115 protein-coding genes and 1 riboswitch (1 of these 116 cut by a window edge) are annotated in these 110,674 nt (G+C 64.9%); of the genes, 70 read left to right on the forward strand and 45 right to left on the reverse strand.

Going from position 1 to position 110,674, the window contains the following annotated elements; genetic code table 11:
• Positions 1-233: 233 nt before the first annotated feature.
• The gene (locus IHE57_RS16750) at positions 234-1,247 is read right to left on the reverse strand and encodes a serine/threonine-protein kinase (RefSeq protein WP_366933956.1); all 1,014 of its coding nucleotides are present in this window, start codon (positions 1,245-1,247) and stop codon (positions 234-236) included.
• A gap of 50 nt (positions 1,248-1,297) precedes the next feature.
• On the opposite strand from IHE57_RS16750, the gene IHE57_RS12570 reads away from it, so the two are divergent.
• Positions 1,298-1,780: a hypothetical protein gene (locus tag IHE57_RS12570; protein WP_209373455.1), complete on the forward strand. Its 483-nt coding sequence runs from the start codon at positions 1,298-1,300 to the stop codon at positions 1,778-1,780.
• 622 nt (positions 1,781-2,402) lie between these two features.
• Positions 2,403-3,353, forward strand: a complete 951-nt coding sequence (locus IHE57_RS12575; protein WP_209373460.1) for a DUF4062 domain-containing protein — start codon at positions 2,403-2,405, stop codon at positions 3,351-3,353.
• Positions 3,354-3,508: 155 nt separating this feature from the next.
• Here IHE57_RS12575 and IHE57_RS12580 read toward each other — a convergent pair whose 3' ends face one another.
• Positions 3,509-4,546, reverse strand: coding sequence for a hypothetical protein (locus IHE57_RS12580; protein ID WP_209373462.1), 1,038 nt, complete (start codon positions 4,544-4,546; stop codon positions 3,509-3,511).
• Positions 4,547-5,235: 689 nt separating this feature from the next.
• On the opposite strand from IHE57_RS12580, the gene IHE57_RS12585 reads away from it, so the two are divergent.
• The 4 genes from IHE57_RS12585 to IHE57_RS12600 all read left to right on the forward strand — a co-directional run bounded on the left by IHE57_RS12585 (position 5,236) and on the right by IHE57_RS12600 (position 8,552).
• Positions 5,236-6,465, forward strand: coding sequence for an alpha/beta hydrolase (locus IHE57_RS12585; RefSeq protein WP_209373463.1), 1,230 nt, complete (start codon positions 5,236-5,238; stop codon positions 6,463-6,465).
• 147 nt (positions 6,466-6,612) lie between these two features.
• Positions 6,613-7,053, forward strand: coding sequence for a YtoQ family protein (locus IHE57_RS12590; protein ID WP_209373465.1), 441 nt, complete (start codon positions 6,613-6,615; stop codon positions 7,051-7,053).
• 66 nt (positions 7,054-7,119) lie between these two features.
• A complete protein-coding gene (locus IHE57_RS12595) occupies positions 7,120-7,617 on the forward strand; it encodes a nucleoside deaminase (RefSeq protein ID WP_209373467.1) in 498 nt (165 codons plus the stop codon).
• Between the two features lie 77 nt (positions 7,618-7,694).
• Positions 7,695-8,552: a GNAT family N-acetyltransferase gene (locus tag IHE57_RS12600; RefSeq protein ID WP_209373475.1), complete on the forward strand. Its 858-nt coding sequence runs from the start codon at positions 7,695-7,697 to the stop codon at positions 8,550-8,552.
• A 45-nt stretch (positions 8,553-8,597) separates the two neighbouring features.
• On the opposite strand, the gene IHE57_RS12605 is transcribed toward IHE57_RS12600, so the two are convergent.
• From IHE57_RS12605 to IHE57_RS12620, 4 genes are all read right to left on the reverse strand, one after another.
• Positions 8,598-9,092 carry a mycothiol transferase gene (locus IHE57_RS12605; protein WP_209373477.1) on the reverse strand — a complete coding sequence of 165 codons (495 nt, stop codon included), beginning with the start codon at positions 9,090-9,092 and terminating at the stop codon, positions 8,598-8,600.
• A 112-nt stretch (positions 9,093-9,204) separates the two neighbouring features.
• Entirely contained in the window at positions 9,205-9,648 is a 444-nt protein-coding gene (gene arfB / locus IHE57_RS12610) for an alternative ribosome rescue aminoacyl-tRNA hydrolase ArfB (protein WP_209373479.1), read from the reverse strand.
• A 1-nt stretch (position 9,649) separates the two neighbouring features.
• On the reverse strand, positions 9,650-10,255 hold the full coding sequence (locus tag IHE57_RS12615; protein ID WP_209373481.1) for a 1-acyl-sn-glycerol-3-phosphate acyltransferase: 606 nt from the start codon (positions 10,253-10,255) through the stop codon (positions 9,650-9,652).
• Between the two features lie 33 nt (positions 10,256-10,288).
• Positions 10,289-10,870, reverse strand: a complete 582-nt coding sequence (locus tag IHE57_RS12620; RefSeq protein WP_209373483.1) for a hypothetical protein — start codon at positions 10,868-10,870, stop codon at positions 10,289-10,291.
• 82 nt (positions 10,871-10,952) lie between these two features.
• On the opposite strand from IHE57_RS12620, the gene IHE57_RS12625 reads away from it, so the two are divergent.
• Positions 10,953-11,639 (forward strand): SDR family oxidoreductase, encoded by a 687-nt coding sequence (locus IHE57_RS12625; RefSeq protein WP_209373485.1) that lies wholly within the window; start codon positions 10,953-10,955, stop codon positions 11,637-11,639.
• A gap of 71 nt (positions 11,640-11,710) precedes the next feature.
• Here the strand turns inward: IHE57_RS12625 and IHE57_RS16755 are convergent, their stop codons facing one another.
• Together IHE57_RS16755 and IHE57_RS12630 are read right to left on the reverse strand one after the other, a co-directional pair.
• Complete coding sequence (locus tag IHE57_RS16755) at positions 11,711-11,854, reverse strand: hypothetical protein (protein WP_366933948.1); 144 nt, start codon at positions 11,852-11,854, stop codon at positions 11,711-11,713.
• Positions 11,851-12,348, reverse strand: a complete 498-nt coding sequence (locus tag IHE57_RS12630; RefSeq protein ID WP_366933949.1) for a dihydrofolate reductase family protein — start codon at positions 12,346-12,348, stop codon at positions 11,851-11,853. The genes IHE57_RS16755 and IHE57_RS12630 overlap by 4 nt, the downstream gene beginning before the upstream one ends.
• An 83-nt stretch (positions 12,349-12,431) precedes the next feature.
• Between IHE57_RS12630 and IHE57_RS12635 the strand changes: the two genes are divergently transcribed.
• Together IHE57_RS12635 and IHE57_RS12640 are read left to right on the forward strand one after the other, a co-directional pair.
• On the forward strand, positions 12,432-12,923 hold the full coding sequence (locus IHE57_RS12635) for a winged helix-turn-helix transcriptional regulator (protein ID WP_209373486.1): 492 nt from the start codon (positions 12,432-12,434) through the stop codon (positions 12,921-12,923).
• 205 nt (positions 12,924-13,128) lie between these two features.
• A complete protein-coding gene (locus IHE57_RS12640) occupies positions 13,129-13,383 on the forward strand; it encodes an SRPBCC domain-containing protein (RefSeq protein ID WP_209373492.1) in 255 nt (84 codons plus the stop codon).
• Here IHE57_RS12640 and IHE57_RS12645 read toward each other — a convergent pair.
• Entirely contained in the window at positions 13,373-14,278 is a 906-nt protein-coding gene (locus IHE57_RS12645; RefSeq protein ID WP_209373494.1) for a carbohydrate kinase family protein, read from the reverse strand. The two genes, IHE57_RS12640 and IHE57_RS12645, sit on opposite strands and share 11 nt — an antisense overlap.
• A gap of 116 nt (positions 14,279-14,394) precedes the next feature.
• Between IHE57_RS12645 and IHE57_RS12650 the strand changes: the two genes are divergently transcribed.
• The 3 genes from IHE57_RS12650 to IHE57_RS16760 all read left to right on the forward strand — a co-directional run bounded on the left by IHE57_RS12650 (position 14,395) and on the right by IHE57_RS16760 (position 16,652).
• The gene (locus IHE57_RS12650; protein ID WP_209373495.1) at positions 14,395-14,853 is read left to right on the forward strand and encodes a DUF2695 domain-containing protein; all 459 of its coding nucleotides are present in this window, start codon (positions 14,395-14,397) and stop codon (positions 14,851-14,853) included.
• Between the two features lie 59 nt (positions 14,854-14,912).
• A complete protein-coding gene (locus tag IHE57_RS12655) occupies positions 14,913-16,001 on the forward strand; it encodes a nucleoside hydrolase (protein ID WP_209325246.1) in 1,089 nt (362 codons plus the stop codon).
• Positions 16,002-16,109: 108 nt separating this feature from the next.
• A complete protein-coding gene (locus tag IHE57_RS16760) occupies positions 16,110-16,652 on the forward strand; it encodes an HXXEE domain-containing protein (RefSeq protein ID WP_366933957.1) in 543 nt (180 codons plus the stop codon).
• On the opposite strand, the gene IHE57_RS12665 is transcribed toward IHE57_RS16760, so the two are convergent.
• Positions 16,579-16,869, reverse strand: coding sequence for a YrhK family protein (locus IHE57_RS12665; RefSeq protein WP_209373499.1), 291 nt, complete (start codon positions 16,867-16,869; stop codon positions 16,579-16,581). The two genes, IHE57_RS16760 and IHE57_RS12665, sit on opposite strands and share 74 nt — an antisense overlap.
• A gap of 247 nt (positions 16,870-17,116) precedes the next feature.
• Between IHE57_RS12665 and IHE57_RS12670 the strand changes: the two genes are divergently transcribed.
• Both IHE57_RS12670 and IHE57_RS12675 read left to right on the forward strand, forming a co-directional pair.
• The gene (locus IHE57_RS12670; protein WP_253720249.1) at positions 17,117-17,773 is read left to right on the forward strand and encodes a PepSY domain-containing protein; all 657 of its coding nucleotides are present in this window, start codon (positions 17,117-17,119) and stop codon (positions 17,771-17,773) included.
• Positions 17,766-18,389 (forward strand): thymidine kinase, encoded by a 624-nt coding sequence (locus IHE57_RS12675; RefSeq protein ID WP_209373510.1) that lies wholly within the window; start codon positions 17,766-17,768, stop codon positions 18,387-18,389. The genes IHE57_RS12670 and IHE57_RS12675 overlap by 8 nt, the downstream gene beginning before the upstream one ends.
• 3 nt (positions 18,390-18,392) lie before the next feature.
• On the opposite strand, the gene IHE57_RS12680 is transcribed toward IHE57_RS12675, so the two are convergent.
• Positions 18,393-19,037 carry a mismatch-specific DNA-glycosylase gene (locus IHE57_RS12680; protein ID WP_209325242.1) on the reverse strand — a complete coding sequence of 215 codons (645 nt, stop codon included), beginning with the start codon at positions 19,035-19,037 and terminating at the stop codon, positions 18,393-18,395.
• Between the two features lie 23 nt (positions 19,038-19,060).
• Between IHE57_RS12680 and IHE57_RS12685 the strand changes: the two genes are divergently transcribed.
• Positions 19,061-19,549 (forward strand): SRPBCC family protein, encoded by a 489-nt coding sequence (locus IHE57_RS12685; protein ID WP_209325241.1) that lies wholly within the window; start codon positions 19,061-19,063, stop codon positions 19,547-19,549.
• On the opposite strand, the gene moeB is transcribed toward IHE57_RS12685, so the two are convergent.
• The 4 genes from moeB to thiO all read right to left on the reverse strand — a co-directional run bounded on the left by moeB (position 19,540) and on the right by thiO (position 22,943).
• Complete coding sequence (moeB, locus tag IHE57_RS12690) at positions 19,540-20,715, reverse strand: molybdopterin-synthase adenylyltransferase MoeB (protein ID WP_366933950.1); 1,176 nt, start codon at positions 20,713-20,715, stop codon at positions 19,540-19,542. The two genes, IHE57_RS12685 and moeB, sit on opposite strands and share 10 nt — an antisense overlap.
• Positions 20,716-20,756: 41 nt before the next feature.
• On the reverse strand, positions 20,757-21,524 hold the full coding sequence (locus tag IHE57_RS12695) for a thiazole synthase (RefSeq protein WP_209373514.1): 768 nt from the start codon (positions 21,522-21,524) through the stop codon (positions 20,757-20,759).
• A 1-nt stretch (position 21,525) separates the two neighbouring features.
• The gene (gene thiS / locus IHE57_RS12700; protein WP_209373516.1) at positions 21,526-21,783 is read right to left on the reverse strand and encodes a sulfur carrier protein ThiS; all 258 of its coding nucleotides are present in this window, start codon (positions 21,781-21,783) and stop codon (positions 21,526-21,528) included.
• Positions 21,780-22,943, reverse strand: a complete 1,164-nt coding sequence (gene thiO / locus IHE57_RS12705; RefSeq protein ID WP_209373518.1) for a glycine oxidase ThiO — start codon at positions 22,941-22,943, stop codon at positions 21,780-21,782. Before thiO ends, thiS begins: the two co-directional genes overlap by 4 nt.
• Positions 22,933-23,036, reverse strand: a riboswitch (TPP riboswitch). It overlaps the preceding gene by 11 nt.
• A 12-nt stretch (positions 23,037-23,048) precedes the next feature.
• Between thiO and thiE the strand changes: the two genes are divergently transcribed.
• A complete protein-coding gene (gene thiE / locus IHE57_RS12710) occupies positions 23,049-23,732 on the forward strand; it encodes a thiamine phosphate synthase (protein WP_209325236.1) in 684 nt (227 codons plus the stop codon).
• The gene (locus IHE57_RS12715) at positions 23,729-24,682 is read left to right on the forward strand and encodes a ketopantoate reductase family protein (protein WP_209373520.1); all 954 of its coding nucleotides are present in this window, start codon (positions 23,729-23,731) and stop codon (positions 24,680-24,682) included. The genes thiE and IHE57_RS12715 overlap by 4 nt, the downstream gene beginning before the upstream one ends.
• Here the strand turns inward: IHE57_RS12715 and IHE57_RS12720 are convergent.
• A complete protein-coding gene (locus IHE57_RS12720; RefSeq protein WP_209325234.1) occupies positions 24,636-25,211 on the reverse strand; it encodes a histone deacetylase in 576 nt (191 codons plus the stop codon). The two genes, IHE57_RS12715 and IHE57_RS12720, sit on opposite strands and share 47 nt — an antisense overlap.
• 185 nt (positions 25,212-25,396) lie before the next feature.
• Here IHE57_RS12720 and IHE57_RS12725 point away from each other — a divergent pair, with 185 nt between their 5' ends.
• The 4 genes from IHE57_RS12725 (at position 25,397) to IHE57_RS12740 (ending at position 30,644) form a co-directional block, all read left to right on the forward strand.
• On the forward strand, positions 25,397-26,680 hold the full coding sequence (locus IHE57_RS12725; RefSeq protein WP_209373522.1) for an alpha-hydroxy acid oxidase: 1,284 nt from the start codon (positions 25,397-25,399) through the stop codon (positions 26,678-26,680).
• 67 nt (positions 26,681-26,747) lie between these two features.
• Complete coding sequence (locus tag IHE57_RS12730) at positions 26,748-28,004, forward strand: FAD-dependent oxidoreductase (protein ID WP_209373524.1); 1,257 nt, start codon at positions 26,748-26,750, stop codon at positions 28,002-28,004.
• A 105-nt stretch (positions 28,005-28,109) separates the two neighbouring features.
• Complete coding sequence (locus tag IHE57_RS12735) at positions 28,110-29,588, forward strand: amino acid permease (protein WP_209373526.1); 1,479 nt, start codon at positions 28,110-28,112, stop codon at positions 29,586-29,588.
• 99 nt (positions 29,589-29,687) lie between these two features.
• Positions 29,688-30,644, forward strand: coding sequence for an ABC transporter substrate-binding protein (locus IHE57_RS12740; protein WP_209373528.1), 957 nt, complete (start codon positions 29,688-29,690; stop codon positions 30,642-30,644).
• A 49-nt stretch (positions 30,645-30,693) separates the two neighbouring features.
• Here the strand turns inward: IHE57_RS12740 and IHE57_RS12745 are convergent, their stop codons facing one another.
• Positions 30,694-31,158, reverse strand: a complete 465-nt coding sequence (locus tag IHE57_RS12745) for an NUDIX hydrolase (RefSeq protein ID WP_209373530.1) — start codon at positions 31,156-31,158, stop codon at positions 30,694-30,696.
• A 73-nt stretch (positions 31,159-31,231) separates the two neighbouring features.
• Between IHE57_RS12745 and IHE57_RS12750 the strand changes: the two genes are divergently transcribed.
• The 6 genes from IHE57_RS12750 (at position 31,232) to IHE57_RS12775 (ending at position 36,564) form a co-directional block, all read left to right on the forward strand.
• Complete coding sequence (locus tag IHE57_RS12750; protein WP_209373532.1) at positions 31,232-32,020, forward strand: alpha/beta fold hydrolase; 789 nt, start codon at positions 31,232-31,234, stop codon at positions 32,018-32,020.
• Between the two features lie 75 nt (positions 32,021-32,095).
• Positions 32,096-33,004 (forward strand): sulfurtransferase, encoded by a 909-nt coding sequence (locus IHE57_RS12755; protein ID WP_366933951.1) that lies wholly within the window; start codon positions 32,096-32,098, stop codon positions 33,002-33,004.
• Positions 33,004-33,489, forward strand: coding sequence for a SufE family protein (locus IHE57_RS12760; RefSeq protein WP_209325226.1), 486 nt, complete (start codon positions 33,004-33,006; stop codon positions 33,487-33,489). Before IHE57_RS12755 ends, IHE57_RS12760 begins: the two co-directional genes overlap by 1 nt.
• A gap of 86 nt (positions 33,490-33,575) precedes the next feature.
• Positions 33,576-34,643, forward strand: coding sequence for an iron chelate uptake ABC transporter family permease subunit (locus IHE57_RS12765; RefSeq protein ID WP_209325225.1), 1,068 nt, complete (start codon positions 33,576-33,578; stop codon positions 34,641-34,643).
• Positions 34,644-34,729: 86 nt separating this feature from the next.
• Entirely contained in the window at positions 34,730-35,743 is a 1,014-nt protein-coding gene (locus IHE57_RS12770) for a FecCD family ABC transporter permease (RefSeq protein ID WP_216630029.1), read from the forward strand.
• Entirely contained in the window at positions 35,740-36,564 is an 825-nt protein-coding gene (locus IHE57_RS12775; protein ID WP_209373544.1) for an ABC transporter ATP-binding protein, read from the forward strand. The genes IHE57_RS12770 and IHE57_RS12775 overlap by 4 nt, the downstream gene beginning before the upstream one ends.
• Positions 36,565-36,659: 95 nt before the next feature.
• On the opposite strand, the gene IHE57_RS12780 is transcribed toward IHE57_RS12775, so the two are convergent.
• From IHE57_RS12780 to IHE57_RS12790, 3 genes are read right to left on the reverse strand one after another with little or no spacing between them, the layout of a single operon-like run.
• On the reverse strand, positions 36,660-37,628 hold the full coding sequence (locus IHE57_RS12780; protein ID WP_209373545.1) for a DUF808 domain-containing protein: 969 nt from the start codon (positions 37,626-37,628) through the stop codon (positions 36,660-36,662).
• A complete protein-coding gene (locus tag IHE57_RS12785) occupies positions 37,629-37,949 on the reverse strand; it encodes an META domain-containing protein (RefSeq protein ID WP_209373547.1) in 321 nt (106 codons plus the stop codon).
• Entirely contained in the window at positions 37,946-38,425 is a 480-nt protein-coding gene (locus IHE57_RS12790; protein ID WP_209373549.1) for an META domain-containing protein, read from the reverse strand. The genes IHE57_RS12785 and IHE57_RS12790 overlap by 4 nt, the downstream gene beginning before the upstream one ends.
• A 241-nt stretch (positions 38,426-38,666) precedes the next feature.
• Here IHE57_RS12790 and IHE57_RS12795 point away from each other — a divergent pair, with 241 nt between their 5' ends.
• The 6 genes from IHE57_RS12795 (at position 38,667) to tpx (ending at position 45,992) form a co-directional block, all read left to right on the forward strand.
• The gene (locus IHE57_RS12795) at positions 38,667-40,625 is read left to right on the forward strand and encodes an LPXTG cell wall anchor domain-containing protein (protein ID WP_209373556.1); all 1,959 of its coding nucleotides are present in this window, start codon (positions 38,667-38,669) and stop codon (positions 40,623-40,625) included.
• Between the two features lie 264 nt (positions 40,626-40,889).
• Positions 40,890-43,091, forward strand: coding sequence for an LPXTG cell wall anchor domain-containing protein (locus tag IHE57_RS12800; RefSeq protein WP_209373558.1), 2,202 nt, complete (start codon positions 40,890-40,892; stop codon positions 43,089-43,091).
• Between the two features lie 168 nt (positions 43,092-43,259).
• Positions 43,260-43,475 (forward strand): hypothetical protein, encoded by a 216-nt coding sequence (locus IHE57_RS12805; RefSeq protein ID WP_209373560.1) that lies wholly within the window; start codon positions 43,260-43,262, stop codon positions 43,473-43,475.
• A gap of 41 nt (positions 43,476-43,516) precedes the next feature.
• Positions 43,517-44,335 (forward strand): thioesterase family protein, encoded by an 819-nt coding sequence (locus IHE57_RS12810; RefSeq protein WP_209373562.1) that lies wholly within the window; start codon positions 43,517-43,519, stop codon positions 44,333-44,335.
• Between the two features lie 70 nt (positions 44,336-44,405).
• A complete protein-coding gene (locus tag IHE57_RS12815; RefSeq protein WP_209373564.1) occupies positions 44,406-45,413 on the forward strand; it encodes a DUF368 domain-containing protein in 1,008 nt (335 codons plus the stop codon).
• 78 nt (positions 45,414-45,491) lie between these two features.
• The gene (gene tpx, locus IHE57_RS12820; protein WP_209325214.1) at positions 45,492-45,992 is read left to right on the forward strand and encodes a thiol peroxidase; all 501 of its coding nucleotides are present in this window, start codon (positions 45,492-45,494) and stop codon (positions 45,990-45,992) included.
• Positions 45,993-46,076: 84 nt separating this feature from the next.
• Here tpx and IHE57_RS12825 read toward each other — a convergent pair whose 3' ends face one another.
• Positions 46,077-46,793, reverse strand: a complete 717-nt coding sequence (locus IHE57_RS12825) for a PIG-L deacetylase family protein (RefSeq protein WP_209373566.1) — start codon at positions 46,791-46,793, stop codon at positions 46,077-46,079.
• 101 nt (positions 46,794-46,894) lie between these two features.
• On the opposite strand from IHE57_RS12825, the gene IHE57_RS12830 reads away from it, so the two are divergent.
• On the forward strand, positions 46,895-47,563 hold the full coding sequence (locus tag IHE57_RS12830) for a hypothetical protein (RefSeq protein WP_209325212.1): 669 nt from the start codon (positions 46,895-46,897) through the stop codon (positions 47,561-47,563).
• 6 nt (positions 47,564-47,569) lie between these two features.
• Here IHE57_RS12830 and IHE57_RS12835 read toward each other — a convergent pair whose 3' ends face one another.
• The gene (locus IHE57_RS12835; RefSeq protein WP_209373655.1) at positions 47,570-48,847 is read right to left on the reverse strand and encodes an FAD-dependent oxidoreductase; all 1,278 of its coding nucleotides are present in this window, start codon (positions 48,845-48,847) and stop codon (positions 47,570-47,572) included.
• 140 nt (positions 48,848-48,987) lie between these two features.
• On the opposite strand from IHE57_RS12835, the gene IHE57_RS12840 reads away from it, so the two are divergent.
• Complete coding sequence (locus IHE57_RS12840) at positions 48,988-50,496, forward strand: DHA2 family efflux MFS transporter permease subunit (RefSeq protein ID WP_366933952.1); 1,509 nt, start codon at positions 48,988-48,990, stop codon at positions 50,494-50,496.
• A 19-nt stretch (positions 50,497-50,515) separates the two neighbouring features.
• On the opposite strand, the gene IHE57_RS12845 is transcribed toward IHE57_RS12840, so the two are convergent.
• Positions 50,516-50,857 (reverse strand): hypothetical protein, encoded by a 342-nt coding sequence (locus tag IHE57_RS12845; RefSeq protein ID WP_209373568.1) that lies wholly within the window; start codon positions 50,855-50,857, stop codon positions 50,516-50,518.
• Between the two features lie 207 nt (positions 50,858-51,064).
• On the opposite strand from IHE57_RS12845, the gene IHE57_RS16595 reads away from it, so the two are divergent.
• The gene (locus IHE57_RS16595) at positions 51,065-51,193 is read left to right on the forward strand and encodes a hypothetical protein (protein WP_301541242.1); all 129 of its coding nucleotides are present in this window, start codon (positions 51,065-51,067) and stop codon (positions 51,191-51,193) included.
• A gap of 179 nt (positions 51,194-51,372) precedes the next feature.
• Here IHE57_RS16595 and IHE57_RS12850 read toward each other — a convergent pair whose 3' ends face one another.
• Both IHE57_RS12850 and IHE57_RS12855 read right to left on the reverse strand, forming a co-directional pair.
• On the reverse strand, positions 51,373-51,975 hold the full coding sequence (locus tag IHE57_RS12850) for a cyclin family protein (RefSeq protein ID WP_209373570.1): 603 nt from the start codon (positions 51,973-51,975) through the stop codon (positions 51,373-51,375).
• Between the two features lie 170 nt (positions 51,976-52,145).
• Entirely contained in the window at positions 52,146-52,733 is a 588-nt protein-coding gene (locus tag IHE57_RS12855; RefSeq protein ID WP_209373572.1) for an HhH-GPD-type base excision DNA repair protein, read from the reverse strand.
• A 75-nt stretch (positions 52,734-52,808) separates the two neighbouring features.
• Between IHE57_RS12855 and IHE57_RS12860 the strand changes: the two genes are divergently transcribed.
• From IHE57_RS12860 to IHE57_RS12885, 6 genes are all read left to right on the forward strand, one after another.
• The gene (locus IHE57_RS12860) at positions 52,809-53,171 is read left to right on the forward strand and encodes a YchJ family protein (protein ID WP_209373574.1); all 363 of its coding nucleotides are present in this window, start codon (positions 52,809-52,811) and stop codon (positions 53,169-53,171) included.
• 172 nt (positions 53,172-53,343) lie between these two features.
• Positions 53,344-53,817 (forward strand): DUF2087 domain-containing protein, encoded by a 474-nt coding sequence (locus IHE57_RS12865; protein ID WP_209373576.1) that lies wholly within the window; start codon positions 53,344-53,346, stop codon positions 53,815-53,817.
• A 59-nt stretch (positions 53,818-53,876) separates the two neighbouring features.
• The gene (locus IHE57_RS12870) at positions 53,877-54,380 is read left to right on the forward strand and encodes a phosphoribosyltransferase (protein WP_209325020.1); all 504 of its coding nucleotides are present in this window, start codon (positions 53,877-53,879) and stop codon (positions 54,378-54,380) included.
• A 9-nt stretch (positions 54,381-54,389) separates the two neighbouring features.
• The gene (locus IHE57_RS12875) at positions 54,390-55,694 is read left to right on the forward strand and encodes a carboxylesterase family protein (RefSeq protein ID WP_209373578.1); all 1,305 of its coding nucleotides are present in this window, start codon (positions 54,390-54,392) and stop codon (positions 55,692-55,694) included.
• A gap of 76 nt (positions 55,695-55,770) precedes the next feature.
• Positions 55,771-56,880, forward strand: a complete 1,110-nt coding sequence (locus tag IHE57_RS12880) for a winged helix DNA-binding domain-containing protein (RefSeq protein ID WP_209373580.1) — start codon at positions 55,771-55,773, stop codon at positions 56,878-56,880.
• Positions 56,881-56,892: 12 nt separating this feature from the next.
• Complete coding sequence (locus IHE57_RS12885; RefSeq protein WP_209373582.1) at positions 56,893-57,852, forward strand: diacylglycerol/lipid kinase family protein; 960 nt, start codon at positions 56,893-56,895, stop codon at positions 57,850-57,852.
• Here IHE57_RS12885 and pdxT read toward each other — a convergent pair.
• Positions 57,743-58,420: a pyridoxal 5'-phosphate synthase glutaminase subunit PdxT gene (gene pdxT / locus IHE57_RS12890; protein WP_209373584.1), complete on the reverse strand. Its 678-nt coding sequence runs from the start codon at positions 58,418-58,420 to the stop codon at positions 57,743-57,745. The two genes, IHE57_RS12885 and pdxT, sit on opposite strands and share 110 nt — an antisense overlap.
• A complete protein-coding gene (gene pdxS, locus IHE57_RS12895) occupies positions 58,414-59,295 on the reverse strand; it encodes a pyridoxal 5'-phosphate synthase lyase subunit PdxS (protein ID WP_209373586.1) in 882 nt (293 codons plus the stop codon). Before pdxS ends, pdxT begins: the two co-directional genes overlap by 7 nt.
• A 211-nt stretch (positions 59,296-59,506) precedes the next feature.
• Here pdxS and IHE57_RS12900 point away from each other — a divergent pair, with 211 nt between their 5' ends.
• Positions 59,507-60,904 carry an aminotransferase-like domain-containing protein gene (locus tag IHE57_RS12900; protein WP_209373588.1) on the forward strand — a complete coding sequence of 466 codons (1,398 nt, stop codon included), beginning with the start codon at positions 59,507-59,509 and terminating at the stop codon, positions 60,902-60,904.
• Positions 60,901-61,272, forward strand: coding sequence for a hypothetical protein (locus IHE57_RS12905; protein ID WP_209325027.1), 372 nt, complete (start codon positions 60,901-60,903; stop codon positions 61,270-61,272). Before IHE57_RS12900 ends, IHE57_RS12905 begins: the two co-directional genes overlap by 4 nt.
• A gap of 89 nt (positions 61,273-61,361) precedes the next feature.
• Here IHE57_RS12905 and IHE57_RS12910 read toward each other — a convergent pair whose 3' ends face one another.
• The 3 genes from IHE57_RS12910 to IHE57_RS12920 form a co-directional block, all read right to left on the reverse strand.
• A complete protein-coding gene (locus IHE57_RS12910; RefSeq protein ID WP_209373597.1) occupies positions 61,362-62,003 on the reverse strand; it encodes a 4'-phosphopantetheinyl transferase family protein in 642 nt (213 codons plus the stop codon).
• A 3-nt stretch (positions 62,004-62,006) separates the two neighbouring features.
• Entirely contained in the window at positions 62,007-62,438 is a 432-nt protein-coding gene (locus tag IHE57_RS12915; protein ID WP_209373599.1) for a LapA family protein, read from the reverse strand.
• 99 nt (positions 62,439-62,537) lie between these two features.
• Positions 62,538-64,766 (reverse strand): NADP-dependent isocitrate dehydrogenase, encoded by a 2,229-nt coding sequence (locus tag IHE57_RS12920; protein WP_209373601.1) that lies wholly within the window; start codon positions 64,764-64,766, stop codon positions 62,538-62,540.
• 204 nt (positions 64,767-64,970) lie between these two features.
• On the opposite strand from IHE57_RS12920, the gene IHE57_RS12925 reads away from it, so the two are divergent.
• The 5 genes from IHE57_RS12925 to IHE57_RS12945 all read left to right on the forward strand — a co-directional run bounded on the left by IHE57_RS12925 (position 64,971) and on the right by IHE57_RS12945 (position 70,033).
• Positions 64,971-65,612: a thymidine kinase gene (locus IHE57_RS12925; protein WP_209373603.1), complete on the forward strand. Its 642-nt coding sequence runs from the start codon at positions 64,971-64,973 to the stop codon at positions 65,610-65,612.
• A gap of 55 nt (positions 65,613-65,667) precedes the next feature.
• Positions 65,668-66,447 carry an alpha/beta fold hydrolase gene (locus tag IHE57_RS12930; protein ID WP_209373605.1) on the forward strand — a complete coding sequence of 260 codons (780 nt, stop codon included), beginning with the start codon at positions 65,668-65,670 and terminating at the stop codon, positions 66,445-66,447.
• A gap of 158 nt (positions 66,448-66,605) precedes the next feature.
• Positions 66,606-68,207, forward strand: a complete 1,602-nt coding sequence (locus IHE57_RS12935; protein ID WP_209373607.1) for an SLC13 family permease — start codon at positions 66,606-66,608, stop codon at positions 68,205-68,207.
• Positions 68,208-68,235: 28 nt separating this feature from the next.
• The gene (locus tag IHE57_RS12940) at positions 68,236-69,306 is read left to right on the forward strand and encodes an NADH:flavin oxidoreductase/NADH oxidase (protein WP_209325033.1); all 1,071 of its coding nucleotides are present in this window, start codon (positions 68,236-68,238) and stop codon (positions 69,304-69,306) included.
• Between the two features lie 73 nt (positions 69,307-69,379).
• The gene (locus tag IHE57_RS12945; protein ID WP_209373609.1) at positions 69,380-70,033 is read left to right on the forward strand and encodes an MBL fold metallo-hydrolase; all 654 of its coding nucleotides are present in this window, start codon (positions 69,380-69,382) and stop codon (positions 70,031-70,033) included.
• A gap of 4 nt (positions 70,034-70,037) precedes the next feature.
• On the opposite strand, the gene IHE57_RS12950 is transcribed toward IHE57_RS12945, so the two are convergent.
• Positions 70,038-70,628 (reverse strand): hypothetical protein, encoded by a 591-nt coding sequence (locus IHE57_RS12950; protein WP_343071860.1) that lies wholly within the window; start codon positions 70,626-70,628, stop codon positions 70,038-70,040.
• 258 nt (positions 70,629-70,886) lie between these two features.
• On the opposite strand from IHE57_RS12950, the gene IHE57_RS12955 reads away from it, so the two are divergent.
• The 7 genes from IHE57_RS12955 (at position 70,887) to IHE57_RS12985 (ending at position 82,705) form a co-directional block, all read left to right on the forward strand.
• On the forward strand, positions 70,887-72,692 hold the full coding sequence (locus tag IHE57_RS12955; RefSeq protein WP_209325035.1) for an ABC transporter family substrate-binding protein: 1,806 nt from the start codon (positions 70,887-70,889) through the stop codon (positions 72,690-72,692).
• Between the two features lie 103 nt (positions 72,693-72,795).
• A complete protein-coding gene (locus IHE57_RS12960; RefSeq protein WP_209373611.1) occupies positions 72,796-74,340 on the forward strand; it encodes an ABC transporter permease in 1,545 nt (514 codons plus the stop codon).
• The gene (locus tag IHE57_RS12965) at positions 74,337-75,368 is read left to right on the forward strand and encodes an ABC transporter permease (protein WP_209325037.1); all 1,032 of its coding nucleotides are present in this window, start codon (positions 74,337-74,339) and stop codon (positions 75,366-75,368) included. Before IHE57_RS12960 ends, IHE57_RS12965 begins: the two co-directional genes overlap by 4 nt.
• Entirely contained in the window at positions 75,368-77,311 is a 1,944-nt protein-coding gene (locus IHE57_RS12970) for an ABC transporter ATP-binding protein (protein WP_209373613.1), read from the forward strand. The genes IHE57_RS12965 and IHE57_RS12970 overlap by 1 nt, the downstream gene beginning before the upstream one ends.
• A 314-nt stretch (positions 77,312-77,625) precedes the next feature.
• Positions 77,626-79,536 (forward strand): translational GTPase TypA, encoded by a 1,911-nt coding sequence (typA, locus tag IHE57_RS12975; RefSeq protein WP_209325039.1) that lies wholly within the window; start codon positions 77,626-77,628, stop codon positions 79,534-79,536.
• A 37-nt stretch (positions 79,537-79,573) separates the two neighbouring features.
• A complete protein-coding gene (locus IHE57_RS12980; RefSeq protein WP_209373615.1) occupies positions 79,574-80,896 on the forward strand; it encodes a PIG-L family deacetylase in 1,323 nt (440 codons plus the stop codon).
• 51 nt (positions 80,897-80,947) lie between these two features.
• Positions 80,948-82,705, forward strand: a complete 1,758-nt coding sequence (locus IHE57_RS12985) for a VanW family protein (protein WP_209373622.1) — start codon at positions 80,948-80,950, stop codon at positions 82,703-82,705.
• A 72-nt stretch (positions 82,706-82,777) separates the two neighbouring features.
• On the opposite strand, the gene IHE57_RS12990 is transcribed toward IHE57_RS12985, so the two are convergent.
• Positions 82,778-83,863: a GNAT family N-acetyltransferase gene (locus tag IHE57_RS12990; RefSeq protein WP_209373624.1), complete on the reverse strand. Its 1,086-nt coding sequence runs from the start codon at positions 83,861-83,863 to the stop codon at positions 82,778-82,780.
• 190 nt (positions 83,864-84,053) lie between these two features.
• On the opposite strand from IHE57_RS12990, the gene fdxA reads away from it, so the two are divergent.
• The 3 genes from fdxA (at position 84,054) to IHE57_RS13005 (ending at position 87,044) form a co-directional block, all read left to right on the forward strand.
• Entirely contained in the window at positions 84,054-84,380 is a 327-nt protein-coding gene (gene fdxA, locus IHE57_RS12995) for a ferredoxin (protein ID WP_209325043.1), read from the forward strand.
• Positions 84,381-84,391: 11 nt separating this feature from the next.
• Positions 84,392-85,513 carry a succinyldiaminopimelate transaminase gene (dapC, locus tag IHE57_RS13000; RefSeq protein WP_209373626.1) on the forward strand — a complete coding sequence of 374 codons (1,122 nt, stop codon included), beginning with the start codon at positions 84,392-84,394 and terminating at the stop codon, positions 85,511-85,513.
• Positions 85,514-85,760: 247 nt separating this feature from the next.
• A complete protein-coding gene (locus IHE57_RS13005) occupies positions 85,761-87,044 on the forward strand; it encodes a citrate synthase (RefSeq protein ID WP_209325045.1) in 1,284 nt (427 codons plus the stop codon).
• 701 nt (positions 87,045-87,745) lie between these two features.
• Here the strand turns inward: IHE57_RS13005 and dapD are convergent.
• Positions 87,746-88,690 carry a 2,3,4,5-tetrahydropyridine-2,6-dicarboxylate N-succinyltransferase gene (gene dapD, locus IHE57_RS13010; RefSeq protein ID WP_209373628.1) on the reverse strand — a complete coding sequence of 315 codons (945 nt, stop codon included), beginning with the start codon at positions 88,688-88,690 and terminating at the stop codon, positions 87,746-87,748.
• Between the two features lie 42 nt (positions 88,691-88,732).
• On the opposite strand from dapD, the gene dapE reads away from it, so the two are divergent.
• From dapE to IHE57_RS13040, 6 genes are all read left to right on the forward strand, one after another.
• Positions 88,733-89,899 (forward strand): succinyl-diaminopimelate desuccinylase, encoded by a 1,167-nt coding sequence (gene dapE, locus IHE57_RS13015; RefSeq protein ID WP_209325047.1) that lies wholly within the window; start codon positions 88,733-88,735, stop codon positions 89,897-89,899.
• A 5-nt stretch (positions 89,900-89,904) separates the two neighbouring features.
• A complete protein-coding gene (locus IHE57_RS13020) occupies positions 89,905-90,705 on the forward strand; it encodes an LOG family protein (RefSeq protein WP_209325048.1) in 801 nt (266 codons plus the stop codon).
• Complete coding sequence (gene folP / locus IHE57_RS13025) at positions 90,702-91,601, forward strand: dihydropteroate synthase (RefSeq protein ID WP_366933953.1); 900 nt, start codon at positions 90,702-90,704, stop codon at positions 91,599-91,601. The genes IHE57_RS13020 and folP overlap by 4 nt, the downstream gene beginning before the upstream one ends.
• Positions 91,602-91,636: 35 nt before the next feature.
• On the forward strand, positions 91,637-92,077 hold the full coding sequence (locus IHE57_RS13030) for a DivIVA domain-containing protein (RefSeq protein WP_209325049.1): 441 nt from the start codon (positions 91,637-91,639) through the stop codon (positions 92,075-92,077).
• Positions 92,074-93,309, forward strand: coding sequence for a hypothetical protein (locus IHE57_RS13035; protein ID WP_209325050.1), 1,236 nt, complete (start codon positions 92,074-92,076; stop codon positions 93,307-93,309). Before IHE57_RS13030 ends, IHE57_RS13035 begins: the two co-directional genes overlap by 4 nt.
• 115 nt (positions 93,310-93,424) lie before the next feature.
• Positions 93,425-93,595, forward strand: coding sequence for a DUF3117 domain-containing protein (locus tag IHE57_RS13040; protein ID WP_135538791.1), 171 nt, complete (start codon positions 93,425-93,427; stop codon positions 93,593-93,595).
• A 79-nt stretch (positions 93,596-93,674) separates the two neighbouring features.
• On the opposite strand, the gene IHE57_RS13045 is transcribed toward IHE57_RS13040, so the two are convergent.
• Entirely contained in the window at positions 93,675-94,310 is a 636-nt protein-coding gene (locus IHE57_RS13045; RefSeq protein ID WP_209325051.1) for an O-methyltransferase, read from the reverse strand.
• Positions 94,311-94,346: 36 nt separating this feature from the next.
• Positions 94,347-94,679, reverse strand: a complete 333-nt coding sequence (locus IHE57_RS13050; protein WP_209325052.1) for an MGMT family protein — start codon at positions 94,677-94,679, stop codon at positions 94,347-94,349.
• Between the two features lie 81 nt (positions 94,680-94,760).
• On the opposite strand from IHE57_RS13050, the gene IHE57_RS13055 reads away from it, so the two are divergent.
• Positions 94,761-95,222 carry a twin-arginine translocase TatA/TatE family subunit gene (locus IHE57_RS13055; protein WP_253720251.1) on the forward strand — a complete coding sequence of 154 codons (462 nt, stop codon included), beginning with the start codon at positions 94,761-94,763 and terminating at the stop codon, positions 95,220-95,222.
• A gap of 19 nt (positions 95,223-95,241) precedes the next feature.
• Here the strand turns inward: IHE57_RS13055 and IHE57_RS13060 are convergent, their stop codons facing one another.
• The 4 genes from IHE57_RS13060 to IHE57_RS13075 form a co-directional block, all read right to left on the reverse strand.
• Positions 95,242-96,717: a polysaccharide deacetylase family protein gene (locus IHE57_RS13060; protein ID WP_209325053.1), complete on the reverse strand. Its 1,476-nt coding sequence runs from the start codon at positions 96,715-96,717 to the stop codon at positions 95,242-95,244.
• 117 nt (positions 96,718-96,834) lie between these two features.
• Positions 96,835-97,956, reverse strand: coding sequence for an Mrp/NBP35 family ATP-binding protein (locus IHE57_RS13065; RefSeq protein WP_209373630.1), 1,122 nt, complete (start codon positions 97,954-97,956; stop codon positions 96,835-96,837).
• A gap of 23 nt (positions 97,957-97,979) precedes the next feature.
• Positions 97,980-98,567, reverse strand: a complete 588-nt coding sequence (locus IHE57_RS13070) for a DUF1003 domain-containing protein (RefSeq protein WP_253720253.1) — start codon at positions 98,565-98,567, stop codon at positions 97,980-97,982.
• A 2-nt stretch (positions 98,568-98,569) separates the two neighbouring features.
• On the reverse strand, positions 98,570-99,844 hold the full coding sequence (locus IHE57_RS13075) for a magnesium transporter MgtE N-terminal domain-containing protein (protein ID WP_209325055.1): 1,275 nt from the start codon (positions 99,842-99,844) through the stop codon (positions 98,570-98,572).
• A 250-nt stretch (positions 99,845-100,094) separates the two neighbouring features.
• On the opposite strand from IHE57_RS13075, the gene IHE57_RS13080 reads away from it, so the two are divergent.
• Positions 100,095-102,017, forward strand: a complete 1,923-nt coding sequence (locus IHE57_RS13080) for a calcineurin-like phosphoesterase C-terminal domain-containing protein (protein ID WP_209373638.1) — start codon at positions 100,095-100,097, stop codon at positions 102,015-102,017.
• On the opposite strand, the gene IHE57_RS13085 is transcribed toward IHE57_RS13080, so the two are convergent.
• Complete coding sequence (locus tag IHE57_RS13085; protein ID WP_209325057.1) at positions 102,014-103,123, reverse strand: P1 family peptidase; 1,110 nt, start codon at positions 103,121-103,123, stop codon at positions 102,014-102,016. The two genes, IHE57_RS13080 and IHE57_RS13085, sit on opposite strands and share 4 nt — an antisense overlap.
• Entirely contained in the window at positions 103,120-104,634 is a 1,515-nt protein-coding gene (locus IHE57_RS13090; protein WP_209325058.1) for an aminopeptidase P family protein, read from the reverse strand. The genes IHE57_RS13085 and IHE57_RS13090 overlap by 4 nt, the downstream gene beginning before the upstream one ends.
• Positions 104,635-104,712: 78 nt before the next feature.
• Between IHE57_RS13090 and IHE57_RS13095 the strand changes: the two genes are divergently transcribed.
• Positions 104,713-105,570 (forward strand): PHP domain-containing protein, encoded by an 858-nt coding sequence (locus tag IHE57_RS13095; protein WP_209325059.1) that lies wholly within the window; start codon positions 104,713-104,715, stop codon positions 105,568-105,570.
• A 37-nt stretch (positions 105,571-105,607) separates the two neighbouring features.
• Here the strand turns inward: IHE57_RS13095 and IHE57_RS13100 are convergent, their stop codons facing one another.
• Both IHE57_RS13100 and IHE57_RS13105 read right to left on the reverse strand, forming a co-directional pair.
• Positions 105,608-106,801 (reverse strand): acyltransferase, encoded by a 1,194-nt coding sequence (locus IHE57_RS13100; RefSeq protein WP_281389125.1) that lies wholly within the window; start codon positions 106,799-106,801, stop codon positions 105,608-105,610.
• Between the two features lie 185 nt (positions 106,802-106,986).
• On the reverse strand, positions 106,987-108,501 hold the full coding sequence (locus IHE57_RS13105; RefSeq protein WP_209325061.1) for a DEAD/DEAH box helicase: 1,515 nt from the start codon (positions 108,499-108,501) through the stop codon (positions 106,987-106,989).
• A gap of 61 nt (positions 108,502-108,562) precedes the next feature.
• Between IHE57_RS13105 and IHE57_RS13110 the strand changes: the two genes are divergently transcribed.
• The gene (locus IHE57_RS13110) at positions 108,563-109,195 is read left to right on the forward strand and encodes a ferritin-like fold-containing protein (RefSeq protein WP_209325062.1); all 633 of its coding nucleotides are present in this window, start codon (positions 108,563-108,565) and stop codon (positions 109,193-109,195) included.
• Between the two features lie 160 nt (positions 109,196-109,355).
• On the opposite strand, the gene IHE57_RS13115 is transcribed toward IHE57_RS13110, so the two are convergent.
• Positions 109,356-109,577 (reverse strand): DUF3107 domain-containing protein, encoded by a 222-nt coding sequence (locus IHE57_RS13115; protein ID WP_209325063.1) that lies wholly within the window; start codon positions 109,575-109,577, stop codon positions 109,356-109,358.
• A 121-nt stretch (positions 109,578-109,698) separates the two neighbouring features.
• The gene (locus IHE57_RS13120) at positions 109,699-110,235 is read right to left on the reverse strand and encodes a TetR/AcrR family transcriptional regulator (RefSeq protein WP_343071862.1); all 537 of its coding nucleotides are present in this window, start codon (positions 110,233-110,235) and stop codon (positions 109,699-109,701) included.
• 169 nt (positions 110,236-110,404) lie between these two features.
• On the opposite strand from IHE57_RS13120, the gene IHE57_RS13125 reads away from it, so the two are divergent.
• On the forward strand, positions 110,405-110,674 hold the beginning of the coding sequence (locus IHE57_RS13125) for a PD-(D/E)XK nuclease family protein (protein WP_209373640.1). The gene runs 3,093 nt beyond the window's last position; only the first 270 of its 3,363 coding nucleotides appear in the window; it begins with the start codon at positions 110,405-110,407; the stop codon falls past the right edge of the window.

The raw sequence follows: 110,674 nt of genomic DNA on the forward strand, positions 1-110,674 counted from the left end.
GAATACGAGCTTGTTCACCAAAAGGCCGTCGCCCTGGCGGCATAAACCCAGGAGTCAACCAAACCTTCAGCAGTCCCTTCGGCTACGGAACGTGGTCAGTTTTCGTTTTGCGGTCTAGCATCTGGTGCCCTATGTCCTTCAAAGAACCAATGATCTTGGCCTCGGCTCCGGGGCACGGGTAGGAAGCAGTAGTTTGTGCAGCAAGTAACGAAGCCCTTCGAGAGTGTCGAATGCTAGTTGCAGGCGCGGAACGCAGAGCGCAGAGCAGTCGCGAGGTTTCGACGCGATGAGGTTCGCTCCGCCTTCCGTACCCGGCGCGCGGAACTCGCGTGCTGTCCGGTAATACGAACCCGAGAGGTGCTCTCGGGATGAACGCAGACTTCAATCACTGACTCACCTTTGGCCCCTGAGTAGCACTGTTCGTGGCCGCTATGGGGAACGGTCCGGTTCCACGTGCGATCCGGTGAGCGGTGCAGCCCGAGCTCCGCTGCCAATTGCGAGGCTGAGGCCTGTCGCTGCTTTGGATCAAGAGCAATCGCACGATTGATTGCGTCACGGAGCCCCCTGGGGGCGTGGGGCGCCACGGTCCAGAGGTCTGGGCGAGTGCCGGAGACCAGATCGGTCGTGCCAACGCTGGGCGGTTGACCGGCAATCATCCAGTATGCCGTTGCTCCAAGGCTGTACACATCACTGAGTCTGGTGTAGGTCAAGGGCGTTGACGACTTACCCTTGAAAGAGGCTGCTACCTCGGGAGCCATCGTCGCGGGGGTTCCGACGGCTTGAGCGAAGCCTTGATCATCCACTTGTTGTGCAAGGCCGAAATCGCCCACAAGAACCTCCTCACGAGCGTCTAGGAAGAGGTTTCCAGGCTTGATGTCGCCGTGAACTAGGTCGTAGTCATGCACGCGTGCTATCCCCTGACATGCCTCCCGGGCCCAGCGGACAGCCCGATCTATTGGCATACCTATAGCCGCCTGGATGTGATCATCCACTGTACCGCCCATCATGACCTCAGTGACGATGTAGCGGCGCCCGGCCACCACGTCAGCATTGAGGATCGGGAGGATGTACTCACCTCGCAAGCCCCTCAACAAGTGGGATTCGGTCCAAGGGCCGACAAGTACGTCGTCCGATAGCAGCTTCAATGCACAGCGCGTCGCCATCGTATGGTCGCGAACCTCAAGGACCTGGCCGTATGAACCTCTACCGAGCTCGCGAATGACTTCATAGCGCCCATCGACGATCATGGGCGGCGTGTGAGAACTGGTCACCAAGCAATTCTAGGCATAATGGGCCGATGAAGACCCTTGGGATCGCCGTGACACTGAAGGCCCGACCCATCTTGACCCTTGCCCTCCTCGAAGGCTGTGCCTCTGATGTGCAAGGTGCTGCTGCCGTTGAGGTCAAGGACACGTTTGAGATTCCGTTAGAGGACCGACCCTTGGCGGCTCAGTTGGGCGAAGCCGCCAAGGCAATCCGAGGGCGAGTCCGATCGCTGGCTCCCGATACTGTGGTTGTTCGCCGAGCGGACAGACCTGCCCGCGCTTCGAACCAGGAAGGTCCTCGCAAGCGCCTGCTTATCGAGGGGGCTGTGGTCGCTGCCGCATATGCGGAGGTTCAGAGGACGACTCTACTCTCGGGCAAAGAGTGCGGCCAGGCGTACGGCTCGGACAAGGCGTCCTTGGATGAACTCGCCGCAGGGCAGGTGAATCTCAAGTACAAGGAGGCGGCCGCCGCCGCCATAGCAGGCTTAGCTCAGGCGGCCGCAGGAACTACCTAGAAACCGGGCATGTTAGCTGGGCAGAGTTGAGAAGAGAGGAGATACTGTCTACATGGGGACAAATCAGGATTTCCTGTCGCAGGTATGTTGGGCACAGACTCTCAATAGCACTCTAGCTAATGAGGACCTGCGAGAGGCCGCCGAGTTACTTGTCGACGTTGCCGCAGGCAAGGCTTGGCAAATGATGCCGGTCGATGAGGCGGGCGGTCGTCTGATCGGAGCTGCTCTGGTTACCCGGGGTGATCTGTCCCTAGTGGATGCGTCGCGCCGATTGGATGAGCAAAGAGTACTCCTGGTCACGGGCCACCTCGCAGGCGCAGTCGGCGTCGCTCTGAAAGCGACACTAGTTCACGCGCTGGGGGCAACTCGTGTTGACGCTGCTGTCCTTGGCGGGTGGGCAGAGGACATTCTCGGGTGCGAGCGAGTATGGGACATCACACCACGCGAGGGTCTGCCGCAGAGAAAATGAACCTGGAGCCAGTCCCTGCAAGTCGATACTCCCAGAACAATCGTGCCGTTGGTGTCGATCCTCGGGGGCTTTGCCCAGTCGGAGCACGCGAAACGTCGCTTGGCCGATGATGGTCCCCAACGTGAGTGTTCAACGACGAGATGAGGACTGAAGATGGCGATAAGTGCGTTGGTGTTGCAGGTGTTGATCTCGGGGCCAGGGGATCTGCCCGATGAGCATCGCGATGTGATTCACTCCGCCATACGGACCTGGAACGCCGCCTATGGGCGGACCTTCGGAGTGGTTTTCAATCCCGTCGACTGGCAAGAGAACGCCTCGCCTGGATTCGGCGGGTATGCACAAGCTGTTTTGAGTGAGCAGATAGTCGACGAATCGGACACCGCAATTGTCCTACTTACCGACCGGATGGGGACCCCTACACCCGACCATGCTTCAGGCACCGCTGAAGAAGTGGAACGATTACTTAAAGGCGGTAAAGAAGTAGCGGTGTACCTCAACGACTGTCCTCGACCGCCGGGTCGGGGCACCGAGGCGCAGACGCAGCGCGCTGCACTTGAAGAGTATGTGGCTTCGTTACAGAGGCGAGCGTTTACTGGTAGTTACACATCGTCTGAAGAGCTCCGCTCAAACCTATCCGCACTTCTTCCACGCGTCGCAAACAAGTTTAGACGGGAAGCTGAAGCTGCACTCGTCCCTGATGAGGACGAAGATGAAGATCCGAGCCTGTTAGACGCCGACGTGGGTCAGGATACTCCGGATTCGAGCGAAGGTATCTGGCCGCGACTTGAAGTTACCGAATCGCCGAACGTCGATAGCAAGGGACAACTGCGAACCAAACGTCGTTGGCGCTTGGTCCTGGAAAGCACCGTCCCGCGGCCGGTAAGCAACGTCAGTTTTCGATACGAGGATAGCGAGGGCAACCTAGTGGATGACTTCTCGTTGCGGGAGGACCGAAACGCTCCGATCGAGACACTGCCTCCCCGAGGTTCGGTGGAGTTCCCTGTACTGCGTGCTTGGGGGTCGCCCTCGCAGGCCATCTGCGTCGTGCAATGGGAGGACCAAGGCCAGGTCCGCACGACGCGAGCCACGGTGCGCGCAGCCTGATTCCCGGTCTCGTACACAGCACCTTGATAAGATGACGGTGGTTGCCGCTCCTGCGACGGACTCGATGCCAGCCCCTGATGCCGTCGTATGTGCGTCGGATGTTACTCAGCGACAGAACGCGGTGGAGAGATCCGCGTTGTAGGACGGGTATAGTTTCATCCAAATGCGGTCATCCAAGTGAGGCCCAGTTCTCTTGCGGTTGCGGCAACTTCAACAGTCGTCTCAACTACCTCCATTTCGTCGTCCCGGGGCAGGCGGGGCGGTGGATAGTCGAGTTCGCTCGAGTTGACGAGCCAATTCTCATCGCGTGGAGTGTCGAGGAAGTCTTTCTTCGTGGACTTGGTCGCTTGGTCGACGGTCTGTGCTTTGGTGCGACCGCGAAGATCAGATTTGCTTGCAAAGAACCGTGATTCCTTCAAGCTCTCTCTGGTGTTGGTCTGAATCTGGAAGACCTCGTCACGGAAGCCGTTGCTCGGCTGGGCGTCAACAGATCTTCGTATTTCCTCCATGAATCCGTCGCCGGTCTGTGATTCTCGTGACGGGCCGCTCGGGTTTGGGCGGCCAAGAGCCGGATTTGTGGGCTGGTAGGTCCAGTAGTCGTGCCATCCTGCGTGTCTGCCGTTTTCGACGTGCGAGAGGTTTCTCGGATCTGTGAACGCACAGTTTGAAATGAGTGATCGCCGCGTGTAGTCCGCATAGAGGTCGTTTCGTGTCCACGCGGATGGGCAGGCGTATCGAACCTTTAAGCCCGGATTGTTGCTAGCAAGGCGGTCGAGGGTTTCGAGTTGCGAGTGGTCATCGACCGGCTGCCCGTTCAGTCTATATCTGGACCGGACGCTGAAGCGGAGGAATGGTTGACCTCTCCAGACGGTTTGACGGTGGTTCTGTGTAAAGTACTCTGGCCGCTTGTATTGAACGAACGTGTTGACGCTGCGAGCGGCTGTTGGCAGCTGCGCCGGCGGGGTGGTGGCGCCTGGCGTGCGTGGTCCAGGGTAGGCGCCGAATAGCAGTCTGTACGTCGTTGATGTGGGGTCTAGGTAAACCGAAAAATCGAATCCCATGGTTCGCTCGAGCACCTGCCCAGGGCTAAATAATGCCGGCGTATTGCGTCCGGCATTCGGCGCACCAAGCACGAAGCTCGCGTTCGCAAGCGTTTCGAACTCCTTCTCTTCGAACCCTGCAAAAGTTCCCATCGATAGCCTTTATCTCGTGGTCGGGGTGGGCGGGTGCCTTACGATTCGAGCGTGCGACTCGCGTCCGGCGTTGGGCTGTTCGACGCGATTCTGTTCTTTTCCTAGCTCTTTGCTGCCTCGTCGTCGGGTAGCAGGATGTGCGGCGTGCGAAGCGGCCGCCGTTCTTTGAACGCCAGGCGGACGACTCGGGGCAGAAGCCGTCGAATCCTGGCTCGGGGCGGGCGTGTGTTGACGTCGCGCTGCTCGTCGACTTGGTGCCTTGTTACGAGCGGTCCAATGTTCATATCACCAGGTCATCGTACTGTGATGTCACATCAGGAGCGCCGAGCGTTGGTCGACCTCGCGCGCTGCCAACCTCATAGATTATTCGGCTACGGAACGTGGTGGAGTTCCGGTTCAACGTATAAAGAGCTGTTCTGTGCGTCGGTGAGTCCTGACAATGAGGTCCGCAAACCGACCGAGGTGAAATCCGCGGTTCGTCGCCTCTGTGACGCTCACTCGGCAGCGGCGCGTTTTCAGGTGCACTGCCCACCGCAGCCGGCTTGTCTTCGTCCTGTCCGCTCACGAAACAGCAAGGTCGCGGGGGAGTGGCCTGCGTTAGAGTGACCCCTGGCGCCAGCATGATCGCAATCATGAGATCTGATGCAGGTGGAATGCCAACCTGAAAGATCGAAAGTCGAGGACTGAAGATGACCGACAGCACGAGTTCGTCACAGCGATCGGTGCCACGTGGCGTCGGAACGGCAGTCTGGACGGCGGTGCTCATTCTCGCGCTCGTGATGGGCGTGATCGCTGCGATCATCGGAATCGCATCGCTCGTGCCCGGGCTCGGGCCCCTCAGCCCTGCTGCGGCGCGTTTCGCGCCCACTGTGGCACCGATATCGGCTCTGGTGGGTCTGATAGTGCTCGTCGTCGGAATCATCGCTGTACGCAGGGGCCAGCGCCGCACTGGTGCCGTCGCGTCAATGCTCGGCGGGGCCGGCGCGGCTGCGAACCTCGCAGTCGTCATCGTTCTCGTCGGCGCCATCACGTCCGCGGGCGGCTCGGTGAACCTGTTCACCGCAACGTTTGGCTTGTCCGCTATCGATGCGGCAGCGCCCGACCGCCAGGAGGTGTACGAGAAGACGAGTTCGGGAGACGATCTGTCCGTGTCGGTCTACGAGCCGGCGGGCCAGAAGGATTCGGCACCGACCATCATGTACGTCCACGGCGGCGGATGGATCGCAGGCGAGCCCGATGCATCGAGCTCAGAACTGCGGGAACTCGCAGATCACGGCTACTTGGTCGTGTCGGTCGAGTACGAACTCGCCACTCCGGACAACCCGACCTGGCAGAGTGCACCTTCGCAGGTTGCGTGCGCGGCCACCTGGATTCAGGGCCACGCAGACGAGCTCGGTGCAGATATGGACCGTCTCGCGTTCTGGGCTGAGAGCTCCGGTGGCAACATGGTCGCCAACACCGCCGGTGCCGCCGCACAAGGCGCCGCCGAGTCCTCGTGCGGAGGTGAAGTCCCTGTCCCGGACGCGGTCGTCGCTGATTATCCCGCGTTCGATGTGACGGGCCTCTACGAGAACGCTCCTGCCGGCCCGGGCGCGGGCACTGGCACACGCATCTTTGCGACCAGTTTCACGGGCGGCACACCGGAGGAATACCCGAAGCGCTACGCCACGGTGAATTCCCTCACGCATCTCACTGATGCCGCGCCGCCCATGCTCGTGATGACCGCGATGCGCGATGACACCATCACGCCGGCTGACCAGCTCGCTTGGGCTGATTCTGCCCGTGACCGCGGAGTCGACGTCCGGACGGTGCAGATTCCATTCGCAAACCATGCCTACCCGCAGAAAGCGAAGAACTCGCTCGGCAGCCAGGGCCACCTGAGCATTGCAGAGAACTACTTATCCGAGCGACTTCGCTGACCCCGGGTGGAGGCTTGGCATAGGGACGCCCCATGGGGAGAGCCGTACGCGTGTCCGCGCAACCGTCCTGAAGACCGGCGATTGGCTATGGTGGTGGTTGAGCGAACGATCCGGTTCCGCCACCATTCGAAACAGGAGCCTTCACCAATGAGTTTCTCCGTCTATCTTTCCGGCGAGATCCACACCGATTGGCGCGATGAGATCCGACGCGGCGCAGAGGCCGCCGGTCTGGACATCGTGTTCACCGCGCCGGTGACCGACCACCCTGCCAGCGATGCCGCCGGAGACCACCTCGGTGAGAATGACAGCCGATTCTGGCGGGACCATCAGTCAGCCAAAGTCAACGCCATCCGCACACGCACCCTCATCGCGAAGAGCGACATGGTGGTGGTGCGGTTCGGCGACAAGTACAAGCAGTGGAATGCGGCCTTCGACGCAGGCTACAGTGCCGCTCTCGGCAAGCCATATGTCACGCTGCACGACGCGGATATCGTCCATCCCCTCAAAGAGGTCGATGCCGAAGCCCAGGCCTGGTGCACGACAACCGATCAGGTGGTCGAGACCCTGCGCTACGTGCTCATGCCCTGAACCCGATACGTGCCGCCGACCTCGAGTGCCTTATTCATCGGGACGATGTGTGGTTGGATGAGGGGCATGGCACACCGATCCGATCTCAATGACGACGACCGCAGATTCCTCCGCCGCAGTGTCGACCTGGCACATGAGGCGCTTGAGTCCGGTGACGAACCGTTCGGGTCCGTCCTGGTTGATTCCCAGGGCCAGGAGCTCTTCGTCGATCGCAATCGAGTTGCCGGCGGCGACCACACCCGTCACCCCGAATTCGCGATCGCTCGCTGGGCGGCTGCCCACCTCAGCCGGGAACAGCGAGCGGTATCAACCGTGTACACCTCCGGCGAGCATTGCCCGATGTGTTCGGCAGCCCACGCATGGGTCGGGCTGGAACGAATCGCCTACGCCAGCAGCAGCGAACAGCTGACGGGATGGCTCAATGAGTGGGGTCTTCCCACCGGTCCTGTCCTCCCGCTGCCGATCAACGATGTTGCACCCGGCATCGACGTCGCCGGACCGGACCCGGAGCTCAGCGACGAAGTGCGCCGGCTGCACGCCCGATTGCACGGGATCACGCTCTGATCGGGACTGCACCCGAGGGACGAGGTCGACGATGGTGAGGTGGTGTGGTACAGGCAGACAACGCGGTGAGGCCAACGATGGTGACTCCGCCAGCGGACGACCTGCCCGAGGTCAACGACGCCGTCACTTCCTGGCAGCGGGAAGGACAACCGGTTCAGGTCCACCCGGGCGACTTGGGCTGGTACCAGCGTTTCGGAGCCGAGGCGCTCGCCTCAGCCCTGCGGGTGTGGGCGCGCGGTGACGAAATAGTGTCAGTCGGGTTCCTCGACGAATCCGAGCTCATCCGCATGGCGGTCTCTCCCGATCATGCGGACGATGCCGACATCGCCGAGGCAGTCGTCGACGACTTCACCGGGGCGCTTTCAGACCTCCTTCCCGCAGGCAGGGGCATCGTCGAGGCCAGATTCGGGCGCGCCCTGCAACGACGCCTCGCGCAGGAGGGATGGGCACATGACGAGCCGTGGACCTCCTTCCACTGCGGGCTGAAGGATCCGATTCCACCGGTCTCGCTGAGGATCGAAGTCGCCGGTTCCGGACACATCGACGATCGCATCGCGGTCGAATCTGCGGCGTTCCCCGGCTCGTCCCTCACCGCTGAGCGCTGGGAACAGATGGCACAGGGATACGCCTACGCACACGCCCGGTGCCTCATCGGCTACACCGACGACGGGCAAGCGGCTGGTGCTGCCACCGTCTGGTCCGCAGGGCCCGGACGCCCGGGGATCATCGAGCCCCTCGGTGTGCACAGCGCCCACCGAGGCCACGGCTTCGGCGTCGAGATGACCCGGGCGGCGGCAACGGCTCTTCAGACGATGGGTGCCTCCAGCGTCACCGTGGCCACTCCATCGGCGAACATCGCGGCCGCAGCGACCTATCGAGCCGCCGGGTTGCGCAGCCTCGGGGACGTCACCGACTTCCGTCGCCCTCGAACATGACTCGACCAGGTGCCGGCTGAAGAGACCCCGTGCCCGGCTGTTGTCTCAGACGAGGGCGCCCGCGATGAAGGCGGCTTGAGCGACGTGTTGGACGGCGTCGTCGACGACCGAGACCAAGCGGACGCCACGAGTGACTGCCGGCGTCCAGTTCTCATCGATGACTTCGCCGAGGTCGGCATCGTCGAGGGTGTTCACGTACTCGGCGCACGCGTCGAGCGTGGCTTTGAGGTAGTCGACGAGAAGCTGCTGATCCTCGACGCGGACCTGCGCGGCCTGCTCGGGAGTGTGCCCGAGCCCGACGGTGTCGCCGACTTCACCGAGAGCGAACTGCTCCCGGAATTCCTCCCACTGCTGCGGCTGTCCGGTGAGGTCGGAGAGCTGCACATCGATCTCGCGGCCACTGTGCCACAGCAGCCAGGCGATCGAATTCGGATGACCGCCGAGGTGGGTGTTGAGCTGTTCGGGGGAGAGCTCGGGCAGTGCCTCGGCGGCCTGGGCAGGACGCTGGACCAGATCGGAGAGAATATCGTTGGCATTCATGGTGCCCATTCTGCTCCCCGATGCTGCTCCTGTCACGGGGCGGCGATCTCACCGGGAGTGTCAGGCCCCAAGGAACTGCAGCCAGGACTCACGCGTCCGCGCTCGGTTCGGATCAATCGGGACGCGGCCGGCGACGATTGCGCTTGATCTCAGAGCGCCGCTGCTCGGAGCGGACCCGACGGCGACGGGAACTGCGTGAGGGCTTCGTCGCTCGCCTCTGCACCGGTGGGGCCAAGGCCTCCCGCAGCAGGTGGGCCAGGCGCATCCGTGCGTCCTGTCGGTTCTTCAGCTGCGAGCGCTGCCGCTCCGACGTCACCGTGAGCACCGTCCCGGACAGCCTCGGTGCCAGTCGGATGAGCACCCGATCGCGCTGTCCGGCGCTGAGAAACGACGCGCTCGCCAGGTTCAGGCTCAGCTGCACGCGGGAATCAGAGGTGTTGACGTGCTGGCCGCCCGGGCCCGAGGACCGGGAGAACTGCTCGGTGAGTTCGGCGGCGGGGATGACCAGTCCGGCAGGGATCCCGGGCCCAGCCGGAACGCGCACATCACCGTCCATGTCAGCTCGGTTCCGGGTCGCCTTCGCAGACGCCGGGTGCGGAGTCCTCTTCGCGCAGCCTCGGCGTGATCTGCTTCTCCGGTCGGATGCCGTGCTTATCAGCATAGAACTCACGGATGCGGTCCATGTCCTCGGCGATGTCCCCGGTCATCTCCAGGGTCGGCCCCAGGCCCGTCGTCCGCGTGAGAGAGTCAACGTATCCCAGGGTCACCGGCATGCCCGTCTGCACAGCGATGCGGTGGAATCCCGACTTCCAATGCGTATGCCCGCCCCGGGTTCCGTCAGGGGTGATGACGAGGCCGAAGACCTCATCGGCACGGACTCGGTCGACGACCTCGGCGACGATCCTGCTGGGATCGGTTCGGTCCACGGGAATGCCGCCGAGGCCGCGCATGATCGGCCTTCGCCACCCGGCGAACAGGGAATCCTTGCCCAGCCAATGCACCTCGACTCCGAGACTCCACGCGATGGCGAGCATGAGCACGAAGTCCCAATTGGAGGTGTGCGGTGCCCCGATGAGGATGGTCGGACGCTTCGGGGCGGGCTCGGTGACGAGCTTCCACCGGCCGAAGGTCCAGAAGGCGAGGGCGATGAGGCGTCGGATCATGGTCTCAACGGTAGAGCACTTGAGACTGCGAACCTATCGGCGTCCATGTGAGTGCGCTGAGAACCGCGCGTGTGCGGCTGCGAGCACCGGGTGCAGCCTGCGAGGGCTGAGGACGAATCCGCCGCGGATGAGCAGACGCGGTTTCAGGCCCCTTCCACGCAGCCGACGGGTGGCCTCCTCGGTGAGCAGGCATGCGAGGGCCTTCGGCCCCCGAGTCGTGGCTCGTTCGTAGACGACCTCCTCGACGTCGTGCCAGGCCAGGAGATGCTCGGGCAGAATCCGTCCGCGACGGGCGAGCGATATGCCATCGGGAGAGATCACAAGTGACACGCGTCGACGCAGGCGTACAAACACTCCGATCGGGGCGAGGATGAGGCATCCGATGATGCCCGCGACCAAGGCCCATACTCTCAGATTCACCGCGAGACCGATCCAGCTGCCGCTCTGGCTCAGTGTGCTGTCGATGAGGAGCACGAGGACGGCGAGCAGGCCGACGCCGAGGATGAACATGACGATCGCCGCGCGGACGATACGCCGCGCCGAAGTGGGTATGAGGACAGGCCCTCCCAAGTCCAACTGCCGCATGATGGCGGCGTGCGAAAGGTCCTCGGACATGCCACCAGCTTACTGTGCGGAATAATCCGGACGTTCCCGTCGCTATGTCCGAGACCACGCATCACCAACAGCAGAGGAAGATATGTCTGATTCAGCTCGCGTCGTCATCCTCGGCGGGCATGGAAAGATCGCGCTTCTGGCCGCACCCAAGATCAAGGCCGCAGGCTTCAGCGTCGATTCCGTCATCCGCAATCCGCAGCAGTCCGCCGATGTCGAAGCCACCGGGGCCAACCCCGTCGTGCTCGACATGGAAGCCGCTGACACGCAGGCGCTGGCGGACGTCTTCTCCGGCGCCGAGGCAGTCGTCTTCTCTGCCGGCGCCGGAGGTGGAGACCCCGCACGCACCAAAGCCGTCGACCTCGATGCGGCGAAGCGTTCGATCGATGCCGCAGTTCAGGCCGGAGTCAAGCGCTTCGTCATCGTCTCCTACTCCAGTGCCGGCGTCGACCTCGACCGAGTCGACCCAGAGAGCTCCTTCTACCCCTACGTCCAGGCCAAGCACGGAGCCGATGAGCACCTGAGGGCCAGCTCTTTGGACTACACGATCCTCGGCCCCGGCGGATTGACCCTTGAACCCTCGACAGGCAAGGTCCTCATCGCCGATGCCGCTGGAGACCTCGACGGCAAACGCCCCGACCCAGACGTGCGAGTGACCTCGCGCGAACTCGTCGCCGATGTGATCACCCACGTCATCTCCGCATCTGCTGCGGTGCGTGAGACCGTGAACTTCTACGACGGTCAGACTCCCATCGCCGAGGCGATCAGATGAGATGACGCGTGACCGAGGCGGCCGGTCGGAGTCAATCGACGTCCGACCGGCCGTTGTCGTGCATCGGCGGTTCAGCGCACGCGGTTCCACAGCTGATGGGTCAGTCCACTCGCAGATCCGATGGTCTCGATCGAGAATCGGTCTTGGACATCGGGCAGGCTCTGCCACAGCGGTTGTCCCCGCCCCAGGGTGATCGGCACGATCGCGATGTTCATGAAATCGACGAGATCGGCGGCCAGGAACTGCCGGATCGTCGATGGCCCCCGCCGATGCGCACATCGAGTCCACCGGCGGCCTCGTAGGCCATAGCGAGGACTTCGTCGATGCCGGCGTCGACGAAGTGGAATGTCGTCCCGTTCTCGAACTCGAGCGGATCACGAGGGTGGTGGGTGAGTACGAAGCACGGTGTCCGAAACGGCGGCTCCCCACCCCACCAGCCGCGCCACCCGTCGTCGGGCCACGGCCCGGTCTGCGGCCCGAATTTGCGTCTGCCCATGATCTCCGCCCCGATGCCCTGACCCCAGAGCGCGAAGAGGGTGCGGTCGAGGGTGATCGGACCGTCGATCGTGTGGACTCCATCGATTCCCTGACAATCGAAGTGGCTGAAGAGCCTCCCCGCCTCGCCGATGGGTTCGTCGAAGGTGACGAACTCACCGGCGGAGAACCCGTCGAGTGAGACGAACTGACTGTGGACTCGAGTGCGGGCCATGAGCCCTCCTCAGTGATGGCGGATTACAATTGGTTCTAGCCTAGACGTGCCCATTTCCAGCTGCAATCAGATTCGGAGGAATGATGCCGACCGAGCCACGATCTGGATGTGCGATCAATGCCGCAGTCGAGGTGCTGGGTGATTCCTGGAGCCTCATCGTGCTCCGCGACATCCTCTTCGGTGGGCGGCGCTACTTCCGGGAGCTGCTGGTTCGCAATGATGAGGGCATCGCCTCGAATATCCTCTCAGCTCGCCTGCGCAAGCTCGTCGACGAAGGTCTGCTGACGCGGGAGACCGCGGCTCGGGGTCAGCGCGCGCAGTACTCGCTCACTGAAGCCGGCATTCAGACCCTGCCGGTCATGGTCGCGCTCGGGGCGTGGGGGATGACTCACCGGGAGACCGCCGCCGAGCTGACGATCCGCGCCAGGCTGATGGCCGAGGATCCCGGGCTGGTCGCCGAGCTCATGGACGAGCTGCGGGAATCCCACCTCGGTGTGCCACGGCCGGGCCCCGGGGCCTCGCGAGCCTCGGAGCGGCTGCAGGCGGCCTACGAGGCCGAGGTCGCTGCAGACTGACCGGGACCGAATCGGCAGCGGTCGATGTGGTCTTGCCGGTATCGGTCGGATGTGGTTCCATGGAATAAGTGCTTGCGAAATGCAATCACTTTCCCGTCGAGCAGATCTCAGAGGAGCGATTCCCCGACGGAGAGGCCATGGTCTACGAGCACGACGACTTCCGCACGGGTGGGAGCTTTCTCGCTCGATGCGGGACTCCCGGTGAGTGGAGTTCGCGTCCGTCGGGCAGTACAGCGCGATCGAACCGGGGCGTTACGTCGTGTCGAGCGAAACGGTCAGCCACGGCAACTCGGTCCTATCGGCCGCGCTCATCACCTGGACGCTCGAGGCGATGCCGACCGGAACGCGAGTGAGCATCGTCGACCAGGTCGCCTCCTTCGTCGGGCAGGGCATGATCGACGGGCACAAGAACGGCCACGAAGTGTGCCTGCGGCAGCTCGGCGGCTTCCTCAGCCGGTGAGGTCCTCCGCCCACGGGAGGTCGGCCCCCTCACGCCCCACCGTGAGCGCCGCCAGCCTCGCCGCACGTTCGCCCAGACGCCGGAGTTCGGCTTCCCCGAGAGTGCACAGGGGCTTCCGCAGCGTATGCAGATCGTGGATGAGGGAGACCATGAACGTGTCCCCGGCCCCGATGGTGTCCTTGACCTCGACCTCCGCCGACTCCACCGGAATCCGCGCCGAGGCGGTCGCCACGATCGCCCCGTCGCCTCCGCGAGTCAATGCCATCAGATCCGGTCCGAGCCCGAGGACGCGATCGACCTGAGCCTGCGCATCGAGGTCGGGGTAGAGCCAGGCGGCATCGGCATCGCTGAGTTTGACGAGGTCTACGCGAGCGGCGAGCTCCTCGAACCGAGACAGAGCCGCTTCGTGCGGTCCGATGGTCGAGGGTCTGATGTTCGGATCGAAGGTCAGCAGCGGAGCTTCCGGAGGTGCCTCGCCGGGTGAGGCGAAGCGTGCGATGAGACGGTCGACCGCCTCGGCCCCCGGTTGGAGGAACGCGGCGATCGAACCGAAGTGAAAAACCGCTCTGGCACGGTCCTCGACCAGGGATTCGTCGGGATCCCACCGCAGCCGGAAGTCGTAGTCCGCGGTACCGTCCCGGGCCAATCGTGCCGCCGCGGTCGAGGTTCTGCCGTTCGGTCGGGCGAGGACCTCGACGTGGGACTCCCGCAGATGCGCGAGCAGGAATCCGCCGTGGAAGTCGTCCCCGAGGTCGGTGAGGAGTGCGACCTCATCGCCGAGGCGGCCGAGCCCGAGCGCGACATTCGCGGGGGCGCCCCCGGGAGCGTAACGGTTTCGAGCACCGGATGTGCTGACGATGTCGATCAGGGCCTCACCGGCGACGAGAATGCTCATGGCGCTGATTCTACGGTCGATTCCGCAGTGCGTTCATCTGCACCAATCGTACGGGAATCGATAGTCGGCAACGCCTGAGCAAGTTTCATGTCAGTGCCGTCTGGAAGTGTGTTGTCATGGATAAGAACACGCTTGATTCAGACGTCAGAACGATCATCGATGGAGCATCCGCCCGCCTCCTCGCCCCACGACCGGGCGAATGCCTGGTCTGCTATGTATTCCGCCAGCTCGGGGAGTTCGGCTGCAACGGTACGCACCGCTTCGCCGAGGGCTACCGCGACCGGACTGCGCCTCGGGCCACAGCGCTCCTCGAACGTTTGGGAAGCATGGGCGCATGCTGCTGTGACTGCGAAATGTTCCTCAATGCCTTCACCCTCGCCCATAAGCCGTGGATCACCAGCATGCCCTTCGGCGAACTGATCGGCACCAGGTTCGACCGTGACGAAGCGGTCGACCTGCGCGGGGCGTTCGGCATCGACGAGCCGCCGTCGAGCACCGTCTACCTGTGCTGCCGACTCGTTCGCCGGGGATCGACCCAGCCCTGCGGGAACTGGTCGAGGATCCGTCGCCGGTGACAGCGGATGAAACGGTCGTTCGAAGGAGCATGGGCGGCGAAGTCGGGCAGAATGGGACCATGTCTTCCACGATCCCTGTGTTCCTCGACTGCGATCCCGGAATCGACGATGCGCTCGCCCTCGCCTATCTGTGCTGTCAGGACGACGTGGACGTCGTCGGAATCGCGGCCTCCGGCGGCAATGTGGATACCGAGCAGGTCGTGGCGAACACCCTTGGGTGGCTCGAACTTGCCGGACGCAGCGATATCCCGGTCCACGCCGGCGATCCGCTGCCGCTTGCGTGGCAGGAACTGAGCGAGGCACGCGAAGCAGGCGCTCCCGAATATGCCGACCTCACCCATGGCAGCACCGGTACCGGATACGCTGAGCTGCCGACGCCGACGGTCCCTGTCAGTCCGGTGTCAGCGGCGCAGGCGTGGATTGATGCGGCACGCGCGCACCCCGGGGAGATTGTCGGCATCGTCATCGGACCGTCAACAAATCTCGCACTCGCACTCGCCATCGATCCGGAGCTGCCGAACCTGTTCCGACGGCTCTTCATCATGGGCGGGGCCTTCAACTATCGGGGCAACACGCATCCGACGACCGAATGGAACGTCACCTTCGACCCCGAAGCAGTTGCCCGGGTGCTCGCGGCGTTCGGCGCGGCCCATGCCGCCGGGGCTCTGGCCCACCTGCCGGTCATCGCGCCGATCGAAGCCACCGAAGCCGTTGAAATGACGCCCGACAGGTTCGCCGACATTGTCGACGCGGCAGGCGAGACCGATCAGAGGTGGCGGGCGATGCTGGCCGAGCTGTCCGAAGCACTGCGGTTCTACTTCGAATTCCACGAATCCGACGGGCTCGGTCATCTGGCACACATCCACGATCCGTTCGTGCTCGCCTGTGCCCTCGAATGGGCCCGCCAGGGCGATGCCGCCGGGGTGGTGACGAACGGAAGCCAGGGCGCGCTGCCTTGGGCGACGACGCTGGGTGCGCCCGTCGACGTCGAACTTACGGGTACCCTCACGCGGGGCGAAACCATCGCTGACTGGCTGGGGCGGTGGGGCCGGGACGTGAACGCCGAGATCGTCCGCTCGATCGATTCATCCGCATTCCTCGACCATCTCAGCACCACGCTGGTGAAAGGACCACCGGACACCCCCTGATCCCGGATGTGTCAGTTCGGACCTCTGAGGTCTCACGATCTCGGCGCGGCGGATGGTTCTGTGGTGTAATGGCGGCACGATGACTGCCCGCGGGGAGGATGAGCGATGATGCACGGTCCAGCGGCGCTGTTCGCTTCGTGGGCGCTGCACGACGTCGAGGAAGTGCTGACCTTCCCCGCCACAGCCGATCATCTGGCCGAAGTCACTGGCATCGAAGCGCTGCGGATGAACACGAAGCAGAGTGTGGTCGCAGTCGGACTCGTCGGTGCAGTTGTCGCCTGGGCAGGAGCTCGGGGGGCGAGGACGGCCGGTGACTCACGCCTCTACCGGTATGCGGTCGCAGGTCTCGAGGGTCATGTGTTCACTCATCTGCTGTCGTCTCTGCTGCTGCGAGGGTATACGGCCGGCGTGATCACCGCTGTGCCGATCATGTGGCCCGGGGCTGCCGCTGCGCGAAGAGAGCTGGCTGCTCTGGGCAAACCGTTGGCTGACGCCGAGTGGAGGAACGGCGGTGGGCTCATGACAGGCGTGGCCCTGGCCGCCCAGATTGCCGTTCGAATCGACTGGTTTGCTCGGCTCAGAAGTCGTAGGACGAGTCGGAGGTCGCGGTCTCGGGCCCGCGGATCCTCTGCAGGTGGAGGTGCCGGATGAGGCGGATGACCGGGCGGATGAGCATCTCCACGCTGCCGATGACGAACAGCCACGTGCCCGAATAAGTCAGGGACTCGGAGAAGAACATGAAGCTGCCGATCAGGAACCACAGACCGATGAGGACATCATTGGCAATGCTGATGAACTGGTAGCGCTGACGGATGACGAGTTCCTCTCGTCCGATCCGCAGATGGAAGTCGTGGCTGTCTTCATCCATTCTTCTCTCCTCCCTCGGTCTTTGCCACAGAAGCCTACTGCGGCGGGGAAGAGTTCGCAGGTCATCGTCCGGCGACTCCGTTGCGTCAGTGTCGACGACTGGCGTGAGCGCATGGACCCGCACCCGAGGCCGCGTGACATGAGCAGACAGGTCCAGATCACCGCCGGCAGCTCAGATGAGACTTTTCTCAGAAACACCGATCACGCATTGGTTCGCTGTTACCGTGAGGGCTATGAAGACGCATGGCATGGCAATCAGCACGGTGACAGGCATCGCAGCGCTCGCTCTGGCCCTGGCCGGCTGTTCGGGTGCCGGCTCCGAAGACGACTCCGGTGACGCGCAGTCGTCGCCCACGGCCACCGGTTCTGCCGCGAGCGGCGAGTCCGGTTCCACCGATGAGCCGAGCGATTCGGCCTCCGAAGAGGGCGGCGACGCGGACGTGTCTGGCAAGGCTCTGCCTGCCGATGCCGACCTGAGCAAGGAATCTCCATCAGTCAGCCCCGAGGATGCGATCGACACGGCGCTGAAGAAGACCGGTGACGGCATCGTGCACGGCATCGAACTCGATTGGGACGAGACCGACAGCGCTTGGCAGTACGAGGTGTCGATCCTCGACGGCAACACCGACCACGAGGTCGAGATCGACGCCGCGACGGGCAAGATCGTCGACCACGATAAAGACGACACCGATGATGAGGAGAAGGCCATCGACCTCAAGGAGCCGATGACCTTCGATGAGGCGCTCGACCTCGCACAGGAGAAGTCCTCGGGCCGTCTCGTCGGATGGAAGCTCGAATACGACGACGGCAAGAAGGAATTCCAGTTCGACTTCGACCAGGACGGCGAAGAGACCGAAACCACGGTCGACACGGAAACCAAACGCGTCACCGTCGACGATGACTGACGCAGGCCGCCTCACGGTGATCGCCGGGCCCATGTTCTCCGGCAAGTCAGAGGAGCTGATGCGGCGGGTCCGACGCGCCACGATCGCCGGAGTCGAGGTTCTCGTCGTGTCCCATTCCCTCGACACGCGGTCGGACATCTCGACGATCACCTCCCACATCGGGATGAATATTCCCGCCGTACCTCTCGGCGACGTCGAATCCCTCGTCGAGGCGGCTGGTGCCGAGGACTACGACCTGGTCGCCATCGACGAGGCTCAATTCTTCGGTCCCGATCTGGTGCCTGCCGTCGATGACCTCCTCAGCAGGGGCGTCGACGTCATCGTCGAAGGGCTGTGCGTGACCTTCGACGGCGCCCCGTTCGAACCGCTGCCGAGCTTCATGGCCGTGGCAGAAGAAGTTCTCAGGCTCACTGCGGTGTGCACCGTGTGCGGGCGCGACGCCGTCTTCCACCAACGTGTGGACCGGACCGAGGCGCGAGTCGCCGGAACAGGGACCGCGAGCGCAGACTCCGAACGCCCGACTGTCGCCGCCACCGAGATCGATGCCAGCCACGTCGGGGGCCTCGACTCCTATGTCGCTCGCTGCCGCAAGCACTTCACCGGAGTGGCACGGTAGACCTCAGTCGTCAATGCTCTCCCACACCTCGCGCCAGATGCGGGCGAGGTCGGCGATCTGATAGTGGGCGTTGAGGCCACTGGGCTGCGGTACCACATGGAGAGCCACTTCGGACGGCCACCGAGCGATGAGAGAGGTGTCCTGACGACCGAACCGGGCTTTGGGCTGCTGATAGCCGATCCGGAACGAGGTGATGCCGGCGATGGCCACCGCGTGGGGTCGGATCGCGGACAGTCGGTCGATGAGACGATCAGCACCTGCACGCAGCTCCTCGCGGGAGAGTTCGTCGGCCCGCACGGTGGCCCGCCCGGTCAGGTTCGTCAGCCCGATGCCGCGTCGCAGCAGCTGCTGTTCGTCGGCGGGGTCGAGTCCGCGGGAAGCGTCGACCTGGTGGTCGGTGAGTCCCGCCTGATGCAGTGAGGGCCAGAACCGGTTGCCGGGCCGGGCGAACGGGGCGTTGACCGCGGCCGTCCATAGGCCCGGATTGATGCCGACGATGAGCATCTTCACTCCTGAGCCGTCACTCGGCAGAACGTCGTCGATCGCATTCGGATCGTCGGTGGAGACTGCCGCGAGATCGTCCTTGGTCGGTTTGCGGCCGCCCAAGGGGGAGGGCCGACGGTTGCTGGCGATGCTTTCCTCACTCACGTCTTTCACACTACCGTCGTACCATGACCCATGTGCATGTGACCCCTCGGGCCGGGGAGTCCTCGCCCTTCCACTTCGACGACCAGTGGACCGCCGAGGCCGAGGCCGAAGCCGTATGGGCGATACTCGAAAGGGTCGAGGAGTGGCCGCAATGGTGGCGGGGCCTGTCGAGTGCCGAACCCGTGGGTGAGCGGCTGGTGTGCGGAAGCCGAGCGCGCATACTGGTGCACACACCACTGGGCACGCCTCTGCGCTTCGTCATCGAAGCCCAAGAGGTGAGGGCTCCGCAGCTGATCAGCTTCAGCGCCCACGGTGATCTGCGCGGCCACGGAGTCTGGACGCTCAAAGAGGACCGTCGGTGCACACAGATCGAGTCGCTGTGGTGCGTGACGACCGCGCGCCGGTCGATCCGCATGCTCCGCCCCCTGTCGGGTCTCATGCATGCGGTGGTGATGAGAGCCGGTGAGCGTGGTCTCGCCGCCAGACTGGCAGCCGGGCCGCCTCAGGCCTGAGCCGACCAGGCGGTGATGCCTCCGGCCAGGGAACGCAGTCGCACTTCGGGCGGGACGGCGTCGTTGAGGAGTTCGACCGCCTCGGCCGAGCGCGCTCCTGACTTGCAGTGGATGACGATGTCGCCGGGTGACTCTCCGCGTTCGGTTCTGTGCCCGATCGTTTCGGCGACCGCATCCCAGCCGCGTTCGCGCACGCTGGCCAAGGGCAGGTGCAGGGACCCGGGGATCGATGACAGTTCCCTTTCCCAGTCCTCACGCACGTCGATGAGCACCGCCTGTGTGCCGAGTCCGACCAGCTCGGCAGGGGTGATCTCCTCGATCCCGGCATCGGGCCCGGCAGCTGTCCCGGGCGCAGCGGCGGCAGCACAGGCTGCGGCCACCTCGGTGAGGTCGGTGACGGCCGGCCGCTCGGGGTCGGGGGAGAACCGCAGCGTCGAATACTCACCGTCCAGAGCGTCATAGCGCAGCAGGCGGCCGATGAAGGGGGTGCCGATGCCGCAGATGAGTTTGATCGCCTCGGTGGCCATGGCCGACCCCACGGTTCCGCAGAGCACCCCGAGGACTCCTCCTTCGGCGCAGTTGGGCACCGAATCGGGGTCCGGGATATCGGGGAACAGGTCGCGCAGCATCGGACCGTGACCGGGAACGAAGGTGCTCACCTGACCGGCGAACCGGAAGATCGTGCCCCACACCAGGGGAGTGCCGGTGAGTTCGGCGGCATCGTTGGACAGATATCGGGTGGCGAAGTTGTCCGCCCCGTCGAGGACCACATCGTGGTCGGCGAAGAGGTCGAGTGCATTGTCAGGACTCAGCCTGGCCTCGATCGTGCGCACGTGCAGAGAGGGGTCGAGCCGCCGCAGGGCCTCGGCGGCCGAGTCGACTTTCGGCCGCGCGACATCGACGCTGCGATGGATGACCTGACGCTGGAGGTTCGAGGTCTCGACCACATCGTCATCGATGATCGTGATCGACCCGATCCCGGCGGCCGCGAGATAGTTGAGCACCGGCGCACCGAGTCCGCCTGCCCCGATGACCAGCACCGAGGCCGCCCGCAGACGTCGTTGACCCTCGAGCCCGAATCCCGGCAGGCTCAGGTGCCGGGCATAGCGTGCCAACTCGTCCCGGTTCAGCGTGTCAATGGGTTCGACCAGGGGACCGGGATTCACGCTGTCCGCACTCGCAACGGGCGTGGTCGCCTGCGCTCCGGTCATCGGGCTGCGACCAATCCGTCGAAGGTCGACGATGCCAAGGCCAGTGGTCGTTTCGGTATCCGCCCGGCCCCGGCCGCCAGATAGCCGGATTCGACTGCCAAGGCCATTGCCCGGGCCATCGCCTGGGCGTCGTGGGCGCGGGTGACTGCGGAGGCCAGCAGCACGGCGGTGCATCCGAGCTCCATCGCCAGAGCGGCGTCGGAGGCGGTGCCGACACCGGCGTCGAGGATGATCGGCACGTGGGCGCGGGAGACGATGGTTTCGATATTGTGCGGGTTGAGGATGCCCAGGCCGCTGCCGATCGGCGCGCCGGCTGGCATCACCGCTGCCACTCCGGCGTCCTCGAGTCGCTTCGCCAACGCCGGATCGTCGTTCGTATATGCGAAGACCGTGAACCCGTCGAGGACGAGTTCCTCGGCCGCGGCGAAGAGTTCGATCGGATCGGGCAGCAGGGTGTCCTCGTCGGCGATGACCTCGAGCTTCACCCAGTTCGTCTCGAGTGCTTCTCTGGCCAGCTGTGCCGTGAGGACGGCATCCCGGGCGGTATAGCATCCGGCGGTGTTCGGCAGGATGCGGATGCCCAAGCGCTGCAGCATGGTGAACACGGAATCACGCGATTCGGCGTCGAAGCGACGCATCGCCACGGTCGTCAGTTCTGTGCCCGAGGCCTGCAGGGCGTCTTCGAGGATGCTCAGCGAACTCGCGCCTCCGGTGCCCATGACGAGGCGGGAGCTCAGATCCGTGCCGTCGATCGTCCAGGTCATCTCAGCCTCCCTGCACAGCGGTGACGATGTCCACGGTGTGGCCGTCGGTCAGAACGAAACCGGACCAGCCTCCGCGCCGGATCACTTCGCCGTTGACAGCGACGGCGATGCCCAGACGGCCCCCATCGGCAGGGGTCCCGTCCTCGCGCAGCTCCCGTCCGGTGACTTCGGCGACGAGGTCGAGCGCCGAGGTGGCACCGGCCAGTTCATGCGGTTCGCCATTGAGGACGATAGTGGCTGCCTGTGCTGATTCAATCATGGTTTGCTCCTCTTCGAGGTCGTGGTGGGCAGAACAGCGGTGTCGGCGGCATCATCGAAGCGCCGAGGTGAGACGGAGGCGAGAGCGCCCGGAGGCAGCCATTCGGGGCGGCGACCGACAGCGAGTTCGGCACCCAACAGACCGCCGAGCGGGGCAAGGAGGATGCCGTGCCGGAAGTAGCCGGTGCTGACGACGCAGCCGGCGTCGATCCGACCGATCAGGGGCACATCGTCGGGGGAGCCGGGGCGGGCACGAGTGGTGATCTCGGTGATCTCGCAGTCGAGAATGCCCGGAACCAGACGCTGACCATCGTGGAGGAGGCGGTGGACCGATCCGGCGTCAGTGCCGGCTCGACCGTCCTCACGGGAGCTGGCTCCGAGCACGAGCTCCCCATCGGGGCGGGCCACGATGTAGACGGAACGGCCGTTGACGAGGCCGCGGATGGTGCTCGACAGCAGGGGAGTGCGCGCGGCGGGAGCACGCAGGCGCAGAACGTCGCCCCATACCTGGCGCACGGGCAGCCGCGGGGCGCCTGCTACGGCATTCGAGGCTGCTCCGGCGGCGAGGACGACCTGGTCGGAGATCAGCTGCCGCCCGTCCTCGAGCTCGACACCGACGGTGGCGTCTCCGTCGCGCAGCAGCCCGGTCACTCGCGCAGACAGGAGTTCGGAGGCGAACACCGAGTGCAGGGCCGAGACCACTCTCCTGGGGTCGATGGACTGATCCTCGGGGATGCGCACGGCACCGGCGACCGAAGGTGACAAGGACGGTTCGAGCTCTCGCGCCCGTGAACCGGTGATGAGTTCCGTTGCGAACCCGGCTCCCGACTGGGCATCCCGCAGCTCGCGCAGCGCCTGCAGATCGGCACGATCACCGGCACATACCAGGGTTCCGGTGTCGGTGAGGCCGAGATCGGCTGCGTCCGTGTCGGCCACCTCGGCGGCGAACTCCGGGTACATGTCGGCCGCGGTGCGCAGCAGCGGGTACAGCAGCTCCTGCCCCCATACGACCTCGGCGGCCGGAGCGAGCATGCCCGCCGCGGCATGGGAGGCGCCCATCGCGGGATCGGGATCGATGACCGTGACATCGGCGCCGAGGTGGCGCAGGTACCAGGTGGTGGACAGGCCGATGATTCCGGCACCGACGACGATGACGTGCATGGATTCTCCCTCCGGCGGCATGATCCGCATCAGGTCTGACGGTCGGCTGTTACACCCTCTCAGCCTCGTTGGGAGGCTCCCGCGAACTTCCTCTACTCTATGACCATGACCACCGATATTCCACCGCACACCGACGTGTCCGACTCGAGAAGAGCCTGGCGGGAAGCCGAATTGGCTCGGGCTAGCCTCTACCTGTGCACCGATGCCAGGAGTGCCCAGGGTGATCTTCCCGAGTTCCTCGATGCTGCGTACGCCGGCGGCGCCGACATCATCCAACTGCGCGACAAGACCCTCGAAGCCCGAGACGAGATCGCCGCCCTCGAGGTGCTGAAGGAAGTCGCTGAACGGCATGGGAAGCTGTTCTCCGTCAACGACCGTGCCGATATCGCACTCCTGGTCGGCGCCGATGTCTTCCACATCGGCCAAGGGGATCTCACCAGCGCTCAGGCTCGCGCCGTGCTCGGACCCGATGTCCTTCTCGGTCGCTCCACCCATTCGCGGGAACAGGCGCTCGCCGCCGAAGCGGACGGCGAGATCGACTACTTCTGCGTCGGTCCCGTGTGGGAGACTCCGACGAAGCCCGGCCGGCCGGCCGTGGGCACGGGTCTGCTGGCCGAGACGGCTGCTTCGGCGGTCAAACCCTGGTTCGCCATCGGTGGGATCAAGGCCGGTCCCAGACTCTCTGAGGTCCGGGAAGCGGGCGCGGAGCGTGTCGTGGTGGTACGTGCGATAACCTCGGCAGTCGATCCCGCTGCGGCCGCGCGGGTGCTCAAGGAGGAATCGGCATGACGGGTACCACGCACAGCGCAGCGAACGGACAGGAGCCGACGATCCTCATCGCCGGTGCCGGAGCCACCGGAGGAGCCTTCGGCACCTACCTCATCGAGGCCGGCCGCAACGTCACCTTCCTCCTTCGGGAGACGAGGGCGGAGCGGATCCGTGCCGAAGGGCTGCGCTTCGTCTCGCCGGAGGCTGATCGGACGAACTCCGTCAGCGTGATCACCGCCGCGGAGCTCGAGAGGAGCCGGCAGACCTTCGACCTCGTCATCATCGCGGTCAAGGCCGACGGTCTCGATGCCGTCCTCGACGACGTCCGCCCCGCCGTCGGCGCTGACACGCGGATCGTCCCCTTCCTCAACGGCATGGCCCAGATCGACCGTCTGCAGGCCGACTACCCGGGCCAGACCCTCGGCGGGCTCGTCAAGATCGTCGGCACTGTCAAGGACGGTGCGGTGCATCAGCTCACCGACCTGGCCGTGATGACGATCGGCGACCTCTCCGGCGATGAGGTGCCCGAGTCCGTGTCCACGGCTCTCGACGTGCCCGGCTTCAGATTGCAGGTCATCGACGACATCGTCGGCGGGCTGTGGGAGAAGTGGATCTTCATCGCCGCGGCCGGAGTCGTCACCTGCCTGTTCCGGGCGCCGGTCGGAGCGATCGTCGACGCCGACGGGCGGGCTCATGTGCTCCGGATCATCGAGGAGCTCGAATCCGTGGCGGCCGCGGCGTCCCATCCGGTGTCCGCGAGGTCCCACGAGATGACCGTGTCGATGCTCACGGCAGAGGGGTCGGAGTTCACTTCGTCCCTCTACCGGGACGTCACGGCAGGTCTGCCGAGCGAAGCCGAGCACATCCTCGGCGATCTGGCCCGCAAGGCCGCCGAGCTGGGGGTCGACACCCCGCTGCTCGACCTCACGCTGGTGCAGCTGCGCGCCGGGGAAGCTCAGCGGCGTCCCTGACCTCGGCAGTGCCTGTGCGCAGCATCGCCAGATACGGTTCGGTCGGCTGGGTGTGCTCGATGTCGGCCGAACCGTGGGGAGCGGTGAATGTGACGCTGGGGACGCCGTCGACGTCATCGAGGACGATGAGCGTCTCATAGCCTCCCGGCCCCACCGAATGAGACGCGCCGACGGGCAGGTCGAATGCGAGGCTCTCCAATGGACTGTCGGCCTCGGGCGGACGATTCATCTCCTGGGCGGCGATATCGGCGAACTGTTCGGCGGTGATGAGATAGGCCTTGGCCGGAGTGGGACCGGGAACATGATGGTCATAGAAGGCCATCCCGCCGCCCCAGACCTTCGACGAACCGGCGAAGTAGATCGTTCCGGGCAGTTCGACGCAGGCCTCGGCCCGCGGCGGTGTGCCGTCCCTTGCACCCGGATAGCTCACGTGCGCTCCGGGCGGCCGGCCGCCCTGAAGATAGCAGGCGAGCCGATCGCGAGCCATGTTCGAACCGTAGCTGACATACCACACAAGTGCTTGAGACATCCATTTCATCGTGCCACGTTGCCCCGGGCGGCTGTCGAATTCGGACCCCGCAGCGTGTCAGAGGTCTCGCAAGGTCGGAGCGGCACCTGCCTGCCGCGACCGGAATCGGCGATGATGGACACCGTCGGCCGGTTTCGTTCCCGGACCCTAGAATGACGAGCGCACAGCCGCGACCGAGGAGAGAGATGAAGCGCCGACTTCCCGACATCAGAGAACTCGCCCCCTTGCTGAAGTTCGAACCGCCCCGACTCGACCGAGTGGCCGCAAGGCTCGACTCCGCCGCCGATATCTGGGATCTGCGACGCATCGCCCAACGTGTGACCCCGCGCGCACCTTTCGACTACGTCGACGGGGCGGCTCTGGACGAGCGGACCCTGAGCAGGAATCGCAACGCTTTCGCCGAGGTGGAGCTGCTGCCGCGCATTCTCCACGGTGTCGACGCCCCGGACACTTCGACGACAATCGCCGGATCCCGAACTCGTCTGCCGTTCGGCATCGCCCCGACCGGATACACGAGGATGATGCACTCCGAGGGTGAGGTCGCCGGTGTGCGCGCGGCGACGAAGGCCGGAATCCCGTTCTCACTGTCGACGATGGGAACGACCTCGGTCGAGGACGTCGCACAGGCGGCCCCGGACTCGACCCGGTGGTTCCAGCTCTACCTGTGGAAAGACCGGCAGCGCAGCCTCGACCTGCTGCAGCGAGCCCAGGCCAGCGGTTATGAGACTCTGCTCGTCACCGTCGATACGCCCATCACCGGGCAGCGGCTGCGTGATCACCGAAACGGATTGACGATCCCGCCGCGGCTGACCTTGGGTACGATCCTCGACGCCTCGTACCGGCCGGGCTGGTGGTTCAATTTCCTCACCACCGAACCGCCGAAATACGCCTCCCTGTCGGATACCTCGCAGTCCTTGGCGGAGATGACGCAGACGATGTTCGATCCCACCCTCGACCTCGATGACCTGCGGTGGATCCGGGAGCAGTGGTCGGGTCGCCTCTTCGTCAAGGGCATCCTCACCGCTGACGACGCACGTCGGGCTCAGTCGGTCGGAGCCGATGGCCTCGTGGTCTCCAACCACGGCGGGCGCCAGCTCGACCGTGCCCCCGACTCACTGACTTCCCTGGCCGAGGTCCGCGCCGAGGTCGGAGCCGACATGGAACTCATCCTCGACTCCGGAATCATGTCCGGCACCGATGTCGTCACCGCTCTGTGCGCCGGAGCGGACTTCGTCCTCATCGGCCGCGCCTATCTCTACGGGCTCATGGCCGGCGGTCAGAGGGGAGTCGAACGGGCGATCGAACTCATCCGACAGGAGATCCTCACCGCCATGGGGCTCATGGGCGCCCGCAGCATCTCCGATCTCGGCCCCGACCTCGCTCGCGGCCTGCCCTCGGCACCGCAGAAGACGAGCCCGTTCGCATCCAGATCGGCAGCGGAGACGCGCAGGAGCGAGGAAGGCGTCTGAGCAGACGGTAGACGATGTGCCACAGCCGGGTCGAAGATAGGACTGTGAGGATGAGGAGGCGCGAGAGTTGATCACAGCAGCGAGCGTGGGAGAGCAGCTCGAATCAGTGTCGGCCGAGACGCCGCGCATCCTCATCGTCGGAGCAGGCATCGCGGGGATCACCCTGGCCCAGCTGCTCAGAGTTCAGGGGCTCGAACCGGTGCTCGTGGACCGGTCCGCCGACGCGCGACGCATGATCGGAGACAACCGGGCCGGGTACATGCTCGCGCTCATGCCCATGGTCGACCCGATCATCGACGCCCTCGGCGTTCGGGACACCTATCTCGACGCCAGCGTCGGCATCGACCGCTATGTCGCCCATGCGCACTCCGGGCGCGTTCTCCGGCAGGACCGCCTCGGCGATCTGCTGGCCGAGTACGGTGACTACCGGGGGATCTCCCGGGCCGCGCTGCTGACGGTGCTCACCGGTGATGACTGTCCGGTGGCTTTCGGCACCACTGTGTCCGGGCTTGCTGAAGACGAGCGATCGGTGACCGTCACGTGGGGCGATGATTCCGGTGCGGCAGCGGAATCGGCGCGTACCGCGTTCGACATCGTCGTCATCGCCGACGGAATGAACTCGCGGACCCGGGACCTCGCACCGAGTCGCGGCTCCCTCGGCGCAGCCCGGTCGGCAGACGCGGTGGACACCTTGGACACGGCGTGGGGAGGCTGGGTGTGCTGGGCAGATGCCGACGGGAGCCCGGACGCCGTCGACGAGATCTGGGGCGACGGCTTCTTCCTCGGCATGTATCCGGTCAAGGACGGCATCGGCGTCTTCCTCGGATGCCCCGACTCACGGGAGCCGCTGGGGCCACGACGGTTCGCCGATGAGGTCAGGGCGAAGCTGAAGGTGCTGACACCACGCATCGACGCCTGCCTCGAGGCGATCGCCACAGCCCGAGACCCGTTCTTCTGGCCGTTGCGTGACTCCCGCGCTCGCCGTTGGGCCGAGGGACGCACGGTCCTCCTCGGCGATGCGGCGGCCGGCTTCCTCCCCACGGCCGGCATCGGAGCCGGCATGGCGATGGAATCCGCCCACATGCTCGCCCGTGCGATCGCCGCAGGCCGCGACGACCCGGTGACAGCGCTGAAGCGCTTCGAGGACCGCCAGCGTCCGCGCGTCGAGGCCGCCCACGAGAATTCACGCGCCCTGGCAGGGCTGATGTTCGATCGGTCCCGGCTGCTTGCGGCCGCCCGCGACCAGGTGTTCCGGATTCTCAGCATCAGGACCGCACTGAAGCCGATACTCAAGCTGCTCGAGACCCCGGCCGAGCAGATGTGAGCCTGCTCGCACCCGGAGGATCCCCCGTCCGTGACAGGTCCGGCTGTGGTAGGAATGGCCAGGGTCCTCGTGCGTGGACCCGCCGAACCACGAGCGAGGACGACCATGAGAACACCTGCCGCCGAGGCGACCGGAGAGCGCCGACTCAGACGGGGACTGAAGTCGAGGCACCTGCAGATGATCGCCATCGGCGGGGCCATCGGCACCGGACTGTTCCTCGGCTCCGGCGGAACGATCTCCCAGGCCGGGCCTGGCGGCGCCGTGCTGGCCTATGCGGCGATCGGCGTCATGGTCCTCGTCGTCATGCAGTCACTGGGGGAGATGTCCACGCATCTGCCGGTGGCCGGGTCCTTCCACACCTATGGAACGAAGTACGTCAGCCCCTCGTTCGGCTTCGCGATGGGATGGAACTACTGGTTCAACTGGGCGATCACCCTGGCAGCCGAGCTCGTCGCGGCCGGAGTCATCATGTCCTTCTGGCTGCCCGGCGTGCCGTCGTGGGTCTGGGCGGCGAGCTTCCTCATCCTCCTCGGCGGTCTGAACTTCCTCTCGTCGAAAGCCTTCGGTGAGGGTGAGTTCTGGTTCGCCGCCATCAAAGTCATCGCCGTGCTGGCGTTCCTCGTCCTCGGTGTGCTGATGATCGTCGGCATCATCGGAGGCTCCGCGCCGGGACTGCGCAACTGGACGACGGGAGAGGCACCGTTCGTCGGCGGCTGGATGTCGGTCATCAGTGTGTTCATGATCGCCGGCTTCTCCTTCCAGGGGACAGAACTCGTCGGTGTCACGGCCGGGGAGTCGGAGAACCCGCGCAAGGACATGCCGCGAGCCATCCGGACCGTGTTCTGGCGCATCATGCTCTTCTACATCGGCGCCATCGTGATCATCGGCTTCCTGCTGCCCTACACCGATCCGTCGCTGCTGGCCTCGGCGAACAACGAGGACGTCACCGCTTCGCCATTCACGCTCGTGTTCGAACGCGCCGGAATCGCCGTGGCCGCGGGAATCATGAATGCCGTCATCCTCACCGCGATCCTCTCGGCCGGCAACTCGGGCCTCTACGCCTCGACCCGCATGCTCTACGCCATGGCCAAGGACGGAACCGCGCCGAGGCTGTTCGCCCGACTCAACGAGCGCGGAGTGCCGGTCATGGCACTGCTTGCCACCGCCGTGATCGGACTGTTCGGGTTCCTCTCCGAGGTCATGGGCGACGGAGGTGCTTACACGTGGCTGATGAACGTCTCGGGCCTGTCCGGATTCATCGTGTGGGTCGGCATCGCCTGGTGTCATTTCAGGTTCCGACGTGCTTACCTGCGGCAGGGGCATTCGGTCGACGGGCTGCCGTACCGTGCTCCGCTGTTTCCGATCGGTCCGATCATTGCGCTGATCATGCTCATCGTCGTCATCATCGGCCAGAACGTGCAGGCCGTCGTCAACGGCCGCCTGCTCGAAGTCGCCAGCGCCTATGCCGGTCTGCCGGCATTCCTGCTGCTGTGGCTCGGGCACCGAGTGATCACGGGCCGACGTTCGCGGATCGTCCGACTCGAAGAGATGGACGTCGCCGGCCTCGAGGTCAAGGCGCCCTGAAGAAGCCGGACACATGCCGACACGAACGGCCGTGAGTGTGCATTTCTGAGTTCGACAATGGGTTAAGCTAGGCTCGCCTTACTATTCGAAAAGGAAGCCATGCGCCGAACACTCGCCCCGATTCTTGCCTCCCTGCTCGTCCTCGCCGGTTGCGGCGGAGGCGGCTCGGACTCCGCGGACACCTCCGGGCCCAACGTCGACACCAAATTCGGGTCTGTCGAAGTCCCCGCCGACCCGCAGAAAGTCGTTGCCCTGGGCTGGGGAGATGCCGAAACGGCTCTGGCCCTGGGCGTACAGCCTGTCGGGGCCTCCGACTGGGTCGAATTCGGCGGCAAAGGCGTCGGTCCCTGGGCCGAAGACCTCTACGACGAGGCTCCGGAGATCATCGCCACCATGGAGCCCGACTACGAAGCGATCGCGGCCCTCGAACCGGACCTCATCCTCGACACGAAGAGCTCCGGCGAACAGAAACGCTACGATCGCCTCTCCGAGATCGCGCCGACCGTCGGTCCTCCGAAGGGTGGGGACGACTACCTGACGACCATGGACCAGCAGGTCGAACTCGTCTCCCAGGCGCTGGGCAAGGAGGACAAGGGCGAGAAGCTGCTGAAGGACCTCGACGCGAAATTCGCCGAAGCCCGCAAGTCCCATCCGGACTTCGACGGGAAGTCCGTGGCCGTGGCCGCGAAGACCTCGGAAGGCTGGGGTGCCTATATCGACGGCACCGAGCGGGTGCAGTTCATGGAGAACCTCGGTTTCACCCAGTCGGAGAAGATCTCGGCGCTCGAACCCGAAGGCTTCACCGCACCGATCTCGGAGGAGAATCTCGATCAGCTCGACGCGGACCTGCTCGTCGTGTTCCCCATCTACATCAAGGATTCCGAGGTCACCGACGACTCCGCTTTCAAGCGGGTGCCTGCCGTTGAGGACGGCCACGCCCTGGTGCTGACCGAAGACCTCAACGACGTGCGCCAGGCGTTCTCCCTCAACTCGGTGCTCTCGGCGGCCTACGCCGCTGACAGAATGCCCGAACTCATCGAGAAGCATCTGGGCTGAGTCGCTCGGGCGGCCGCTCGGCGCTCGACGCCCGTCGTCGGAGTCGGCTTCAGCTGTGGCGTCCGCCGCGCAGCGCCTCGAGGCCGATGTCGATGATGCGCGCGTGGCGGACCTCGGCGAGCGAGCCGATCGGCAGCCACTCGGCGCGGTCGGTCGTCCCGCCGACTTCGAGGGTGCCGAGCGTGCCTCCGGTGATCCGGGCCTCGAAGACGACCCGTGCGCCTTTGAACGGCCGCGGGGCCGAGGTCCCGAACGCAGGATTGCGACGCGACTCCGTGAACGTATGCGTGGTCAGAGGGCGGATCAGCTCGGCATCGTAGCCGGTCTCCTCTTTGATCTCGCGTATCGTGCCCTCTTCGATGCTCTCGTCGAATTCGATGCCCCCTCCGGGGAGCGTCCAGATCGCGTGGACGTGGTCCCGACCGCCGTTGAACCAGCTGAGAAGGACTTCATCATCGTCGTTGACGATGACGGCATAACCGGCAAGTCGAGTGTCATATTCGGAGAAGTGCATGACCTCACCCTACCCGCGCCCGTGACAGGGGAGCGGCTGTCAGCCTCGCCTCCTGACCCGCTAGGCTGGAGTGGTGACCACCATCTTCAGCAAGCGCGTGGGTGAGACCGGCCGACGCATCGTGTTCCTCCACGGACTGTTCGGCCGCGGCAAGAACTTCACCCGGATCGCCAAGGCGCTCGCCCCCGAGTTCTCGAGCCTGCTCGTCGACCTGCCCAACCACGGAGACTCCGATTGGACCGCAGCGTTCGACTACATCGAAATCGCCGATGCAGTCGCGGATCATATCGCCGAGGTGACCGAGGCCGAACAGCGGCCGGTGCACCTGGTGGGACATTCCCTCGGCGGCAAGGTCGCCATGGTCCTCGCCCTGCGCCGCCCCGATCTCATCGACCGGCTCGTCATCGTCGACATCGCCCCCAAGGCCGGCGGATCCACTGGCGTCTTCGAGCATCTGCTCTCGAGCCTGGCCGACCTCGACCTCGACCGAGTGGAATCGCGCACGGACGCCGACGTCGCCCTGCAGGAGCCGATTCCGGAGGCTGCCACCAGGGGATTCCTGCTGCAGAACCTGCGCCCGACCTCGTCAGGCTATGCCTGGCAGCCCAACCTCGAACTCCTGTACTCGAGCCTCGATGCCATCGGCGACTTCCCGGATATGGGCGATGCGCAGTTCGACCACCCTGTCTTGTGGGTGGCAGGCGAGGACTCCGAGTACATCAGCAGAGATGACCTGCCGCAGATGCGCGCACTGTTCCCGCGGACCACACTGCTCACCGTCAAGGGCTCAGGACACTGGGTGCATTCGGAGAAGCCGCAGGCCTTCGTCTCAGCTCTGACCACTTTCTTCGGCAGATCCTGACGAAGGAATATGCTGAAGAGGTCCGACGTTGCCCCAACGAGCTCGTCATAGTCACCTATGTTTCAGGAGGAATGCGTGAGCACTTCGATCCCGGTCGATGGCACACCGAAGTTCGCCGAGTACGCGGACGGAACACGACTGGTCAGCACCGAATGGGTTGCTGAACATGCCGGCGACCCCGGACTCGTCATCGTCGAAAGCGACGAGGATGTGCTGCTCTACGAGACCGGCCACATCCCCGGAGCCGTCAAGGTCGATTGGCACACCGAGCTCAATGACACAGTGACCCGCGACTACGTCGATGGCGAAGGCTTCGCAGCGCTCATGTCCGCCAAGGGCATCTCGCGAGATGACACCATCGTCGTCTACGGAGACAAGTCCAACTGGTGGGCAGCCTACGCCCTGTGGGTGTTCACCCTCTTCGGCCACGAAGACGTCCGGCTCATGGACGGCGGACGTGCCAAATGGCAGGCAGAGGGCCGTGAGATGACGACCGAGAAGCCGAAGCCCGCGCCCACCGACTATCCCGTCGTCGAACGCGACGACTCGGCCATCCGCGCCTTCCTGCCCGAGGTTCGCGACAGCCTCGGCGCATTGCCTCTCATTGACGTGCGCAGCCCCGAGGAGTACTCCGGCGAACGCACCCACATGCCCGCGTACCCGGAGGAGGGCGCCCTGCGAGGCGGTCATATCCCGGGCGCGAAGTCCATGCCCTGGGGCAAGGCGGCCAATGAGGACGGCACGTTCAAATCCGCGGCCGAGCTCAAGGAGCTCTACACGGAGCAGGCCGGTCTGGGAAGAAGCGACGAGGTCATCGCCTACTGCCGCATCGGCGAACGCTCCAGCCACACCTGGTTCGTTCTCAAACACCTGCTCGGGTACGAGAACGTCCGCAATTACGACGGGTCCTGGACCGAATGGGGCAACGTTGTGGGCGTGCCGATCGCCACCGGTTCCGAGCCCGGGGAGGTGCGCGGAGCCTGATGACCGCCGAAACCGCGCCCGAGACCGCCGACCTGCCGGAGGGCCTGGCAGACATCGTCAACGACTTCGCCGACACCGAGACCGATGACCGTCTGCAGCTGCTGCTGGAGTTCGCGACCGATCTTCCCGAGCTGCCCGCGCAGTACACGGATCATCCGGAGCTGCTCGAGCCCGTGCCCGAATGCCAGTCGCCGATCTTCCTCGTCACCGAGGTCGAGAGCCCCGAAGCCGGGGACGAAGCGGTCGTGCGGCTGCACTTCTCCGCGCCGCCGGAGTCGCCCACGACCCGCGGGTTCGCCGGGATCCTGCACGATGGCCTCGACGGTGCCACTGCCGGGACGATCCTGTCGGTCCCGTCGGATCTGCCTCTGCGGCTGTCGCTGTCGGCAATCGTCAGCCCGCTGCGGCTGCGCGGAATGAGCGGAATGCTCTCGCGCATCCAGCGACAGGTGTCCGAGAGGATCGGCAAGATCACAGCCGGTTGAGCCTCATATCGCTTGGCTGAGATGGCCGCGTGAGTTACAGTGTGGTTAGCCTGCCCTTAGTCGCCGCACTCGAGAAGGACCATCAGATGACCGGTTCCGCCACCGCTTCTGCGGCGAAACCGCACACTGACAGCGGTCAGCCCGCTGGTCGGAAACTGTGGTTCAAGCGTGTGGTGGGGCTGGTGACCGCCTGCATCGTGCTCATCGTCGTGGTGCTGGCCTCACTGGCCATCGGTGCCCGCGACATGCCCGTGTCCGAAGTCCTCGGCGCGTTCTTCTCACCCAACGGCAGCGATGACCAGCTCGTCGTCCTCGAACTCCGCCTGCCGCGGACCGTGCTCGGCGTCCTCGTCGGCATGGGGCTGGGCCTGGCCGGAGGCCTCATCCAAGCCCTGACGCGCAACCCCTTGGCGGACCCTGGCATCCTCGGCGTCAACGCCGGAGCCTCCTTCGCTGTCACCATCGGAGTCGCGTTCTTCGGAATCACCTCGATCACCGGCTATATCTGGTTCGCCTTCCTCGGCGCGCTGATCGCCACGATCGGGGTCTACATCATCGGATCCTCGGGACGCAGCCGCACGGTCGACCCGATCCGCCTCACATTGGCCGGAGTCGCCGTGGCCGCGGTGCTCACCGGGCTCACCAAGGGGATCCTGCTCACGAATGAACGCGCATTCGACGCGTTCCGGTCGTGGGACGTAGGTGCGATCGCCGGCCGCGACTTCGACACGATCACCGCGATCCTGCCGTTCATGATCATCGGCATCGTACTCGCCCTGGCCCTGTCCCATTCGCTCAACGCGGTGGCGCTCGGGGACGATCTGGCCGCCAGCCTGGGAACCTCGGTCAACCGCACTCGAGTGTTCTCCATCCTCGCCGTGACCCTGCTGGCCGGAGCGGCCACGGCAGCCGCCGGCCCGATCGGCTTCATCGGACTGATGATCCCGCACATCGCTCGGTGGATCGTCGGCACCGATCAGAGGTGGATCCTCGGATACTCGCTCGTGCTCTCTCCCATCCTGCTCCTGGCCTCCGATGTGATCGGAAGAGTGGTGATGAAACCCGGCGAACTCCAGGTCGGAGTCGTCACCGCATTCGTCGGTGCACCGGTGCTCATCGCCCTGGTCCGTCGGAAGAAGGCGAGCGGTCTGTGAAAACCAGCCATCTTGCGGTGCAGGAACGCACACTGTGTCCTCATCCGAGAACCCTGCCGGGGGAGAGGGTCGACTTCGGTCGGCCGATGCTGCGTGTCTTCGGCGTTCGACTCGACATGCGCGTCCTCATCACCGCCGGCATCGTGGCGCTTCTCGCTCTGGCCTGCGGATTCGCCGGTCTCATGCTCGGGAAGTTCTCCCTCTCCATCGGAGAAGTCTTCCAAGGCCTGGTCGGGATGGCGGACAAGCGCATCGTCAACACCGTGGTCGGTGAGTGGCGCGCCCCGCGTGTGCTCGCCGGCATCGTCCTCGGCGCCGGGCTCGGAGTCTCCGGAGCTGTCTTCCAGTCGCTGACTCGCAATCCACTCGGCTCCCCGGACATCATCGGTTTCTCCACCGGGGCCTACACCGGTGGAATCGTCACCATCATCGTCTTCGGCACGAGCTTCGTCTCGACCGCCGCCGGAGCGATCATCGGTGGACTGCTCACCGCCGTGATCGTCTACATGCTCACCTGGAAGGGCGGAGTCCAAGGCTTCCGCCTCATCATTGTCGGCATCGCTCTGACAGCGATGCTCAACGCCTTCAACACGTGGCTGATCCTGCGGGCCGACCTCGAACTGGCCATGGCCGCGGCCACCTGGGGTGCGGGAACACTGAACGGGATGGGGTGGTCGACTATCGCTCCCGCCGCTGTCGCCACCGTTGTCCTGGGACTGGCCTGTGGGCTCTTCGCGCGTGACCTCGGGACCCTGGAGCTCGGCGACTACGCTTCCAAAGCCTTGGGGGTGCGGAACGAGCCTGTGCGCGCAGCCCTCATCGTCGTCGCGGTGGCGCTCGTGGCAGTGGTCACGGCGGCCGCCGGACCGATCGCGTTCGTGGCATTGGCCGCCCCGCAGATCGGACGGCGGATCGCCAAAGCGCAGGGAACCAGCCTGCTCGCCTCTGCCGCTGTCGGTGCTCTGCTCCTCGTGGCCGCCGACCTCATCGCTCAGCATGCCTTCGGCGACATCCAACTGCCTGTCGGCATCATCACCGTGAGCATCGGCGGAATCTATCTCATCTGGCTCCTCATCCAAGAAGCTCGGAAGGCATCATGAGCACTCTCAACGCCGACACACACTCGCCCCTGGTCGCCCAGCATCTCGATCTGGCCTATGACCACCGCGAGATCGTGAGCGACCTCGATGTGGCCATCCCCGACGGGAAGTTCACAGTCATCGTCGGACCCAATGCGTGCGGGAAGTCCACTCTGCTGCGAGCCCTCGCCAGGCTGCTCCCTCCCGCTGACGGTGCAGTGCTGCTCGACGGGAACAACATCGCGAAGATGAAGACGAAGAAGATTGCCCAGCGTCTGGGGCTCCTCCCACAGACATCCATCGCTCCGGAAGGCATCACGGTCGCTGAACTCGTGGCCCGCGGTCGCCACCCGCACCAGTCGTTTCTCCGTCAGTGGACCGATGCCGACGAAGCCGCTGTGCTCTCGGCACTGCGAGCGACGAACACCGAAGAGCTGTCATCGCGGCAGGTCGACGAGCTATCCGGCGGTCAGCGCCAGCGGGTCTGGGTGGCCATGGTTCTGGCCCAGGAGACCTCGCTGCTGCTGCTCGACGAGCCGACGACCTTCCTCGACGTCGCCTTCCAGATCGAACTGCTCGACCTGTTCTGCCAGCTCAATCACGAGTACGGCCACACACTCGTCGCGGTGCTCCACGACCTGAATCAGGCCTGTCGCTACGCGGATGAGATCATCGCGATGAAGGACGGCGAGATCGTCGCCCAGGGCAGACCCGAGGAGATCATCACCGCCGAACTCGTCGACGAGGTCTTCGGCATCGGCTGCACCGTCATCGACGACCCCGTGACCGGAGCGCCGATGATTGTGGCGGGTATGCCGAAGAAGACCTTCGCCGACAGGTGAGCCGGATGCGGACTGCATCTTCAGCTGCGCCGATCACGGGGAAGTGACGAAGCAGATCGCGCCCGGTGCTCAGGACCAGTTCGCGAGGTAAGAACTCACTTCCGTGCGGCTCTGACCAGCCCGGTGATCCCCAGCACAGCACTCACGGCGACGGCGCCCCAGATCGCACCGAGGACGAGGGAGAAAGCGGTGTTCACCAGCCAACCGAGAAAGCCACCGACAGCGGGAATCGCTGCGACGGGCGTTTCGAGATGGTGGACGAAGCCGTAGAGGACGTGGAAACCGAGTTCATCGGTGCCGACGAGGATGATGTGCCCACCGACCCAGAGCATGGCGAAGGTGCCGACGACGGAGAGCAGGGCGAGCAGCTTCGGCATGGCGCCAACGAGGAAGCGACCGAACTTCTGCGGACCTTGAGCGTCCTTCGTCGCCAGGTGCAGACCGATATCGTCCATTTTGACGATGAGTGCGACGACGCCGTAGACGCCGATTGTGATCGCCAGGGCGACAAGGACCAGAATGAGCGCCCGGCTCGTCAGGGACTTCTCGGCCACCTCGTTGAGCGCGATGACCATGATCTCGCAGCTGAGGACGAAATCGGTCGTGATGGCCGAGCGGACGATTTTCTTCTCTGCTGCGGCGCCGTCGGAGGCGTTCTCTTCCGTTCCGTCGCTGTGGGCCTCATGGCTCTTCTCATGATGGGCGATCCAACCGAGCTTCTCGAAGATCTTCTCAGCGCCCTCGAAACACAGATACGTGCCGCCGATCATGAGCAGCGGGGTGAGGAGCCAGGGCAGGAACTGGCTGAGCAGCAGGATGATCGGCAGAATGATGACGATCTTGTTGACCAACGAGCCCAGGGCGATGCGCTCAATGATCGGCAGTTCGCGTTTCGGGCTGACTCCTTCGACGAACTTCGGAGTCACCGCTGCATCGTCGACGACGACGCCGGCGGCCTTCGCACCGGCACGCGATGCCCCGGCAGCGACATCATCGAGACTGGCAGCGGAGAGTTTGACGAGGGCGGTGACATCGTCGAGGAGTGCGATCAGACCCCCGGCCATCTATCGGCCTTCGTTCGTATCAGCTGAGCCGGGCGGCTGCCGGAGCAGAACACCGAGGTGGTTGTCGGCCGTGTCGAAGAGTTTGAGCTGATCTCCATCGGGTTCGACACGACGGGCCTTGGGCACCCACGTGAGCATTCCCGGCGCGGCCATGAGCGTTGTCATGGACGGTGCGATCATCAGGCCTTCGGCTTCCTCCGACCACGAGGTGGCGATGGCATTGGCCCCGTCGCTGCCGCGCACCGTGCCGTCCTCGAGGAATGCGAGGAAGGCTCTCTCGTTCTTCTCGGCCGCCCAGCGGCCGACTACCTCATGTGTCATTTGTCTTCCTTCTCCAGTCCGCCGATGACCTTGCCATTGCTGTCTTCGACCTTCATGACGTTGCCCTCGACCGTGGCCGTGGATGCCTTGCCCAACCAGGGGTCGACGCCTGCGCAGGCTTTCTGCGTGGTCATGAACGATTCGATGATGATCTCGTCTCCCTCGACCTTCCACGTGGTCGCGATCGCATTGCAGCCGTCCGAGCCTTTGAGGGAACCGTCGTCGGAGAACTCGAGGAAGGGATCTCCCTTCTCAGGAGAGGTCCACTTGCCGACGGGGTCGATCGTCGACGCGTCCTTGCTCGGAGACGCGGCCCCGGTCGACTCGCTCGGAGCCGAGGAGCTCGGATTCCGGGGATCGACCCCAGTGTCACATGCGGCGAGCGGAAGCGTGAGCGCCAGAGCGGCCACCCCGAGCGCAAACCTGCTCAGATTGCGCGAAACGGCCGTCGTTCGAAGCGGTGTGTGGTTCGACATGCCCTGATCATAACGGCCGCGGTTCGACGGGACCTGTACGAACGTCGAACTCGGGCGAAGAAGCGACTTCTGTAAGTTGTGTTCACCTACAACTCACATTGTCCTTGCCATGCGTCGTGACCAAACCGTAATCTTTCACACGGTTGAAAATCTGACACCGAAGATGCGCACCACCGATCGGTGAGCCGTGTTGAGGCGCCGGACAATCGAAGCACCGACAACGATCAAGGAAATCAACAGTATGCAGAAGAAACTCGTTCAGAGTTCACTGGCACTGAGCGCCGTTGCGGCGCTGGGCCTGGGAAGCGCATTCGTCGCCTCTCCCGCGATGGCCGACAGCGCCCCGCAGAAGCTGAATCTTCAGAGTGAAGCTCAGGTCCAGAAGGCACTGTCCGGAATCGAAGGCGTCAACGCCTACGGTGCCGACGGCGGCAAGCTCAACATCGGCGTCGCCGAGAAGACCGACGAGGTCAAGGATCTCGAGAAGAAGTACAACAACATCAAGGTCACCGAGGGCGTCAAGGAACTCAAGCCCTACGCGAAGAACGACCTCGTCGGCGGTTCCGGATACCTCGTCAAGGCCGGCGAAGCCGGTGGCGCCTGCTCGACTGGATTCACGGGCTGGGACGGAGATGGCAAGCCCGTTGTGCTGACAGCCGGACACTGCTCGAAGATCATCAACGAAGAGACGAACGAGTTCGACGGCGACACCACTGTCGATCAGACCGAGAAGCCGTCGACCTCCGAGGCCAACGGGGGAGAGGGCTTCCAGGCCTCCGGCAGCGGCGTCATCGGCAAGTGGGGCTTCCACAGCTTCGGCGGCGACCTCCTCGAAGGCTCCGACCAGAACAAGTGGCCAGAGCCCAGCGAGTCCGACATCGACTTCGCCGTCATCGACGTCGATGATTCGAAGTACAACGTCAAGAGCGGTATCACCGACTGGAAGACCGCCGACTCGGACGATCTGGCCAAGTCGACGACCGACATCACGAAGGTGGGATCGCACAAGGACGGCTCGATCAAGAAGTCGGGTCGGACCACCGGCCAGACCGAAGGTGAAGTCCTCCCTCGGTCGGAATACGATTTCGACTACCAGAACGTCGGCGGCCGCTGGGTCCACGGATTCGGCGTGACCGCACCGGCTGACAAGCCCTTCTCGCAGCCCGGCGACTCGGGCGGCGGCGTCTACCAGGGTGAGACCGCCGTCGGTGTCATCTCCGGTGGCGGAAACCTCGATGCCGACACCTCATTCACTTGGGTCGCTGACCTCGACCACTCGCTCGAGCAGTCCGGTACGGACTTCAACCTGGAGAAGCCGGGCGAAGAGACTCCTGAAGCACCCGATGCTCCGAAGGTCGAAGACCAGACCATCGAGCCCGAGGAGAAGATCACCGGCAAGGCCGAAGCCGGCGCCGAGGTCAAGGTGTCGTGGAAGGCCGCTGAAGGAAGCGAGTCCGGCACCGAGGCGGCGGAGGGAGACTCGGAGACGGTCAAGGCCGATGAGAACGGCAAATTCTCCGTCGAAGGTCCTGAAGAAGCCGGCGACTACAAGGGCATCGCGACGGCATCTGCTGAGGGACAGCAGTCCAAGAAGACCGAGTTCGACCTGATCGTAGAGGAGGAAGAGACTGAAACTCCTGCTCCCGCTGAACGCGAGATCAGCGTCGACCCCAAGGAGATCGCTGCCTCTGAGTTCGTGAAGGAAGACGAGGGCGTGACTATCACGGTCAAGGGCTTCGATGAAGGCGAGAAGGCGACCCTCAAGGTCGCTTCAGGTCCTGAGAACGTCAAGGGCATCACCCTCAAGGAAACCGCGAACGAGAACGGCGCTGCTGCATTCGCCATTTACGGCACGAGTAAATCCGACCCCTCGGCCTACCTCGGCAAATATGATGTCCAGGTCACCGGTGCCAACGACACCGAAGACGAAGATGCTCTGACGGGCTCCTTTGAGGTCGTTGCCGATGAAGACGGCAATGGCGGCGGCACCGGCGGCGATGACGACGGCAACAACGACGGTGGAAACAACGACGACGGTGGAAACAACGACGACGGTAACAGCGATGATGGCAATGGTGACGGCGGCTCCGATCTGCCTCGCACCGGTGCCGAGCTGACCGGCCTCGCCGCCGGAGCGGGCCTCCTCGTCGTAGGTGGAACCGCAGTCGTTCTGACGATGCGCCGCCAGAAGAAGAACTGAATCCAGCGCGGCTGACCGCCTGACGGTCCGCCACTGCTCGATACCGATGCCCCTGGTCGTCTGACCGGGGGCATCGGCTATTCAAGGTCGCCGGGGAGCAAGGGCCAGGAAGCCATCTCCTTCTACGTCGCCTGCAGTTTCGTACATTTAGTTCACAGTTTCGGTACTACTTTCTTGGTAGTCGATGAGTGGAGCCCGTAACCTTACCGTGACTTAGGTCATCGAATTGTGACATTGTTCCCTCAAAAAGAGAGACGACTACATATGCAGAAGAAACTCGTGCAGAGTTCGCTGGCGATGGCAGCGGCTGCGGCACTTGGGCTCGGCGGCGCGTTCGCTGCCTCCCCAGCCGCGGCTGATCAGCCTGAGGTGAAAGTATCGAACGAGAGTGCGGTGCAGACCGCTGTCTACAAGAACCTGTCAAACAAAGACGGCGAGCTGATTTCGGAAGTCGGGCGTTTCGGCGTTGATGGAGACGACCTCGTCATCGGCGTTTCGAAGAAGAGCGAGAAGGTCAAAGCGTTCTCCTCAAAGTACGACAACGTTGAGGTTGTCGTCGACTCGCGATATGTGAAAGCGGAGCCTCAGGCGGCCACGGACCTGGTAGGCGGCGCCGGATACATGGTGAATGTTCCATCAGACCCGAAACTTGCATCTGTATGCTCTACCGGATTTGCTGGCTGGGACGCACAGGGTAACCAGGTGGTTCTGACCGCAGGTCACTGTGCCGTGGACACCACCAACGGTGCTCAGAATGAGATCATCGATCTCGAGAAGCCTTCGATTGCGGAGGCTGCCGGCGGGGAAGGCTTCCAGCCCGCCAAAACAGGAGCTCCGGGCACGTGGGGATTCCACCAATACGGTTCCGAAATAGTGAACGACACGGTCGCTGACGAAGAGAAGGCCATCGACTTCGCCGTCATTAAGGTGGCAGACGGATTCACCACGAAGCCGGAGGTGACCGACTGGACGACAGCTGATTCCGACGATCTGTCGAAGAGCACGACTGAGATCACCAAGGTCGGCACAGCTACTCCTGGCGCTTCCATCAATAAGTCGGGCAGGACCACCGGAGTGACGGAGGGAACAGTACTCGACGATCCCGAAGCCTTTGAATATGCCAATATCGGCGGTCGTGCCGTCCACGGCTTCGAGGTGACCTCGGGAGCTGAACGGTTCTCCGATCACGGTGATTCCGGTGGTGCTGTGTACCAGGGCGACACAGCGGTCGGAGTCATTTCGGGCGGACCTGATTCCGGCGAATGGACCTGGGTCGCCGACCTTGAGAACTCACTTGAGAAGTCGGGCGCCACTTTCACCCTCGAGAAGCCAGACGACGGCGACGATGGTGCGAAGACGGACGCTGACGCTGATGCCGATGCCAAGGACGCCGGCGCCGATGCGGACGCCGGTGCTGAAGTCGACGCCGGTGCTGATGGAAATGATGCTGGTTCGGACGCCGACGCTGACGGTGAAGAAGCACCGGAGGAGCCAGTCGCTAAGGACCAGATCGTTGATGAGGGCGGTACTATCGTCGGCAAAGCCGAGCCGAAAGCCGAGGTCAAACTGACCTGGGCACCGAAATCCGAGAAGCAGACGGGGAACTCCACTCACGACGCTCCCGCACAGGGTTCGATGAGTGTCACTGCAGGTGCGGATGGCAAGTTCAAGGCCGAGGCACCTGCGGAAGCCGGTGTGTACTCATACAGCGCGATTGCCATTGTCGACGGTGTCGCTTCGGACGCTATTGAGTTTGTGGTGACTGTTGAAGAGCAGGCCGCTGACGAAGCCGATGGAGGTGCGGCCGACGGTGCCGACGCTGAGGGCGCTGCCGACGCTGAAGGTGCCGCCGACGGCGCCGACGCTGACGCAGCCGCCGATGGTGCTGACGCTGACGCGGCCGCCGAAGGTGCTCAGGCAGAAGCCGACTCGGATGGCTCCAAGGACGGCGAGGCCCCGGCCGAGCGCAAGCTGAGCATCGATCCGAAGGAAGTTGCTGCCTCCGACTTCGTCCAGCAGGACAAGGGCGTGCAGATCACCGCTGAAGGCTTCGACGAGGGCGAAAAGGTCACGCTCGAGGTCGTTGCCGGTCCGGAGAACGTCGAAGGCATCACCCTTGACGAGGTCGCGAACGAAGACGGAGTCGTCGGATTCTCCATCTACGGCACCAACGCCTCCGACCCCTCGGCTTACCTCGGTAAGTACGATCTCCAGGTCACCGGGGCCAACGACGCCGAAGACGAAGATGCTCTGACAGGCTCCTTTGAGGTCGTTGCCGATGAAGACGGCAACGGCGGCGGAACCGGCGGCGATGACGACGGCAACAACGATGATGGAAACGGTGACGGCGGATCCGATCTGCCCCGCACCGGTGCCGAGCTCACCGGCCTCGCCGCCGGAGCCGGACTCCTCGTCGTAGGTGGAACCGCAGTCGTGCTGACCATGCGCCGCAAAAAGAACAACTGAGGTTGAACACCACGGTCTCAGGCTGACCGTTTGAATGAAAGTGCCCCTGGTCGCTCGGCCAGGGGCACTTTCTCAACTCACGCCCAGTCTGGGCCGCTACGTTCGCTCATACCGAAGATCAACAGGCAGTGGGTGGTGCCCGCAGGCGCGGTCAGGAAGGAGCCTCGGATGAGCCTTGAAGACGATCCGTTCGACTATCAGGTCACCAAGTCAGGAGTTCTGCTCATTCGTCGAGGCGGCCGCATCGTGATGGAGCTGGGCGGAAAGAAGGCTGCGGCGCTCATCCCCAGGCTCGGCCGCGACGCCGACAGCGACCAACAGCTGCTGGCCCGCGTGACGGGCAACTACCGCCACGGAAACGAACGACAGATTCGCGGCGACTGAGTCTGGCTGGACGTTCGTTCAGCTATTGATAGTGTTGTGACATGAGTCAAACGCCCTCCAGCGAATTCGTCCGTGCCACCGCCGTCGAGCGACAGGGCGACCATACCTTCACCGCGGAGCTCGATGCCGGGTGGAAAGTGGGAGGCGCCGTCAACGGGGGATACCTCCTCGGAGTCGCCGGTCGGGCGTTGCGTGACCTCAATCCGAGTACACCGGATCCGTTGGTGATCTCCACTTTCTACCTCGGGCCGAGTACGGAAGGACCTGTCGACATCTCGACGCGGACACTGCGGGAGGGCAGATCAACGGCGAGCTACGGGATCGAACTGTCGCAGAACGGAGCGCCGACTGTCTCAGCGATGGCCACGATGGGCAACCTCGGCGCGCTTCCCGACGATGTTGCCACCACCGCCACCCCGCCGCAGCTTCCCCCTCCGGATGAGTGCATCAGCGTCGCCGAGGCCAGCGACGACTTCCACAAGGCCGCTCCGATCATCGACCGTTTCGATATGCGTTTGGACCCGGCGACCGCTGGTTTCGCGGTGGGCAAGCCCAGCGGCCGCGGGCTGCTGCAGGGGTGGATCCGCTTGATCGATGGGGCGGACCCGGATCCGCTGTCGCTGCTGACCTTCCTCGATTCCTTCCCGCCGGTGATGTTCGATCTCGGCAGATTCAACTGGGCGCCGACCATGGAGCTGACCGCGCATGTCCGCGCCCTGCCGGCCCCCGGGTGGATCAGCGCACGCATCTCCACCCGAAACATCGCTGGGGGCATGTTCGAAGAGGACTGCGACCTCTGGGATTCGACGGGTCGACTGGTCGCGCAGTCGCGGCAGTTGGCACGACAGCCGCGCGGCTGAGGAGAAGCAGCCGACGTCCGGTTGCGACCGTCGTGCAGCCGGCGGGCGCACATCCCATAGGGTGGGGAGCATGACGAACTCCTCGATGTCGGACACAGAGACTGCGCCGGCGCGCCCCAAAGGGCTCATCCCGCTCGACCTCATCCGCGGCTTCCTCATCGGCAGCGCCGAGCTCGTTCCCGGCGTCTCGGGCGGCACAATCGCGCTTGTGACCGGCGTCTACGACCAGCTCATCGACTCCGCCGCTCACGTCGTGTCGGCGGCCAAAACGCTCGTCACCGGACCTCATCGTGTCTCCGGTGCTGTGGCGGAGCTGCGGCGCACCGATTGGTTCCTCGTCGTTCCTGTCCTCCTCGGCATGGCGACCGCCGTGTTCACCGTCGCCGGTGTGATGGAATCCTTCGTCACCGCCGAGCCCGAATTGGCGCGGGGACTGTTCTTCGGCCTCGTTGCAGCCAGCATCGCAGTGCCTCTGCGGATGCTCCCGTCACGCACCTCGCGCCAGCCCATGCTCCTCGGGGTCCTGGCATTCCTGGCCGCGGCTGCTCTCGCCTTCTGGATGACGAGTTTGGCTGGGGGAGCCGATGTGGAGAACCCACCGCTCATCGCCGTGTTCTTCGTCGCCTCGATCGCGATCTGCGCACTCGTGGTCCCCGGCGTCTCCGGGTCGTTCTTCCTGCTCGCTGTCGGAATGTATTCGACCACCCTGCGCGCTGTCGACTCACGCGATTTCGGATACCTCGGAATCTTCATGCTCGGAGCGGTCCTCGGTTTGGCGGTCTTCGTGAACATCCTGAAGTTCTTCCTCCACAACCATCGGTGGTGGACGCTCATCGTCATGGCCGGGCTGATGTTCGGATCGCTGCGGGCTCTGTGGCCCTGGCAGACTGCCGCCGAAGTCGGTGCAGATGGTCAAGCCCACGGGGCAGGCGGCCTGCTCGCACCCGTCGACCCTGTGCTCGGCCCGATTCTTCTCGCCGTTCTCGGCGCAGTGGTCGTCATCGCGCTCATCATCATCGAGACCATCTTCACGCACTCGGAGAAGGAACCGGCCAAGCAGCCCGGACAGCAGCCGTGAACATCAAGATCTGCTCTCTCGACTCTCACGTAGAGTGAGAGAGACAGCAGTCACCTCTGAAGAAGGAGAGAATCAAGTATGGCCAACACAGCATTTCAGGGATCTCCCGTCAAGACCGTCGGTGAACTGCCGACCAAGGGCGAGCAGGCGCCAGCCTTCAGCCTCGTCGGTGGAGACCTCGGCGAAGTGAACTCGCAGGACAACTCGGGCAAACGCGTGGTGCTCAATATCTTCCCCAGCCTCGACACGGGTGTCTGCGCCGCCTCGGTGCGGAAGTTCAACGAACTGGCGGCCGGACTGGAGAACACCGCCGTTCTCTGCATCTCCAATGACCTCCCATTCGCCCAGGCACGCTTCTGCGGAGCCGAGGGCATCGAGAACGTCGTCGTCGCCTCAGGATTCCGCAGTTCGTTCGGCAAGGATTACGGCATGACCATGGTCGACGGCCCATTGGCAGGTTTGCTGGCGCGATCTGTCGTCGTCCTCGACGAGAAGGGCACGGTGACCTACACCCAGCTCGTCGACGAGATCACCACCGAACCCGACTACGACGCGGCGATCGAGGCTCTGGGAGCCTGACCGCAGCCGCTGGTCGAAACGTCGACCCGCAGACTCAGTGATCACAGAGCCGGGTGGGATGCTTGGATGCGTCCCACCCGGCTCTCACATGTCGATGACGCCGACGGGCAGAGCGTAGTCGACCCCGGCGAGTTCTCCGCCGGACGTGGTGATCGAGGGAATCATGTCCTTCGGTGCGGGATGATCGCTGAGCGCCTGGAGATAGATTTGATGCGCCTCCAATGAGCGCACACCGCGATCGACATGCTCGGCCGTGAGAGCGACGGCGTGAGTGGGCTCGGCTCCGTTGATCATCAGGCGAGCGGCCTTCCACGCCTCAAGCCCTTCGTCGTTGAGTTCGGTGAAGATCCACGGATTGTCGGCGTCGCGGATCGCATCGGCGGTGGCGATGCCGGCGTTGCGATGATCGACATGGTTGAGCCCCCACCTGGCCTTGAGTTCGAAGTTGGTCACCATCACCGTGTCCGGCCGGAACTCACGGATCTTCCTCGCAATGGCACGACGCAGTTCGTGGGAGGGTTCGACGAGCCCGTCGGGGAAATCGAGGATCTCCAGATCGTCGACACCGACGATGGTGCACGCTCGGCGCTGTTCGGCCGCGCGCAGCGGGGCGACCTGTTCCGGGGACATATCCCGGATGCCGGCTTCGCCGCGAGTGAGCAGCAGGTAGGAGACCTTCTTGCCTTCATCGGTCCATTTGGCCACTGCCGCAGAGCCGCCGTATTCCATATCATCGGGGTGGGCGACTACGCAGAGCACACGATCGACATCGGTATCGTCGAAGAGCGGGAGTTCAGTCATGACACCAGGCTATGCGTCCGCACTCAGTTCTGCCAGAGACGGTCGCCGAGGACGGGCGTGGGTACGATGAGGGAGACCGTCCGACAGTGTGGAGGCCGAGCGTGAAGAACAGACTGCTCCTGGTGGGCACGGTGGTCCTGAGCCTGTGCCTGGGAGGATGTTCGGCGATCAAGGTCAGCAGCTCCGAAGACGCCGCATCGAAACCGGCGCGAGTGGGCATCAGCGACGGGCAGTCGACTCCCACGTCCAGTCGGACCGATTCGCTGGTTCCAGAGGGAATGACCGAGACCGCCGTCGACCTCGGCACCGAATGTCCGGTCGATGTCAGTCTTGCGCTGAGCCCGGAATGGGTCGACGAATCCGGATACGACGGGTATCGACTCTATGCCTCCGCCTCGGGTGCGCTCATCACGGTCAACTGCTTCGAAGACGACGAAGGGTCAGCTCAGGAGCTGGTGCAGAAAGCTCGCGAGCGAATGTTCAGCACCTCGGGATCGGCGAAGGTCGGCGAAGCATCGGGGTCCCTGAGCGGGGGAGAGTATTGGGCCGTCCACGGCACGCTCGCACCCGACGACATGCGGGCGGTCGACAAGGAGGAGTCCGTGATCTACGGAGTCGTCGTCGGGACCTCCGTCGAGGGGCGCCTTTTCAAAGTCAGCGTCGACATGCTCGCTCAGGCCGAGGACACGAAGGCTCAGGAGCAGTTCAGGCAGATGCTGCCGACTGTCCGACTCGACGGGCACGGGATCGAGACTCCGGACCTGCGCTGAGTGATCTCAGCCTTCTGCCGCGTTTCCGGTTGCGTCCTCGGCTGCCACAGGCATGGTCTCCGAACGGGACGTTCGTCGTGGTCTCCGACCTCCGTGCATCCGCTTGAGGAGCTCTCTGGCAGCGATCCTGCCAGCTCGGGTGGCACCCACCGTCGAACTGGCTGAGCCGTAGCCGACGAGGAAGATCCGCGGATCATCTTTGACGGCCACCTCGGTGTCCATGGCGATTCCGCCGTCGGGAGTGCGCAGGTGCAGAGGCGCGAGATGTTTGAGCGCAGCTCGGAAGCCGGTGTTCCAGAAGACCACGTCGACCTCTTCGGTCCGCTCACTCGTGAACGGGGCCCAGGATTCGGGCACCGCAAGATGGTCACTGGCGGATGGTCCGAGTCCGTCTGCAGTGGTCATCTGCCGACCGTCCTCCTGGCCGGGGAAGTGGACGCCATGTGGGAGCACCCGGTCGAACATGCCGCGTGAGACCAGCACGCCGGAATCGACGCCGTCGCGGAATTCGGGACGGATCGGCAGGCCCGTGGTGCGGACGACACTGGCCGGGGCGAGCCCGGACAGGGTTCTGTCGCGTACCGCCTTCTCGACTTCGAGACCCCACTGACCATCGAACTCTCTGGCCGTGAAATTCGGGGGACGGCGCGTGGCCCAGAGGGTGTCGGTCACCTCGGAGAGTTGGAGCAGGAACTGCGTGGCGGAGATGCCTCCGCCGACGACGAGTGTGCGCAGGCCGCGGAAGTCATCCACCGTGCGGAAATTCACCGTGTGCAGCTGATGCCCCTCGAAATCCGCGATTCCGGGCACATAGGGCACATAGGGCTGCGTCCACGTGCCGGTCGCGTTGATGATGAAGTCGGTCGACAGCCGCACCCGCTCATCGTCGATCTCGGCGGTGACGTCGAGCCTGCCGACAGCGCGCTCCTGGGAGGTGACAGCGGCCACCTCGGCGGGACGAACGACGCAGAGTTCGAGTTCACGCTCGAACCGGGAGTAATAGTCGGAGACCACCTGCGAGGCGGGCACATTCGGATCCGGTCGCCCGAGCGGGAATCCGGGCAGGTCTGCCACATGGTTCGTCCTCCCCAATGTCAGCGAGTCCCATCGCTCGCGCCACGCCCCGCCCGGCCCGGCTCCGGCATCGAGGACGATGAAGTCTCTGCCCGGGACCAGACCGTCGCGCCACAGGTAGTGTGCTGCGGACAGTCCCGCCTGGCCGGCGCCGATGATGACGACGGACCAGTGGGAGTCGATGAGGAGCTCATTGATTCGGCACACCATGGCCTCATTGTTCCAGGTTCCCATCAACCGTGCTCTCGGCGGGCGTGCCTCTTCGCCGCCTCGGGCGCCAGGAAGCAGCGAGGCTGGTCGTGGCCGCGACTCGGATTGACCGGCCCGGCGAAGAGGAGAAAGATGATCCGGTGACCTCCGAACCGAATACCGTATCGAACCCCTGGCGAGCACTGTGGGCGCTGTGCCTCGGCTTCTTCATGATCCTCGTCGACTCGACGATCGTCTCCGTCGCCATGCCCGACATCATGGAGTCCCTGAACGCCGATATCAATGCCGCCATCTGGGTCACCTCGGCGTATCTCCTCGCCTATGTGGTGCTTCTGCTCATCACCGGCCGACTGGGGGACAGGTTCGGCCCGAAACGGGTCTATCTGGTCGGACTCGTCGTGTTCACCCTCAGCTCCCTGTGGTGTGGGATGACCACCAGCGTCGAAGCCCTCATCATCGCCCGTGTCATCCAAGGGGTGGGTGCCGCCTCGATGACGCCGCAGACCATGGCTGTGATCACTCGGATCTTCCCGCCCGACCGGCGAGGGGCCGCGATGGGAATGTGGGGTGCCGTCGCGGGTGTCGCCACCCTGGTCGGACCTATCCTCGGCGGGGTGCTCGTCGATGCCTTCGGCTGGGAATGGATCTTCTTCATCAACATCCCCGTCGGCGTCATCGCCCTGGTGATGGCCATCTGGCTCGTACCCAGCCTCGAGACGCGCCCGCACCGGTTCGACTGGTTCGGCGTGGTGCTTTCGGCCGGCGGAATGTTCCTGCTGGTCTACGGCATCCAACAGGCGCACGGTGCCGGTTGGGGACCGCTCATCGGTCCGGTCACGGTGCCTTTCGTCATCGCCGGCGGGGTCGTGGTCCTCATCGGATTCGTGCTGTGGCAGAAGGGCAACCGATCAGAGGTGCTTGTGCCTCTGTCGCTGTTCAAGGACAGGAACTTCACTCTCGCTGCGATCGCGATGACCACGGTCGGCTTCGGCGTGACGTCGATGGCATTCCCGATCATGCTGTGGGCGCAGACCGTGCTCGGCTACTCGCCGACGCAGTCAGCGCTGCTGCTGGCTCCGATGGCGATCCTCTCCGGGGTGCTCGCGCCGTTCGTCGGCCGCCTCGTCGATCATGGGGATCCACGTGTCCTCGCCGGCATCGGACTCGGTGCCTTCTCGATCGCGCTGTTCTGGTTGGGGTCGATTCTCGACGTGCATACTTCGCTGTGGGCGGTCATTCCGCCGGTGCTGCTGTTGGGTGTGGCCAATGGCTTCATGTGGTCGCCGATCAGTTCGACAGCCACGCGGAATCTGCCCCTGCACCATGCCGGGGCCGGTTCGGGTGTGTACAACACGGTGCGACAGGTGGGCGCAGTGCTCGGCAGCGCAGCGATCTCCGCAGCGATGGAGTCGCGTTTGGCCGCGAACATCGGAACGTCGAGCGGCCCTGTCGGTGGGCCCGGCGCCGAGGCGGGGCTCGGTCCCGCTGCAGATGCGGCCGGAGGGGCGTCGACAGAAATGCCGGAGGCGATCGCCTCCGGGTTCGCTCACGCCATGGGGCAGTCGCTGTGGGTGCCGGCAGGACTGATCATCATCGGTTTCGTCGCGGTCCTGTTCTTCGAACGGCCGCAGCCACGAGTCCGCGGCTGAGCCAGCGGCGCGAAGGTGCTCAGGCACAGTCAGGGCCGCGAGGATTCGCATAGCAGTCCTCGTCGACGAGATATCGGTGATACCGATAGACATCGATGTCGATCTCGTTGCTCGCCACATGCGCGAAACCGTCGATGGGCAGCCACGGGCCGCCGTCGACGGAGAACTCGCCGCTGAACGTTGCAGTCATCGACACCGAAACGGCACCGGACTTCTGGTATTCGTGTCCGATCTGCGGCCTGTCGCCGGGAAGCGGTTTTTCGCCCTTCACCGAGGTGGTCTTACCGGCGTCATCGCCGAAATCCCAGTGGAAGCGTACGGGAGTGACCTTGACCGTGACTGCATAGGTCAGCAGAGTCATGTCGATGTAGCTGACTTCGCTATTGGTCCAGAAAGCCGCGGGTTTGCCGACGACGGCCCAGTCCTTCGGCCACGCATAGATCGTCGGTGCGGGGATATCGAAGCTCTGGAATTGCGATTCCGGGATCCGGGTCGGTGGGGCAGGTCGGGCCGGGGCGCCTCCGCCTCCACCGCCTCCACCGCCTGGGCCGGGGTCGCTGACGCAGAGATGGCCGACTTCTTCGAGGCTGCATTCGGGCAGTTCGGCTCCTCCGCCGCCACCGCTCCCGCTCCCGCCTCCGCCGGAACCGCCGCCTCCACCGCCGCCGGAACCGCCGCCGTCGGAACCGCCGCCTGAGCCGCCTCCGGAACCGCCACCGCCTCCACCCGGCGGCGGCGCGGGTGCTGGAGGTTTGACGACGCTGCACTCTCGCTCTTGGAGCGAGTCGCAAGCTGGCCCACGACTTGCGACAGATGGAAGGCTAGTAAACAGCATCGCTGAGAGTGCCAGCGAAGATACTGCGACAAGATGCAAACCTACTCGCACCTTTTGCTCCAAAGCTCCTGATTCGAAATTTTCCAGTGCTCATTTTGTTTGGTGGCCGTTTGCAAGATCGTTAGGCTCTGTTCGGCCTGGCTAGGCATGGGCTTTCCGACTTCAACTACAGCGTGCTCGGAATCATGTGAGCAAAAGAGTATAGATACGGAGTCGTTTTCAGACGGTTTCGAAGCAACGTTCACATTTTGAATGCGGACGTCATAGAAGTCGTACTCACCCGCCATGTACTTACCGTCGTTTTCCAAATCGGCTGCACTCTTTCGCAGAGATCGGAGCGATTTATCGCTTGCGAACACTTCGACGTCATGCATATCTTTGCCGCCGGAAGAGAACACACGATTGATCGTGGAAATGTAGCCGACAAATGCCACGAGTGCGCCGTCGACAGCTTCCTCTTCTTCAGGCGTGAGATCGAGGTCGGTCTCGTATTCGGGGATGTCGACATCGGTGGCGGCATCGGTAGGTTGGCCGCTGGGCTGCGGCTGCGGAAGCGTCGACGTCGGTGCGGCCACAGGGGAGCTATCAGCGCACCCGGCCAAGCCCACAAGCGCCATCACCGTAAAAATGGCAACAAAAGTCAAGGTCGGTCGACATAACGGTCGGGACGATCCAGTTCTCATTCCACGCCTCTGTGGTCTGCAACTGCGGTGCGGACTCGGCCGACACCCGGAATCCCTACATTATTCGACAGGAGTGCTTTTTAGAACAGGCGAAGTCGAATCTGTGGATAACTTGCGTGGAAGTGGAGATCCTACTTCTTCGCTGCCTTGGCTGCTTTCGCTGCGGCCTTCTGCTGCTTCTTGAATGCCCGAACTTCCTGCAGAGTGCCTTCATCGACCACATCGGCGATCGAGCGCCTGGCGTCCTCCGCCCCGTAGTCACCGGCTGCCTGCTGCCATCCCTCGGCAGTGAGACCGAACTGCTTGCCCAGCAGAGCGAGGAAGATCTTCGCCTTCTGATCGCCGAACCCGGGCAGCTTTTTCAAGCGCTTGAGCACCTCGGCACCGGTAGGGTCGCCGCGGGTCCAGATCGCTTCGGCCTCACCCTCGTAATCATCGACGATGGCCGCGGCCAGCTTCTGCACGCGCGTCGCCATCGACTTCGGGAAACGGTGGACGGCTGGACTGGCGGCGAAAGCGTCGAGGAAGTGATCGGGGTTCATCTCGGCGATCTCGTCGACATCGAGACGGCCCAATCGTTCGGCCAGCTTGGCAGGGCCTGCGAATGCGCTCTCCATGGTCACCTGCTGGTCGAGAAGCATCCCGATCAACAGGGCGAAACGGTCTTCCGCCAGCAGCGCATCGGCCTTCGGATCTCCGGATAGGAACACTGAGCTCATGGCTCCATACTCGCACGCAATCGCCGATCGATCATCTCCGGTTATCATCTGTCCATGATCTGTCCCTGTTCCGGAATGCCTCCGGGTACCGATTACGACCACTGCTGCCGCCCCGCACTCGACGGTGAGGTCTGGCCGGCGACTGCCGAGGCGCTCATGCGGTCACGGTACACCGCCTTCGTCCGCGGGGACGACGATCACCTCTTCCGCACCTGGCACCCCAGAACCCGTCCCGCTGACCCCGGAGCGGACCCTGGGATCGAGTGGCTCGGACTGACGATCCTCACGACCACGGACGGGGGAGCGGAGGACTCGACCGGCACAGTGCACTTCCGCGCATACTGCAGGGACCACCTCGGCGAGCAGGTGCTCGAGGAGAAATCGGCATTCGTCCGTCGCGCCGGACGATGGATGTACCTCGAAGCGCTCGAGAACTGAGACCGACTGGGTCTATACTTATCTCCGGCGCATCCAACGCCCAGCCGAGGTCGTGGTCCCAGCACATCGACCGCATGGCGAAGGGGAGAGAATCCTCGGACGAAACCGGCACGGTGTATTCCTGACCAGGTTTCGTGCTGGGGGAGACTTGGTCGTCTGGGGAAGAGGCACCATGACCAAGGACAAGGATTTCAAGAGGCTCGTGCGGTCGCGGATGACGGCTACAGGTGAGAACTTCACCTCTGCGCGGGCAGCTCTGCTCGGTTCCACCGCAGCAGAAGGAGCATCTGAGACGGATCACGCAGGAATCGACCCGCGCATCGCACGATTCCGCACCAAGACACTCGCGACCTTCATGCCAGAAGGACGGATCATCGCCATCCCGACGAAACGCAGAGCCCTCGTCGTCCTCCTCGTCGAGGTTCTGGCGGCCTTCGACGCCGACCGGATCTACAGCGAGAAGCAGGTCAATCGCGTCCTGGCCGATTTCCACCCGGACTTCGCACGGCTGCGACGCGAACTGATCGATTACCGACTGCTCGAGCGCAATTCGCACACGGGACAGTACTGGGTGAATGCGAACCCGCCGGAGCACACCGGCTCTCAGGCGCAGGAGATGGCCGGGCTCGGAGCATTTCTGCGCTGAGTCTGCGACAGCGTATCCTTGAAGCTCCGGCCAACACAGGGCAGACAGAAGGAGCATCCATGGCTTATCACGCCGATTCGACCGAACTCGACGACAAAGAGATTCTCAGTTGGGACCTGTTCGGTCAGTCGGCGCGTGAGCTGGCGCAGACGATCGCGGATTCCGACTACGATCCCGAGATCGTCATCGCCGTCGCCCGTGGAGGCCTGCTGCCTGCCGGGGCTCTCGCCTATGCCCTCGGCCTGAAGCTCTCCGATGCGATCAACGTCGAGTTCTACACCGACGTCCACGAGACTCTGCCCGATCCGATCCTGCTGGCTCCGATGCTCGACATCGATGCGATCAAGGGCAAGAAGCTGCTCGTCGTCGACGACGTGGCCGATTCCGGTCGCACCCTGGCGCTCGTCCTCGAGCTGCTGCGCAAGCACGGTGCAGAGGCCCAGTCCGCGGTCATCTACGCGAAGTCCGCGTCGATCATCGACCCCGACTTCGTATGGAAGCGCACCGACGAGTGGATCGTCTTCCCCTGGTCGGCCGAACCTCCGGTGGAACCCAGCAAGTAAGCGGTCCAGATGGAGCAGGGAACTCAGGACATCCTTGCCCCGTGCGGACGTGTCCGCGCCTATGAGGCCGACGATGTGATCCGTGCACGGGGGATCCGCTATGCCCGCGCCGAGCGGTTCCGCCCGCCGGTCGACGAACCACCCGTGGAATTCATCGACGGCCGCAGCCCCGGCCCCGCGAGCCCGCAGCTGCGTCGCGACCCGAACGCAGGAATGACCTTCGATCAGCTCGGTGGTCTGCCCATCAGCGAGGACTGCCTGCGCCTGAGCGTGACGATGCCGAAGGGCACCGACCCCGAGGCGAAGCTTCCAGTCCTCGTGTGGATCCACGGCGGTGCCTATGTCGCCGGTGCCGGGGACGCGGAGATCTACGATTCGCACACTCTGGCGGCCGAACAGAACATCATCGTCGTATCGATCACCTACCGCCTCGGCGTACTGGGCTACCTCGGCACGGGCAGACCCGAACATTCGAACCTCGGTGTGCTCGACCAGATCTCGGCGCTGCGCTGGGTGCAGACCAACATCTCCTCCTTCGGCGGGGATCCGGACAACGTCACTATCGCCGGTCAGAGCGCCGGTGCCGACGCCTGCGCCCACCTGATGATCGCCGAAGGCACCGCAGGCCTGTTCCACCGTGTGCTCTTGGCCTCTGCCCCCTTCGGACTGGCCGGTGGCACGGACGCGATGAACTGGGCGATGGCGAGGGTTGCGCAGAAGATCGACCCCGCGGCGAGCATCGACGAGATCCTCGCAGCGCAGGAGGAAGTCCACAGAGCCGCCCTCGTCGGAGGCCTGCACGCCGGCATGTGCTTCGGCGTCCATTACGGGAAGCGACCTCTGCCGACACGGTCGGAGGCGGCCACCGCCTGGGTCGAGGCCGCGCCGAAATACGATGTGCTCATGACCCGCACCGAGCGCGAGATCGCCTTCTTCGCGGGTTTCGTCCCGGCTCTGCGTCGCCTCCACGAGCGGGCTCTGACCTCGCCCATGCTCGAATCGCTCATCTCCGGACTCACCTCGGCCGTTTATACGCGAGCGGGGAAGGAGTTCTACGACCGGCACCGCATGTCCGGCGGCCAGGGAGCACGCCTGCTCATCGTATCCCGCGGTGACGGCAGCTTCTTCGACGCCGCGCATTCGGGAGACCTGCCGCTGCTCTTCCCTGGCGAGATCTGGCATGACTCCTTCCTCGACTACGGTGAGACCACCGCCGTCGCCGGACCCGAACTGCGCCGGATCTGGGGCCGCTTCGCGACTTCCGGCACTCTGCCGAGGGTGCCTGTGCCCGGTCTCATCGACATCATGGGCTGAGCAAGCCGGCCCCACGCCTCCACGAACGTCGGATTCTCACAATCGTCGTGTCACCCTCGTCGACTATCTTTGAGCCATGGACACACATCAGGTCTCTGCGGCCCGACTGATCTCCCAAGGACTGGTCGGCCCCTCACCCCCGTCGCCGACCGGGACGAAGCTGTCCGCGGCCGGTGCGATCGTCGAGCACCTCGGATGCCTCCAGGCGCAGGCTCTCGGTGGGGCGCTGACCTCGGTTGCGCTGCGACTCGGGATCGGTGGGTCGGCGGGCAGTGCTGCGGTGAGAGCCGCCGTCGACGCCGGCGAGATTGTGCGCTCCTGGACTCAGCGTGGCACGATTCATCTGACCACAGCCAAGGACCTCGGTTGGATCCTCGGCCTGACAGGGCCACGGACGATGAAGTCCACGGCGACGCGGCGCGAGTTCTTCGGCATCACCGACGCCATGCTCGAATCGGCGGCCGAACTGGCCGCCGAGGCGATCCGAGAACGTGGTCCGCTGACCCGGGAGGAGCTGCTCGAATCCTTCGCATCCCTGGGCGCCGGCAGCGAGTACGGGCCTGCCCGCTACCTCATCACCTCCTTGGCGCTGAGCAACCTCATCGTGCAGGCACCCATGATCGATGGCAAGGACGATATGAAGTACGTCCTCACCGCCGACTGGGTGCCCCGGCCCACACAGCTCGACGCCGAGGCGGCGCTGCACGAATGGATGAGACGCTACGTGCTCAGCCACGGTCCAGTGACCATCGAGGACGCGGCACGGTGGACGGGACTGCCGAAGACCGGGATCAGAAAGGCGATGGACGCCGCCGTCGACGCCGGCGAGATCATGAGCGCGAGGATCGGCGACATCGAGTGCTTTCAGGCGCCGGATCTCGACGATCGTCTGAGCGAATGGGAAGCAGACGCCGCCGAGACTCTGCTGCTGCCGGGATTCGATGAGATGATCCTCGGCTACAAGGACCGCAGCGCCACACTCGACCCCGACGACGAGAAAGCCGTCGTCCCCGGTGGCAACGGGATGTTCAAGAACACCGTCATCTCCGGCGGCCGGGTCCGCGGGACGTGGAAGCGCTCACCCCGCAAGACCGGGCCACGCGTCATCGTCGAAGTCTTCCCCGGCCAGTCGATCGACGCCGAGGCCGTCGAAGCCGCCGCCGCGACGCATCCGGCTTTCAGCTGAGAGAGTGGGACCGTGGAGGACAGAGCCGAACGGCTGCGAGCGACGACGAACGTCGGGATCATAATCAACCCCAAGCACGCGGCCACGAACCGTGCCTACTCGACCCTGACAGAGGCGCTGCGGGATCGTCGCGTGGCCTACCGGACCATGACGACGACTGCCGCTCGCGGCGGACGGTGGCAGGCCGAACAGCTGGTGGACTGGGGCGCGAAGGTCGTGATCATCCTCGGAGGCGACGGCACGATCCGAGCCGCCGCACCGCCCCTCGCAGGTGCCGGGATCCTCGTGCTCCTGGTGCCGACGGGCACCGCGAACGTTCTCAGCCGACACGTGGGCATCAGTTCGACGCGGCAGGCGGTCGAGCACTGCCTGCACACTCTCCGGAACGCGGCCGACGGTGTCCGGATGCACAGCCGCGGCATTCCGCTCAATACCGCCGAGGCCCGGCTAGCCGACGGGAGGTGGCAGCAGACGGTCTTCCTCTGCCTGGCCGGAATCGGCGGAGACGCACGGGCTGTGGCCCGACATCACCTCGCACCGGGGCTGCTCGGCTACGCCTGGGGCGCGGCCAGGGCTCTCTTCGCCCAGGGCTTCAACCTGGACGACACCGATCGGACCGCCAGCGAGCCGGTGTGGTCCGTCATGGCCTCGAAAGTGCCCCGTCCAGCCGGGCCCGTCTCCGTCTTCCCCGCCGCACGCATCGACGGCGCCGAGTTCTCCGAGCTCATCGTCGGCCCGCTCCCGCACGGCCGAGCACAGCTCATCCGTGCCTGGGCCGGCATCGCCGCCGCATGCCTGCAGAGCCGGCCGGAGGCGCATCCGCTCATGCACTATCGCAGCACCACCGCAGTGACCGCCCGGCTTAAGACCCCGGCACCGGCACAGCTGGACGGAGACGTCCTCGGAGACTGCCTCGAGCTGCGCCTGAGCGTGGGAGAACAGCAGCTGCTGGTGTCGTCACCGTCGCCGTGACGTTGCGGAGGAATTCGGCGTGGATCCGCAGGTCCCCGCCCAACTCAGGATGGAAGCTTGCGCCCCACACGTTGCCCTGCCGTACGAACACGGGCCTGTCCTCGTGCCGGGCGAGCACCTCGGTGCCGGGCGCGAAATCGATGATCTGCGGAGCCCGGATGAAGGTGCCCTTGAAGGAACTGTCGCAGCCTTCGACGCTCAGACCTGCGGTGAAGGACTCACCCTGCCGACCGTAGGCATTGCGTGCGACGGTGATATCGAGACCGCCGAGGCGCTCATAGCCGCCCAGCGAATCATCGCTGAGCCGATCGGCCAGGAGGATGAGCCCGGCGCAGGTGCCGAAGACCGGAAGACCATGTGCGATGCGCTCGCGCAGATGAGCGAAGAGATCGGTGCCGGAGGCGATGCGCACCATAGCTGTCGACTCACCGCCGGGCAGGACGATTGCGTCGAGGCCATCCAGATGCTGCGGGCGGGTGACCTTGCGGGCTTCGGCCCCCAGGGAGCCGAGCATGAGCAGATGCTCACGGAAGGCTCCCTGGAGGGCGAGGACGCCGACTCTCACCATCCGCGTTCGGCCAGGCGGTGGGGTGCGGGCACATCGGCGACGTTGATGCCGACCATCGCATCACCGAGTCCTCTTGAGGCCTTGGCCACGGCCGTCGCGTCATCGAAGTGGGTGGTGGCCTCGACGATGGCCTTCGCTCGGGCCTCCGGATTGCCGGACTTGAAGATGCCGGAGCCGACGAACACTCCGTCGGCACCGAGCTGCATCATCATCGCCGCATCGGCCGGAGTCGCGATACCACCGGCGACGAAGGTCACCACGGGGAGACGGCCGAGACTCGCGACCTGTTTGACGAGGTGGTAGGGGGCGGCGATCTCCTTGGCGGCGACATAGAGCTCGTCCTCGCTCTTGGCAGTCAGCGCACGGATCTCAGCATTGATGGTCCGCAGGTGCCGCATCGCCTCGGAGACGTCGCCGGTGCCGGCTTCGCCCTTCGACCGGATCATCGAGGCGCCTTCGGTGATGCGGCGCAGGGCCTCGCCGAGGTTAGTGGCTCCGCAGACGAAAGGCACTTGGAAGACGGACTTGTCGATGTGGTTGACGTAGTCGGCGGGGGAGAGGACCTCGGATTCGTCGATGTAATCGACGCCGAGCGTCTCGAGGATCTGAGCTTCGACGAAGTGCCCGATGCGGGCCTTGGCCATGACCGGAATGGAGACGGCCCCGACGATCGAATCGATGAGATCGGGATCGCTCATGCGGGCGACTCCGCCTTGGGCGCGGATGTCTGCGGGAACGCGTTCGAGAGCCATCACGGCGGAGGCTCCTGCGGCTTCGGCGATGCGGGCCTGCTCCTCGGTGACGACGTCCATGATGACGCCGCCTTTGAACATCTGTGCCAGTCCGGTGTTGAGCAGGGTCTGTGTCTCGGTCATTGGGGTGTTCGTCCATTCACTGTCGGAGTCGATCCGGGTCGACCATGCGGACAGAGCCGAGTCGCCTAGGACATCTGTCGGGTCGGGATCGTTGGTCTTCGGGGTGAACGGCCGTTCCCCATCAGCCTAGACCTCAGGGTGGCTCATTCGGAGGGCCAGAAATATGTCGATATTTTAGGCCAGATCGATGTGACGGCTCTATCATCGGATCATGGAACCCACCACAGGCCGGGGACGAGACATTCAGACAGATGGTGTCGCGCTGCCTCTCACGGTCGACAGACAACTGCCGACTCCGCTGCCCGATCAGCTCACGCAGGGCCTGCGCCGGCTCATCGCCGAAGGGAGTCTGCTGCCCGGCGATGCTGTGCCCTCGAGCCGCCGTCTGGCTGTCCACCTCGGGATCTCCCGCGGCAGCGTGGAGTCCGCCTATGCGCAGCTCGGCGTCGAAGGGTTCCTCGTCAGTGCCGAACGTTCGGCGACGCGGATCAATCCGGAGCTGCCCGCCACGGCCCGGGGTCTGCGGGCCCGGCCTCAGGTCCCCGCCTCGCCGAGGCGGCGCCTGCGCAACTATGTCGACCTGCGTCCCGGCTTCGGCGGTGACGACCCTCTGCGGGAGCCTGCTTTCCGCCGGGCCTGGCGGGAATCACTCGATCTCGACCCCGGGCCGATCGATCCGCTGGGCCAGCCGGGAGCCCGGTGGGCCATCGCCGACTACCTCCGATTGGCCCGTGGAATGGCGGTCGACCCGGACGAGATCATCCTCACCAGTGGCTCCCGTGACGGACTGCGACTGCTGCTGAGCAGCGGCCTCGACGGGGCCATCGCCGTGGAGAATCCCGGCTTTCCCGGTCTGCGGCAGGCGATGACGGACCAGCGGCTCGTTCCGCTCGACATCGTCGACGAATCCGGAGCAGCCGGGGTGGGGACAGCCGTCGTGACACCCAATCACCAGTTCCCGCACGGGACGCCGATGCCCGTCGACCACAGGGTGAGGCTCCTCGAGTGGGCGGCACGCAAGGACGTCATCCTCGTCGAGGACGACTATGACAGCGAAGCGCGATTCACTCGCACCGTGCTGCCCACGCTCTACGAGCTGGCCTCGTCGACGGGCAGCAGTGCACAGGTCGTTCACATCGGCACGTTCTCCGCCCTCCTGACCTCAGCCGTGTCGACGGGCTACCTGATCACACACGGGGAGACCTCCGCGCGTCTGATGCAGATGCGGACCGCACTCGGGCCGGCGTTCTCTCCGATTCTGCAGATGGCCATCGGCTCCTATCTCGGCTCCGGGGGACTGCGGCGGCGCATCGCCCGCGGCCGGCGCCGACTGAAAGCCGCCGAGGATGTGGTCGCCGCAGCCGGACCGATCCCCGGGCTGGTCCATGAGGGGCGCACCCTCGTCATCGAAACCTCGCAGAGCGAGGCGGAGAATCTGCTGCGGGAACTGGCCGATCGCGGGATCCTTGTCGCCTCCCTGGCACGCGGCTGGACCGGCGGGGAACAGATCCGCCACGGACTCGTCATCGCCCATTCGAACGTCGAGGCGCCGGTGCTGCGGAGGGCGCTGGCCACCCTGCAGACGCTGTTGAGTAGGATTCAGACATGACGAAGTCCGGATTCACCGTCGACGGCATCATCAAGCTGTTCCTCGCCGTCGTCGGGGTCGTGTCCCTTTCCGCTCTCGAGGCATTCTTCCTTGCCCCGCGCTGGTTGGTCATCACCGCTCTCGTGCTGCTCTTCCTCAGCGCTGCCACCCAGATCTCCTACGCCGTTCGCAAGGGTGAGAAGCGCTTCCTGAAGTACCCGATGCTCTTCGACGGCCTGCTCGTCGTCGTCGCCGTCGTCGGCATCATCCTCGCGCTTGTGGGCAATCCGGCCGCTGCGTGGGTTCTCTTCGGTGCGGTGGCGCTGGGATCATTGGGCATCGCGGTGGTCTTCACCACCGGCGAGAACGGTCCTCAGTTCAGCGACTGAAGCAACAGCGACTGGAGCAACAGCGGCTGAAAGCTGACAGCCGGCCGCCGCCACGGCGGAGAGGAGCCTGGGCCCCGGCATCGTCGGCCTCAGCGATTGAATGCGATCGCGGCGAAATGACCGGATGGGATCCCGGACTCGAGATCGTGGATGTCGACGTCCGGGTGCGCTGATTCGGGCTCCGGGCCGGTCCCGACGTAGTCCATTCCCGGGTCCCGTGCCAGGCCGGTGCTCAACGCCCGGAGGAACGCCTCCTTGCGGGCCCACAGCCGGGCGAACTCAGCAGCCAGCTCGGCTTCGGGAAGGGCTTCGAGCTCGGTGCGTTCACGCGGATGCACGAGCTGGAGGGCCTCGGCGGCCACCGCAGGGTCGGGCGCGGCCTCGATGTCGAGGCCGACCGGATCCTCGGCGACGGCGACGAGGACGAGTCTGCGGGAGCGGGAGACGGAGAACTCACAGTCATCGTTGCGCGGCTTGCCCGCCGAATCGAGGCGGATCTCGATGCCGGCAGGGTCTCGGTCGAGGTGAGCCCCGAGTACGTGCCTGAGGACGACGCGACCGGCCGACCAGGTGGCGGCTTCGGCGTCGAACTCGTGTGCGTAGTTGCGTTCCTGTTCGGTGAGCACGGAATCGTCCTCACGTGCCCAGGCCGCCTCGGCGGCGGTGTCGGCGAGGACGAGAGCGGCGGGCAGGTCGGTCGGCAGTTCAGTGAAGCTGGGGTGGAACGCCATGGATCAGCGGCCGAGAGCCTTGTGGATCTTCTTCAGCCTGCGATTGAGCACGAAGATCCGCACGGAGCCGATCAGCCCGGCGATGAGGATGCCGCCGATCGCGGCGAAGAGCATGGCCACTCCCAGCGGCAGCTCGAACTGCCAGCCGAAGTACTGGAACTGGGCGGGCACGTTGTTCTGGAGGATGAAGATGAGGAGCAGGACGACGATGATCGCTCCGATGATGAGCGAGGCCCACATGCCCGCGGACATGCCCGTTCCGCCCTTCGTCGAGGGCAGGTCGTCGGTGTGAGCTGCCGGAGGCTGCGTCTGCTCGTGAGGTTCGATCTCGCGAGTCTCGCCGGTCGTGGGAGCCTCGTCCCCGAGCACGGAATCGGTTTCGGCCAGGAGCTCGTCGGGCGTCTGGGATTCGCCGCGGGGGTCTTGAGTACTCATGCGCCCCATCATAACCGCTGATGGGGCGCATGAGTCGGGTGGTGAGGCAAGTGTTCGGGGACCGTTGCCCGGCATGCTCACACCGTGTCGATCATGAGATCAGACGTTTGCACTCAGTGAGGAGATGACCTCGTTGAGCGTGGCCGAGGGGCGCATCGCCGCGGAGATCTTCTCCTCGTCCGGGTAGTAGTAGCCGCCCAGTTCCACGGGGCTGCCCTGGACTTCGAGGAGTTCGGACGCGATGGTCTCCTCCTTCTCGGTCAGGGACTTCGCGACCGGTCCGATGGCCTCGGCGAGGGCCTCATCGGCGGTCTGCTCGGCCAGGTTCTGTGCCCAGTAGAGGGCGAGGTAGAAGTGGCTGCCACGATTGTCGATCTCGCCGACCTTGCGTGAGGGCGACTTGTTCTCCTCGAGGAACCGGCCGGTGGCGGCGTCGAGGGTGTCGGCGAGGACGCCGGCGCGTTCGTTGCCGTGGACGTTGAACTCGTGACGGAAGGACTCGGCCAGTGCGAGGAACTCGCCGAGGGAGTCCCAGCGCAGGTGGTTCTCCTCGACGAGCTGCTGGACGTGCTTCGGCGCCGATCCGCCGGCACCGGTCTCGAACAGCCCGCCGCCCGCGATGAGCGGAACGACCGAGAGCATCTTCGCCGAGGTTCCGAGCTCGAGGATCGGGAACAGGTCGGTGTTGTAGTCGCGGAGCACGTTGCCGGTCACCGAGATGGTGTCCTTGCCCTCACGCATGCGGTCGATGGAGAACTGGGTGGCCTCCACCGGATTCATGATGCGGATGTCCAGGCCCTCGGTGTCGTGGTCCTTGAGGTATTCCTCGACCTTCGCCCGGATGTTGCGGTCGTGCGCGCGGGTCTCGTCGAGCCAGAACACGGCTGGGGTGTCCGAGAGACGGGCGCGGGTGACGGCGAGCTTGACCCAGTCGCGGACGGGGATGTCCTTGGTCTGGCAGGCACGCCAGATGTCACCGGCGGCGACATCGTGACTCATCAGCACCTCTCCGGACGAGTCGACGACCTCGACGACACCGGCTTCGGCGATCTCGAAGGTCTTGTCGTGGCTGCCGTATTCCTCGGCCTTCTGCGCCATGAGGCCGACATTGGGCACGGTGCCCATCGTGCGCGGATCGAATGCGCCCTTGGCCTTGCAGTCCTCGATGACGGTCTGGTAGACGCCGGCGTAGGAGGAGTCGGGGATGACGGCCAGGGTGTCCTGGGTCTGATCGTCCTTGTTCCACATCTTGCCGCCGACGCGGATCATCGCGGGCATGGAGGCGTCGACGATGACGTCGGAGGGAACGTGGAGGTTCGTGATGCCCTTGTGGGAGTTGACCATGGCCAGGTCCGGGCCGTCTGCCAGGCCCTTCTCGATTCCTGCCTTGATACCGGCTGCTGCCTCGGCGGGCAGGGACTCGAGTCCGGCGAGGATGGCCGCCAGCCCGTTATCGGAGGTCAGACCCGCCTCGGCGAGGACACCACCGTATTCGGCGAAGACATCGGGGAAGAAGGCCTCGATGACCTTGCCGAAGAGGATGGGATCGGAGACCTTCATCATCGTGGCCTTGAGATGGACGGAGAAGAGGACGCCATCGGCCTTGGCCTGGGCGATCTGGTCTTTGACGAATGCATCCAGGGCTGCGGCGTTCATCTTCGTCGCATCGACGATCTCACCGGCGAGGACGGGCAGGGATTCCTTGAGGACGGTGGTCTCACCGGCCGCGGTGCGCAGACGGATCGTCAGCGTGTCGTCGGACTCGAGGACGACGGACTTCTCGTTGTCGCGGAAGTCATCGGAGCCCATGGTCGCGACCCTGGTCTTCGAGTCCCGGGACCATTCGCCCATGGAGTGCGGGTGCGCCTTGGCGAAGTTCTTCACAGCCTCGGGAGCGCGACGATCGGAGTTGCCCTCGCGCAGAACCGGGTTGACGGCCGAACCCTTGACCTTGTCGTAGCGTGCTCGGACGTCCTTCTCCTCATCGGTCGAAGGCTCTTCCGGGTAGTCGGGCAGATCATAGCCCTGCGACTGCAGCTCGGCGATAGTGGCCTTGAGCTGAGGCACGGAGGCCGAGATGTTGGGCAGCTTGATGATGTTCGCGTCCGGAGTCTGGGCGAGAGCGCCCAGCTCGGCCAGGGCGTCGTCGACCTGCTGGTCTTCGGGGAGGCGGTCACTGAACTGCGCCAACACGCGCGCGGCGAGGGAGATGTCGCGAGTCTCGACCTCGACGCCGGCCGAGGTGGCGAAGGCTTCGATGATCGGTTTGAGCGAGTATGTCGCCAGAAGCGGCGCTTCATCCGTGCGCGTGTAAATGATTTTAGCCATAGTGATGGACTACTCCGCATCTTCTTGGGGTTTGTCAACGCCATCTTACCTTCACGACGATTTCGGTAGTCCGAGTGGGCCGATGATGGTGCTCACATCCCTGCCCATGAGCGACCGACCTGGCGGGCCCCGGGCCGACCGCGGGCGAGCGGTCGTTCGGCGGTAGTCTTCTGTGTCGGCACGGACAACAGAAAGAGGACGACAGTGGCCAAGCTCTACTTCCGGTACGGTGCGATGAACTCAGGCAAGTCGACCGCTCTGCTGCAGGCCGCCTTCAACTACGAGGAGCGCGGTCAGCGTGTGCTGCTGGCCAAGCCGGTGGTCGATACGAAGGGTGCCTCCGAGATCGTATCGCGACTGGGAGTGACCCGGGAGGTCGACTTCCTCATCCCCGAACACGGGGATGTCGAGACGATCTACGCCGAACACGCCGACTACGTCGATCACGACGCGCTGCTCGAATCGATCGACGCTCCGAAGACTCCGGTCGCCTGCCTGCTCATCGATGAGGCTCAGTTCCTCACCCCGGTTCAAGTGGATTCGCTCATGCGCATCGCCACGAACTCCTCGGTGCCGGTCATGTGCTACGGGATCCGCACGGACTTCCGGACCAAGGCGTTCCCCGGTTCGGCACGCCTGCTGGAGATCGCCCACACCCTCGAAGAGCTCAAGACGATCTGCCGCTGCGGTCGCAAGGCCATGTTCAACGGCCGACTCGTCGACGGACAATTCATCTTCGCCGGCGATCAGGTCGCCATCGACGGCAATGCCGTGACCTATGAGTCGCTGTGCCCACGCTGTTATCTCGAGTACTCCGGCGGTAGGCTGACCACGCAAGACTCCTGACCGCACCGACATCGGATCCCCCGTCGAACCCCACTTTCTTCTCAAGGAGCCTCAGATGCGCATCGCCCTCCGCGCCTTCAACGACAATCCCGGTTCTCCCGTCCTCGTCTTCGGCAATGCGCTGGGAACGAGGATGCCGCTGTGGTCGGCGGTGGCCGGCCGACTGACCGATGATTTCCAGATCTTCATCTCCGACCTGCCCGGGCACACCCTGCCGGCAGACGAAACGCTGAGCGAGGCGACCGAACCGTTCACGATCGCAGACCTGGCATCCGGCCTCGTCGAGTCGCTGGCCGCGGTCGGCGTGGACTCCTTCACCTACTGCGGCGTCTCGATCTCCGGTGCGATCGGGCTGACTCTCGCTCTCAACCACCCCGAAGCGCTGACCGGGCTCATCGCCTGCGCGACCGGCGAGAAGCTCGGCACCGAACAGACATGGGATGACCGGATCGCCGAGGTCCGCGCCGACGGCACTCGCGGACTCGTCGACGACACGGCCGACCGCTGGTTCGCCGCCGGATTCCTCGGCGAGGACATCGCCGCCGGGCCTCTCGTCCTCGCCGACCTCGCCCTGGTCGACGATGAAGCGTACATCGCGGCCGCCACCGCCGCGAAGTCCTATGACCTCAGCGGTTCGCTGCAGGCCATCACCGTGCCGACCCTGTTCCTAGCCGGGGCCCAAGACCCTGGCTTCTCACCGGAGGCGATGTCATCCTTGGCCGATCAGGTCGACGGGTCGCGACTCGTCTCCGTCCCCGATTCCGCCCACCTGCCGATGGTCGAACACCCGGACCTCGTCGTCGACCACATCCACAGTTTCTGCAGCGGCCTCTGAGCACGGCTGGTCGTGGCCGGCCCAGGGAACACCTCTGATCTCTTTGCGGCAGGCTGCAGGGCTTCTGCCGCCGGCGGCAGAGATCGCACGATCGACTGCGCGGCCCCTGCAGTAGGCTGGGTGGAAACACAGGCGAATCTGCTCGATGAGGAGTGAGAATGTCCCCACATCCGACGTCCCCTGACGGTGCCTCGACCGAGATCGATATGCGCTCCCCGGGCGAACGAGCGCCCGGAGTCATGCGCAGCACGCTGCGGATCCGCTGGACCGGCTTCCTGCTCGGACTGATCTTCTCGACTCTCATCTACGCGGTCATGCCCGCCGAGGTCGGCCATCCGGCGAAGCTGACCGCGGCGGTCGCGGTCCTCATGGCGGCATGGTGGATGACCGAGGCGCTGCCGATCGCGGCGACCTCCCTGGTTCCGCTCGTCGCCTTCCCGGTGCTGGGAACCGATGTGGAGATGGAAGCGGTCGGCGCCTCCTACGGCAATCCGATCATCTTCCTGTTCCTCGGCGGCTTCCTCATCGCCCTGTCCATGCAGCGCTGGAACCTGCACCGGCGGATCGCGCTGGTGACGCTGAGCATCATGGGGGACCGACCCGGTCCGATGATCGCGGGCTTCATGATCGCCACCGGCTTCATCTCGATGTGGGTCTCGAACACCGCCACCGCGGTGATGATGCTGCCGATCGGCGTTTCGGTGCTCATGATCGTCTCGAAGGTCGTCGGGTCCGCTCTCACCGACGGAACCGACGAGGCCGATGTCGGGGGCGAAGGCGAGTCGAGCGCCGACGACACCGGTCTCGGAGCTGTGGTGAAGTCCAACTTCGGCACCGCACTCATGCTCGGCATCGCCTATTCGGCCTCCATCGGCTCACTCGGCACCATCATCGGCACCCCGCCGAACCTCTTCCTCGTCGGCTACCTCAAGGACAACCACGACATCTCGATCGGCTTCGGCCAGTGGATGCTCGTGGGCGTGCCTCTGTCGATCGTGATGATGGCCATCGCCTGGTTCCTGCTCGTCAAGGTGCTGTTCAAACCCGAGATCGACAGGATTCCGGGCGGGCGCGAACTCATCCGCGACGAGCTGCACAAGCTCGGTCCCATGTCGATGGGCGAAAAGCTCGTGCTGGCCATGTTCGTCCTCGCCGCGGCGAGCTGGATCTCTCTGCCGCTGATCTTCGACGAACCGCCGATCACCGATGAGGGGGTCGCCATGGTCGTCGGCCTCCTCCTCTTCCTCATCCCGGGAGGAGCCAATCGCGGTGTCCGTCTGCTCGACTGGGAGACTGCGGAGAAGCTGCCGTGGGGAGTGCTGCTCCTCTTCGGCGGCGGTCTCGCGCTCTCGGCGCAGTTCTCCTCCTCAGGGCTGACCGAGTGGATCGGGAAGACGACGAGCGGCCTCGGCGTTCTGCCCACGGTGTTCGTCGTCGCCATCTTCGCCGCGATCATCCTCTTCCTCACCGAGCTGACCTCGAACACCGCGACCGCGGCGACATTCGTTCCCGTCGTCGGGGGAGTGGCGATGGGCCTCGAACTCGATCCGCTGCTGCTGACGATCCCCGTCGCTCTGGCCGCGACATGCGCGTTCATGCTGCCTGTGGCCACCCCGCCCAATGCCGTGGCATTCGGCTCCGGCTATGTCACCGTGGCGCAGATGGTCAAGGGCGGACTGTGGCTCAACGTCATCGGCATCGTGCTGATCACCCTCACGGTGTATCTGCTCGCTGTTCCGGTATTCGGGATCGCTGTCTGAGCACGCAGCGAACTGGCAGAATTGAGCCATGACTCAGCTCTTCGAACCGCTCACCCTGCGCGGGACCGAGATCCCCAATCGGATCTGGCTCGCACCGATGTGCCAGTACTCCTGCGAGGCCGAGGACGGCATGCCCGGTCCCTGGCACCTCGTCCATCTCGGCGCACGTGCGCAGGGAGGGTTCGGTCTCATCCTCACCGAGGCCTCCGCCGTCACCCCCGAAGGACGCATCTCCCCGCAGGACGCCGGCATCTGGAACGACGAGCAGGCCGAATCCTGGTCGGCCGTCGTCGACTTCGTCCACTCCCAGGGCAGCGTCATCGGCGTCCAACTTGCGCACGCGGGTCGCAAGGCGAGCACCTATCGGCCCTTCGCCGGCGAGCCCAAGGGCAGCGTTCCCGAATCGGACGGAGGCTGGCCGACTGCCGGCGCAAGCGCCATCGCCTATCCGAAGCTCGCCGAACCGGTGGAGATGACGACAGACGACATCGCCGAGGTGGTCGACGCCTTCGCGTCCGCGGCCGCGCGGGCGATCGACGCCGGGTTCGACCTCGTCGAGCTCCACGCCGCACACGGCTATCTGCTCCACTCCTTCCTGTCGCCTCTGTCGAACCAGCGCAGCGACCGCTACGGGGGCGATCTGGCCGGGCGTTCCCGCCTGCTGAACGAGGTGTACGCGGCTGTGCGTGCAGAAGTCGGTGAGGAGGTTCCGGTCTTCGTCCGCATCTCGGCCAGCGAATGGCACGAAGGCGGCTTCGACATCGCCGAGGCGGCCGAGGTCTGCCGGGACCTGTCCGAAGCCGGAGTCGACCTCATCGACGTCTCCTCCGGAGGCAACTATCCGGTGCGCGTTCCCATCGGTCCCGGCTACCAGGTGTCCCTGGCGGCAGCGATCCGCGCCGAGGGCGTGGCGACCGGTACCGTCGGGCTGATCACCGACCCGAAGCAGGCCGAGACCATTCTGAGCACCGGCCAGGCCGATGCGATCTTCATGGCCCGTGCCGCGCTGCGCGAACCCTCCTGGCCGCAGCGGGCCGCCCACGTCCTCGGCGTCGAACCCGCCCCCTATCCTCCGCAGTACACGCGCGGAGCCTGGTGACCGAACCCTGATCCCTGCGGAGAGCCCGCAGCCGACGCACAGAACAGTCCACAGCGTGAAGAGGAGTACGGAAATGAACATGATCGAGACCGAGCACGTGGCCATCCGTTCGATCGCAGTCTCCGAGATGGAGAACAACGTCTACCTGCTCACGGCCAAGGAGACCGGGTCGCAGGTGCTCATCGACGCTGCCGATGATGCTGAGGCGATCACAGAGCTCGTGGCCTCCGGGACTGAAGACACCGAGGCGGAGACCACGCTGAGGGCGATCATCACCACCCACCGGCATTGGGATCACATTCGGGCGCTGCCGGCCGTCTCGGCGCAGCATCCGGCGGCGATGACCATCGCTGGGGTCGACGATGCCACAGCCATCACCGAGGCCGAAGGCGTGGAGATCGCGCACACCGTCGACCACCTCGACGTCGGCGATTTCGGCGGGTTCGTCCTCCAGGCGATCGCTCTGCGCGGGCACACACCCGGCTCGATCGCACTGCTGCTGAGCGACGGGGGGCGGACGATCCTGTTCTCCGGCGACTCTCTGTTCCCGGGCGGACCGGGCAAGACGTGGTCGAAGGCGGATTTCACCTCGCTCATGGATGACCTCGAAGAGCGGGTATTCGGCCAGCTGCCCGACGACACCCTCGTGCTTCCCGGCCACGGGGACTCGACCACGGTGGGGCAGGAGCGTCCGAACCTGGGGGAGTGGCGCGCACGCGGCTGGTGAGGTCTCAGCTCGGCAGAGCCGCGAAGCCGAGCACCGCCCAGGCGATGGCGAGGAGACCGACGGCAATGACGCCGAGGTTCCAGATGGTTTCGATCCTCCGCTTCCCGCCGGGATTCGCCAGTTCCTCATCGCTGAGTCCGGCATAGCGGTCGAGCACGGTGCCGACGGCCGGGTTCGGATTCTCGACCAGGCGGCGGATGTCGTGCTCGTCCCTCTCCCATTTCTTGCCCCTGCCGGCCAGCGGCCAGGAGGAGAACTTCTTCTCGTGGGTGCGCACAGTGAGGCCGAAGTGCGTCTCGAAGCCATCGATGAGGTTCCACGGAATGGTCACCGTCTGCAGCGGGTTGACGAGCACGAGCTCGCTGCGGTGCAGCTCCACGCGCGGGAATCGGTAGAGCACGAAGACCAAGGTCGCGACGGCCAGCGGGATCCCTGCGGCGGCGAGTCCGCGCAGGGAGAAGTCGCCGATGAGAATCGAGATGACGCCGATGGAGCAGAGGCCGGCGACGACGAAGAACAGAGCTGTGGAGCTCGTCGTTCGCACGATCGTCGACTGAAGACTTGCTGAATTGCGATCCATCTCACTGTTAGCCACCTGGCCATCCTATCCACTGAGACTGGACAAAACTTGTCCGTTCCCTTGATCTCGAAACAGTAACGATTCGGTTTTTTGCTCAATATGTGGACTCGGTCACAGTCGCGAGTGAATTAACTTTGAGGCAACCCATGTGAAAAACATGAACGCGATCACGTCCGATCGGAATGTGCCGACGGGGCAACCGTGATCGGAATGCATCCCGGTCTTGGGGTGCACGTACGAGGGTGACTCGCCCTAAGACAACAAGGAGAGAACGTGAACAAGCGCTTCCTCGCGGCCGGCGCCTCAGTGGCCGCAGCCGCAATGGTGCTCACCGCATGCACACCCCCTGGCGGCGGCGATGACAATGACGCATCGAAGGATACGAACCTCAACATCGGTTGGAACGAATCCTTCCGCTCGATGAACACTCTGACTGCGAACGGCAATGCGACCTCGAACGCCATTCTCACCTACCTGATGAACGACAACTTCGGGTACTACAACGACGACCTCGAGGTCACCGACGGCAACCTTGGCAAGGTCGAGAGAGTCTCGGAGGACCCGCTCAAGGTCAAATACTCCTTCAATGACGATGCAAAGTGGTCGGACGGGACCCCTGTCGATGCCGCGGACCTGGCGCTCACCTGGGCCGGAATGTCATCGAACTTCAATACCGTCGAAAGCAACTCCGACGACGAGGGCAACGTCAAGAAGAACGACGAGGACACGGTCTACTTCGACTCGTCGACGATCGGCGCCTCGCTCATCAAGGATTTCCCTGAGATTTCCGACGACGGCAAGGAACTCACGTTCGAGTACACGAAGCCCTATTCCGATTGGGCCGATGAGTTCGGCATCGGCGCTGACGGCGTCGGCGTGCCCGCGCACATCGTGGCGAAGAAGGCCTTGGGAATCGATGACGCCGAAAAAGGCAAACAGGCGATCCTCGACGCGATCAAGGACAAGGACACGAAGAAGCTGTCGAAGATCTCGAACGTGTGGAACACCGGCTTCGATTTCACTTCGATGCCCGAGGACGAGGACCTGCTGGTCCACAGCGGTCCGTACAAGATGACGAAGTTCGAAGAGGGACAGTACGTGACCCTCGAACTCGATGACAACTACAGCGGCCCGACGAAACCGAAGATCAACACCATCACTGTGCGCTACAACGGCGACCCGATGGCCATGGTCCAGGCCGTGGAGAACGGCGAAGTGGACCTCACTCAGCCTCAGGCGACATCCGATGTGCTTTCTGCGGCCGAGGACCTTGACGGAGTCAAGGTCGACACCGGCGACGATGCGACTTATGAGCATGTCGATTTCACCTTCGACAACAAGGGGCCGTTCGATCCCGCAGCCAATGGCGGCGACGAGGACAAAGCGAGGAAGGTTCGCCAGGCCTTCCTCAAGACAGTTCCGCGTCAGGACATCGTCGACAAGATCATCAAACCGCTGAACCCCGACGCCAAGACCAGGGACTCGTTCAACCAGGTGCCCGGCTCACCGATGTACGACGCCATCGTCAAGGGCAACGGAATGGAGGAGCTCAAGGAAGTCGATGTCGATGGCGCGAAGAAGCTGCTCAAGGAAGCAGGCGTCGACAGCCCGACGGTTCGTGTCATGTATGACAACACGAACTCGCGTCGTCAGCAGGAGTTCCAGCTGATCAAGGAATCGGCTGAGAAGGCCGGCTTCGAGATCAAGGACGTCGGAGACGTCAACTGGGGCACCCGCCTCGGCGACGGCACTTACGACGTTGCGCTCTTCGGCTGGCAGTCCGAGGGCACCGGCATCACGGAGTCCGATGCGAACTACCGCACCGGTGCTCAGAACAACTACGGCGGCTACTCGAGCAAGAAGACCGACAAGATCCTCGACAAGATCCTTGTGGCGCCCGAGGAAGACCAGGAGAAGCTGTCAACGCAGCTGGAGAAGCAGCTCACCGATGATGCGTTCGGTGCGCCGCTGTTCCAGTTCCCATCGCTGCTCATCTACAACGAGAAGCTCAAGAACGCTTCGACGATCACGGTGTCGCCGACACTGATGTGGAACTACTGGGAGTGGGAAGTCAACTGATCCGCGTCCGACGCGGTCGGTTCCTCTCCACCCTTGCTGCTGTGGGGATCACTGTGTGGTCCCCACAGCGGCGTTTTCGGAAGATTGAAACGGACACCACATCATGATCAGATTCATTCTGCGACGATTGCTGTCGACGGCCCTCGTGCTCCTCGTCGTCACCTTCGTCCTCTACCTGCTGCTCAACGTCGCCCTGGACTTCTTCTGGGACCTGCGTTCGAGCACCTCCCCGAACATCGAGGCCCTCTACGAATCACGTCGGCGTCTGCTCGACCTCGACACTCCCGCTGTCATCAGGTACTTCAAGTGGCTCGCGGGAGTCGGCGGCTGCGCCATCGGCCAATGTGACTTCGGCATCGCCTGGAAGTCCGGGCAGGAGGTCACCGACCAGCTGCAGGGTGCGATCGTCAATACGATCAAACTCATCACCGCCTCGACGATCGTCGCCATCATTCTCGGCATCGCGGTCGGTATGATCTCGGCGATCCGCCAGTACTCGGGCTTCGACTACTTCATCACCTTCGTCTCGTTCCTCCTCTACTCGCTGCCCGTGTTCTGGGTGGCAGTGCTGCTCAAGCAGTACGGTGCGATCGACATCAACAACTTCATCAATGACCCGACGTTTGATTCCTGGTGGCCGATCATCATCGTCTGTGCGGCGATGGGCCTGTTCTGGATGGGAGCGCTGGGCGGCAATGGGAAACGGCGAGTCATCACGTTCTCAGCCGCTACGCTCATCACCTTCGCGACGATCTATTACATCCTGGCCAGCAGCTGGCTGCAGCATCCGAGCATCGGCGTCGTCGGCGTCATCATCATCGGGCTCGGCGCGGCCGTCGTCATGACCTATCTGTCAACGGGTCTGAAGAATCGCCGGGTCCTCTATGCCTCTCTGACCACCGCGGCCATCGGTGCCCTGCTGTTCATGCCGCTGCAGTATCTCTTCTACTACGTTGAGATGAACTGGCTGTGGATGACAGGGCTTCTCATCGTCGCCATCGCAGTCGCGATCGGCGTCGGGCTGGCGTTCCGCGGGCCCGACCCATGGGACACGGCACGCACCACGAGCTTCACGGCGATCATCGTGGCCTTCCTCATCTTCGCCGATCGCGTGCTGCAGGGCTGGCAGGATTACTCGAACGACCCGGCCATCAACAATCGCCCGATCGCGACGATCGGCGCCTCGGCACCGAACATCGACGGCGATTTCTGGATCACCAACCTCGACTCGTTCACTCATCTGCTGCTGCCGTCGATCGCGCTGATCCTCATCTCCTTCGCCTCCTACACCCGCTATACGCGCGGTTCGATGCTCGAGGTCATGGGCCAGGACTACATCCGCACGGCACGAGCCAAGGGGCTGAACGAACGCACGGTGATCATGCGTCACGCTCTGCGCAATGCGCTGCTGCCGCTGGCGTCGGTCGTGCCCGTCGACATCATCACGATGATCGGCGGTGCTGTGATCACGGAGACGATCTTCGGCTGGAACGGTATGGGCAAACTCTTCATCGATTCGATGAGGCAGGCCGAGCTCGACCCGGTCATGGCGTACATCTTGATCACGGGTCTGCTCTCCATCATCGCCAACCTGGTCGCGGACTTCCTCTACGCCGTCCTCGACCCGAGAATCCGAGTGAACGCATGAGTACCAACAACGACAATCAGAACGCTCTCGCTCTCGACGAAGTTCGGGACAATGCGATCGAGTCGAAGGAAACCGAAGGACTGTCGCAGGGCAAGATCGTCCTGCGCAAGTTCCTCCGTCACAAAGGCGCGATGATCAGCATCATCGTCCTCGTCCTGGTGGCGGTCTTCGCCTTCAGCGCACAGGGCATCGCCGGTCTGCCCGGCTGGTGGAAGTACAGTCACACCGCCTCAGGGCAGGTGCTCAACCCCGGAGGCGCCCCGACCTGGTCGTTCTCGAACCTCTTCTCGCTGGGTGAACACCCCTTCGGGCAGGACGAGATCGGCCGTGACAACTTCGCGCGAGTGATGAAGGGGACGCAGATCTCCATCATCGTCATGTTCATCATCGGCGCCGTCTGCCTGATCATCGGCACGACCGTCGGGGCTCTGGCCGGGTACTACCGCGGCTGGATCGATTCGGTGCTGATGCGCATCACCGACGGCTTCATCATCCTGCCGGTCATCGTCGTCGGCTCGATCCTCGGTGTCCTCGTCGGCGGGTCCAGCGGACCGATGCTCGGCCTGGCGCTCGGCTGCATCCTCTGGACTGGCCTGGCGCGCCTCGTCCGCGGTGACTTCATGTCTCTGCGCGAACGCGAATTCGTCGACTCGGCGCGTGTGGCCGGTGCGAGCGACTTCAGGATCATGTTCAAGCACATGCTGCCCAATGCCATGGGCGTCATCATCGTCAACACCACGCTGATCATGAGTCAGGCGATCGTGCTCGAGGCCTCTCTGAGCTATCTGGGCTTCGGCATTCAGCCTCCCGGCATCTCATTGGGACAGCTCATCAGCGAATACCAGACGTCCTTCGCCACCCGTCCGTGGCTGTTCTGGTGGCCGGGCCTGTTCATCATCATCATCGCTCTGTGCGTGAACTTCATCGGTGACGGTCTGCGCGACGCGTTCGACCCGAGGATGAAGACGATCCCGAGCTGGAGGAAGATGAAGAAGGCCGAACGCATGGCGCAGAAAGGGGCGAAGTGATGACTGAAAAGACACGCAGCGATTCGCAACCCGGCAAGGGATCCCCGATCCTCGAAGTCAAGGACCTCGGGGTGAAGTTCTGGGTCAGCGACGAATGGTGGACGGCCGCTGAACACCTCGACTACACGGTCAACGCCGGCGAGGTGCTGGCGATCGTCGGCGAGTCCGGATCCGGAAAGTCGCAGTCGAGCATGTCGCTGCTCGGTCTGCTTCCGAGCAATGGTCGGGCCACGGGCTCGGCCGTGCTCAACGGCACGGAACTCATCGGCATGCCTCCGGAGAGGATGCAGGGCGTTCGCGGCAACGACATCTCGGTGATCTTCCAGGAGCCGATGACCGCGCTGAACCCCGTCTACACCGCTGGCTACCAGATCGTGGAGACCTTGCGTGTCCACCTCGACATCGGACCGAGTGAGGCGAAGGAGCGTGCACTCGAGCTCATGCGCCTCGTCGAGATCCCGGACCCGGAGGATCGGTTCCACTCGTTCCCGCACCAGCTCTCGGGCGGTCAGCGTCAGCGCATCATGATCGCGCAGGCCTTGGCCTGCCAGCCGAAGCTGCTCATCGCCGACGAGCCCACCACGGCCCTCGACGTCACGGTCCAGGCCGAGATCCTCAAGCTCATGCGTGAGCTCAAGTCGAAGCTCGACGCGGGGATCATCCTCATCACCCACGACATGGGCGTGGTGGCGGACATGGCCGACCGCATCATCGTCATGCGTGCCGGCCAGGTGGTCGAGACCGGCACTGCAGAGGAGATCTTCTACCGTCCGCAGCATCCCTATACGAGGCAGCTGCTCGACGCGGTGCCCCACCTCGGCGCCGGGACCGAAGGTGAGGTCTTCGGCTCCAGCCTCGACGACGTCGAGTCCTCGTCCTTCCGACATGCGGAGGAGGGCGAGGTCGATCCGCATCACGACGGTTCTCGCGATTCGCTGGGCACCAAGCACGCGGGTTCCGCGACCGTGGCGGAGGGAGGTGCCAACCGCACCGATGACCTCGACGCCGAATCCCGTGAGCTCGCCGAGGCGGGGCAGCCGGACCATCACATCGAGATGGACTCGACGGAGACCTTCTACCACCCCGGTTCGCAGGCGGACTTCTCGAAGCCTTCGGCCCTGCAGCTGCGCGATGCCGCGATCGAGTATCCGGCTTCCGGGCGGAAGAAGGCCTTCCGGGCCGCCCACCACATCAATCTGATGATCGCACCCGGCGAAGTCGTCGGGCTGGTCGGGGAGTCCGGCTCGGGCAAGACGACGATCGGTCGCGCCGCTCTCGGTCTGCTGCCGACGGTCGAGGGCGACATGGTCGTCAACGGCACGAGCATCAAGGGTCTGAGCAACAAGCAGATGCGTCCGCTGCGCAAGGAAGTCGGCATCGTGTTCCAGGATCCCGGTTCCTCGCTCAACCCGCGTCTGCCGGTGGGCGAATCAATCGGAGAACCGCTCTATCTCCATGAGGGGATGAAGGGACCGGAGCTGAGCAGGAAGGTCGAGGAGCTGCTGACAGCGGTCGAGCTTCCGACGTCGATGCGCAACCGGTACCCGCATGAGCTCTCCGGCGGTCAGCGCCAGCGCATCGGCATCGCCCGGGCGCTGACGCTGCGGCCGAAGCTGCTCATTGCCGACGAGCCGACCTCGGCGCTCGACGTGTCGGTGCAGGCCAAGGTCCTCGACCTGTTCGAGGGGCTGCAGAAGGAGTACGGTTTCGCGTGCCTGTTCATCAGCCATGACCTGGCGGTGGTCGAGCGGATCGCCGAGCGCATCGCCGTCATGCGCCACGGCTACCTCGTCGAGATCGGCAAGAGCTCGCAGGTCGTGAGCAATCCCGTCCATCCGTACACGCAGCGTCTGCTCTCGGCGGTTCCGGTTCCCGATCCCACGGAGCAGCGCAAGCGTCGAGAGGCCAGGGACGCGGTCCTCGAGGCGACCACGAACGCCTGACCCGGCGGATCGGCACGCAGAGGCCGGCTGCCCGCCGCGGCGTGCGGGGAGCCGCTCGCCCGCCGCCGAATGTGGTCACGGAACCGAGGCGAATCGCCCGAATGGGGCTTTTGGCCTCGGTTCCGTGACCACATTTCAGTTTCAGCCCGCTCGCGTCCAGCTTTCCGGGGCCGGTCGGGCTCCGCTTCCGCAGCCGGTCGGGCTCCGTTTCCGGGGCCGGCTGGGCACCGGCTGTCACCGCGTGTGTGCCGGTGGCCGTATAATTGTCTGTTGGGTCCGGGCTGGACCGATCTCTCTATCTCAAAAGGTTCTTGATGACTGAAGCCATCACACGACGGGACAACCGCCGCAATGTAGCAATCGTCGCACACGTCGACCACGGTAAGACCACCTTGGTCGACGCCATGCTCCGGCAGACCGGTGTGTTCAGCGAGCACGGCGACTTCGCCGAGCGCGTCATGGATTCCGGTGACCTCGAGCGTGAGAAGGGCATCACCATTCTCGCGAAGAACACCTCGGTGCTCTACAACGGCCCCTCGGCCGGCGAGGATCCCATCGTCATCAATGTCATCGACACCCCCGGCCACGCCGACTTCGGCGGAGAGGTCGAACGCGGCCTGTCCATGGTCGACGGCGTCGTCCTCCTCGTCGACGCCTCCGAAGGCCCGCTGCCGCAGACGCGCTTCGTCCTGCGCAAGGCGCTGGCCGCGAAGCTGCCGGTCATCCTCGTGATCAACAAGACCGATCGTGCCGATGCCCGCATCGACGGAGTCGTCGAGGAAGCACAGGACCTCCTCCTGGGCCTGGCCTCCGATCTCGCCGATGAGGTCCCCGACCTCGATGTCGATGCCGTGCTCGACGTGCCCGTGGTCTACGCCGCCGCGAAGGCAGGTGCCGCCTCCCTCGAACAGCCCGCCGACGGAGAGGTTCCGGCCAACCCCGATCTCGAGCCGCTGTTCAAGACCATCCTTGAGACGATCCCGGCCCCGGAGATCAATGAGGACGGAATCCTGCAGGCCCATGTGACCAACCTCGACGCCTCGCCGTTCCTCGGCCGACTGGCGCTGCTGCGGATCTTCGGCGGGACGCTGAAGAAGGGCCAGCAGGTGGCCTGGGCCCGCGGCGATGAGATCAGCTCGGTGAAGATCACCGAGCTGCTCGAGACCCAGGGACTCGATCGTGTGCCCGCCACCCAGGCCTCGGCCGGCGACATCGTCGCGGTGGCCGGCATCCCGGACATTATGATCGGTGACACCCTCACCGACATCGACAACCCGAAGCCGATGCCGGCGATCGTCATCGACGATCCTGCGATCTCCATGACGGTCGGCATCAACACCTCGCCGCTGGCAGGGCGTGAGAAGGGCACGAAGGTCACCGCCCGCATGGTCAAGGATCGCCTCGATCAGGAGCTTGTCGGCAATGTCTCGCTCAAGGTCGTCCCGACCGAACGTCCCGATGCCTGGGAAGTCCAGGGACGCGGAGAGCTGGCGCTGGCCATCCTCGTGGAGCAGATGCGCCGCGAGGGCTTCGAACTCACCGTCGGCAAGCCCCAGGTCGTGACCCGGCAGATCGACGGCAAGCTGCACGAGCCCTTCGAAGAGCTCACGGTCGACGTTCCTGAGGACTACCTCGGCGCGGTCACCCAGCTCCTGGCCGCCCGCAAGGGCGTGATGTCGACCATGACGAACCACGGCACCGGCTGGGTGCGCATGGAGTTCAAGGTCCCCGCCCGCGGTCTCATCGGCTTCCGCACACGGTTCCTGACCGAAACCCGCGGCACCGGAATTGCGAACACGATCTCGGCCGGATACGGGCCGTGGGCCGGCAACATCGAGTTCCGCATCAACGGTTCGCTCGTAGCCGACCGCGCCGGAGCCGTGACCCCGTACGCGATGATCAACCTGCAGGATCGCGGCACCTTCTTCGTCGAACCGACCTCCGAGGTCTACGAGGGCCAGATCGTGGGCGAGAATTCGCGCGCCGACGATATGGACGTCAACATCACGAAGGAGAAGAAGCTGACGAACATGCGTTCGGCGTCGGCCGACAGCTTCGAGAACCTCACCCCGCCGCGCAAGCTCACCCTCGAGGAGAGCCTCGAGTTCGCGCGCGAGGACGAGTGCGTCGAGGTCACCCCGGGAGCGATCCGCATCCGCAAGGTCGAACTCGACCAGAAGGAGCGCGCGAAGCTCTACGCCAAGCTGCGCCGACAGAACGCCTGAACCAGCACCACCGATGACCTCGAGTACCCAGGATCCCATGACAGTCACGCCACGCGTCCTCTTCGTGCACGCTCATCCCGACGATGAGACGATCACGACGGGAGGCACGATCGCCGCACTGGTCTCCGAAGGGGCCGAGGTCATGGTGCTCACGGCCACCCGAGGAGAGGGCGGCGAGGTCATCCCCGCCGAACTCGGACACCTCGAGGGCGACCGCGCGGGACTGGCCCGGGTGCGGGAGCAGGAGATCGCCGAGGCGATGCGCGCCCTGGGCGTGCGCATGCACACCTTCCTCGGCGGCACCACGCGCACCTTCGAGGACTCGGGCATGGAATGGGGGCCCGACGGCCACGCCCGTCCCGCCTCGACCATGCCCGACGACGCTCTGTGCGCGGCCGAGGTGACCACCGTTGCCCGGCACATCGCCGCGGTCATCGACGCGCTGCAGCCGCATGCGGTGATCACCTACGCCGCGAACGGCGGGTACGGTCATCCTGATCACGTGCGGGTGCACGAAGCCACAGTCGCCGCGATCGACCTGGCCGAGTGGCGCACCGGCCGGCTGCTCTTCGTCGACACTCCCGCCGAGGCGGCCCGTGCGGCCTTCGACCCCGAGCAGCCCGGGTTCGCCGCGACCGGCTTCGCCGCTGCCCAGACGATTCCCGCGAAACCGCCGGTCGGACGGATCATCATCGGCCAGGACATCTCCTCGGTGCTCGCGGCCAAACGCGCGGCGCTCGAAGCGCATCGGACCCAGGTGAGCGTCTCCGACGGATTCTTCGCGCTGTCGAACGGCGTCGGTCAGCGGATCGGGGATCGGGAATACTATTCCATCGGCGCCGGAGCCGAAGTCCCGGCGGAGGAACTGCGTGACGGACTCGCTCCCCACGTCCTCACCGGGCTCGACATCGCTGCGGTGGAAGCGCAGGAGAACGCGGCGGGCCCAGCACCGCTGAGGCGTCGCCGCGAACCGAAGAAGCCCGGCCTCTTCGCCTATCTGCATGCCTCAGTCCTGGCTGTGCTCATCGCGTTCCTCGGAGCCATGCAGCACCTCAATGCCTGGGTCGTCCACCCCGGAGGCAACCCGCTGATCCTGCCGTGGGGAGTGGTCCTGTCGCTGCTGCTGGCGGCCAGCGGACTGTGGCATCTGAAGACCATGTACCGCAGCAGCTCGCCGATGCTGCTCGCTGCGGTCATCATCGCCGTGCTGTCCTATGTGCTCGGTCAGCCGAACTGGCTGCCGGGCGCGGACATGGTCGTCACCGGCACCCTGCGTTCGGTGGCCTGGCTGCTGGGACCGATGCTCCTGGCGGCTGTCTTCGCCTTCATCGATGTGCGCGGGCGCGAACGGACTCGCTAGACTCGTCCGAACAGAGACGAACCTGTCGTTTTCGACATCCTCGGGAGGAAGATGACGCCCCAGACCCCAGCCGACGGAACCTCGGGCCCTGTTGGGCCCCGCTCCTCGGTCGAGGGTGCCCGGACGAAGCGGATCTGGCCCCTCTTCCTCATCGTCGTCATCGTCCTGGCCGCGCTCTATATCGTGGTCGGGTTCCTCAGCGGACGCGTGCTGACGCCGGGGACGACCGTGGCCGGAATCGACATCGGAGGCAAGAGCGCCACCGCTGCTGAGAACACTCTTCGCAATGATCTGCATGACGAAGCGAACAGGGACATCGTCCTGCAGGCAGGAGAACCGACGGCGAAGCTCGATCCCGCCGATGCCGGCATCACCTTCGACGCCGAGGCGACGGTCGACCGGGTCACCGGCTTCAGTCTCGATCCCACCGTGATCTGGAACCGCCTGTTCGGCGACAGCGAGGTCGCCCCCGTCATCGACGTCGACGAGAAGAAGTTCGACAAGGCCACCTCGAAGGTCACCGAATCGCTGGCCGTCGAGCCCAAGAACGCGGAGCTCGGCTTCGAGAAGACCACCCCGAAGGTCAAGGACGGTGCCGTCGGGCAGACGGTCGAGGCTGATCAGGTGCGCACAGCGATCGACGAGAACTGGCTGCGCACGAAGGACGCACTGCCCGTCCAGCCGACGCAGGTCGATCCCGACATCACCACTGCAGAGGCAGAGGACATGGCCACCGGGTTCGCCGAGGACGCGGTGAGCAAAGACCTGAAGATCGCAGCCGAACCGGGCAAGGATGCGGACTCGAACGTCAAAGGCGGTGACCTGAATGTGTCGCCCGCGATCATCGCGAAGACGCTGACCTTCGATGCGAAGGACTCGAAGCTGGTGCCGGTCTTCGACCAGGAGGCACTGCAGAAATCGGTTCTGGACGCGAACAAGGACATCGGCAGACCCGCCGAGGACGCGAGTTTCACGATCAAGCACGGAAAGCCTCAGGTCGTGCCCTCCAAGAAGGGCATCGGAATCAAGGCCAAGGAACTGACCACGGCCGTCTCCGATGCGATCAAGGGAAAGAACGACACCCCGGAGGTGACCCTGGCCTCCGTCGAACCCGACTTCACGACGGAGGATGCGAAGAAGGCCGATGTGTCGAAGGTGGTCTCCGAGTTCTCCACCGGCTACAGCTCCAAGCCCAATCGCGACAACAACCTCCGAGTGGCCTCGAAGAAGGTCTCAGGGACCGTGCTGCAGCCGGGCGAGCAGTTCTCCCTCAACGAGACCCTCGGCCAGCGCACAGCGGCCAACGGGTACAAGCCGGCGGGTGTGATCTCCGACGGACAGATGAAGGAAGACTTCGGCGGGGGTGTCTCGCAGGTGTCGACGACGCTGTTCAACGCCGCCTTCTTCGCCGGTTTCGACCTCGATGAGCACCAGGCCCATTCGCGCTACATCTCCCGCTACCCGGAAGGCCGGGAGACGACGCTGGACTGGTCCTCCATCGACCTGAAGTTCACGAACAACTCGAAGACTCCGGTCGTGCTCGATATGTATCTCAAAGGCGGAGAGGTCCACGCCAGAGTCTTCGGCGTGAAGAAGTACGACGTCTCGGCCGATGCCTCGGACCGGTTCAACCACACCTCACCGGGATCGCTCACCGAAAGCGGCACTTCCTGCACCCCGCAGGCACCCAAGGGCGGATGGTCGATCCGAATCACGCGGACGATGAAGGACATCGAATCGGGTCGGACCACGAAGGACGGGTTCACCACGGTGTACCGACCGGTGAACAAGGTCGAGTGCAAGGGCTGAGCACGATCGTACGCAGGGGCTGAGCTCGGCCTTCGGGCTGCAGGGGCCGAGCCTTGCTCTCCAGGGCCGGGATCAGGCGCGCTCGGCGTACCAGGAACGGTGGCGCACGGCAGCGCCGAGTGAGCCGAACAGGTTCAGCGAGGCCTCATTGCTCGCTTCGATGTCGACGAGGTAGGACCTCACTCCGCGCTGTGCCAGGAGAGCCGCCGCGGCACGGGCGACCGACCGTCCGGCACCTCGACGACGCAGATCGGGACGGGTCACGAGGTTGGTGATGACGCCCCATTTGCTGCGTTCGACCACCCGGGCCGCGGAGACCATGGACCGCGATCCGTCGGGGTGCTGGGCGTATGCGGTGACGAATTCGCAGGGCTGGTCGGCCGTGATGAGAGAGCGGAAGGCCTCTGCCGCGCCGGACGCGTCCCCGGGGCTGCGCTGACTCGTCCACGCAGCGAAATGCTCCGGTGTCGGCGCATCGGCGACGTCGATGGCCAGTCCCGGGGCGGCCGCCTCGGCGGGGGCCGAAGCACCGGCGGCCGCCTCGGCGGTGGCGCCGGTCAGCAGGAGGACTGCCTCGGAGGGGGAGTAGCCGCGTGCCGAGAGCAGGGGTGCCAGTCCCTCGCATTCGGGTGCCAACGTGGACGAATCGTCGGCCGAATAGATCTGGATCCGGCTCGGCTTCTCCCGCGTGCGGTACCACTCTTCGACGGCGTCGAGGCTCTGTTCCCACCCCAGTCCGGAATCGGTCACGGGCAGGCAGCTGTTGGCTCGGCGCGTGGCGGAGTCCGAACTGCGCAGCAGCCATCCCTTCTGGAGCAGGCTGAGGTCGGCGGCGGACTCAGTGCCCTCATTGCGCAGGTTCTCCACGTGCAGCCACGACACGTCCTGCGGAAGCCAGGCGGCGGCCGAGATGCGACGGAGATCGACAGCGGAGACGATCTCATGGGTGCGCCCCGAGCGGGTCGGTGCCGGCGGCACCTCGTGGACGAGCAGGATCTGGGGGCGCGAGATGCGCAGCGGCCCGCGCTTCGTGTCGATCTCGACCCCCGCCTCGTCGACGGTGGTGACGACGCCGAGCGCATCGGAGGTCGAATGGGAGTCCTCGGGGTCGAGCGAATACCGTACGACCACTCGTCTGCCGGGCTGCAGCTCGTCCACTTCTCGCCTTCCTCCGTCGAATCCGTGCCCTCCCACCCTAAGACACGGAGGCGGCCGCCTGGAGCAGGCGTGACGGTCGAGGGCAGATGCAATGCGAATCACCTGAGAACGATGGGCGTGGAATACGGCCGAAGGCGTATTGTGGGATGTGTATGCGCATCATCTGTGAAGCTTGCGAGGAGTCAGTCCTGTGACGTACATCATTGCTCAGCCCTGTGTCGATCTCAAGGACAAGGCCTGCATCGACGAATGCCCGGTCGACTGCATCTACGAGGGCGAACGCAGTCTCTACATCCACCCGGACGAATGCGTCGACTGCGGAGCCTGTGAGCCGGTGTGCCCGGTCGAAGCGATCTTCTACGAAGACGATGTGCCGGAGGAGTGGGAAGAGTACTACAAGGCCAACGTCGAATTCTTCGACGACCTCGGTTCCCCGGGTGGAGCCGCGAAACTCGGGAACACGCACAAGGACCATGCGATCATCGCTGCCCTTCCGCCCCAGAGTCACGACCTCTGAGCTTCTGAGCCATGACGACTTCCTTCGGACTCGACCTGCCCGACTACCCCTGGGACCGGCTCACTGACTTCCGTCGCCGCGCGGCCGAACATCCCGACGACGTGTGTGACCTGTCGATCGGCACCCCGGTCGACCCGACGCCCGAGGTGATTCGGCGCGCCCTGGCCGCCGCCGGAGACGCACACGGCTATCCCACGACGGCGGGCACCTCGGAACTGCGCGAGGCCATCGCCGGATGGTATGCGACATGGCATTCGGTCGCACTCGACCCCGCCACCGAGATCCTGCCGACTGTGGGTTCGAAAGAGCTCGTGGCCTGGCTGCCGACACTGCTGGGCCTGCGGCAGAGGGGACTGGCAGTGGCCTGTCCGTCGGCCGCCTACCCGACTTATGAGATGGGGGCGATGATCGCCGGAGTCGAATGCCGGCGCCTCGATGCCGCCGAGGTCGCTGCGGGAGCGTCACTCGAGGGCATCGGGCTCCTGTGGATCAACACACCGGGAAACCCGACAGGGGAGGTGCTCGACGCCGATATCCTCGCCGAGGTGGCCCGCCGTGCCCGTGCCGCCGGAGTCGTGCTCGCCTCCGACGAGTGCTACGGACTGCTCAATTGGGAGTCCGATGAGCCTGCGCCGAGCGTGCTCTCCGTCGTCGGGGAGACCCGCACACGTGTGCTCAGCGTCTACTCGATGTCGAAGCAGTCGAATCTCGCAGGCTACCGCGCCGCCTTCGTCGCCGGAGATGCGGACCTCATCGCCGACCTGACCCGTTCCCGCAAGCACGCGGGAATGATCGTGCCCTACCCGATCCAGGCGGCGATGGTTGCGGGACTCGGCGACACCGAGCACGTCCGCGTGCAGAAGGAGATCTACCGATCGCGGAGGAACCTGCTCCGAGCGGGACTAGAGGACTTCGGATTCCGCATCGATCATTCGACCGCGGGCCTCTACCTGTGGGCCACGGCGGACAAGAACTGCTGGGATTCGCTCGGCGACCTCGCCGAGCTGGGCATCGTCGCGGGGCCGGGAGAATTCTACGGCGCGGCAGCCAGCGACCACGTGCGCATCGCCCTGACTGCCACCGACGAACGCATCGCAGCCGCCGCAAAGCGACTCCATGAGGCGGCGGCGTGAGATTCGCCGTCTGTCCCGGTCTGACGGACCGGGGCGAGGGAGCTGCGGTCTCCGAGGGTTTGCCAAGGTTGCGCAAAGACTGCATTCAGGACAGAAAAGTTCGTGTTTGACCAGGTCAAATGTATTACCGGTGAGTAGAAGCGGGGTGCAGCGATTTTCTCATTCCCACAGTTATCGGTAGTCTTTGAACGAACTGTGCAAGACACCTCAGGAAGTTCTTGAGGTACGTCAACGGTGAGGAGATCGAATGACTTCGGAGGCGAACCTCAAGATCGCTGACACGGAGCTGACACTGCCCGAGGTGTCGGCGTCGGCGGGCAACAACGGATACCGTATCGGCTCTCTGCTGAAAGAGACCGGGTCGGTCACATATGATCCAGGGTTCGCCAACACCGCATCCACGTCTTCGGCCATCACCTTCATCGACGGCGACGAGGGCGTTCTGCAGTACCGCGGCTATCCGATCGAACAGCTCGCCGAGCAGTCGAACTTCGTCGAAGTCTGCTACCTCCTCATCTACGGCGAGCTGCCGACTCAGGAACAGTTCGATGCCTTCGATGCCCGACTGCGCGGACACACGATCGTGCATGAGGATCTGCGCCGCTTCTTCCGTGCCTTCCCCTACGATGCACATCCGATGCCTATGGTGGCAGCGGCGGTCGCGGCTTTGTCGACGTTCTACCAAGATGACCTCGATGTCTTTGACGAAGGTCAGATCGACACCTCCTCGTTCCGACTGCTCGCGAAGATGCCGACCATCGCTGCTCTGGCACACCGGAAGAACATGGGTCTGCCGGTCATCCATCCGGACAACTCGCTGAGCCTGGTCGAGAACTTCCTGCGTGTGAACTTCGGAGTCCCCGCCGAGGAATACGAGCCGGATCCGCTCGCCGTGAAGGCCATGGATCAGCTGTTCATCCTCCACGCCGATCACGAGCAGAACTGCTCGACCTCGACAGTGCGACTGGTCGGTTCGTCCCAGGCCAACGTCTTCCAGTCGATCTCTGCCGGTGTCAACGCCCTGGCCGGGCCCCTGCACGGTGGCGCGAACTCCGCAGTGCTGGAGATGCTGCAGCAGATCGCGGCCTCCGACGACGGACCGAAGAAGTTCATGGAACGCGTGAAGAACAAGGAGGACGGAGTCCGCCTGATGGGCTTCGGCCACCGCGTGTACAAGAACTACGATCCGCGCGCGAAGATCATCAAGAAGACTGCAGACGAGGTCCTCGCTCGTTCCGGCGGTGACCCGCTGCTCGAACTGGCACAGCAGCTCGAAGAGATCGCGCTGGCCGACGACTACTTCGTTGAGCGCAAGCTCTATCCGAACGTCGACTTCTACACGGGGCTCATCTACAAGGCGCTCGGATTCCCGACGAATATGTTCACCGTGCTCTTCGCCGTCGGCCGCCTGCCCGGTTGGATCGCGCAGTGGCGCGAGATGATCAAGGATCCCGAGACGAAGATCGGTCGTCCGCGCCAGATCTACACGGGTGCCTATTCCCGCAACTACACGGACATCAACGACCGCTGAGCACCCGCGCGCTCACGGCTGCTAAGCCCCCGGGCGGCAGAGACACCTGAGCACCCGGGCGCCAGGAACGCCTGAGCCCTTGCGGTCCGTGCTGACGGCGTCGGAGCAGAATCCTCTGCCCGGCGCCGTTGCGCATTTCCGGCTTGATGCATCGCACAGAACTCCACGCATCCCACATCGTTGCTCTGGTACAGAGCTGCACGCATCCCTCACCGTTGCTCTCGCACAGCACTCCCGGCGCTACAGCCCACCCCAGGTGACACAGCCCCGTACCGCCGCCGAAGGACACCTCGAGCGGCGAATCACCCTGCAGGAAAGGGGCGTTGAGCGGCTGACTGGAGGAGGAGTCGCCTCGGCGAGGCCCCGCTGTGTCCCTCACCGTTGTTGCTGCATCGCACCGGCAGTGTCGTTGCGCACCGGTGGCAGCACATCCTCTCGCAGGAACACGCGGGTATGGCAGGAACGGGTCGGAGCGGCAGGAACGGGTCGGTACGACAGGAACGCGTCGCGATGGCAGTTTCCCCTTCAGGGCACACGGGGTTGAATGCCGCGAGGGCGCGTCCACATCGTGTGAACGCGCCCTCGTCTTCCCAGAGTCGCCAAGCACGTCGCCGCGGGCGCCCCGTGCAGAAGGCGATGAGTGCCCCCGGCCGCATAGTGCCGGCCGCTCAGCGCAGCGTCAGCTCAGAACTGCCGACGTCTCAGTGCAGGTCGGGGTTGAGCTCGATGCCCTTGGAATCGCGGGCGATCGCCTCGACGGCGCCGGTGATCGAGTTCCGGCGGAAGAGGATGTTGTTCTGTCCGCTGAGCTCGGCGGCCTTGACCACGGCATTGTCCTCGCCCGGTACGGTGACTCGTGTGCCGGCGGTGAGGTAGAGACCGGCTTCGACGATGCAGTCATCGCCGATGGAGATGCCGACTCCCGCGTTGGCGCCCAAGAGGCTGCCCGAGCCGATGGAGATGCGGTGTGTGCCGCCGCCCGAGAGGGTACCCATGATGGAGGCCCCGCCGCCGATGTCGGATCCGTCGCCGACGACGACGCCCTGCGAGATGCGTCCTTCGACCATGGCCGATCCCAGAGTGCCGGCATTGAAGTTGACGAATCCTTCGTGCATCACCGTGGTGCCCGACGCCAGGTGCGCGCCGAGGCGGACACGATCGGCATCGGCGATGCGCACGCCGGAGGGAATGACGAAGTCGGTCATGCGCGGGAACTTGTCGAGTCCGTAGACGGCGACCGGCCCGCGTGCCAGCAGCTTGGCGCGGGTCGCTTCGAAGTCCTCCGGCGAGCAGGCGCCGTACGAGGTCCACACCACGTTCGAGATATGGCCGAAGATGCCGTCGAGGTTGACATCATTGGGGGCCACGATGCGGTGGGACAGGGCATGCAGCCGCAGATAGGCATCCGCCGCCGAGGCGGGACCGGCGTCGAGGTCGATCGTGGTGGTGACCACCTCGGCGCGGGTGCCGCGAGCCTCGTCGGTGCCCACAAGGGCATCGAGTCCGTCGTCGGCGGCGCGAGCGGTGGCGGCGGCCTCGGCGGCCTCAGCGGTCTCACCCGTGCTCAGTGCGGGGTACCAGACGGAGAGGACGATGTCGGAATGGGACGTGGCAAGGCCACGTGCGGAAATGATGCGTTCTGTCATGCCTCAAGCTTAGTCGGTGGCGGCAGTACTAGGCTAAGGGACATGACTGTCGATCCATCTGCTGAGACTGATTCCATCTTCGCGTCCCCGACCGACCCGGGGGACTCCCTCTTCGCCGCTCTCGATGACCCGGCCGAGCTCACGGGGCGTCTGTGCGCCATCGAATCCGTGTCCGGCAACGAAGCCGTCCTGGCCGATGCCGTCGTCGAGGTGCTCGAGAGGATCAGCGCAGGACCCGGACCCGAGCTCGAGATCCTCCGCGATGGCGATACCATCGTCGCCCGCACGAACCTCGGCCGGGCTGAGCGGATCGTCGTCGCAGGACATCTCGACACGGTTCCCGTCGAGCACAACCTGCCTCCCGTGCGCACGAGGATGACCGGAAAGGACTACCCCGACGACGAGGTGATCTGGGGGCGCGGGGCCTGCGATATGAAGGCCGGAGTGGCCATGCAGCTGGCCACGGCCGCCGCGTTGCGCAGCCCCGCCCGCGACGTCAGCTGGGTCTTCTACGATCACGAGGAGGTCGACGCCTCCCTCAACGGACTCGGCCGAGTCGCGCGCAGCCACCCCGATTGGCTGAGCGGTGACTTCGCGATCCTCGGCGAACCGTCGAACGCCTCGGTCGAGGGAGGATGCAACGGCACCATCCGCGTCGACGTCGTCACCACGGGTGTGCGCGCCCACTCGGCCCGCGCCTTCATGGGCGTCAACGCCATCCACGCCGCCGCCGAGGTGCTCGCCCGGCTGGCCGAGCACGAGACGGATACGGTGACGGTCGACGGACTCGACTACCGCGAGTCGCTGTCGGCGGTGAACATCAGCGGCGGTGTCGCCGGCAATGTGGTGCCCGATGAATGCCGCGTATCCGTGAACTACCGTTTCGCCCCGAGCAAGTCGGCGGCCGAGGCGGAAGCGTTCCTGCGCGAATTCTTCTCCGGCTTCGACCTCGTCGTCACCGATGCGGCCGAAGGCGCCAGGCCTGGTCTCGACCGTCCGATCGCGCAGGACTTCATCGACACGCTGGGACTGTCCCCGGCCCCGAAGCTCGGCTGGACCGACGTCTCTCGGTTCAGCGCACTCGGTGTTCCCGCGGTGAATTTCGGACCCGGCAATCCGCTGTATGCCCACAAATCGGATGAGCACGTCAGAGTCGCCGAGGTGGAGCAGGCCACCCGCATCCTGTGCAGCTACCTCGAGGGCCGGTGAGTCCGATGGACGACAGAGGACAGTCCGCTCCGAGCACGTCGGCCGGGTACTACCGGAAGGGCCCGCTGCGTCTGCGCGGTGATCAGGTGCCTAAGGCGACGGCGGATCAGCGTCTGCTCGACCGGGGCTCGGGAGCCGCTTGGGCGCACGAGGACCCGTGGCGGGTGATGCGCATCCAGGCCGAGTTCGTCGAAGGCTTCGGGTCGCTGGCCGAGATCGGCCCGGCCGTGGCGCTGTTCGGCTCCGCCCGGCTGCACGCAAACACGCAGGCCTATGCGGACACCCGTGAGATCGCCCGTCGTCTCGCCGCAGCCGGAAATGCCATCATCACCGGTGGTGGCCCCGGCATCATGGAGGCGGGCAACCTCGGTGCCGTCGACGGCGGGGGAGTGTCCATCGGCTTGGGCATCGAGCTGCCCTTCGAATCGGGACTCAACGACCACGTCGAACTCGGGGTGAACTTCAGGTACTTCTTCGTCCGCAAGACGATGTTCCTGAAGTACTCGCGCGCCTTCGTCGTCATGCCCGGCGGCTACGGCACGCTCGACGAGCTCTTCGAAGCGCTGACTTTGGTGCAGACGGGCAAAGTGACGTCATTCCCGATCGTGCTCTTCGGCCGTCGCTATTGGCAGGGACTCGTCGACTGGCTGACCGAGTCGATGCTGGCTGCAGGCGCGATCGGTCCGAAGGACCTGTCCCTGTTCACCCTCACCGACGATATCGACGAAGTCGTGGCAGCGATCGGACCGGGCCGACCGGGACCGGGCACCGGCGCTGCGTCCGAGACGAGCAGGAGCCGACCGTGAGAGGCAGCAGCGCCACACAGTCCGGCCCGGCACCTTTCGACCTCGCACAGGCTCGGCCGGGTGCACCGGCGATCATGGCCGTGATCAACCGCACGACCGATTCGTTCTATGAATCCGCTGCGACTCTCGACGAAGCCATCACCGCCGTCGAGGCTGCCACCGCCGACGGCGCCCACATCGTCGACGTCGGGGGAGTGCGCGCTGGCCGCGGTCGGGAGATCTCCGCGGCCGAGGAGATCGAACGCGTGTGCCCGACCATCGAAGCCGTCGCCGCCGCGCACCCGGACGTTCTCATCAGTGTCGACACCTGGCGACACGAAGTCGCCGAAGCTGCCTGCCGGGCCGGAGCCGGTCTGATCAACGACACCTGGGCGGGAGTCGACCCAGAGGTCGCCGAGGTGGCCGCCCGCTTCGGGGTCGGGATCGTGTGCTCCCACACCGGTGGGCTGAGTCCGCGAACAGATGCTCATCGCAACCGGTACGGCCTGCATGCGGCGGAGGTGGTCGACAAGACCCTGTCCGGAGTCAGCGAACTCGCCGCAGCCGCCCGCACCGCCGGCGTGCCCGAGGACCGGATCGTCATCGACCCCACCCCGGACTTCGGGAAGAACACCTACCAATCGCTGCGTCTGCTGCGCGAACTCGACCGCTTCGCCGACACCGGCTACGCGGTCCTGCTGGCGATCTCACGCAAGGACTTCGTCGGAGAGGCGATCGGTGACGTGGTCCCACCGGATCGGCTCAACGGCACCATCGCCGCGACCGCTCTGGCGGTCGAACGCGGCGCGGCGCTGATCCGCACCCATGATGTGCGTGCGACCGCCGATGCCATCGATGTGACTCTGGCGATCACCGGCGAGGCCGAGCCGAAACACACCGTGCGCGGCCTGCGCTGAGCCTCCGGTGCACGCGACTGTGCGAAAATGAAGCCATGCCTGTGTGGATTGTGATCGGTGTCGCGGCTGCGATCTTCGTCCTCGTCTTCGTCGTCGCGGCCACCTTCAACGTCTTCTCAGCCGAGACGCTCGACGAGGCGGAAGAGCCCTGGACCGGGCTTCCCGAGGGATTCACGGGAGCGGACCTGGAGGCGGTGACCTTCCGCCCGGCGCTGCGCGGCTATCGGATGGAGGATGTCGACGAGGCCATGCAGATGTTGAGCGAACGCCTGCGCGAACTCGAATCCGCACACGCCGAGGACTCGCGACCGAACCCGTCCGCCGTCGATTCAGCGGACCGACCGAATCTGTCCGCCGCCGACTCAGCGGACCGGCCGAACGCGCCTGCCGTCGAGCCGACGGATCGGCCGGCGTCCGCGCACTCGGATCGGGGCCCTGCCGCCGATGCACCGGAAACGGCTGCCGGACAACGATGAGCCGACCTGCCGACCTGCCCGGAATCACCCTCGCCCGCGAAGCCTTCGACTCCTCCCGACTCTCCCGTCTCGGCGCGCTGTTCCTGTCGCTGCCGGTCTGGGTCCAGGCCGTTGCCGTGTACTTCGCCTCCCGCGTCGTGAGCATGTCGATCTTCGCCGCCGTCCTGAAGCGGCAGGACCCGGCGAACTGGTCGTCCTCGCCGGTGACGACGACGCTCAACGACTTCCTCAACTTCTGGGACGGCGGCTGGTACGCACGCGTTGCGGACGAAGGCTATCCGCGGATCCTGCCGATCGACGACAGCGGCGCTGTGGGAGAGAACCAGTGGGCCTTCTACCCGCTGCATCCCTCCGTGGTCAGCACCCTGTCGGACCTGACCGGAGTCAGCTACGAGATCATCTCACCGATCGTGTCCACGCTCGCCGCCGGACTGGCCTCGATCGTCATCCTCCACCTGTTCCGGAAGTATGTCGACGGCGACCAGGCGCTGATGGGTCTGGCGCTCGTGATGTTCTTTCCGCCGGCAGCGATCTTCTCCACCGGTTATGCCGAATCCCTGACGCTTCTGCTGCAGGCGATGGCGCTCTTCCTCGTCGTCGAACGCCGCTACCTCTCCGCGCTGCCGGTCGTCGTCCTCATGGACCTGTCCCGTCCGATCGGTGTGGCCTTCTCGTTCTTCATGCTGCTCCACCTCATCGACCGGTTCCTGCGCCGCAGGCACGATCCGTACCCCGCCGCCGAGGCGGTTCGGTCATGGACCCTGGGCGTGCTCTCCTGCGCGGCGGCCCTCATCCATCCCGTCCACGCTTGGTGGGTGACCGGATCGATGACGGCCTACACCGACACCGAGGCGGCCTGGCACACCGGAGAGACGACGTTCCTCGTCCAATGGGTCGCCCAGTCGATCAACCTCATCGGTCCGTTGGGTCCGGTGCTGCTCGCCATCGTCGTCGCCGGGATGCTTGCGCTGATATTCTCCCCGGCGGGAGCGCGTATGGGACGGACGATGCAGCTCTTCTGCCTCGGCTACGGCATCTATCTGCTCATCTTCTTCAATCCCCAGACCTCGACCCTGCGTCTGCTGCTGCCGCTGTTCCCGATGGCTCTGACCCTGGCATCGGTGCGCTCGCGAGGTTACCGAGCCGCGCTGCTGGTGGCCTATATTCTGCTCCAGATCGTGTGGGTGGCCTATCTGTGGCACTTCACCCCGCCGGCCGATCTGCCGCCCTGATCGCTCGTTTCGTCGAAAGTTACCCGGATCGACCGGATCGTGGAATAATCGAAGAACAACATTCGGTGCACCAGGCGTGGACCGTCTTTGCATGACAACGGAAGGAAGAGCCCACATGGCAGCCCAGAAACCCCGCACCGGCGACGGACCTCTGGAAGTGACCGAAGAAGGCCGAAGCATGGTGATGCGGCTTCCTGTCGAAGGCGGAGGCAGACTGGTGATCGAGCTCAGCAGGGACGAGGCCACCGGATTGCACGACACCTTGGCTGAGACGCTGGGACTCTGAGCGGAGGGCCTGGGGACCGCGGCCGCTGAGAACCGCACGAACAGCAGAGACCGATCAGAGGTCTCTGCTGTTGTCGTATTCAGGGGGTCTTCTGGAGCAGGAGCAGGCCCTCGCCGATGGGCAGCAGCACTCGTTGGAGACCCTCCTGGCCGGCGATGCGGTTGAGCAGCCCTCTGGCCGCCTGCGTGCGCGGACTGCGGTCGACGGGATCGGCCACAGCGCCTTTGAGCAGCGTCTGGTGGATGACGAGGAGGCCGTGTGCGTCGAGCAGCCGCAGCGAAGGCTGGATCATCCGCTCGAGGTTGCTCGGCTCTGAGTCGATGAAGACCATGTCATAAGCCGCCGGAGCCAGCTTCTTGAGCACCTCCTCGGCACGCCCATTCATCAGCCGCAGCCTTCCGGGACGGATGCCGGCCATATCGACGAGGTCGCGGGCGGCGCCCTGGGCAGTGGAATTCGTGTCGATCGACGTCAGTATCCCCGCGGTGGGCATGCCGCGCAGCAGGGCCAGCGTCGACGTGCCGACGCCGGTGCCCACCTCGACCGCGGCGACCGGGGTGAGGAGTCGCGCGAGCAGGCTGAGCGTCGTCGCCGTCGTCTGGGAGACCGGCACGAGCCCGAACTCGTGTGAATGCGTGCGAGCGGCGTCGAGCAGAGGGTCGGGGCCGTTGTACTGTTCGGAGAAGGTGAGATCACCTGCATTTTCGCGTGACAATCGGCCCTCTCTTTCCGCTGATGACTGCCCCCAAGTCTAACCGCATTCGGGCTCGGTTCCGTGAGCGCGCCACAGCTCGTCGAGTTCATAGAGGTCGAGGAATGCGCTGCGATCGACACGTCGGTGCGAATGCGGTGTTCCTTCGAGGCTCCATCGGATGCGTGCCGCCGGGAGGATCCCGTCGGGCAGGACGCCCGCCGCGTTGACGACCCTCCACCAGGTGACATTGGAGCCGAACTCCTTCATCACCCGTCCGACATACCGGGGTGAGCAGCCGGCGACGGCACCTACGGTTCCGTAGGCGACGACACGGGCGGCAGGGACGAGCTCGACGATGCGCAACACCCGCTCGACCGCTATCTCATCCATCGCCGCTCCCGCCTCATGCTGTGTGCGAACCTGTGCCGACCATGAGTCGATGCTACCGCCGTGCACGGTAGACTGGGTGGCATGTTCATGGGTATCAACGGCACCGAAATGGTGATCCTGGTCGTTGTGGCCTTGGTCGTGATCGGACCCAAGCGCCTGCCCGAATATGCGCAGAAGCTGCGTGAACTCGTCCGTCAGATGCGACGAATGGCCGAAGGCGCGAAGGACAGTGTCCGCCGTGACTTCGGAGACGACTTCAAGGACGTCGACTGGCAGAAGCTCGATCCCCGCCAGTACGATCCGCGGCGGATCGTGCGTGAAGCCCTTGTCGAAGAGGACGCTGCGATCCGTGAGTCCAAGCGCCGGGAACATTCGGCGCTGGAGTCTTCGGACCCCGAGACAGATGCGGCTGATATCGAGACCTCTTCCGGGAAGACCGCTGCCGAAGTCAGGCGGGAGCAGTCGCCGATCGAACGTTTCCAGGTTCAGATCGACCTGCGGGATCCTTCCGTCGGCGCTCCGTTCGATCCCGAAGCCACCTGAGACCTCCGAGCCGGTCCCTTCAGTCCTTGTGCACCGAGGGATGCTCGGGATTCGAGCACAGTTCGTCGGCGTAGCCACGGCAGAAGTAGGAACCGCCCGGTTCCCAGTCGATGCCGTCGAAGAGCTCGCGCACCGTCACGGCGTACAGCCCTTTGTCCGCAACGGCTGCGAACACCGCCGGCGCCGCCTCGACCGTCGTGGGGTGGATGGAGTGCATGAGCACGATCGAGCCCGGGTGCGTCCTGTCCTTGACCCGTCTCACCGTCGTTCTCGGGTCCCTGTCCCGCCAATCGTCGGTATCGACATTCCAGATGATCGCAGGACGGTCGAGAACGTGCGCGGAGCGTCTGTCGAGGGCGCCGTAGGGAGGTCGGACGAGGGGCTGCGCGGTCTGCCCGACGGAGCGCAGCGACTTCTGGGTGCGATGCACCTCTCGGCGGATCTTCGCGGACTCGGTCCGATCCAATCGCGGATGCCGATAGGTGTGGCTGTCGACCTCGTGTCCGGCCGCGACGATGCGTTCTGCTGTGTGCGGGTACTCGTCGATGTTCCGGCCCAGAAGGAAATAGGTGAGCCGGATGTCCGCGGCGTCCGCAGCATCGAGCAGCGCCTGTTCGGTGCTCGCTCGTCCGGGACCATCGTCATAGGTCAGCGCCACGCAGGGCAGCAGGGCGCAGGAGAAGTCCGGCGACCGCCGGTCGCCCGGTTGTGGAAGTTCGAGCGAGGTGCGCAGAGCCGCGGACACGGACCTCCCCAGATCCGAGAGGAGCCCGTCTTCGACCGTCTCGCCCTGGACGGTCAGGGCACCGGTGGCGTTGACCGAGATCTCAGCGGGGTCGATGCGCATCGAAAACAGCTTCTGCGCATCGACCGTGGTATCGGCTTCGAGATCGGTGAGCAGAACCTCCGTCCGCGGGCGAGGTGACCGCTGCCGCAGCGCTGTGACGATGTAGCGGCCGCCGGAGGTGAGAACCGTGCTGGCGATGTCGATGGTGCGGCGCTCAGGCGCGCGCTCGGACAGTGGCTCGTCCTCGCGGGTCCGAACTTCGGAGGCTGCGCCGACAGCCGGAGCCGCCGGGGAGGCTGAGATGGGCGGATTGAAACTCGTTGTCGGCCACCGGTGGACCGGGGCCGTCTGCGGGGGATCGAAGGCGGCGCGGCCGGCGAATCCGCCGGATCCTTCGACCGCGGTCAGCAGCTTCGACTCGATTGCCGAGTTCAGCGACGGTGCTCCGGGCAGGCCGAAGACATGGACATTCATCCTCGGCGTCCTCTTCTCGGCCACGACGGCATAGCTGCGCATCGCAGCCGACAGCTGGGCGCGGTTCGCCTCGGCGATGGCTCTGTCGGCGGAGGAGGGTGCGCCGTCGGCAGGCTCACTCGGTCGGTGCAGGGAGACGATGCTGCCGGCGAGCAGGATGAGGACGATCAGGGCATCGGCGAAGACGAACACGGTGTAGACGATGGTGTCTCGTCGGTCGAGGGAGAACGCCAAGGGCAGAGATCCTTGTCAGCAGCGCACGGGGATGGGGATCGGGGTGGGGGAGGGCTCCGTCGTGGCCGTGCCGTGGTCAGCGAGCCGAGCCCGACAGCGCATTCGACGCATTGCGGATCAGACCGGGCTGAGTCCCAGGGACCGTCCGGACAGGCCGCGCGAGCGCTTGCGCAGGGATTCGGCCAAGATATCGAATGCCTGCGCCGCCGGAGAGTCGGGGTTGCCGAGCACTACCGGCGTGCCTGAATCCGAGCCTTCCCGCAGACGCGTGTCGAGGGGGATCTGAGCCAGCAGCGGCACCTCGTGCTCCAGGGTGGCGGACAGGTTCTCGGCCACGCTGGCACCGCCGCCGGAGCCGAAGACCTCCATACGGGTGCCATCGGGCATGTCCATCCAGGACATGTTCTCGATGACCCCGGACAGCCTCTGCTTCGTCTGTGTGGCGATCGATCCGGCGCGTTCGGCGACCTGGGCCGCAGCCGACTGCGGTGTGGTCACGACGAGCAGCTCCGAGCCGGGCAGCAGCTGCGCCACGGAGATCGCGATGTCACCGGTGCCGGGCGGCAGATCGAGCAGCAGGACATCGAGATCGCCCCAGAAGACGTCGGTGAGGAACTGCTGGAGTGCGCGGTGGAGCATCGGACCGCGCCACACCACGGCTTGGCTCGGCGGGACGAACATGCCGATGCTCACCACCTTCACGTCGTGGGCGATCTGCGGCAGGATCATATCGTCGACCCGGGTCGGTTTCCCCGACAGACCGAGCATGCCCGGGATCGAGAATCCGTAGATGTCGGCATCGACGACACCGACGCGCAGTCCCTTGGCCGCCAGCGAGACAGCGAGGTTCGCGGTCACCGAGGATTTGCCGACCCCGCCCTTGCCGGAGGCGACTGCGTAGACCTTGGTGAGCGAATCGGGACGATTGAACGGGATCTCGCGCGTGCCGCTGCCCTGCAGCTTCTCCTTCATCGCCTTCCGCTGCTCGGGTGTCATCGTGCCCAGGACCACGGAGACCTCGGTGACACCTTCGACACGGGAGACCGCAGCCTTCGTGTCCCTCGTGATCGTGTCCTTGAGCGGGCACCCGGTGATTGTGAGCAGAACCGCGACGGTGACCTTCCCACCGTCGATGCTGATGTCGTCGACCATATCGAGTTCGACGATATTGCGGCGGATCTCCGGGTCGATGACGCCGGTCAATGCCTCTGTCACTGTCTCCACATCGGGACCAGTCATGCCCACGTCCTTTCCTCCCCGGCTCAGCGCTCCCCGGGCTTCAACCCTACATCTTCGGGCTCAGCGCCGTCATCCTTTCCGACGCTGCCGCCCTGGGTCTCCTGCGGCTCCGTCGCGGTCCGTCCGGCCTCAGGCTTCGCCTCCTCCTCGAGCTCCTTGAGCAGATCCTTGAGCTCCGAGCGAATGAAGTCTCGCGTGGCGACCTCGCGCATCGCGATGCGCAGTGCCGCCACCTCCCTGGCCAGGTACTCGGTGTCGGCGAGGTTGCGTTCGGCGCGCTGCCGATCGTGCTCGAATTCGACGCGGTCACGATCGGTGCTGCGATTCTCCGCGAGCAGGATCAGCGGCGCAGCGTATGACGCCTGCAGCGACAGGATGAGTGTGAGCAGAGTGAAGTTCAGCGACCGGGGGTCGAACTGCCACGCTTCGGGCAGCAGAGTGTTCCACAGAAGCCACACCGTGCAGAAGACCGTCATGCCAACGAGGAAAGCCGGGGTGCCCATGAAACGGGCGAACGCTTCGGCGCCGCGACCGAAGGCCTCGGGGGAGACGGCGAAGCTGGGCAGTCTGCGCTTGCTCGACCGTGGGATCTCGAAATCGTCGACTGCCATGCCTACCCCCTTCTGGGATCGTCTCGACCGGTGGTGCGCCAGTCCTCGGGAAGCAGCTCGTCGAGGACGTCATCGACGGTGACCACACCGACGAGGCGGTCGTTCTCGTCGGTGATCGGCACCGACACCAGATTGTACGCGGCCAGCAGCTTCGCGACCTCTCCCAGAGCAGTGTCCGGAGACAGGGGCTCGACCTCGGTGTCGAGCATGATGCCGAGGGCCTCGTGGGGAGGGTGGCGGAGCATCTCCTGGATGTGGACGAGACCGAGGTACTTTCCGGTCGGAGTCTCCACCGGCTGTCGGCAGACGAAGACCGCCGCGGCCAATGCCGCGGGCAGATCCTCCCTGCGCACATGCGCCAATGCCTCGGCCACCGTGGCCTCAGGAGTGAGGATCACCGGCTCGGTGGTCATCAGTCCGCCGGCGGTGTCATCGTCATAGGCCAGCAGGGTGCGCACGTCCTCTGCCTCGTCGGGCTCCATCATCGCGAGGAATCTCTCGGCCTGCTCGTCGCTGAGCTCACCGAGGAGATCGGCCGCGTCATCGGGTTCCATCTCCTCGAGCACGGTCACGGCGCGTTCGGTCTCGAGGCCGGTGAGGACCTCGATCTGCGTCTCCGCCGGCAGCTCCTCCACGACATCTGCGAGGCGCTCGTCGTCGAGGGCCCGCGCCACCTGAAGCCGCCTGGCCGAGTTCATCTCGAAGAGCACATCGGCGAGGTCGGCGGGTTTCGTGTCCTGATAGGCGGCGATGAGCTGGGTGGCCTCCTGGTCGACCTCGGAGTCGGCCGGATGGTCGGCGTCGGTCCAATCGATCTGCTTCGTCTCGCCGCGGCGGCGGAAGGCCGCGAAGGCGCTTCGTTCGGGAACCCGACGCACGAAGAGGCGGGTGACCTCCCAGTCCTTGTTCACCTGCTGCTCGATCCCCACATCCTCGACGAGGATGGGCGAATCGTCCTCCCGCAGACGCAGTCGACGGTCGAGGAGATCGTTGATGACGAGAGTCTCCGACTGGCGCTGTTCGAAGCGACGCATATTCACCAGACCGGTGGTGATGACCTGGCCGGAGTCGATCGCGGTGACCCGGCCCATCGGGACGAAGACGCGCCGTCTGCCCGGAACCTCGACGACGAGGCCGATCACCCGGGGGAACTGGCGCATGGTCGCCCGATAGACGATGACGGCATCGCGGACCCGCCCGACCTGATCTCCGAGAGGGTCGAAGACGGGGGCGGAGACCAGCCGGGCGACGAAGACTCTTTTCGGTGGACCACTCATGATCTCAGACTACGTGGTGGCCGTGCGTCTGCGGGCCGCAGCCGCCGAATTCGACGCAGATCACAGCTGACGGCCATCGACGATGGCCGGACCGCCGGCAGCGCGGGAGGCAGCGGCCGGGGCATGAGCCCGGCAACCCGGTTCGACGGCGATTCATCAAGCCGTCCTGATGGCTTCACCTCGGCGTCGCTCGGTCTCCCTAGCGTCGTGACTCGGCAGATGCAGCCACAGTCGAATACAGGAGACATCCATGCACGCACGACGAATCCATCCCCGTACAGCCGTCGCAGGTCTGGGGGCCTGCGCCGCGCTCTCGCTCTTCGCCCCGCTGCTCTCACCCACAGCGGCGGTGGCATCCGAGGCGCCGGCCGAACTCTACCGAGGACATGTGCAGGTCGACCGGGGGCAAGCGGCCGATCCGGAGCAATTCACCGGCCAGGTCTTCGACGATGTCAATGAGAACTCGAAACTCGACGGCGACGAACGCGGCATCCCCGGGGTCGCAGTGTCCAATGGGGTCGACGTCGTTCAGACCGACGGAGCCGGTCGCTACTCGCTGCCGGTGCGCGAGAACATGACCGTCTCCGTCACCCAGCCCGCAGGTTGGCAGGTCCCCGTCGACGAGGACAAGGTCGCGCAGTTCAGCTACAACCATCTGCCGGAAGGCTCCGGGGACCTCAAGTACGGCGGAATCGAACCGACGGGCCCGACCCCGAAGGCCGTGAATTTCCCGATGATCGAGTCCCAGGCCTCGGCGGAATCGGAGCAGAATTGCCCGATCGCCTCCGACACGCAGACCTATGACCGGACCGAGGTCGGCTATGCCCGCGATGGTGCTGTCGGAGACCTGGCCGATCGTGATGACTACGGCGCCTGCGGCGTGCTGCTGCTGGGCGACAATGTGGGCGATGACCTCAGCCTCAACGATGAACTGCGTGACATCTACTCGCAGATGAACGGTCCCGTCCGGGTCGCGCCCGGCAACCACGACCAGGACTACGACGCCGTCGACGACTCCCATGCTCTCGACACGTTCCGCGACCAGTTCGGTCCGGCCCACTTCTCCTATGACGTCGGCAAGACCCATTTCGTGGTCCTCGACAGCATCGAATACGAGGGCAGGGCGAATCAGAAGAAGTACAAGGAGAAGATCACTGAGGAACAGCTGACCTGGCTGGAGAACGATCTGAAGAACGTCCCGAAGAACGCCCACGTCGTCATCGCCACGCATGCGCCGATCCTCACCCACCGCGAGGTCGTGGTCGACAACGCCGAGGACTTCTACGATGTCATCGCCGACTATCCGAACACAGTGACCGTGGGCGGTCACACGCACACTCAGGAGAATCTCGTGGCCGGAGAGAGGCGCGAGGAATGGACCGACGCCGGGATCGACGAGCTCTCCCACACCCAGATCGTGGCCGGTGCGGTCTCCGGCGACTGGTACTCCGGAGGCCTGAATGCCGACGGACTGCCGTACGCTTTCACTTCGGACGCTTCGGAGCCCGGTGTCCTCACGCTCGAGTTCGACGGTGCTGCGCGCAGCGAACGCTACACCGTCCGCAACGAGTCCGATGACCATCAGCTGCTGCTCGGCGTGAACTCACCGCAGTGGCGCGACTGGGCGCAGAAAGCTCAGGAATGGCAGGACGCGGACAAGACCGGTCCGGCCCCGGAGCCGATCTCGGAGCGAGTCGTCACGCGGAAGGACCTCGAACGAGGCGACACCTGGCTGACCTCGAGCTTCCTGGCGGGAACCTCGGACGCCCGAGTCGAGGTCAGCTTCGACGGCAAGAGGCCGGACCAGGCAGAGCATACGCAGCCCGGCAGGGGAGAGGAACTGGCCGAGGGCTGGGAGTACACCGACCCGTACACGGCTTCGCAGAACCTGCGCACCTCCGGCAGCGTCGGGCAGTCGAGCTCCCACCTGTGGCGAGCCGAGATCCCCTCGGACCTCGACCTGGGGACCCACACCGCCGAGGTGACTGCAACCGACCGCTACGGCCGTGAGTTCACTCAGACCGTCCGGTTCACCGTGGTCGAGGACGAGGCGCAGGCCAGCAGCGAATCGCAGAAGCTGCTGCGCGGCGACGGCTTCGACCTGCACCAGGAGAAGAAGGTCACCGGAGACGACCGCAGGGGACTGGACTCCGAAGAGGCCCGCAGCAGCTAAGACAGGGCGGTGAATGCCCGGACGAAGTCGGGTGAGACGGCGCCGAGAGTCGGCGGCTGCCCCCATCCGGCTTCGTCCGGCGCTGCCGCGGCATGGGCGTCGAGGATCGCCAGGCTCAGAGCATCGGCTGCCGCGGCAGTGATGGCGACGAGCTCCCGGGTGGAGTGATCGAAGCCTTCGGGCAGCGCCCGTGACCCGGTGGCGATGCCGAAGACCGTGTCACCGTCATAGAGGGTGTGCGAGGGCTGCACGGCACGAGCGATGCCCGCATGCGCCCCCGCCGCCATGCGAGTGACCTCCGCCGAATCCAGCGCCGCATCGGTGGCGACGACCGCGATCGTCGTATTCTTCGCAGCGGTGCCCGGACCGGGCGCCGCTGGCAGGCCGGTCACAGCCGGCAGATCGAGGCCGTAGGAGCGCAGCAGCGGGTCCAGCCACAATCCTCCGGTCGGAGTGCCGATCGTGCCCATGGAGTTCGCCGCGACCAGGGCCGCGACCGTGACTCCGCTGGGCAGACGGATCGCGAAGGAGCCGAGCCCGCTGCGCAGGGTCTGGAAGCCCGAACGCGCTCCGAGGCCCGCCCCGAGGCTGCCCCTGGGCACCACCTCGGCGCCGGTGTCTCCGCCATCCCCGGACAGCGCTGCACGTGCGGCCAGAGACCCTTCCTCCGGGGTGGGCGGGGCCACGGAGCCGTCACCGCGACCGAGATCGAAGATCGCGGCCGCGGGAACCAGCGGAATGACCGTGTCGTCCAGCCCCGGGGCGGGGAAACCACGGCCTGCCTCGGCGAGAGCCGTGACGACTCCGCTGACGGAGGCTAGTCCGAGTGCGGACCCGCCCGTGAGAACGATGGCGTCGGCGCCGTAGGAATGCGTGCCGGGCGCGATGACATCGGTCTCGTGGGTGGCCGGTCCGCCTCCGCGGACATCGACGCCGACGGTCGATCCCGGGGGAGGCAGCACCACGCTGAGGCCGGTCAGCCGATGTCGGGAGAACTCTCCGGCGTGACCGAGACCGATCCCCGGGACCTCGAGGATCCCACGGCCGCGGACCGGGCCGGCGCTCCTCTCAGCTGCCGACCCGGCGTCGTGGCCGCTGTCGATCATCGGCCCTGCACCCAGGCCTCGACCTCCGCGCGGGTGCGGGGGAAGCCGGCGGAGAGATTCTCCACTCCTTCGACGGTGACGAGCACATCGTCCTCGATGCGCACACCGTTGCCGCGGAACTCCTCCGGCAGGAGCAGATCATCGGACTTGAAGTACAGTCCGGGTTCGATGGTGAAGACCATCCCCGGCTCGAGCTGAGCATCGAGGTACATCTCCGCCCTGGCCTGCGCACAGTCATGGACGTCGAGACCGAGATGGTGGCTGGTGCCGTGCACCATCCACCTGCGGTGCTGCTGACCCTCGGGCGAGAGCGATTCCGCGGCGGCGACGGGCAGGACGCCGAACTCCTCGAGTCGTTCGGCGATGACTTCCATGGCCGCCTCGTGGACCTCCCTGAACTTCACCGGCCGGTTGACGTGGTCGGCGGCGACGGCGAAGGCGGCATCGGAGGCCGCGAGCACGGCATCGTAGATCTTCGCCTGCACCTCGGTGAAGGTGCCGGACACCGGCAGGGTGCGGGTGATGTCCGCAGTGTAGAGCGAGTCGGCTTCTGCGCCGGCGTCGACGAGCACGAGGTCGCCGTCCCTGACCTGACCGTCGTTGCGGATCCAGTGCAGAGTGCAGGCGTTGTTGCCCGATGCCGCGATCGTGTCGTAGCCGACCCCGTTGCCGTCGGAGCGGGCGGCGGTCTCGAAGGCGGTTTCGATGACGCGTTCTCCACGACGGTGTCTGACCGCCTGCGGCAGAGAGGCGACGACGTTGTCGAAGCCGGCACGGGTGATGGCGACCGCTTCGCGCAGAGCAGCGATCTCGTGGTCGTCCTTGATCAGGCGCAGCTCGGAGAGAGTCTGCGCCAGTTCTGCGTCCCCGGCCTCAGAAGTCTCGAGGTCGGCCTGGACCTGGGTCCGGGCGAGGTCGATGACTCCGTCGATGCGGGAATCTGCTTGGCGCACGAGACGCACGGAGATGGCCCCGAGGTCCTTGGTGATGGCGTCGTCGACGATGGCGGAGTTCTCCGTGGCGATGCCGGTCATGGTCGACATGGCCGCGAGGTCCGCTCGCGGGCCGACCCAGTATTCGCCGTAGCGGGAGTCGGAGAAGAACTCTTCGGTGTCGGCACCGGCACGGGGGCGGAAGTACAGAGTCACCTCGTGGCCGTCGTCGGAGGGTTCGAAGACGAGGACGGCGTCGGGTTCGGAATCGGCCTCGAGACCGGTCAGGTGGATGAAAGCCGAATGCGCCCGGAAACGGTAGTCGGTGTCGTTCGACCGGACCTTGAGCCCGCCGGCCGGAACGACGAGCCGTTCTCCGGGGAAGGCGGCAGAGACCTGGGCACGGCGTGCGGGAGTGAATCCGGCGGCGGCGAGGGCTTCGGCATTGAGCGGGGTGCGATCCCACCCGGAGGCGACGAAATCGCGGAAGGCCTGAGAATTCGGGCGGTGTGAGCGGTTGTTGACGCGGTCTGCGAGTGCCTGAGTCGTGTCTGGTGTGTCTGAGTTCTGCTCTGTCATGCTCCCAGTCTAGGCGGCCCGGCTGACTCGGGGTCCGCATGGGGAAGACGGAACGACAGATGCAGATAGACTGTGACCATGGTCATCGATCTCCATGTGCACACCGCATTCTCGGACGGGACCCAGACTCCTTCCGAACTCATCTCCGAAGCCTCGATGGAAGGCATCGACGTCGTCGGCATCACGGACCACGACACCACGGCGGGTTGGACGCTGGCAGAGGACGCCGCACGGGTCTACGGCCTCGGACTCGTCCGCGGCATGGAGATCTCCTGTCGGTACGAGGGCATCAGCGTGCACCTGCTGTCCTACCTCCACGACCCCTACGACACGGGACTGGCCGAGGTCGTGCAGGAGACCAGGCGGGCGCGCCTGCACCGCACGCACCTCATCATCGAGCGCCTGGCCGAGGACTATCCGATCGACATGGACGCGGTGCTCTCGGTCTCCGGTGAGGACGCCACGATCGGACGTCCGCACATCGCCGACGCCCTCGTGGCGGCCGGTGTCGTCGAGACCCGCACGGAGGCCTTCTCCTCGATCCTGTCCAGTCGCGGCAAGTACCATGTGGCGCTGCCGACGATCGACCCGATCACCGCGATCGGGCTCATCCGCGAAGCCGGCGGAGTCTCGGTCTTCGCCCATCCGCGCGCGGCCATGCGCGGACGTGTCGTCCCCGATTCCGCGATGACGGAGTTCATCGCCGCCGGCCTCGACGGTCTCGAGGTCGACCATCGGGACAATCCTCCGCAGGAACGGGAATCCATGCGCAGGCTCGCCCATGAGCACGATCTCATCATCACCGGCTCGAGCGACTATCACGGGACGGGGAAACCCAATCGCCTCGGCGAACACGTCACCACCGAGCACATGCTCGCCCGGCTGCTCGACCGTGCCGCTTCCCGGCCCAGGGGAGTCGACTTCATCCAAGGCTGATGACTCAGGCGCCTCGGCCCCTGCCGAGACAGCATGCTCAGCCGAGAATCCTGCGCAGGCGCAGCCTGCCCCACGCGAAGCTGAGTGCATAGGATGCTGCGGCCATGGCGGCGAGGAGACCCAGATACTGGACGACGAGAAGCGCCGGTCCGGCCTCGACGTCGAAGAGCTGCTCGAAGAAGAGTTCGAGGAAGAACACATGGACCAGGAACGCGCCGAACGAGGCCGAAGCGAGGCGGGTGAACACTCTCTTCGACCGGTTGCCGAGGCGGAGGCGGGAGACGATGAGGATCACGCTGAGCGCGAGACCGACGATGAGGGGGTTCGCGTTCTCGATCGGATAGGACTTCCGAGACTCCCACCACAGCACGCCGAGGGCGGAGACAGCGAAGAGCAGGCACAGGGACCAGAGAGGCGGGCGCAGCTCGGCGGCGTGATGGATGACGAAGGCGCCGATGACGAAGTAGACGACCTGATAGGTCGCGAATCCCCATTTCCACGCGGTCTGCTCGGAGCCGAGGGCCTCGAGTACGAAGGGGGCCCAGACGGTCGATCCGGCGAGGACGAGGGCAAGCGCTGCCAGCCTCCACGGACGCAGGCCCTTCCAGAACAGGACCAGTGTGCCGAACACGAGGATGAGCGGGATGTACGCATAGAGGTACCACAGGTGGAAACCGGGCCGGCCGGCCTCGAGGAGGCTGCGCACGAGGTCGTGGCGGACGTTGACCTCATCGGAGTCGAAGAGGTTGAAGCCGAGGACGAAGATGATCGACCATGCGCCCAGCGGCACGAGGTGACGGACGATCCGATCCCACATCTTCGCCTCGGTGCGCGGAGGTGCTCCTGCGAGCACGGCCCAACCGGCGATCATGAAGAACATGGGCACAGCCCAGGGGTTGACCGCCTCGGCGAGGTGTCCGAGCCACCAGGCGTCACTGCCCTCCTCGGCGCGGCCGATGAGCACTCCTCCGGAATGGCCGACCATGACGGTCAGTCCGGCGAGGACGCGCATGACGTCGACATCGTAACGATGTCCCCTCCCATTCCCAGCGCTGCCTGCCGATGTTCGGGGCGGAGTCGTTTCCGCGCGGGCCTCCGATGCCGGTGGCGACTGCCTCGGCAGGGGTTCCCCGGTGGGGGCGAAGTCGACCCGGGTGGGTGCTGCGGGGGACTGTTCGTCCAACCGGCGTGAACCGAACAATGACTCACTCTCGTTCGTACTCGATGACATTGCGTCCGGTCAGTATCGGAGACCGAATTGAACGGCATCGGGGGTCGAATTGAACACAGAGTGAACGCAGGGCCCCGACCGTGCGGTCGGGGCCCTGCGGGACGGATCGGGGCTCACCCGGCATCGAGGCTCACCCGGGGGCGGGGCTCACCAGGTGGTGGGGGGCGTGGCGTGGCGCGAGCTGATCAGTCCTCGCTCGCTCCGCTCGTCGGACGGCCGCCCTGAGGCCGATTGACCGGCTTGCCCCCGCGAGTGCGGCGGCGCTGACGCTGACGACGCGGCTTCCGTTCCCCGTCACCGGAACCGGCGGACGAGCTGCGCCCATCGGAGGGCCCGCCTCGGCGCTCATCGGAGCCTCTCCGGCCGGAACCGCGTCTGCGATCGGAGCTGCGGCTCTTCCTCTCGCTGCTCGCTTCGTCCTCGCCCTCGGCATGCTGGCGTGGAAGACGCCCCTTGGTGCCCTTCGGGATGCCGAGGTCGGAGAAGAAGTGCGGCGAGGTCGAGTAGGTCTCTGCGGGTTCGTCGAAGTCGAGGCCGAGCGCTTTGTTGATGAGCCGCCAGCGCGGCATGTCGTCCCAGTCGACCAGGGTCATGGCGACACCCGAGTTGCCGGCGCGGCCGGTGCGCCCGATCCGGTGGACGTAGGTCTTCTCGTCTTCGGGGCACTGGTAGTTGACCACGTGCGTGACATCGTCGATGTCGATACCGCGAGCGGCGACATCGGTGGCTACGAGCACGTCCACCTTGCCCTCGCGGAAGGACTTCAGCGCCTTCTCGCGCTGGGCCTGACCGAGATCGCCGTGCAGAGCCCGGACGGCGAAACCGCGATCGCCGAGTTCGGCAGCCAGCTTGTCGGCGGTGCGTTTGGTGCGGGTGAAGATGATGGTGCGCCCGCGTCCCTCGGCCTGGAGCATGCGGGCGACGAGTTCGCTCTTGTCCATCGAATGGGCACGGTAGACGAACTGTGTGGTGTTCTTGCCCATCAGAGACAGGTCCTCATGGTCCTGTGCCCGGATGTGCGTGGGGTGATTCATGTAGCGGCGAGCCAGGGTGATGACCGCCCCGGGCATGGTCGCCGAGAACAGCATCGTCTGACGGTGGGCGGGCACCGCATTGATGATCTTCTCGACATCGGGCAGGAACCCGAGATCGAGCATCTCATCGGCCTCGTCGAGGACGACGGTGCGGACCCGATGGAGCTTGAGGATCTTCCGCCCGTAGAGGTCGAGCAGCCGACCCGGGGTCCCGACCACGACGTCGACGCCGGCCTTGAGGCGGCTGATCTGCGGGTCGAAGTCCATGCCGCCGTAGATCGTCATGATGTCGATATCGCGCTGCACGGAGGCGGTGACGAGATCGGCCGCGACCTGCTTGGCGAGCTCACGGGTGGGCACGACGACGAGAGCCTGCGGCAGGCGGATCTCCTCGGTGTCGGCCCGGCTGTCGGGAGTCGACTCCGGATCGGAGGTCACCGACGAGTCCTCCGTCTTGCCGACGACACGCTGGAGCAGAGGGATGCCGAAGCCCAGGGTCTTGCCGGTGCCGGTCTTCGCCTGCCCGATGATATCGGCGCCCGAGAGGGCCACCGGCAGCGTCAGCGCCTGAATGGGGAAGGGATGAGTGATCCCTGCTGCGGCCAGCGAGGCCACGATCGGTCCGGCGACTCCCAGCTCTGCGAAATCCGCTTCTGTCTCCGCCATATTCCAAACTCCTTTTAGCGCATGTGCGCTTGTCATGGCTCAGAACCGGTAGTCTTGAGCTATGCCCGATTCTGTCCCATTGGCTGTGAATGATGCTGCGACGCTCGCACTTCTGGCGTTCGGCGAGCTGACCGGTTTCGAACGTATGGCCACCAACGCGACGACCGCAGCGGATCTGGATGACAAGGTCATCCTGGCGCGGTTGGCCTCTCATTCATTCGCGAACTTCGAACAGCTCTCACAGCACATCGATCAGATGGGCCAGGATGTGATCGAGCTCTGTCAGCACTTCGAGCCGACCTTCAGCACTCTGGCTGAAAGGACTCGTCCTCGCGACTGGTACGAAAGCCTCATGAAGGGATTCGTCTTCGACGGAATCATGAGTGATTTCTACCGCACGGCTGTGGACGAACTCGCGGAGCCCGGATACAGCCTGGCTATTGCAATTCTCGATGATACACGGGCCAGCGATTATGCGCGCAATCGTCTGACCTCCGAGGTGGCCGAGGACACACAGCTGGCATCGCGTCTGGCGCTGTGGGGGCGCAAGCTCGTCGCCGAGACTCTCGGTCGGGCTCGCAGCCTGCTCACCGATCCGATCCTCGGCATCGACGAAGACCTCGTGGTCGAGATGATCCCCTCGGTGACCTCGAACCATTCGAAGCGGATGTCAGCCGTCGGCCTCGTCGCCTGACCTCGTCGCAGCCGGGCGCCCCGACCGGCACCGGAGTCGGCGGAAAGCGATGACCGCGCGGACAGCGAAGGGCCCCGGTCACGACCGGGGCCCTTCGCTGACTGTCTTCATTTCCTCCCGACCGTCTCGTCGCTGCGAGGAGAGCGGTGGGATCTGCCGCTCAGGCGCTGAAGCCGACGCGACGAGCGGTTTCGGCACCGATCTCGACATAGCCGAGAGATCCGGCGGGAACGAAGATCTGACGTCCCTTCGTGTCGGTGAACGTCAGCAGCCCTTCGGACTGGATCTTCTCCTCGATTCGCGCGGCAAGCGCCTTCGCGTCCTCGTCGGTCTCGAGAGTGATCTCCCGCTGAGTCTGCTTGACGCCGATCTTGATTTCCATGGTGCTCCTTGTGCGGATCCTAGGTGGCAGATGATGGACTGGTCTGTGTTCAGCTTAACGTCAGTTCACGGGAGTTTTCTTCCCGTCGGATTCAGCTCTGGGCTGATGCGGAGGCGACTGCTCAGCGCTGGGAGAAGGACCGCAGTCCGCCCCAGCTCATCTGAGTCAGCAGTGACACGGCGGAATCGACATCGACCCCCCGATGCGAGTCGAGCTGTTTGACCACGACTTCGGCGGTGCCGATGAGTGCTCGGCAGAGCAGCTGGGCCTCGTCGTCGTTGAGGCGCGTGAAGTTCTGCAGCGCCGAGACCACGCGGGCGGCCGAACGCTCACGCAGGGCGCGCAGCTTCTGCTCGGCCTTCGGCTCGTAGACATCCGAGTTGAAGATGATGACGAACTCTTCACGGTGGGAGACGACGAAATCGAAATAGGCGCGGTAGGTGGCGCGGACCTGCTCGTGCGGATCGGACGTCGAACCCAGCGCCTCCGCCAGACGGGAGTCGAGGTGTGCGGCCGAGGAGTCGATGAGCGCGAGATACAGATCCTGTTTGGAATCGAAGTGCTGATAGAGCACGGGTTTGGACACGCCGGCGGCCTCGGCGATCATGTCCATCGAGGTCGTCCGATATCCACGGGTAGCGAAGACGGAGCGTGCCACTGACACCAATTGGTCGCGGCGTTGGTCACGGGGCAATCTCTGTTGTGGACTCGACATTCTTCAATGCTACGCGACGTCCTGCCCCTCACCGGGCATGCGGGTCAGTCGGCGACGCGCCGGATCCGGGGGCGCGAGGAGCCGTGTCAGCTGCTCGTGGTGGAATACGAGTATGGAAGAGATGACGGAGGAGATGGGCGGCATTCTGCTCGGCGGCGGCTGCGTGAACATCATCGGTCGACCTGGCACCGGGAAGACGAGCCTGCTCGAATCGCTCTACTCGCATCTGGTGACCCGGATCGCTCCCGCCTCCGTCCTCGTGCTCACTCCCGACCGTGAGCATGCAGATGTGCTGCGTAACCGCCTCGAGGTGCCTGCGGATGCAGTGCTGTCGGCCGCCCCCGCCCGCAGCCTGTCCTCCTTCGCATACGGGATCTGCCGA

It is taken from the genome of Brevibacterium renqingii, assembly GCF_017808105.1.
Lineage (GTDB): Bacteria > Actinomycetota > Actinomycetes > Actinomycetales > Brevibacteriaceae > Brevibacterium > Brevibacterium renqingii.

Excerpts from the sequence above, each read along its gene's own strand:
- IHE57_RS12650 (WP_209373495.1), top strand. The coding sequence starts at position 14,395 with ATGGATAAGAACACGCTTGATTCAGACGTCAGAACGATCATCGATGGA.
- IHE57_RS13065 (WP_209373630.1), bottom strand. The coding sequence starts at position 97,956 with ATGACTGGTCCCGATGTGGAGACAGTGACAGAGGCATTGACCGGCGTC.
- IHE57_RS13030 (WP_209325049.1), top strand. The coding sequence starts at position 91,637 with ATGCCTGTGTGGATTGTGATCGGTGTCGCGGCTGCGATCTTCGTCCTC.
- IHE57_RS12645 (WP_209373494.1), bottom strand. The coding sequence starts at position 14,278 with ATGAGCATTCTCGTCGCCGGTGAGGCCCTGATCGACATCGTCAGCACA.
- IHE57_RS12790 (WP_209373549.1), bottom strand. The coding sequence starts at position 38,425 with ATGTCGAACCACACACCGCTTCGAACGACGGCCGTTTCGCGCAATCTG.
- tpx (WP_209325214.1), top strand. The coding sequence starts at position 45,492 with ATGGCCAACACAGCATTTCAGGGATCTCCCGTCAAGACCGTCGGTGAA.
- IHE57_RS13085 (WP_209325057.1), bottom strand. The coding sequence starts at position 103,123 with ATGATCGACAGCGGCCACGACGCCGGGTCGGCAGCTGAGAGGAGCGCC.
- IHE57_RS12845 (WP_209373568.1), bottom strand. The coding sequence starts at position 50,857 with ATGACTCTGCTGACCTATGCAGTCACGGTCAAGGTCACTCCCGTACGC.
- typA (WP_209325039.1), top strand. The coding sequence starts at position 77,626 with ATGACTGAAGCCATCACACGACGGGACAACCGCCGCAATGTAGCAATC.
- IHE57_RS12670 (WP_253720249.1), top strand. The coding sequence starts at position 17,117 with ATGGCAATCAGCACGGTGACAGGCATCGCAGCGCTCGCTCTGGCCCTG.
- IHE57_RS12600 (WP_209373475.1), top strand. The coding sequence starts at position 7,695 with ATGGTGACTCCGCCAGCGGACGACCTGCCCGAGGTCAACGACGCCGTC.
- IHE57_RS12870 (WP_209325020.1), top strand. The coding sequence starts at position 53,877 with ATGGCTTATCACGCCGATTCGACCGAACTCGACGACAAAGAGATTCTC.
- IHE57_RS12935 (WP_209373607.1), top strand. The coding sequence starts at position 66,606 with ATGTCCCCACATCCGACGTCCCCTGACGGTGCCTCGACCGAGATCGAT.
- IHE57_RS12665 (WP_209373499.1), bottom strand. The coding sequence starts at position 16,869 with ATGGATGAAGACAGCCACGACTTCCATCTGCGGATCGGACGAGAGGAA.
- IHE57_RS12620 (WP_209373483.1), bottom strand. The coding sequence starts at position 10,870 with ATGTCCGAGGACCTTTCGCACGCCGCCATCATGCGGCAGTTGGACTTG.
- IHE57_RS12615 (WP_209373481.1), bottom strand. The coding sequence starts at position 10,255 with ATGATCCGACGCCTCATCGCCCTCGCCTTCTGGACCTTCGGCCGGTGG.
- IHE57_RS12900 (WP_209373588.1), top strand. The coding sequence starts at position 59,507 with ATGGAACCCACCACAGGCCGGGGACGAGACATTCAGACAGATGGTGTC.
- IHE57_RS12695 (WP_209373514.1), bottom strand. The coding sequence starts at position 21,524 with ATGACCTGGACGATCGACGGCACGGATCTGAGCTCCCGCCTCGTCATG.
- IHE57_RS13040 (WP_135538791.1), top strand. The coding sequence starts at position 93,425 with ATGGCAGCCCAGAAACCCCGCACCGGCGACGGACCTCTGGAAGTGACC.
- IHE57_RS12735 (WP_209373526.1), top strand. The coding sequence starts at position 28,110 with ATGAGAACACCTGCCGCCGAGGCGACCGGAGAGCGCCGACTCAGACGG.
- IHE57_RS12585 (WP_209373463.1), top strand. The coding sequence starts at position 5,236 with ATGACCGACAGCACGAGTTCGTCACAGCGATCGGTGCCACGTGGCGTC.
- IHE57_RS13115 (WP_209325063.1), bottom strand. The coding sequence starts at position 109,577 with ATGGAAATCAAGATCGGCGTCAAGCAGACTCAGCGGGAGATCACTCTC.
- IHE57_RS12715 (WP_209373520.1), top strand. The coding sequence starts at position 23,729 with ATGACGGGTACCACGCACAGCGCAGCGAACGGACAGGAGCCGACGATC.
- IHE57_RS13005 (WP_209325045.1), top strand. The coding sequence starts at position 85,761 with ATGACTTCGGAGGCGAACCTCAAGATCGCTGACACGGAGCTGACACTG.
- dapE (WP_209325047.1), top strand. The coding sequence starts at position 88,733 with ATGACTGTCGATCCATCTGCTGAGACTGATTCCATCTTCGCGTCCCCG.
- arfB (WP_209373479.1), bottom strand. The coding sequence starts at position 9,648 with ATGGACGGTGATGTGCGCGTTCCGGCTGGGCCCGGGATCCCTGCCGGA.
- IHE57_RS12635 (WP_209373486.1), top strand. The coding sequence starts at position 12,432 with ATGCCGACCGAGCCACGATCTGGATGTGCGATCAATGCCGCAGTCGAG.
- IHE57_RS12865 (WP_209373576.1), top strand. The coding sequence starts at position 53,344 with ATGACCAAGGACAAGGATTTCAAGAGGCTCGTGCGGTCGCGGATGACG.
- IHE57_RS12785 (WP_209373547.1), bottom strand. The coding sequence starts at position 37,949 with ATGACACATGAGGTAGTCGGCCGCTGGGCGGCCGAGAAGAACGAGAGA.
- IHE57_RS12760 (WP_209325226.1), top strand. The coding sequence starts at position 33,004 with ATGACCGCCGAAACCGCGCCCGAGACCGCCGACCTGCCGGAGGGCCTG.
- IHE57_RS12930 (WP_209373605.1), top strand. The coding sequence starts at position 65,668 with ATGCGCATCGCCCTCCGCGCCTTCAACGACAATCCCGGTTCTCCCGTC.
- IHE57_RS12905 (WP_209325027.1), top strand. The coding sequence starts at position 60,901 with ATGACGAAGTCCGGATTCACCGTCGACGGCATCATCAAGCTGTTCCTC.
- IHE57_RS13080 (WP_209373638.1), top strand. The coding sequence starts at position 100,095 with ATGCACGCACGACGAATCCATCCCCGTACAGCCGTCGCAGGTCTGGGG.
- IHE57_RS12580 (WP_209373462.1), bottom strand. The coding sequence starts at position 4,546 with ATGGGAACTTTTGCAGGGTTCGAAGAGAAGGAGTTCGAAACGCTTGCG.
- IHE57_RS12855 (WP_209373572.1), bottom strand. The coding sequence starts at position 52,733 with ATGAGCTCAGTGTTCCTATCCGGAGATCCGAAGGCCGATGCGCTGCTG.
- pdxS (WP_209373586.1), bottom strand. The coding sequence starts at position 59,295 with ATGACCGAGACACAGACCCTGCTCAACACCGGACTGGCACAGATGTTC.
- IHE57_RS12880 (WP_209373580.1), top strand. The coding sequence starts at position 55,771 with ATGGACACACATCAGGTCTCTGCGGCCCGACTGATCTCCCAAGGACTG.
- IHE57_RS12780 (WP_209373545.1), bottom strand. The coding sequence starts at position 37,628 with ATGGCCGGGGGTCTGATCGCACTCCTCGACGATGTCACCGCCCTCGTC.
- IHE57_RS12725 (WP_209373522.1), top strand. The coding sequence starts at position 25,397 with ATGAAGCGCCGACTTCCCGACATCAGAGAACTCGCCCCCTTGCTGAAG.
- IHE57_RS13055 (WP_253720251.1), top strand. The coding sequence starts at position 94,761 with ATGTTCATGGGTATCAACGGCACCGAAATGGTGATCCTGGTCGTTGTG.
- IHE57_RS13075 (WP_209325055.1), bottom strand. The coding sequence starts at position 99,844 with ATGAGTGGTCCACCGAAAAGAGTCTTCGTCGCCCGGCTGGTCTCCGCC.
- thiE (WP_209325236.1), top strand. The coding sequence starts at position 23,049 with ATGACCACCGATATTCCACCGCACACCGACGTGTCCGACTCGAGAAGA.
- IHE57_RS13110 (WP_209325062.1), top strand. The coding sequence starts at position 108,563 with ATGCCCGATTCTGTCCCATTGGCTGTGAATGATGCTGCGACGCTCGCA.
- IHE57_RS13105 (WP_209325061.1), bottom strand. The coding sequence starts at position 108,501 with ATGGCGGAGACAGAAGCGGATTTCGCAGAGCTGGGAGTCGCCGGACCG.
- IHE57_RS13090 (WP_209325058.1), bottom strand. The coding sequence starts at position 104,634 with ATGACAGAGCAGAACTCAGACACACCAGACACGACTCAGGCACTCGCA.
- IHE57_RS12825 (WP_209373566.1), bottom strand. The coding sequence starts at position 46,793 with ATGACTGAACTCCCGCTCTTCGACGATACCGATGTCGATCGTGTGCTC.
- IHE57_RS12860 (WP_209373574.1), top strand. The coding sequence starts at position 52,809 with ATGCCTCCGGGTACCGATTACGACCACTGCTGCCGCCCCGCACTCGAC.
- IHE57_RS12575 (WP_209373460.1), top strand. The coding sequence starts at position 2,403 with ATGGCGATAAGTGCGTTGGTGTTGCAGGTGTTGATCTCGGGGCCAGGG.
- IHE57_RS12770 (WP_216630029.1), top strand. The coding sequence starts at position 34,730 with ATGCTGCGTGTCTTCGGCGTTCGACTCGACATGCGCGTCCTCATCACC.
- IHE57_RS12875 (WP_209373578.1), top strand. The coding sequence starts at position 54,390 with ATGGAGCAGGGAACTCAGGACATCCTTGCCCCGTGCGGACGTGTCCGC.
- IHE57_RS13050 (WP_209325052.1), bottom strand. The coding sequence starts at position 94,679 with ATGGATGAGATAGCGGTCGAGCGGGTGTTGCGCATCGTCGAGCTCGTC.
- IHE57_RS12675 (WP_209373510.1), top strand. The coding sequence starts at position 17,766 with ATGACTGACGCAGGCCGCCTCACGGTGATCGCCGGGCCCATGTTCTCC.
- IHE57_RS12595 (WP_209373467.1), top strand. The coding sequence starts at position 7,120 with ATGGCACACCGATCCGATCTCAATGACGACGACCGCAGATTCCTCCGC.
- IHE57_RS12915 (WP_209373599.1), bottom strand. The coding sequence starts at position 62,438 with ATGAGTACTCAAGACCCCCGCGGCGAATCCCAGACGCCCGACGAGCTC.
- IHE57_RS12765 (WP_209325225.1), top strand. The coding sequence starts at position 33,576 with ATGACCGGTTCCGCCACCGCTTCTGCGGCGAAACCGCACACTGACAGC.
- IHE57_RS12965 (WP_209325037.1), top strand. The coding sequence starts at position 74,337 with ATGAGTACCAACAACGACAATCAGAACGCTCTCGCTCTCGACGAAGTT.
- IHE57_RS12740 (WP_209373528.1), top strand. The coding sequence starts at position 29,688 with ATGCGCCGAACACTCGCCCCGATTCTTGCCTCCCTGCTCGTCCTCGCC.
- IHE57_RS12910 (WP_209373597.1), bottom strand. The coding sequence starts at position 62,003 with ATGGCGTTCCACCCCAGCTTCACTGAACTGCCGACCGACCTGCCCGCC.
- IHE57_RS16595 (WP_301541242.1), top strand. The coding sequence starts at position 51,065 with ATGGCCGACTTCTTCGAGGCTGCATTCGGGCAGTTCGGCTCCTCCGCC.
- IHE57_RS13100 (WP_281389125.1), bottom strand. The coding sequence starts at position 106,801 with ATGTCATCGAGTACGAACGAGAGTGAGTCATTGTTCGGTTCACGCCGG.
- IHE57_RS13020 (WP_209325048.1), top strand. The coding sequence starts at position 89,905 with ATGGACGACAGAGGACAGTCCGCTCCGAGCACGTCGGCCGGGTACTAC.
- IHE57_RS12945 (WP_209373609.1), top strand. The coding sequence starts at position 69,380 with ATGAACATGATCGAGACCGAGCACGTGGCCATCCGTTCGATCGCAGTC.
- IHE57_RS12720 (WP_209325234.1), bottom strand. The coding sequence starts at position 25,211 with ATGTCTCAAGCACTTGTGTGGTATGTCAGCTACGGTTCGAACATGGCT.
- IHE57_RS12745 (WP_209373530.1), bottom strand. The coding sequence starts at position 31,158 with ATGCACTTCTCCGAATATGACACTCGACTTGCCGGTTATGCCGTCATC.
- IHE57_RS12590 (WP_209373465.1), top strand. The coding sequence starts at position 6,613 with ATGAGTTTCTCCGTCTATCTTTCCGGCGAGATCCACACCGATTGGCGC.
- IHE57_RS12835 (WP_209373655.1), bottom strand. The coding sequence starts at position 48,847 with ATGGTGTGCCGAATCAATGAGCTCCTCATCGACTCCCACTGGTCCGTC.
- IHE57_RS12800 (WP_209373558.1), top strand. The coding sequence starts at position 40,890 with ATGCAGAAGAAACTCGTGCAGAGTTCGCTGGCGATGGCAGCGGCTGCG.
- IHE57_RS12815 (WP_209373564.1), top strand. The coding sequence starts at position 44,406 with ATGACGAACTCCTCGATGTCGGACACAGAGACTGCGCCGGCGCGCCCC.
- IHE57_RS12805 (WP_209373560.1), top strand. The coding sequence starts at position 43,260 with ATGAGCCTTGAAGACGATCCGTTCGACTATCAGGTCACCAAGTCAGGA.
- IHE57_RS12625 (WP_209373485.1), top strand. The coding sequence starts at position 10,953 with ATGTCTGATTCAGCTCGCGTCGTCATCCTCGGCGGGCATGGAAAGATC.
- IHE57_RS13070 (WP_253720253.1), bottom strand. The coding sequence starts at position 98,567 with ATGGCAGTCGACGATTTCGAGATCCCACGGTCGAGCAAGCGCAGACTG.
- IHE57_RS12775 (WP_209373544.1), top strand. The coding sequence starts at position 35,740 with ATGAGCACTCTCAACGCCGACACACACTCGCCCCTGGTCGCCCAGCAT.
- thiS (WP_209373516.1), bottom strand. The coding sequence starts at position 21,783 with ATGATTGAATCAGCACAGGCAGCCACTATCGTCCTCAATGGCGAACCG.
- IHE57_RS13035 (WP_209325050.1), top strand. The coding sequence starts at position 92,074 with ATGAGCCGACCTGCCGACCTGCCCGGAATCACCCTCGCCCGCGAAGCC.
- IHE57_RS12605 (WP_209373477.1), bottom strand. The coding sequence starts at position 9,092 with ATGAATGCCAACGATATTCTCTCCGATCTGGTCCAGCGTCCTGCCCAG.
- IHE57_RS12655 (WP_209325246.1), top strand. The coding sequence starts at position 14,913 with ATGTCTTCCACGATCCCTGTGTTCCTCGACTGCGATCCCGGAATCGAC.
- IHE57_RS12985 (WP_209373622.1), top strand. The coding sequence starts at position 80,948 with ATGACGCCCCAGACCCCAGCCGACGGAACCTCGGGCCCTGTTGGGCCC.
- IHE57_RS12960 (WP_209373611.1), top strand. The coding sequence starts at position 72,796 with ATGATCAGATTCATTCTGCGACGATTGCTGTCGACGGCCCTCGTGCTC.
- IHE57_RS13095 (WP_209325059.1), top strand. The coding sequence starts at position 104,713 with ATGGTCATCGATCTCCATGTGCACACCGCATTCTCGGACGGGACCCAG.
- IHE57_RS12940 (WP_209325033.1), top strand. The coding sequence starts at position 68,236 with ATGACTCAGCTCTTCGAACCGCTCACCCTGCGCGGGACCGAGATCCCC.
- dapD (WP_209373628.1), bottom strand. The coding sequence starts at position 88,690 with ATGACAGAACGCATCATTTCCGCACGTGGCCTTGCCACGTCCCATTCC.
- IHE57_RS16755 (WP_366933948.1), bottom strand. The coding sequence starts at position 11,854 with ATGAACATCGCGATCGTGCCGATCACCCTGGGGCGGGGACAACCGCTG.
- thiO (WP_209373518.1), bottom strand. The coding sequence starts at position 22,943 with ATGCACGTCATCGTCGTCGGTGCCGGAATCATCGGCCTGTCCACCACC.
- IHE57_RS12630 (WP_366933949.1), bottom strand. The coding sequence starts at position 12,348 with ATGGCCCGCACTCGAGTCCACAGTCAGTTCGTCTCACTCGACGGGTTC.
- IHE57_RS12970 (WP_209373613.1), top strand. The coding sequence starts at position 75,368 with ATGACTGAAAAGACACGCAGCGATTCGCAACCCGGCAAGGGATCCCCG.
- IHE57_RS12920 (WP_209373601.1), bottom strand. The coding sequence starts at position 64,766 with ATGGCTAAAATCATTTACACGCGCACGGATGAAGCGCCGCTTCTGGCG.
- IHE57_RS12810 (WP_209373562.1), top strand. The coding sequence starts at position 43,517 with ATGAGTCAAACGCCCTCCAGCGAATTCGTCCGTGCCACCGCCGTCGAG.
- dapC (WP_209373626.1), top strand. The coding sequence starts at position 84,392 with ATGACGACTTCCTTCGGACTCGACCTGCCCGACTACCCCTGGGACCGG.
- IHE57_RS12980 (WP_209373615.1), top strand. The coding sequence starts at position 79,574 with ATGACAGTCACGCCACGCGTCCTCTTCGTGCACGCTCATCCCGACGAT.
- pdxT (WP_209373584.1), bottom strand. The coding sequence starts at position 58,420 with ATGGTGAGAGTCGGCGTCCTCGCCCTCCAGGGAGCCTTCCGTGAGCAT.
- IHE57_RS12685 (WP_209325241.1), top strand. The coding sequence starts at position 19,061 with ATGACCCATGTGCATGTGACCCCTCGGGCCGGGGAGTCCTCGCCCTTC.
- IHE57_RS12570 (WP_209373455.1), top strand. The coding sequence starts at position 1,298 with ATGAAGACCCTTGGGATCGCCGTGACACTGAAGGCCCGACCCATCTTG.
- IHE57_RS12795 (WP_209373556.1), top strand. The coding sequence starts at position 38,667 with ATGCAGAAGAAACTCGTTCAGAGTTCACTGGCACTGAGCGCCGTTGCG.
- IHE57_RS16750 (WP_366933956.1), bottom strand. The coding sequence starts at position 1,247 with ATGATCGTCGATGGGCGCTATGAAGTCATTCGCGAGCTCGGTAGAGGT.
- IHE57_RS16760 (WP_366933957.1), top strand. The coding sequence starts at position 16,110 with ATGCACGGTCCAGCGGCGCTGTTCGCTTCGTGGGCGCTGCACGACGTC.